The following is a 115,343-nucleotide window of genomic DNA, read 5'->3' as shown; positions in this document are numbered from 1 at the left end:
GGATGTTGTTGTACGAGGCCGAGCGCAGCTTCAGCCGGTACGGGGTCTTCTCGCCCTTGCTGACCAGGTAGTAACCGTTGATGCCGAGGGGGTTCTCGGTCCAGGCGTACGTGTGGCCCTCGGGCGCCTTGAGGACCTTGGGGAGGCGTTGGTTGACCGGTCCGGGCGGCAGCTCGGCCAGCCGGTCGAGACAGGCGTCCGCGAGGTCCAGCGCGTTGTGCGTCTGCTCCAGGAGGCACTCGAAGCGGGCCAGGCAGTCGCCCTCCTGCCGCGTGACGACCTTCAGGGTGTCCTGGAGCTCGCCGTACGCCAGATACGGCTCGTCGCGGCGCAGGTCGAAGTCGACCCCCGAGGCGCGCGCGACCGGCCCGCTCACGCCGTACGCGTGCACGGCCGCCGGTGCGAGGACGCCCACGTCCCGCGTGCGCCCCCGGAAGATCTCGTTGCCGAGCACCAGGTCGTCGTACACGCCCATCCGCGAGCGCAGCGCGGTGACGGCGCCGCGCGCGCGTGTGGTCCATCCGGCGGGGAGGTCCTCCTTGAGGCCCCCGACCCGGTTGAACATGTAGTGCATGCGCCCGCCGGAGATCTCCTCCATCACGTGCTGGAGCTCCTCGCGCTCCGTGAACGCGTAGAAGATCGGCGTGATCCCGCCCAGCTCCAGGGGGTAGGAACCCAGGAACATCAGGTGGTTCAGGACACGGTTGAGCTCCGCGAGCAGCGTGCGCAGCCACACCGCGCGCTCGGGGACCTCCATGCCGAGCATCCGCTCCACGGCGAGCACCACACCCAGCTCGTTCGAGAACGCCGAGAGCCAGTCGTGGCGGTTGGCGAGCATGACGATCTGGCGGTAGTCGCGCGCCTCGAACAGTTTCTCCGCACCGCGATGCATATAGCCGATCACCGGCTCCGCATGCTGGATCCGTTCGCCGTCGAGCACGAGCCGCAGCCGCAGCACGCCGTGCGTCGACGGGTGCTGGGGCCCGATGTTGAGCACCATGTCGGTGCTTTCCGCGGCGCCGCCGATACCGATCGTGGTCTCCGTCTTGGGAGTCATGGACACAGTCTGGCGTACGTACCCTTGCGGCATGGAAAAGCGGAGCACGGAAGCCGCGGTCGACACCGCCTCGGAGCCTGTCTGGACCGGGCTGCCGCCGGGTCTGCTGCGGATGCGCCGGCTGCTGCTGGTGGTGTGGCTGGGGCTGCTGACGATCGCCGTGGCCCTCCTGCCGGGGCTGCTCGCGGGGCCGGTCTGGGCCGCCTTCGCCCTGCTGCCGCTCGCTCTGCTGGGCTGGGGCTGGCGGATGCTGGGGCGCAACTGGCGCTCCTGGCGGTACGCCGAGCGCGCGGACGACCTGCTGATCAGCCGGGGGGTGCTGTTCCGTGAGGAGACCGTGGTGCCGTACGGCCGGATGCAGCTGGTCGAGGTGACCTCCGGCCCCGTCGAGCGGCACTTCGGGCTCGCGAGCGTGCAGCTGCACACGGCGGCCGCGGCGACGGACGCCCGCATCCCGGGTCTGGACCCGGCCGAGGCCGAGCGGCTGCGCGACCGGCTGACCGAGCTGGGCGAGGCCCGATCGGCGGGGCTGTGACGACGCCGGCGCCGGGCCCGCAGGACGCCGCGCGGGAGGAGAAGCCGCTGGTCGAGCGGCGGCTGCACCCCGTGACGCCGTTCCGGAGGGCCTGGGCGCCCGTCGCCGTGATAGCCGGCTGGGCCGTCCACGACCCCGATCAGGCGCAGGAGCAGCTGACCCGGCTGACGACGACGGCGCTGCTCATCGGGCTCGCCGTGATCGTCCCGGCGGCCGCCCTCTACGGCTTCCTCAGCTGGTGGTTCACGCACTTCGCGGTGACCGAGACGGAACTGCGCATCCGCACCGGCCTGTTCTTCCGGCGTACCGCGCACATCCGGCTCGACCGCCTCCAGGCCGTCGACGTCACCCAGCCGCTGCTGGCCCGCGTGGCGGGTGTCACCAAACTCAAACTCGATGTCGTGGGGACGCACAAGAAGGACGAACTCGCCTTCCTCGGCGAGGACGACGCCCGCGCCCTGCGCGCCGAACTCCTCGCCCGGGCGGCCGGTTTCGCCCCGGAGACGGCGCACGAGGTCGGCGAGGCCCCGGTACGGCGGCTGCTGCACGTCCCGGCGGGCGTCCTGGCCGTCTCCCTGGTCCTCACCGGCGCCACCTGGGGCTCCCTGGCCGCCGCGCTCGTCGTACCGCCCGTGCTCTGGTTCGCCACCCACAGCGTGTGGTCGGTCCTCGCGACCGGGGTGCCGCTGCTCGGCGCCGCGGGCGCGAGCAGCGTGGGCCGGTTCGTCGGCGAGTACGACTGGACGGTGGGCGACTCCCCCGACGGGCTCCGCATCGACCACGGCCTCCTCGACCGTACGCACGAGACGGTGCCGCCGGGGCGCGTGCAGACCGTACGGATCATCGAACCGCTGCTGTGGCGGCGGCGCGGGTGGGTACGGGTCGAGCTGGACGTGGCGGGGTCGTCCAACTCCGTCCTCGTGCCGGTCGCCCCGCGCGAGGTCGCCGAGGCGGTGGTCGCGGGCGTGCTGCCGGGAGTGACGGTGCCGTCCGCCCTGTCCCGGCCGCCGCGCCGGGCCGGGTGGTGCGTGCCGTTCTGGTGGCGGGGGTACGGGATCGCCGTCACCGACACCGTGTTCGCCACCCGCCACGGCCTGCTGCGCCGCAGCCTCTCCCTCGTACCCCATGCGAAGGTCCAGAGCGTCCGGCTGACGCAGGGGCCCTGGAAACGCTTCCACGGCCTCGCCGACGTCCATGTGGACACCGGGGCCGGCAAGACGGTGACGGCTCGGCTGCGCCGCGCCCCGGAGGCCGCGGAGCTTCTTCAGGCGCAGGCGGACCGGTCACGGACGGGGCGGCGGGAGGCCCGGCCGGACCGCTGGATGGCATGACCCGCACGGCTGGATCGCATGACCCGCACGGCTGGATGGCGTGACCCGCACGGCCTGGCGCGGAGGCCTGGGCGGCGAGGGCGCGGGGGGCCTCGGGGGGAGGCGTCGTGGGGCCTGACGGCGGGAGGGCAGCGGCTCGGTGCCACTGCCCTCCCGTTACGCGCGACCCTGATGCCTCAGGCGGTGGGGGACACGGTCAGGAAACCGCGCTCCGCAGCACGCCCACGTCGATGTGCTCGGTCTCGTCGTGCGCCGTCAGGTCGATGACCTGGCCGACCCCGCGGGACCCCTCGTCGACGGGCTTGAAACCGGCCTCGGCCTCGGCCTTGTGCAGGGCGAGCGCCTCCTGGCCGACCACGTCGGCGAGGTCCTCGTTCTGCACGGACGCCATCGCCTCGGGCGACGACCCCTGCTGCGTACCGAAGAAGTCGAATCCGCCCTCGACGGACGGGCGCCGCGCGGGCGCGGTCGGCACGACGGCCACCGCGGTCGGCACGGTGAAGTGCCCGGAGGGACGCACGGGCTTGGCGGGCTTCACCGGCTGCGCGGAGTGGGCCGCCTCCTCGGCCACCGCGGACGCCTTCGCGTGAGCGGCGGTGGGAGCGGGAACGGGGGTCTGCGGGGGCGCGGGAACGGTGTCCGTGCGCGCGTGCTCGTCGGCCGCCTCGGGCGTCGTCGCTTAAGCCGTGTCCCGTCCGTCCGCTCCCCGGCTCCGTGCGCGGACGCGGCGGCGTCGGCTCGCGCGGGCTGCTCGTCCAAGAGGCTCAGGGGGGCTCGCGGGGGTCGCCGGGGTCACGGGGGCGTCGTGCGCGGACCCGTCCGCCGGTGAGTCGCCGGGCTCGGCACCCGCGGAGGCACCGGCGTCGTCGTCCTCCGGCACGGACTCGGCCTCGGGGTCGGGGTCCGGCTCGGGATCGGAGTCCGCGGTCGGTTCGGTGGCGTCGCCCGCATCACCGTGGGCGTCATCGTCGGCGGCGTCAGCACCCTCGGCGGCGGAGGCGGTGTCCGCGGCCGAGCCGGCGTCGGTGTCGGCCTCCGCGTCCGCGTCCGCGTCCGGGACGTCGGCCTCCGCGGCACCGCCCGCGATCCGGCTGAGCGCCGCGTCGGCCCGCAGGAAGAGCGACGACCCGGTAAGCGAGAAGGCCTCGGGACCCTCGGACGCGTCCGCCGCCCCGGCTGCCGACTCCTCGTCTGCCGCCTTCTCGACGGCCGCCTCCTCCGTCTTCTCCGGCTCCTCCGCCGTCGCCCGCGCGTCCGTGCACTCGCCCGCGTCGGCCACGTCCGCGGGCGTCTCCGCCGAGTCGGCTCCTTCGGTCTCCGGCTCCGCGGAGTCCTCGGACCGCGCCGGCTCCCCCGCGGCGGTCAGCTCACGCGCGGGAGCCGTGGTCTCTATCTCGAGCAGCCGACGGCCCTCCAGGGCGCTCGCCCGCTCGGTCTCCGCCGTGGCGTACCGCCGCAGCAGCGCCGCGTGCTCGTTGCGCAGGCCCGCCAGCTCCACGCGCTTGGCCCGCAGGTTGTGTTCGAGCTTGGTGCGCAGCTCGCGCGACTCGTCGAGATCCGTCTCCAGTTCGGCGACGCGCTCCTCGTGGCGCCACTCGTCGCTCGCACGCGCGCGCGTGAGGTCCGCGACCCGCTTGCCCGCGGCCGTGTCCCAGCTGCGCATGACGACGGCGCCGGCGACAGCGGTCACCGCGGCGCCCGCTGCCAGCAGGCGGAGCACACCTGGCTCCGTGAACAGCCAGGGACCCACGGCACAGACGAGCGAGACGCCCGCGATGGCCGAGGGAGGCAGCAGCCTGTGCAGAGGCGGGGAATGGCGGTGACGTCCACGTGGCATGGCCAGAAACTTACCGCGCGTAGGCGAATCTTGGAGCCCCGCCCGGTAAAAACACAGCCACCCCGAAACCTTCGCAACGCCCCGGCAGTCCCCAGGGTGACCACTCGCCCCTAAAGGGCCGCCGCATGCCCCGCATGCCCGCGAGCGCCGCTCGTTGTTGATCAGCCTCTTCGTCCTGATCCTTCGGCCCGGCCCTTCGTCCGGACCCTTCGTCTTTCCGAAAGCGCTTTGAGGTCGCGTTTCTCGCCGAATAGGCGGCGGAACGACCGGAGAAGGCACCGCGAAACAGTCGGCGGGAATTCTCCGGATCTTCTCCGCCGAGCCGTTCGTACTCCCCGGAGGGGCGGTCGGCGGTCCCCGGAGGGGCCGTCAGCGGTCGCTCAGTATCCCGCTGATCCACTGCAGCGTCCCCGGGATCTCCCTTCGCCACGTGTTGAAATTGTGACCACCGCTGTCGAGGATGATCGACGCGATCCCGGTGCGCCCGGTGGCCTTCACCTGGTCGATGAACCGCAGCGTGTCCCGGTAGTTGTGCTCGCCCACCTTGCTGGTGGTGACCAGCAGCGACGTGTGGGGCGCCGCCTTGTGCCGCAGGTACCAGCGCAGGTCGGCCGAGTTGCGCAGCAGCCGGTCCCCGTGGAAGAGGTCGCCCGTCGTCGGGTCGATCGGCGCCTCGTAGTAGGGCGACAGGCCCGCCCCGGCGGCGTACGTCTCGGGGTGGTGCATGGCCAGTTTCAGCGCGCAGTACCCGCCCGTGGAGTCGCCCACGATGCCCCAGCTCCCGGGCCTCCTGCCCACCCTGTAGTGGGCCCCCACGACCTCGGGAAGGTCCTTGGCGAAGAAGGACTCGGTCTGCGGTCCGCCCGGGATGTCCACACACTCGGTGTCCCGCGGCGGCGCGACGGTGGGCCGCATCATGACCAGGATCATCGGCTGCATCCTGCCGTCCTTGGCCAACTCGTGGGCCGTCTGCGGATAGTGCAGCCCCTTGATGAGCGCCTCCGCGGTGCCCGGGTATCCGGTGAGGACCGTGGTCGCCGGGAAGGTGCGGGTGCGGTAGCGCGACTGGAAGTACTCAGGGGGCAGATAGACGTACGCCGGGGTGGCGATGTGCGTCGTACGGCCGACGATGTCGACCTTCTGGATCTGGCCGCCGATCTGCGGCCGGGAACCGCCCGACACATTCACCTGCCGGGTGTCGACGACCTGAAGAGGGCCGCCGGTCCCGCGGCCCGAATGGTCGACCACCACACCCTGGCCGCTCTCCCGGCCGAGGAGGTCGGCCCAGCTCGCGTAGAACCCGAACGCCTGGTTGGCGAAGAGACCGATCGAGGCGAAGACCGCCACCTGCGTGACCAGTAGCAGGCCGATCCGTCCGCCGACGGCCCGCCAGTTGCGCCGTGCCAGCCGCGGCCACCACCACACCGTGCCGACGAACAGCAGCACGGCGAACAAGATCACCAACACCAGCACCTTGTTGCTTGTGAGACCCATGGACTGTTCCCGCCTGCGCTTCCCGTCCCGGGCGCGCCCTGCACCTTCGCAGGAGCTTGCCCCGGACTTTCCTTGCCTTTTGGACCGGCTTTCCGATGGGGAGTGAACCTGACCCCCCAAGACACCGTCCTAGAGGGCGCAATGTCGCCGGATGCCGGAATGGCACCGGAATCAAGGTCTCTCGCAGAACTACGGGATGCGATGTCTGTCAGGATAGATGGGGAATTGTCGGGTGGGGTTCCAGACCGAACAGGTGGGACGCGACGCATAGTCCGTGGTCCCCGCCCTGAGGCCGTCCCCGCCCTCGTCGCCAGGGCCTGCACGCTCGTAGGGGTCCTGGACATCGCCGCCGGCGTCTTCCCGCGCTTCCGGCGCAGCCGTATGCACGCCATGGCCGAGGTGCTGCCGGGCTCGTTCGGCCCCTTCGCCGCGGCGCTGTCGCTCAGCGCGGGCGTGCTCCTGCTGCTCCTCGCCCATGGACTGCGCCGCCGCAAGCGCCGGGCGTGGCGCGCCGCCGTGGTGCTGCTGCCGGCCGGCGCCGTCGCCCAGTTCGCGTACCGCCATTCGCTCATCGGCGTCGTCATCTCCCTGGCGCTGCTCGCACCGCTGCTGCGCCACCGCAGCGAGTTCGCCGCCCTGCCCGATCCACGCAGCCGCTGGCGGGCCCTCGCGAACTTCGTCCTCATGGGAGCCGGCTCCCTCGTCCTCGGACTGGTCATCGTCAGCGTCCACGAGGACCGGATGGTCGGTGACCCGAGCCTGGCCGACCGCCTCGCCCACGTGCTGTACGGCCTGTTCGGCTTCGAGGGCCCCGTCGACTACGCCGGACCCACCTCCTGGACCGTCGCCTTCTCGCTCGGCGCGCTCGGCTGGCTGACCGCCGTCACGACGATCTATCTGGCCTTCCGCCCCGAACACCCCGCCGCCCGCCTCACCGAGGACGACGAGACCCGGCTGCGGACCCTCCTCGACAAACACGGCGGCCGCGACTCGCTCGGTCACTTCGCGCTCCGCCGCGACAAGGCCGTCGTGTTCTCGCCCAGCGGCAAGGCGGCCGTCACCTACCGCGTCGTCTCCGGCGTGATGCTGGCCAGCGGCGACCCCATCGGTGACGTCGAGGCCTGGCCCGGCGCCATCGAACGCTTCATGGACGAGGCCAAGGCCCACTCCTGGACCCCCGCCGTGATGGGCTGCTCCGAGACGGGCGGCGAGGTGTGGACCCGGGAGACCGGCCTCGACGCCCTCGAACTGGGCGACGAGGCGGTGGTGGACGTCGCGGATTTCTCGTTGGCCGGGCGCGCGATGCGCAACGTGCGCCAGATGGTGAAACGCATCGAGCGGGCTGGCTACGAGACCCGGGTACGGCGCATCCGTGACCTGAGCGAGGGCGAACTGGACCGGATACGCCGCGCCTCGGAGGCGTGGCGGGGCACCGACACCGAGCGCGGCTTCTCCATGGCGCTCGGCCGCATAGGCGACCCGTCCGACAGCGACTGTCTGATCGCCACCGCCCACAAGGCCGACGACGCACCCGGCCCGTACGGTGACCTGAAGGCCGTCCTCCACTTCGTCCCGTGGGGCACCGACGGGGTCTCCCTGGACCTCATGCGGCGCGACCGCGCCGCCGACCCCGGCATGAACGAACTCCTCATCGTGGCCGCCCTGGAGGCGTCCCCCCGCCTCGGCATCCAGCGGATCTCGCTCAACTTCGCGATGTTCCGCTCGGCGCTGGCACGCGGCGAGAAGATCGGCGCGGGGCCCGTGCTGCGCGCTTGGAGGGGCCTGCTGGTCTTCCTGTCCCGCTGGTTCCAGATCGAGTCCCTGTACAAGTTCAACGCCAAGTTCCGCCCGCGCTGGGAGCCGCGCTTCGTCGTCTACGGCTCCTCCCGCGACCTCCCCCGCATCGGCTTCGCCGCCATGCAGGCCGAGGGCTTCGTGACCCTGGCCCTTCCCGGCCTGCTCCGCCGCCGGGTCCGGGCCCCGCGCCCCTGCGCGCACGGGGTGGCCGAGCGCGAGGTCAGAGCGGCGTAGCCGCGTGGACCGGCCCGCGCGAGGGCTCCTGCCCCAGCTCCGGGGCCCTCGCCCGGACCACGCGGGCCCGCACTGGTGGAGGGCGCCCGCGGAAGGCCCCCGAACCGGCCGCGAGGTGGCCCGAAGACCCCGGTCAGGGACGACCCGCGAAGGAATCCGGCCCGCACCGGAGGCCTAGGCTGGACGTATGAGCACTGAGCGCCGGCGCGGCCACGTCGCGGGACTGCCGACCTGGGACCGCTGCGCGGTCATGGGAGTCGTCAACGTCACGCCCGATTCCTTCTCGGACGGCGGCCGCTGGTTCGACACGACGGCCGCCGTCAAACACGGCCTCCACCTGGTCACCGAGGGCGCCGACCTGGTGGACGTGGGCGGCGAGTCCACCCGCCCCGGCGCCTCCCGTGTCGACGAGGCGGAAGAGCTCAAGCGGGTGATCCCGGTCGTCCGGGGCCTGGCCTCCGAGGGCGTCACCGTATCCGTGGACACCATGCGCGCCAGCGTCGCCGAACGGGCGCTCGCCGCGGGAGCCGCCCTGGTCAACGACGTCAGCGGCGGCCTCGCCGACCCCGCGATGATCTCCGCCGTAGCCGCGGCGGGAGCCCCCTTCGTGGTCATGCACTGGCGCGGCTTCCTGGAGGGCGGCAACGTCAGGGGGACCTACGCGGACGTCGTCTCCGAAGTCGTCGACGAGCTGCACGCACGCGTGGAGGCCGTGCTGGCCGGCGGCGTCAGCCCCGACCGGATCGTCGTCGACCCGGGCCTCGGCTTCTCCAAGGACTCCACACACGATCTGACGCTCCTCGCCCACCTCGACCGGCTGGGCGGACTCGGCCGTCCGCTCCTGGTCGCCGCGTCACGCAAACGCTTCCTCGGCCACGTCCTGGCGGGCCCGGAGGGCGCCCCGCCACCGGCCCGCGAACGGGACGCCGCCACCGCCGCCGTCTCCGCGCTCGCCGCCCACCAGGGCGCGTGGGCGGTCCGTGTCCACGAGGTACGGGCCACCGCGGACGCGGTACGCGTCGCCCGGGCCGTCGAGGGAGCCCAGTGAGCGCACCCGGCACCGATGTCGAGCAGGTCGAACTCGCCAACACCGCATTCTACGAGGCACTGGAGAGGGGCGACTTCGAGGAGCTGTCGTCCCTCTGGCTGGCCCCCCTGGACATCGTCGCCGACAACGTCGGCGGCGAGGACGCGCAGGTCTCCTGCGTCCACCCCGGCTGGCCGGTCCTCAACGGCCGCGGCGAGGTCCTGCGCTCGTACGCGCTGATCATGGCCAACACCGAGTACATCCAGTTCTTCCTCACGGATGTGCACGTCTCCGTCGGCGGCGACACCGCGCTGGTCACCTGCACCGAGAACATCCTCAGCGGCGGCCCCGCGCCCGACGACAGCGACGAGCTCGGCCCCTTGGTCGGCCAGCTGGTGGTCGCCACGAACGTGTTCCGGCGCACGGACGACGGCTGGAAACTCTGGTCGCACCACGCCTCCCCCGTCCTCGCCGAATCCGGCGAGGAGGAGGACGAGGAGACACCCGGTTGAGTGGGCCGGACGCCCGGCGGAACCAAGGAGTGGTTGGAATCACGAACCACCGGGTATGGGCGGCTACCGACCCATGAGCCCGGCGTTCCCCAGGGGAAACACCCGATGAAGCCTCGTGACCATCATGTGGGCGCTCGCCCCCGCGGACGAACACTGTCAGTGCCCGCAGGTAGATTCGTTCGAAGGCCGGTGTGCCGACCGCACGCGGTGCACGACGGGCCCTACCGACGATTGCAGGAGTGATTCGCGTGGATCGTGTCGCGCTGCGCGGCCTCAAGGCTCGCGGACACCACGGTGTCTTCCAGAAGGAACGCGAAGAGGGACAGCCCTTCATCGTCGACCTGTCGCTGGGCCTGGACACCCGGTCGGCCGCGGCCGACGACGACCTGACGAAGACCGTGCACTACGGCATCGTGGCGGAGGAGGTCGTGGCCATCGTCGAGGGCGAGCCCGTCGACCTCATCGAGACGCTCGCCGAGCGCATCGCCCAGGCCTGCCTGAAGCACGACGGGGTAAGGGAAGTCGAAGTCTGCGTCCACAAGCCGGACGCGCCGATCACCGTCCCCTTCGACGACGTGACCGTCACCATCACCCGGAGCCGAGTATGACTGCGTCCTACACCGAAGGCCACAGCGACCCGACGGTCCAGCCGGTGCCCGCCTCCGTGGTGGAGCGCGTGGACGCCGCCGACACGACACTCCAGAACCCGAAGCGGGCGGTCCTCTCGCTCGGCTCGAACCTGGGCAACCGGCTGGAGACCCTCCAGGGCGCCGTCGACGCCCTGGAGGACACCCCCGGCGTCCGCATCAAAGCGGTCTCGCCGGTCTACGAGACGGAGCCGTGGGGCGTCGAGCCCGGCAGCCAGCCGACGTACCTCAACGCGGTCGTGGTCCTCAAGACCACCCTCCCCCCGTCCTCGCTCCTGGAGCGGGCGCACGCGGTCGAGGAGGCCTTCGACCGGGTACGCGACGAGCGCTGGGGCGCACGCACGATCGACGTGGACATCGTGGCGTACGCCGATGTCGTCTCGGACGATCCGGTCCTGACGCTCCCTCACCCGCACGCCCACGAGCGCGCCTTCGTCCTCGCCCCCTGGCACGACGTGGAGCCCGAGGCCCAACTGCCCGGCCGCGGCCCGGTGGCACAGCTCCTCGCCGGCGTCGGCCAGGAGGATGTCACGCCCCGCGCCGACCTGGAACTCCACCTGCCCGAGTAGTCGTTAAGGTCAAGACGACCAGAGGCCGGACGACCGTCCGGGGGCGGGTGACCGAAGGGGCAAAGTGAAAGAGCTGCGGATCAGGACGCTGGCCGCCGTGTTCGTCGTGGCGGGCCTGCTGTCCTGGGCGGGTGCCCGGCTGTGGAACGCGGTGGGGACGCTTCCCCGCGTCCCTCTGGCCGCCCCCATCGTGCTGGCCCTGATCGCCGTCGTGCTGCTGTCCACGGCGCTCTCGCTGCGCGCCCGTCTCAAGGCCCAGCGCGAGCGCCGACCCGGTGCCAAGGGCGTCGACCCGCTGATGGCGGCCCGCGCGGTCGTCTTCGGCCAGGCGAGCGCCCTGGTCGCCGCCCTGGTGGCGGGCATGTACGGCGGCGCGGGCGCGTTCCTGCTCGAGTCCCTGGAAGTCCCCGCCCGCCGCGACCAGGCCATCTACGCCGGCTTCTCGGTCCTGGCCGGCATCGCCGTCATAGCGGCCGCCTTCTTCCTGGAGCGCGTCTGCAAGCTCCCCGAGGACGACGACAACGAACACGGCGGCGCGGCCCCGGCCGCGTGACGCCCGTCCGGCGCCGCCACCGCACCACCACCGAGCCCCCGGCACCGGGGACGGGGCCCCGGCTCGCCTGGAGGAAGCGACCGCACCGGAAGCACGCCCGGTGTGTGGGGAGCCGGCTCAGCGCGCCATGATCAGGCTCATCGCCTCGTTGCGGGTGGCCGGATCCCGCATCTGGCCGCGCACCGCCGAGGTGATGGTCTTCGCGCCCGGCTTGCGGACACCGCGCATCGACATGCACATGTGTTCGCACTCCACGACGACGATCACGCCACGCGGCTCCAGGATCTCCATCAGGGAGTCGGCGATCTGCGTGGTCAGCCGTTCCTGGACCTGCGGCCGCCGGGCGTAGACGTCCACGAGCCGGGCCAGCTTCGAGAGCCCCGTGATCTTGCCGTCCGAGGACGGGATGTACCCCACATGGGCCACTCCGACGAACGGGACCAGGTGATGCTCACAGCTGCTGAGGACCTCGATGTCCTTCACGAGCACCATCTCGTCGTGCCCGAGGTCGAAGGTGGTCGTGAGCACGTCCTCGGGCCGCTGCCACAGCCCGGCGAATATCTCCCTGTACGCCCTCGCCACCCGCCCCGGCGTCTCCCGCAAGCCCTCACGCTCCGGGTCCTCGCCGACCGCGATGAGGAGCTCTCGTACGGCGTTCTCGGCGCGCTTCTCGTCGAACTCGCCGATCGAGCCCTCGCCGTCCAGCGTCACGGGGTCGGTCATGTGGTCCTCGTTCCTGTGCCTCTCGGCGCGTGCGGTTCGACGCGCCGACGTGCGGGCATACCGAAATGCCGCGCCCCCCAGGCTAAAACCTGGGGGGCGCGGCAGTCATTCCGGGCCTGCTGAGGCCGCCGGGGAGCTGAGCGGGTCAGCTCTCGGTGCGGTCCTCGGGAGCCGCTTCCTTCGCCGGGACGGATTCCGTCTTGACGATGGACGGCGTCGCGCCGTTCGCCCCGTTCGTCAGTGACAGCTCCTTGGGGGAGAGCACCGGCGGGCGGGTGGACGGCGTGCGGCGGGAGGAGCCGGTCCACGCGGGGCGGGCCGGGCGCTTCACGATGGGAGCGAAGACCTCGGCGATCTGCTCCTTGCTCAGCGTCTCCTTCTCCAGCAGCTGGAGCACCAGCGCGTCCAGAACGTCGCGGTTCTCGACCAGGATCTCCCAGGCCTCGTTGTGCGCGTTCTCGATGAGCTTCTTGACCTCTTCGTCGACGAGCGCGGCGACCTCTTCCGAGTAGTCGCGCGGGTGCGACATCTCCCGGCCGAGGAACGGCTCGGTGTTGTCGCCGCCGAACTTGATCGCGCCGAGACGCTCGGTCATGCCGTACTGCGTGACCATCGCGCGGGCCGTTGCGGTGGCCTTCTCGATGTCGTTCGCGGCACCGGTGGTCGGGTCGTGGAAGACGAGCTCCTCGGCCGCGCGGCCGCCCAGCATGTAGGCCAGCTGGTCCAGCATCTCGTTGCGCGTCGTGGAGTACTTGTCCTCGTCGGGCAGGACCATCGTGTAACCGAGGGCCCGTCCACGCGACAGGATCGTGATCTTGTGGACCGGGTCGGAGTTCGGAGACGCCGCCGCGACCAGGGCGTGGCCGCCCTCGTGGTACGCGGTGATCTTCTTCTCCTTGTCCGACATGATCCGGGTCCGCTTCTGCGGGCCCGCGACCACTCGGTCGATCGCCTCGTCCAGCATGTTGTTGTCGACCAGCTTCATGTTGCTGCGGGCCGTCAGGAGCGCGGCCTCGTTCAGCACGTTGGCGAGATCGGCACCGGTGAAGCCGGGGGTGCGGCGGGCGACGGCGGACAGGTCGACGTCCGGAGCGACCGGCTTGCCCTTCTGGTGAACCTTGAGGATCTCCAGACGGCCCTGCATGTCCGGGCGGTCGACCGCGATCTGGCGGTCGAAGCGGCCGGGGCGCAGGAGGGCCGGGTCGAGGATGTCGGGCCGGTTCGTGGCGGCGATGAGGATCACGCCGCCCTTCACGTCGAAGCCGTCCATCTCGACGAGCAGCTGGTTCAGCGTCTGCTCGCGCTCGTCGTGACCGCCGCCGAGGCCGGCGCCGCGGTGGCGGCCGACCGCGTCGATCTCGTCGACGAAGACGATCGCCGGGGCGTTCGCCTTGGCCTGCTCGAAGAGGTCACGGACCCGGGAGGCACCGACACCGACGAACATCTCGACGAAGTCGGAACCCGAGATCGAGTAGAAGGGAACGCCGGCCTCGCCCGCTACGGCGCGTGCGAGCAGCGTCTTGCCGGTACCGGGAGGCCCGTACAGGAGCACGCCCTTGGGGATCTTCGCCCCGACGGCCTGGAACTTCGCCGGCTCCTGCAGGAACTCCTTGATCTCCTGGAGCTCCTCCACCGCCTCGTCCGAACCCGCGACGTCCGAGAACGTCGTCTTCGGGGTGTCCTTGGTGATGAGCTTCGCCTTGGACTTCCCGAAGTTCATGACCCGGGAGCCGCCGCCCTGCATCTGGTTCATCAGGAACAGGAAGACGACGACGATGAGAACGAAGGGAAGCAGCGACAGCAGGATGCCCAGGAACGGGTTCTGCTTGGACGGCGAAACCGTGTAGCCGTCCGGAATCTGCTTGTTCTGGTACTTGTCCTGCAGGGTGTTGGCCAGGGCCACGCCCTGGTCGCCGATGTAGCTCGACTGGATCTTCGAGCTGCCATCGACCTTCTCGCCGTCCTTCAGCGAGACCTTGATGACCTGCTCGTCGCCAGTGGTGATCTTGGCCGACTCGACCTTGTTGTCATTGATCGCCTGGACGACCTGGCCGGTGTCCACTGTCTTGTAGCCGCCGGACGAGCCGACGACCTGCATCAACACGACCACGGCAAGGACGGCCAGCACGATCCACATGACCGGCCCACGGAAGTATCGCTTCACGTCCATCCATACGGAGCGGAGCCGCCCCGTCCCTCCTGCCATAGTGAGTTTGATAAAGACTTAGAAAGACTGTTCTTCGGACGGTACCCCAGCATTGTCACCCGAAGCCGCAGGGGACGACTGACAATCCCGCCCACGCATGCTCCAACGGCGCGAAACCCGCTGGGGTTCCCGATCGTCATACGAAGACCGGGACTCGGGGGTTCAGCCGCCGTAGACGTGAGGCGCGAGCGTACCGACGAACGGGAGGTTGCGGTACTTCTCGGCGTAGTCCAGGCCGTACCCGACCACGAACTCGTTCGGGATGTCGAAGCCGACCCACTCCACGTCGATCGCGACCTTGGCCGCGTCCGGCTTGCGCAGCAGCGTGCACACCTTGAGGGAGGCGGGCTCGCGGGAGCCGAGATTGGAGATCAGCCAGGACAGGGTCAGCCCGGAGTCGATGATGTCCTCGACGATCAGGACGTGCTTGCCCTTGATGTCGGTGTCGAGGTCCTTGAGGATCCGCACCACACCGGAGGACTGGGTGCCCGCGCCGTACGAGGACACCGCCATCCAGTCCATGGTGACGGGGGTGGACAGCGCACGCGCGAGGTCCGCCATGACCATGACGGCGCCCTTGAGCACCCCCACGATCAGCAGGTCCTTGCCCGCGTACTCCGCGTCGACCTTCGCGGCCAGCTCAGCCAGCTTGGCGTCGATCTCTTCCTTGGTGATGAGCACCGACTTGAGGTCGGTGCCCATGTCTTTCGCGTCCACCCGCATCACTTTCGGTCGTCCCACCGGCTGTCCCCGCCCTCCCCGGAGGGGGGCAAGGTTCAGCTTTGCCGAATCACCAGTCTGCCACCCTGCCGCTGCGCGACGACTTTGCCCGGGAGATTGATGACTCCCTGACCGCGCCAGCCGGTGATCAGCCGGTCGACTTCCTCGATGTGGCGGGCGAACAGCGAACCGGCCGGGGCGCCCGCCTCGATGGCGGCCCTGCGCAGGATGCGGCGGCGCACGGCGGGCGGCAGGGCGTAGAGCTTGGCGCACTCCAGCAGGCCCGCGGTGTCCCGCACGGAGGCCTCGGCCTGCCGGGCCCAGGCGTCGAGGGCGTCGGCGTCGTCACGGGAGAGCTGGGCCGTGCGGGCGAGGGCCCCGACCACTCCTTTGCCCAGCGCCTTCTCCAGGGCGGGCAGGCCCTCGTGTCGCAGTCGCGAACGGGTGTAGGCCGGGTCGGCGTTGTGCGGGTCGTCCCAGACGGACAGCGACTGGACCATGCAGGCCTTGCGCGCGGTCTGCCGGTCGAGGTGCAGGAACGGGCGCCGGTAACGGCCGCCGGCCCCCGAGACCTCGGCCATTCCGGACAGGGAGCGGATGCCGGAGCCGCGGGCGAGGCCCAGCAGGACCGTCTCGGCCTGGTCGTCGCGCGTGTGTCCGAGGAGGATCGCGGCGGCGCCGTGGCGCTCGGCGGCGGCGTCCAGGGCGGCGTACCGGGCGTCACGGGCGGCGGCCTCGGGGCCGCCGTCGCGGCCCACGGTCACGGCGAGGGACTCGACGGGCGCCATGCCCAGCTCGACGAGGCGTCCGACCACGTCGTCGGCGCGCAGATCGGAGCCGGACTGCAGACCGTGGTCCACGGTGATGCCACCGGCGCGGACGCCGAGTTTGGGGGCTTCGAAGGCGAGGGCGGAGGCGAGCGCCATGGAGTCGGCGCCGCCGGAGCAGGCGACCATGACGAGCGGGCCGAGCGGGGACTCGCCTGGGGGACGGGTGTGGTCGATGAGGATGTCGTGGAGTACGCGGCGGACCGCCAGGCGTATCGCCGCGACCGCAGGATGGGGACCCATGTCCGGTTCCCTTCATGAAGTTTTCGGGGGTGAGCCCGAGTTTCGGTCACTCAGAGTGTGTCGATGGTGACAGAAACAGGCCGTTCCCCGAGCATTGCACGCCTACGCATGGCCCACGGTCCCTCGGACGGGTGATTGGAGGGGCGTTCACCTGCCGTCGGCCGGATTCGTTTCACGACCTTGCCGTAGGGTTCACGACTCCGTCTTGCGGTGCACTCGCGCGACCCAGTCCGCCGGTTTGGCGATCTCCGTCTTCGTCGGGAGCGTGTTCGGGGATGTCCACACGCGGTTGAACCCGTCCATGCCCACCTGTCCGACGACCGCGCGCACGAACCGTTCGCCGTCCCTGTACTGCTTCAGTTTGGCGTCCAGACCCAGCAGCTTGCGCAGGGCGAGGTCCAGGCGCGAGGCACCCTTGGCGCGGCGCTGCTGGAACTTCTCGCGGATCTCACCGACGGACGCGACCACGTCCGGGCCCACGCCGTCCATGACGAAGTCCGCGTGCCCCTCCAGGAGCGACATCACGGCCGTCAGCCGGGCGAGGATCTCCCGCTGGGCGGGCGTCTGCACGATCTCGACCAGTGAGCGGCCCTCGTCCTCCTCGCCCTCGGGCCGCCCGCCCGCGAGCGACTGCGCCGCCTCCCTGATGCGCTCCAGGACCGTCATGGGGTCGACCTCGGTCTCCGCCAAGAAAGACTGGATTTCGCCCTCCAGGTGGTCCCGCAGCCAGGGCACGGCCGAGAACTGGGTGCGGTGGGTCTCCTCGTGCAGACACACCCAGAGGCGGAAGTCATGCGGCTCCACGTCGAGTTCGCGCTCCACGTGGACGATGTTCGGCGCGACGAGCAGGAGCCTGCCGCCGCCGTTCTCCCCGGCGGGCAGCTCGCGGGTCGCGGGGGCGAAGGTCTCGTACTGGCCGAGGACCCGCGACGACAGGAACGACAGCAGCATGCCCAGCTCCACGCCGGTCACCTTGCCGCCGACGGCGCCGAGAACGGCTCCGCCCGGGCCGCTCCCCCGGCGTTCCTGCATCTTGTCCAGCAGGGGCTTGAGGACCTCCCGGAACCCGGCGACGTTCGCCCGCACCCAACCGGGGCGGTCGACCACGAGTACGGGGGTGTCGTGGGTGTCCTCCGTGCCCATCCGCGTGAAGCCCCGGACGTGCGCCTCCGAGGCCTTCGCGTGCCGGCGCAGCTCCGCGACGACCTCCCGGGCCTCGTCGCGGCTCACGTCGGGGCCAGGCCGCACGAGCCGTGTCGCGGTCGCCACCGCGAGATTCCAGTCGACCATCCCAGTAGATGCAGCACCACCGATGCTCGTCATGCGTCAACCGTACGTGAGGGGATCGGGCTGCGGTTAGGGGTACGGCGCCGGATGAGTCCCCCGCCCGGGGCTGCCGGGGCTCGTGTGGCGGTGGGGGCGCGGGACCCGTCGGCGCGTCCGGCGGGGAGGGGAGGAGTGGTCGGACACGGCCTAACGGCAGCCGCAGCCCGCCAGTGCCGAGGCCGTGTCGTCCAGGGCCGACTGGGCCGCCATGGGGTCGGAGGTGCCGGAGGCCAGGAAGGCGAAGGCCAGCAGCCGGCCGTCCGCGTCGACGACCGTGCCCGCCAGGGTGTTCACCCCGGTCAGGGTGCCGGTCTTGGCGCGTACGACGCCGGGGCCGGAGGCGTCGTCGGTGTAGCGGTCGCTGAGGGTGCCCGTGAAGCCCGCTACCGGGAGGCCGGTCAGGACCGGGCGGAGCTCGGGGCGGGCGGGGTCGCCGGCCTTCACCAGGAGGGCGGTGAGCAGGTCCGCCGTCAGCCGGTCGTCGCGGTTGAGGCCGCTGCCGTCCGTGAAGTGGGCCCCGGACAGCGGGAGTCCGAGCTTCCGCAGCTGCGCGTCGATCGCCCCGGCGCCGCCGTCGAAGCTCGGCTGCCGTCCCGTGGCGACGGCGACCTGACGCGCCATGGCCTCCGCGATGTCGTTGTCGCTGTTCGTCAGCATCCGCTCCACGAGGGCGGACAGGGGTGGCGAGGAGACCGAGGCGAGGGCCTGTGAGCCGGTGGTGGCTCTCGACGGGCCGGGGGACGTGGTGTCGATGCCCTTGGCCCGCAACAGGTCCGCGAACGTGCCGGCGGCGTCCGCCGCCGGGTCCGCGGTGCGTGCGGCCGGGCCGCTGGTGGAGGCGTCGGTACGGCCCTCGTCGGCCGTCAGGGCGCTGACCGGCGCGAGGTTGGGGTTGGCGCCGATGGGGTGCACGGCGGGACCGGAGTAGAGCGAGGTGTCGTACGAGAGCGTCACCTCGTCCAGGTGACGGGCCTTCAGCGCCTTGGCCGTGTCGTCGGCGAGGGTGCGCAGGCTCGCCCACCCCCCGGCGTCCTTGCGGGCGGTCAGTGTCGGGTCGCCGCCGCCGACGAGGACGACCTCCTTGGTGCCGGGCTCCAGCACCGTGCGGGTCGCGAGGCGGTGGTCGGCGCCCGCGGCGGAGAGCACGGCGACCGCGGTGGCGATCTTGGTGGTGGAGGCCGGGGTCTGGGCCGTGCCGGCCTCCTTGCCGTACAGCCGTCTGCCGGTCGCCACGTCGACGACCACGGCCGTGCGCCGGGCGCCGAGCGCGGGCACGCCCAGGAGCCGGTCGAGGGTGGTCGCGAGGGCCTTCCCGTCCGGCGCGGGCGCCGCGGACGTGGCACTGCCGAGGCCGGTGAGCACGGACGCGGCGCTGGGCGCGGGTGCCGGCGACGTAGGGGACGTATCGGCGTTCCGCCCGTGATCTGCGCCACCCTGCTGGTCCCGCGATGCGGCCCAGTCGCGCTCCGCCGTACGCTGACCGGTGGAGTCCCAGGGACCGGCCACGGTCACCGCCCCGACCGCGAGCGCCAGGCCCGCGGTGGCGGCCACGGCCGTGAGCTGCGGGGTCGTGATCCTCCCGGAGCGCGGCCGCACGGCTTGAGCGACCCGCGCCAGCCGCGGCCGTACGGACTGCGCAGCCCGCCTCACCCGCGGTCGCGCGGCCCGAGCGACCCGCGTCACGCGCGGCTGAACGGCCCGCGCGACCCGCAGCACATGCGGTCTCGCGGCCCGCCAAGCCCTCAGCTCTGGCACGACCACCAGCCCCTTTCGCGATCACACACCTGCGTGAGGGACACTTAACCACCAGAACTATGTGTTGATCATGGAGGAGCCACCGGTGGAGTTCGACGTCACGATCGAGATTCCGAAGGGTTCGCGGAACAAGTACGAGGTGGACCACGAGACCGGTCGGATCCGTCTGGACCGTCGACTCTTCACCTCGACCAGCTACCCGGCCGACTACGGCTTCGTCGAGAACACCCTCGGCGAGGACGGCGATCCGCTGGACGCGCTGGTCATCCTGGACGAGCCGACCTTCCCGGGCTGCCTCATCCAGTGCCGCACGATCGGCATGTTCCGTATGACGGACGAGGCCGGCGGCGACGACAAGCTGCTGTGCGTCCCGGCGCACGACCCGCGGGTGGAGCACCTGCGCGACATCCACCACGTGTCGGAGTTCGACCGCCTGGAGATCCAGCACTTCTTCGAGGTCTACAAGGACCTGGAGCCCGGCAAGTCCGTCGAGGGCGCCAACTGGGTGGGCCGCACGGAGGCCGAGGCCGAGATCGAGCGTTCCTACAAGCGACTCAAGGAGCAGGGCGGTCACTGATCCCTCCTGAGTTCCGCGGGCCGCGCCACCCCTGCCGGGGTGGCGCGGCCCGTTCGTGTATCAGTGCGCATACTGGGGCGTACTGGACCTGAGCAGTCGGGAGCAGTGGGTGACGGAAGCGGAGGACCGCAAACCGCAGTCGGACGAGGCGAGGAGTGCCTTCGTCCAGCCGGACGGCGTGGCGCAGGCGGTCGAGGACGAGTCGGGGACCACGTCGGAGTTCGCGATTCCCAAGGGAATGGCGCCGCCGGAATCGGCGGGCGCGGATGCCGAGGGGTCGGCGTTCAGCACGCCGCGCACCTACAGCGCGCGGCACGCCCCGCCGGCCTTCACACCGGCGACGGGCGTCCCCGTCGTCAGTCTCACCAAGGACGTGCCCTGGCAGGACCGGATGCGCACGATGCTGCGCATGCCCGTGGCCGAGCGCCCGGCACCCGAGCTGGTGCACAAGGAGGACGATGCGGGACCCGCCGTCCCGCGCGTGCTCGACCTGACGCTGCGTATCGGCGAGCTGCTGCTCGCGGGCGGCGAGGGCGCCGAGGACGTGGAGGCGGCCATGTTCGCCGTCTGCCGCTCCTACGGCCTGGACCGCTGCGAGCCGAACGTCACCTTCACGCTGCTGTCGATCTCCCACCAGCCGTCCCTGGTGGACGATCCGGTGACGGCTTCACGGACGGTACGCCGCAGGGGCACCGACTACACCCGCCTGGCGGCCGTCTACCGGCTCGTCGACGAGCTCAGTGACACCGAGACCGGGATCTCCCTGGAGGACGCCTACCGGCGGCTCGCCGAGATGCGGCGCAACCGGCACCCGTATCCCGGCTGGGTGCTGACCGGTTCCAGCGGGCTGCTCGCGGGCGCGGCCTCGGTGCTCGTCGGCGGTGACGCCCTGGTGTTCGTCGCCGCGGCGCTGGGCGCGATGCTCGGTGACCGGCTCGCGTGGCTGTGCGCCGGGCGCGGACTGCCGGAGTTCTACCAGTTCACGGTGGCCGCGATGCCGCCGGCCGCGATCGGGGTCGCGCTCCAGCTCGCGCACGTCGACGTGAAGGCGTCCGCGGTGATCACCGGTGGGCTCTTCGCGCTGCTGCCCGGACGGGCGCTCGTCGCGGGCGTGCAGGACGGGCTGACCGGCTTCTACATCACCGCGTCCGCGCGCCTGCTGGAGGTCATGTACCTCTTCGTGGGCATCGTCGTGGGTGTCCTGGTGGTGCTGTATTTCGGCGTGAAGTTCGACGCCCAGCTCAACCCGGACCAGGCCCTGAGCATCTCCGAGCGCCCCTTGGTGCAGATCGCCGCGTCCATGCTGCTGTCGCTGACCTTCGCGGTCCTGCTCCAGCAGGAACGGTCCACCGTCCTCGCGGTGACCCTCAACGGCGGGGTGGCCTGGTCGGTCTACGGGGCGATGCACTACCCGGGCGGCATCTCACCGGTCGCCTCGACGGCCGTCGCGGCGGGCCTGGTGGGTCTCTTCGGGCAGCTTCTGTCCCGCTACCGCTTCGCCTCCGCGCTGCCGTACACGACCGCCGCGATCGGGCCCCTGCTGCCGGGTTCGGCCACCTACTTCGGACTGCTGTCCATCGCCCAGAACAACGTCGACAAGGGGCTGGTCTCCCTCACCAAGGCCGCCGCGCTCGCGATGGCCATCGCGATCGGCGTGAACCTGGGGTCGGAGATCTCCCGGCTGTTCCTGCGGGTGCCCGGCGGTTCCGCCGCGGGGCGCCGGGCCGCCAAGCGGACCAGGGGCTTCTGAGCTCCCCACGCCCCCTTCAGGGCGCGGCCTGCCGGGTTCAGCCCTGCGGGTAGCCCTGGTGATACGGGTTCTGCTGCGCGTCGTACGGCTGCTGCGGGTAGCCCTGCGGGTACTGCTGGGGCGGGTAGGCCTGGTCGTGGTTCTGGTCGTGGTTCTGCCCGTAGCTCTGGTCGCCGTGCCTGCCGTGGTTCTGGTCGTGGCCCTGGTAGTAGCCCTGCTCCTGGTCGCCGTACGGCTGCTGGGGCTGCTGGGGCTGCTGGGGCTGCTGGGGCTGCTGCCGCGGGTATCCCTGGCCCTGGGCGTACGGGTCCTGCTGCTGGGGGTACCCCTGGCCCTGGGCGTACTGGTCCTGCTGGTGCCGGCCCGACCCGCGGCGGCCCTGCTGGTACGGGTCCTGGCCCTGCGGCGGCTGCTGCATGCGCAGCGGGCGCGTGGCGTCGTCCATGACGGGGGCCATGGGCTGCTGCTGGTACGCGGCCGGGCCCTGGGGGGTCTGCGGCTCCGGCGGGTTCTTCCTGGCCTTGGAGCGCGCCCGCAGGAACTCGATGGCGATCGGGACCACCGAGACGAGGACGATCAGGATCAGGATCGCCTCGATGTTGTTCTTGACGACGGCGATGTTGCCGAGCCAGGAGCCGAGCAGGGTGACGCCCGCGCCCCACAGGACGCCGCCGATGATGTTGAACGTGATGAAGGAGCGGTACCGCATGCCGCTGACGCCCGCGATGATCGGCGTGAACGTCCGCACGATCGGCACGAAGCGGGCCAGGACCAGGGACTTGGGGCCGTACTTCTCGAAGAACTCGTGGGCCTTGACCACGTTCTCCTGCTTGAAGAGGCGGGAGTCCGGGCGGCTGAAGAGCGAGGGGCCGACCTTCTTGCCGAAGAGGTAGCCCGCCTGGTCGCCGAGGATCGCGGCGACGCAGATCAGGGCGACGGCACCCCACAGCGGGAAGTCCAGCTGGTGCGACGTGATCAGCAGACCGCAGGTGAACAGCAGCGAGTCGCCCGGCAGGAAGAAGCCGATGAGCAGGCCGGACTCGGCGAAGACGATGAGGAGGAGGCCCCAGATGCCGAAGTTGTCCAGAAGCGTGTTCGGATCCATCCAGCTTGGACCGAGGGCGAGCTGCGTCACGGTTCCGGGCTCCTGAGGGGTGAAGGAAGAAACGGCGTCCTGGTACGGCGGGCCAAAGCTATCAACGCATGGTGTCCACGCCAGGTTCCACGGATGTCCCCAGCATGCACTGTGGTCCCCCTGGCACAAAGCTGTGAGCCACGGGCCCCGGAGAACCCGGGAGAACCCTGGCGAACCCTGGAGAACCCTGGAGAACCCTGGCGAACACGGACGCGGCCGGGGACCCGCGGGACGGGCGCCGTCAGCCTCCGTGCCGGGTGGCGTTCGCCGCGATCGCCTCCTTCAGGTGCTCGGCGAGCCCCGGGCGCATGGAGTCGTAGAACTCCTTGAACCGCTCGTCGGCCACGTACATCTCGCCGAGACCCCGGTGCATCTCGTACGAGCAGGCGTAGAACCACCGGGTGATGTGGAGCCGGTGCTCCTCGGCCATGTCCATGGCGCACTCGCCGGCCGGGGGCTCACCGGCCTCCATGAGGGCGTCGTAGCGCTCGCCCCAGGAAGCCACCTCGGCCTGCATGCGCTTCCAGTCGTCCTTGGTGTAACGGGCGGCGCGGCGCTGCGACTCGGCGTACGCCTCGGTGCCTCCCCAGCGCTGCTCGGCCTCCTCGGCGTGTGCTTCGGGATCCTTGTCCCCGAAGACCTCGAACTTCTCCTCGGGCGTGAGGTTGATGCCCATCGTGCGTGCCTCCATGGCGTGTTCCACGGCCGCGGCCATCTTCTGCAGTTTCTCGATCCGGGCGGTCAGCAGGTCGTGCTGGCGGCGCAGATGCGCGCGCGGGTCCGCCTCCGGGTCGTCGAGCAGGGCGGCGACCTCGTCGAGCGGAAAGCCGAGCTCCCGGTAGAACAGGATCTGCTGCAGCCGGTCGAGGTCGGTGTCGCCGTAGCGCCGGTGCCCCGCGTGACTGCGCCCGCTCGGCACGAGCAGGCCGATCTCGTCGTAGTGGTGCAGGGTGCGCACCGTGACCCCGGCGAATCCGGCGACCTCGCCCACCGAATAGCTCACTTCCGCTCCTTCCTCCGTACGCCCTTCAGCCTGGCCCCTGACGTCACGTGAGGTGCAAGCGCGGATTCCGGGTGGCGCCACTCCGGATGTGATGTCCTGTTTGCCCGCTTAGGGTGACCGCGTGACCCACGACGCGGCCCGGCTGGCACATGCCTCCGCCCCGGCGACCCCCGCGCGGGCGCTGCTGCCGCTGATCGTCCCGGCACTCGTCGTCGGTGTCGCGGCCAGCCTTCTGTACCTGGGGGTGAGCGCGCTCGCGGAGAAACTTCAGGGGGTGCTCTGGAACGGCCTCCCCGATGCGCTGGGTGTCGGCCGGTACTCCGTGGTCTGGATGCTCGTCGTCCTCACCTCGACGGGCGTACTGGTCGGTCTGGTGGTGTGGAAGGTCCCGGGTCACGCGGGCCCCGACCCCGCGACCATCGGGCTCTCGGCGCCCCCGGTGCCGCCCGCCGTGCTGCCTGGCCTGCTGGTGGCGACCGCGCTGATGCTGGCCGGCGGTCCGAGTCTGGGGCCGGAGAACCCGATCATCGCCACCAATATCGCCCTCGCGTTCTGGCTGGGTCGCAGGTTCGCGCCAGGGCTGTCCGGCGGTCTGTGGGCGGTGCTGGCCGAGGCGGCGACGCTCGGTGCGCTGTTCGGGACGCCGGTGGCGGCGGCGCTGGTCATCTCCGAGGCGCTCGCCGGACAGCAGCTGGAGGGCAAGCTGTGGGACAACCTGTTCGGGCCGTTGACCGCCGCCGCCACGGGTGCCACGACGACCGCCCTGGTGGCCCATCCGGCCTTCGACCTCCATCTGCCCCCGCTCGGACCGCCCGGCGGGGGCAACGTCCTGGCCGCGCTCGTGATCGCCTCCGCGGCGGCGCTGCTCGGCATGGCGGCGGTCTACGCCTTCCCCTACGTCCACGGCGCCTTCTCCCGGCTCGGCCACCCCATGCTGGCGCTCCCGCTCGGCGGGCTCGTCCTCGGCCTGCTGGGCGCCCTGGGCGGGCATCTGACGCTCTTCAAGGGGCTGGACGAGGTCGGCGAGCTGGCCGGGAACCCCGAGGGCTGGTCGGCCGGGCAGTTCGCCACGATGACGGTGGTGAAGCTCGCCGCCCTGGTCGTCGCGGCGTCCTGCGGGTTCCGGGGCGGCCGGATCTTCCCGGCCGTCTTCATCGGCTCCGCCTTCGGCCTGTTCGCCCACGCGCTCGTGCCGGCGGTCCCGGCCGCCCTCGGCGTGGCCGCGGGGGTGCTGGGCATGCTCCTCGCGATCACCCGGCAGGGCTGGCTGAGTCTGTTCACGGCGGCCGTCCTGGTCGCCTCTCCCACGATCCTCGCCCTGCTGTGCATCGCGACCCTGCCGGCCTGGCTGCTGGTGACCGGCAGACCGCAGATGCAGCTCCGCCAGGACGGAACCGCCGTTCGTTGACCCCACAGGACCTCATAAGACCCCTTCGGACCCCACTGGACTGGACCCCTTCGGACCCCACAGACCCCGCCGACAGACCGTCCCTTCCCCCCGCCCCTCCGGCCCCCGACCCTCCGACGCGATGGGAGAGCTCATGCCGCTCCACAAAGGCCCCGAGAAGCCCGACGAGCGACCGATGTCCGTCAACCCCTTCTTCGGCGACGCGAATCCGCTCGGCGACATGACCGAGGCCCCGCCCAAGCACCGGCTCCCGGACCGGCCGCTGACACCCACGATCGCGTACCAACTGGTCCACGACGAACTGATGCTGGACGGCAACGCCCGGCTGAATCTCGCCACCTTCGTCACCACCTGGATGGAGCCGCAGGCCGGGGTGCTGATGGCGGAGTGCCTCGACAAGAACATGATCGACAAGGACGAGTACCCGCGCACCGCCGAGCTGGAGCGACGCTGCGTGGCCATGCTCGCGGACCTGTGGAACGCGCCCGATCCCGGGGCCGTCGTGGGCTGTTCCACGACCGGTTCGAGCGAGGCCTGCATGCTCGCGGGGATGGCGCTGAAGCGGCGCTGGACACAGCGGAACGCGGACCGCTACCCGGGAGCGCGCCCCAACCTCGTCATGGGCGTGAACGTCCAGGTCTGCTGGGAGAAGTTCTGCAACTTCTGGGAGGTCGAGGCCCGCCAAGTCCCCATGGAGGGCGACCGGTTCCACCTCGACCCGCAGGCGGCGGCCGAACTGTGCGACGAGAACACCATCGGGGTCGTCGGGATCCTCGGCTCCACCTTCGACGGGTCCTACGAGCCGATCGCGGACCTCTGCGCGGCCCTCGACCGGCTCCAGGAGCGTACGGGCCTGGACATCCCCGTCCATGTCGACGGCGCGTCCGGCGGGATGATCGCCCCCTTCCTGGACCCGGACCTGGTCTGGGACTTCCGGCTGCCGCGGGTGTCGTCGATCAACACCTCGGGGCACAAGTACGGGCTCGTCTACCCGGGCGTCGGATGGGCGCTGTGGCGGTCGTCGGCCGAGCTGCCGGAGGAGCTCGTCTTCCGGGTCAACTACCTGGGCGGCGACATGCCGACCTTCGCGCTCAACTTCTCCCGGCCGGGAGCACAGGTCGCGGCGCAGTACTACACCTTCCTGCGGCTGGGCCGGGAGGGCTACCGGGCCGTCCAGCAGACGACCCGGGACCTGGCCCGCGGGCTCGCCGAACGGATCGAGGCGCTGGAGGACTTCCGCCTGATCACCCGGGGCGACCAGCTGCCCGTCTTCGCCTTCACGACGGCGCCCCATGTGAGCGCGTACGACGTCTTCGACGTGTCCCGGCGGATGCGGGAGAACGGCTGGCTGGTGCCCGCGTACACCTTCCCGGCCAACCGGGAGGACCTGTCCGTGCTGCGTGTGGTGTGCCGTAACGGCTTCTCGGCGGACCTCGCCGACCTCTTCCTGGAGGACCTGGGCCGGCTGGTGCCCCAGCTGCGCCGCCAGCCGCATCCGTGGACCCGTGACAAGCAGGCGGCGACCGGTTTCCACCACTGAGGACGCGTGCGGGGGCGCGCCGTTCCCATCCCTGGGGGCTCCGCCCCCGGACCCTGTTCGGCCTCCGCCCCCGGACCCCGTTCGGCCTGAACGGCCTCGTCCTCAATCGCCGGACGCGCTGGATATGCCGGCCCGCGCTGGAGATGTGGGCTCCCGCTGATGGGTCGCCCTCGAAGGCCGGCGCCCAGGTCATGCATTTCAGCCCGTCCGGCGTTTGAGGACGAGCCCTTCGGGCGAGCGGGGGTCCAGGGGGCGCAGCCCCTTGGCGGGACGGACGGTGCCCGCACCCACCGTTCCGGCTGGGCGCCGCCGCAGCGCTAGGTACGGTCGCCGCGGTGCGAAGCCCCCGTCGCGTACGGGTTCTCCTCGCCGTCCCCCAGCACGCCGACGAAGGGTGGGCCCTCGCCGGCGAACGTGTACGCGCCGCCCTGGATCCGCTCGACGAGCCCCCGGGTCCATTCGGCTCCGGAGTCGGCGGAGTGCACCCAGAAGTTCATGATCTCGCCGATGTGGCCGAGCTGTCCGGGGCCGTCCTCGGGGGTGTAGTACTCGGTGACGGACGTGCGCCACTCCTCGATGGCGCGCACCCGCTCCCGAAGGAGCGCGAGGACCTCCGCCCGGCCGAGGTCGACCATGAAGCCGAGCGCGGCCGAGAGGATGTCGGGCTTCTGGTCGTACGCGGTCAACGACCGGCGCAGCAGCGTGAGGTACTCCGCGGTGCCCGTGTCCGTGATCTCGTACTCGGTGCGCGGGGGGCCGCCCGCCGTGGACGGCGCGATCTCGTGGGCGCGCAGCAGTCCCTGTTTCGCCATCTGCTTGAGCGCATGGTAGATCGAGCCGGGCTTGGCGTTGGACCACTCGTGCGCGCCCCAGTACTCGAGGTCGTTGCGCACCTGGTACCCGTGGGCCCGCCCGTGCTGGCGCACTGCCCCCAGCACCAGGAGACGGATCGCTGACATGCGGCCAAGGTTATGACCCGGCCGCCGGCTGACGGGCCCCCGGTCGGCCGCCTGCTCCCTGGCCACCAGGCCGAAGGCGCTCGCGCCGTCCGGGGACTCCGCCGGTCCAAGGCTCCGTGCGGCCGCTGCGCTCGGTAGGCGAGGTGCGCGCGTCCGGATCCAAGCGGCAGAGGATGCGCCGCTCAGAACGGGAAGAAACTCCGCCCGTGCTGCACCGAGATCCACTTCTGGGTGGTGAACGCCTCGACCGTCGCCTCGCCGTTGAGGCGGCCGATGCCCGAGTGCTTCTCGCCGCCGAAGGCGACCGGCGGCTCGTCGTGCACGGTGCCGTCGTTGACGTGGAACATGCCGGTGTCGATCTGCTTGGCGAAGGAGACTCCGCGCTCGACGTCGGCGGTGTGGACGGCGCCGCTGAGCCCGTACGGGGTGTCGTTGACGATGCGTACGGCCTCCTCCTCGCCGTCGAAGAGGACGAGGAGCGCGACCGGGCCGAAGATCTCCTGCCGGAGGATGGCGGAGTCGGACGGCAGGTCCGTCAGGACGGTCGGCTCGACCAGGTTGTCGGTGGTGGTGCCGTGGACGAGCGCGGTGGCGCCCTCGGCGATCGCCTGGTCGACGGCGCCCGTGATCGCGTCCGCCTGGGAGGAGTTGATGACCGGGCCGATGATCGTCCGCGGGTCGCTCGGGTCGCCCACCTTCAGCGTCCTGACCTTCGCGACGAACTTCTCGGTGAACTCGTCCGCGACCGAGCGGTCCACGAGTACGCGGTTGGCGGCCATGCAGACCTGGCCCTGGTGGACGTACCGGCTGAAGACCGCCGCGTCCACGGCGTAGTCGATGTCGGCGTCGTCCAGGACCACCAGCGCGCTGTTGCCGCCGAGTTCGAGGACCGCGTTCTTGAAGTGCGAGGCGCAGACGGTGGCGACGTGCCGACCGACCTTGTCGGAACCGGTGAAGGAGATGACCTTCGGGACGGGGTGCTCGATGAAGGCGTCGCCGATCTCCGCTATGTCGGTGATCACGACGTTGAGCAGGCCGCCGGGGAGCCCCGCGTCCTCGAAGATCTTGGCGACCAGCGAACCGCCGACGATCGGGGTGTTCTGGTGCGGCTTCAGGACGACGCCGTTGCCCAGCGCCAGGGCCGGCGCGACGGACTTCAGGGAGAGCAGGAAGGGGAAGTTGAAGGGGCTGATCACGCCGACGACACCGACGGGTACGCGGTAGACGCGGTTCTCCTTGCCGTCGATCGGCGAGGGAAGGATCCTGCCCTCGGGCCGCAGCGCCAGCTGGATCGACTCGCGCAGGAACTCCTTGGCGAGGTGGAGCTCGAAGCCGGCCTTGAGGTGGGTGCCGCCGAGCTCGGCGATGATCACCTCGGTGATCTCCGCCTCGCGCTCCTCGACGAGACGCAGGGCCTTCTCGAAGACGGCGCGGCGCGCGTACGGGTTGACCGCGGCCCATTCCTTCTGGGCGCGCTCGGCCGCGCGGTAGGCCTCGTCGACCTCGTCCACCGTGGCTATGGTGATGGACGCCAGCTTCTCACCGTCGTACGGGTTGAAGTCGATGATGTCCCAGGAGCCGGTGCCCGGGCGCCACTCCCCGCCGATGTACTGCCGGGCCAGGTCGGTGAAGTAGGACGACATGTGCTCCCTCGATCCCCTTGCTGCCGAGGCAGACATTTTGAGTCTGAGTCAGCAGACATCCGATCAACGTCTGATCAGACGTCATCGTACTTGTGCTCAAAGGGAGTTGGAGTGCCCTCGGGACAGGACGTGAAGACTCCCGGGGGAGGACGGGGAGGTGGCCGGGCGACGCCTGGGCGAGGGGTCAGGAGAGCTGGAGCAGTCCACGGAGCAGATCGCGGCTCTCGGACGGCCCGGGGCTGTCCTGCTGCAGCTGCTTCAGCGCACTCTCGTACTGGGTGACGTCCTCGCGTTTGTCCAGGTAGAGCGCGCTGGTGAGCTGCTCCAGATAGACGACGTCCGACAGGTCGGACTCGGGGAAGCTCAGGATCGTGAACGAGCCGCTCTCGCCGGAGTGGCCGCCGAAGCTGAACGGCATCACCTGGAGGCGCACGTTGGGACGCTCCGACACCTCGATCAGATGCTGGAGCTGGCCGCGCATCACCTCGCGGTCGCCGTAGGGACGGCGCAGCGCGGCCTCGTCGAGGACGATGTGGAACTCCGGGGACTTCTCGGAGACGAGGTACTTCTGCCGCTCCAGGCGCAGCGCCACCCGGCGATCGATGTCGGCCGCGCTCGCACCCTTCATGCCGCGCGCGACGACCGCGTGGGCGTAGGACTCGGTCTGCAACAGGCCGTGCACGAACTGGACTTCGTACGACCGGATCAGATGGGCAGCGCCCTCCAGGCCGACGTAGGTCGGGAACCAGCTGGGCAGGACGTCCGAGTAACTGTGCCACCAGCCCGCGACGTTGGCCTCCTTGGCGAGGGACACCAGGGAGGTGCGCTCGGCCTCGTCGTTGATGCCGTACAGCGTCAGCAGATCCTCGACGTCGCGCGTCTTGAAGCTCACCCGTCCCAACTCCATGCGGCTGATCTTCGATTCGGAGGCACGGATCGAGTAGCCGGCCGCTTCCCTGGTGATTCCGCGCGCCTCCCGCAGGCGCCGCAGATGTGACCCGAGCAGCATGCGCCGCACCACAGAGCCGCTCGACTCACCAGCGCTCACGTTCGTCCGCCTCCCCAACCGTCTTCAGACGCCGAAGTCTGCCACTAAAACACTTCAACCAGTACTCGTTCGATTACAGAAACGGAAAGCTTCCGAAGGCGTCGTGCAGCAAAGGACCACGCGAGGGCCAACAAGAGCGAAGAAGGTGACAGAAGAAGTAGGCAGAAAGAGGTGTAAGAGCCTTCAATTCGGGCGCGTGCACGTGCATCTGCCCTTGCATCTGCTGTACGCATTCGGAACCATGGTCCCCGCGCCACCGCTGCATCGCAACGACCGCGAACACCCGGGAGTGCCTCGCATGGGGACGAATGGATCGACCATGCTCGAGCCCTTACGGCAGGGACTTCCGCCGCTCGATCCCGCGGCCGTGTCCAGCGCCGCTTCCTGCGCCCTGCCCCCACGCTACGAAGCGGTGCGCGAGGCCCGGCAGTTCACGCGCAGAACACTGGACCAGTGGGACATAGGCGACCGCTTCGACGACGTGTGCCTGGTGGTCTCCGAACTCGTGACGAACGCGCTGCGGCACGCTCTGCCCTCGGACACACCCCGCGCGGACGACCAGGGCGCGCCCGTGCGGCTGCACTTGATGCGGTGGACCTCACGTCTGGTGTGCGCGGTGCGCGACCCGAGTCACGACAGTCCCGTGGCCGGCGACTCGGACGACTTCTCGGCGGAGTCGGGCCGGGGCCTGTTCCTGGTCGACTCGTTCGCCGACAGCTGGGGCTGGCACCCGCTCGCGGGCACCCTCAGCGGCAAGGTCGTGTGGGCGCTGTTCCGGCTCCCGCCGCACGCCCCCGCCACGGCGGCACCGGCCCCGGCCGAATGAAGAACCGCGGCGCCTTTCGGCGCCGCGGTTCTACGCGCGTTACGCAACGCGAGGTGACAACCGCGCCGCGTTCACGGAACGCGGCCCCGCCACTGCTCCGCCGGCACCCCGCCCTCAGCCCGCGATCAGGTGGTCGAACTCGCCGTCCTTGATGCCCAGGAGCATCGCCTCGATCTCGGCGCGGGTGTAGACGAGCGCCGGCCCCTCGGGGAACCGCGAGTTCCGCACGGCCACGTCACCGCCCGGCAGCCTCGCGAACTCCACGCAGGACCCTTGCGAGTTGCTGTGCCTGCTCTTCTGCCAGGCCGCCCCGGTCAGCTCTGTCGCAGCCATGCCGTTGTACACGTCATCCACGTCGCACACGTCGTGGTCCACAGGTCGCTCCCCGGTCGTGCAGTGGCCGATGTGGCCATTGATGCAGTGGCCAACTGCCCCGGATCATAGCTCTGTTCATGTGCAGATGCATGAGCAGATGCACGTGCACGGGGGGTGGTCCCACGGTTACAGCTTTTACCGGCCTTTGACTACTGCCTGCTGTCCGCTTGGCTACGGCCTGCTGCCCGCCAGGCCGCCGACGGCCCATCGTCTGCCCCGGAAGTCGCCCGACACACGACCTCCGGCCCCCGTGCATGCTCGTCCGCCCCGGCATCCGTACGGGTTCGCCCGGGTCGAATCCCTATGTACTAGGAACAGACGCACGGCGAGCCTTTCGAGTTTCAACGTTCGGCTTCAACGTCCGGTTTTCAACCTCCGGCCAGGTGGGTCCGGTAGGCGGCCGGAGCGGCGCTGCGGCGGCGGCACTCTCTTCCCCGCGTTCCCGCTCGCACACACCAGCAGCCTCTGCCACCCCTACAGTCGCACGGCCGTCCCCGCCGCCGCGGATCGCCCCGCCCCCGCGGAGGAGACTCCAGGGCAGGTCGGCGCCCGCGCGGCCGAGACGGACCGACAGGTTCGTCGTGCGCGATCTCGCCGTGGTCCAGCACGTCGGAGCGCGGCGGGGCGAGGCCCTCGCGTCCGGACTCGCGGGTCGAGGGCCGGTTCTCCGGGGCGCAATCACGGTCGCGCCGGAGCCACTTCCAGGCCATCGGGCCCGGCGGTCCGGCGGGTGTACTCGGCGTGGTGCCGGACGCCGCCGTCGCGAACACCGCGAACACCGCGAACACGGTGAACACCGCCGGACCCGGCCGTGCCTCCTCGTAGCGCCACGTGAAGCACTCCGCCCGGCCCGCGGTGACGTCCACCACCGGGTGGGCGCGGCCGTCCTCCCGTCCCGCTCGCCTTTCCGGCCGCCGCCGCGACGGGTGTCGAGCGGGTGACGGGTGTCGAGCCGGTGACGGGTGTCGGCCGGGTGCGGAAGAGGAGGGCGCGGAAACGGGCCCGCGGGATTCCCACCGGACCGGATGTCGGCCGGGCCTCCCGTCCGGACGGGACGAGATGGGCCGGGCGCGGATGGGCGGGCGTGGACGGGACGGGACCGCCCGCGCCGGGCTGGGCCGGGCCGGGCCGCTCGGAACATCCGTACGATCTCCGCACGACTCGCCCGAGGCGTTCACGCATGCTCCTGGTAGCTTGCTGCGGTCGTTCCGGCGACCCCAGCGACACCACCACCCTTGGGGGCTTCAGTGACATCGGCGACTTCGGCGATCCACCCGCGTCGGCGGGCTCGGACCGCGGCCACCGCCATGCTCGTGGCCGCGGGTCTGGCGGGCGCGCTCATGCTGACCGGCTGCAGCAGCGACGACTCCGGCCCCTCCGGCTCCGGCTCCGCGGAGACGACCGCGAGCCCCGGCGGCTCCGGAACCGGCGGCACGGGCGGGGATTCGGGAACGTCGCCCACCGCCAAGACCGGGCTCGAGGGCAGTTGGCTGGCCACTACGGGCGGCAAGGCGGTGGCGCTGGTGATCACCGGGAAGCAGGCCGGGCTCTTCGCGACGGGCGGCACCGTGTGCACCGGTACGGCCGGGGAGGAGGCGGGCATGCGGATGATCCACCTCACCTGTACGGACGGGAACAAGCAGCGCGCCACGGGCATGGTCGACTCCGTCAACGGCACGACGCTCAAGGTCACCTGGTCGGGCGGTCTCGGCAAGGAGTCGTACACCAAGGCCCAGGGCGGCAAGCTGCCGTCGGGGCTGCCGACGGCGAACCTGGGGTCCTGACCCCCCGTCCGCCGCTCCCGCCTGCGCACTTGCGGTCCACGCCCCCGAACGGGACGCGGATCTCCCCGCGTTCCGCTGCCCCGCACCGGACGCCCGCCGGCCCGCCCCGCTCGACGTTCAGGTGATTCTCCGGGTGGCGGTCGTCCGGACGACGCGCCGGAACGGGGGGTCGCGCGACACTCACCCCCCGGTCTGCGTGATGATCGGTGTGCTCCGTCACGAACCCAGGGGGAAACCCATGCGCGCCCTTCCGATCGCCGTCGTCACCGCCGCGGCGGCCCTCATGCTGACCGCCTGCGACAGCGGCGGCGCCGACAAGAAGGATTCCGGCGGCTCCACGGCGACCTCGGCCTCCTCCACCGTCTGCGCGATCGACCGGATCGACTTCGAGGTCGGCCCCGCCAACACCGCCCCGGCCGCCGGGGACACCGGCAACGTGCCCGTCACGCTCACCAACCACGGCGACAAGTGCACCCTTGAGGGCTTCCCCGGCATCGAGGTGCACGACAGCGCCCGGGGCACCGAGGTCTTCGCGGACAAGTCGGCGAAGCCCCAGAAGGTGACCCTGGCGAAGGACGGCACCGCCTCCTTCACGATCACCTACGTACGGGGCGCCGCGGGCGACGCGAAGAGCCTCGCCGCGACCTCGCTGAAGATCAGCCTGCCCGGTGCCAAGGACGCCCAGCGCTTCAAGTGGTCGTACGGGCCCCTCGCGGGCAAGACCGGACCGGACGACCTGAACGCCTCCGTGAGCACCTTCCAGGCGGCCGGCGACTGAGCGATCCGCCGCTCCCCGGGCACGCCGCCCGTCGCCTCATCGCAGCGGCGGCCGGGCCCTGACCTGGGCCCGGTCCGCCGCGGCGGCCCCTTCCTGCCATCCCGCCGCGTCGTCCACCCCGCGCAGCCGGGTGGTGACGGTGTCCGGGAACATCTGCTCCATGTGGTCGGTGACCGCCACGTCGCGGGCCGCCAGGACGGGCAGCAGCTCCCCCTCCGCCGACGCGACCTGCCCCTCGGCGGCCGTCGCGAGCCGGTCCCCGATGCGATGGGCGTACGCGGCGAGGAACGACTGCCGGAACGTCTTCGTACGTTTCCGGCCGCCCGCCCGCTGCGCCGCCTCCGCCTTCGTCATCGCGGCGGTGGCCTGCACGAGCAGCGAGGTGTAGAGGAGTTCGACCGCCTCCAGGTCCGGTTCGAATCCGACGACGGTCGAGAAGGCGAGGGGCTCGTTCCACACGGCACGGCAGCGGTTCGCGCCGGCCACCGCGTCGAGCAGTACCGCCTTGGCCGTCTCGTACGGCGGCTCGACACCGATGCGGCAGGCGCCGGGCGCGTCCTTGGCGTGGGTACGGGCGGCGAGCAGCGCCTCGTCGATGCTGTGCCGCGCCATCAGCTCCTGCGCCTTGGCGCTCAGCGCCTCCGCCTCCTCCGGGAAACCGGTCGCCTCGGCCTTGGCGAGCAGGGCGCGGATGCGGGTGAGCATCCGGGAGTCCTGCGGCGCGTGCTGCCGGGGCGGGTCCAACGGCTCGATGGCGGGCAGCCGCAGCAGCAGCCGGTACAGCTCCAGGACGGTGGTGGCCTGCGTGAAGCGGTCGGTGCGCGGCGGCTCGGTGTCCGCGTCCAGTTCGTCGAGCTGAGCCGCCCAGCGCGGACCCCGGGGGGTCCGGTCCTCCCGCAGGATCAGGGCCGACACCAGGCGTACGTGTACGTCGTCCAGTTCGCGCCGCACGATCCGTACGACGTCGGCGGGCTGCCAGCCGCGGCGCCAGGCGGCGGCGACGAACTCCGTGCCACGCAGGGCGAGTTCGGCGTCGGACGCGGGGTCGGCGGCGAGCAGCGAGGCGCCCGTGTCGAGGGCCGCGTCGGTCTCGGCGTAGAGGGCGGCCCCGAAGGCGCGCTCCACGGTGCTGGGCGTCGTACTGCTGCTCATCCCCCGATCGTGCCACGCGCTCCGGGGCCGTCTCCGGGGCAGGTGCCGCCGGGACTTCCTTCGAGCGGAAAAAGTATCCACACCCTGTGGACAGTTTTTCCCGTGGCGGTGTTCACGGAGGTTTTCGCCTCGGAGGTTCCCCATGGACCCGTGGAGATGTCAACTTCGGGTTGACACTCTGAGACTGTCAACTTACGGTTGACACATGACGACGAACCCACTCGGCACGCCATCCGTACGTCTCGACGACCTCATCGAGGCCATCAAGAAGGTCCACACCGACGCGCTCGACCAGCTCCAGGACGCGGTGATCGCCGCGGACCACCTCGGCGACGTCGCCGACCATCTGATCGGGCACTTCGTCGACCAGGCCCGGCGTTCGGGCGCGTCCTGGACGGACATCGGCAGGAGCATGGGGGTCACCCGGCAGGCGGCGCAGAAGCGGTTCGTCCCGAAGGCCGAGTCGGACCTCGACCCCAGCCAGGGCTTCGGCCGCTACACACCGCGCGCCCGGCACGTGGTCATGGCCGCGCACGCCGAGGCCAAGACCTCGGGCAACGCCGAAGGCCTCCCCGAGCACCTGGTCCTCGGTCTGCTCGCCGAGCCCGAGGGCCTCGCCGCGCTCGTGATCACCGCGCAGGACGTGACCCTGGACGCGATCCGCGAGGCGGCGACCGCGGCGCTGCCGCCGGCCGCCGCCGAGGTCCCCGAACTCGTCCCCTACGGCCCCGCCGCGAAGAAGGTCCTGGAGCTCACCTTCCGCGAGGCCCTCCGCCTCGGCCACAACTACATCGGCACCGAACACATCCTCCTGGCCCTCCTGGAGCACGAGAACGGCCAGGGCGTGCTCAGCGGCGTCGGCGTCACCAAGCAGGCGACCGAGGCCCACATCGCCCGCGCGCTGGAGGTCGTCACCAAGGCGCCGTGACCGGCCGGGCCGTCGCAAGGCCGTACCCGGCCGCACCGTCGCGCCGCCCCGACCAGCCGCGTCGTCGCGACGGCGTTGTCAGACCCCCCTGCGAGACTCGGCATCATGAGCGACCGGTGGGCTGTCGGACCGGCCGAGGACGGCGGCGTGGAGCTCGCCCCCCTCGGAACCGACGGGCTGCCCGCGGGACCGGTGCGCAGGGAGGCCGATCTCGTCGAGGCCGTGCGCGCCCGGCCCGACGTGGTCCGGTGGGTCTGGCGGTCCACGGCCGACGTCCACCCGCGCCTGCTCGCCGCCGGGGTGCGCGTGGAGCGGTGCTACGACATCGAGGCCGCCGAGAACATCCTGCTCGGCCACGAGGGCCGGCTCGGCGAACCCCGCTCGGCGGCCGCCGCGCTGGCCAGGCTGCGCGGCGGGCCCGTGCCGCCGGACCCCCCGCAGCGCTCCGCCGAGCCCGGCTCGCAGTCGTCCCTCTTCGAACCGCGCCCGGTCCACCTCCCCCTGGAGGACCTCATCGAGGTGTACGCGGACCAGCGGCGCCGCCACGCGGCCACCACCCACCCCGAGCGCATGCACCTGCTCACCACCGCCGAGTCGGCGGGCATGCTGGTGGCGGCGGAGATGAACGCGACGGGACTGCCGTGGCGCGCGGACGTCCACCGCGAGCTGCTGAACGAACTGCTCGGCGAGCGGTACGCGGGCGGCGGTGAGCCCCGCCGCCTCGCCGAGCTCACGGACGAGGTCTCGGCGGCCTTCGGCCGGCGGGTCAGACCCGACCTGCCCGCCGATGTCGTCAAAGCCTTCGCGCAGGCCGGGATCAAGGTCGGGTCCACCCGGCGATGGGAGCTCGAATCCGTCGACCATCCCGCCGTGGAACCCCTGCTCGCCTACAAAAAGCTGTACCGGATCTGGGTGGCCCACGGCTGGTCCTGGCTGCAGGACTGGGTGCGCGACGGACGCTTCCGGCCCGAGTACCTCCCCGGCGGCACGGTCACCGGACGCTGGGTGACCAACGGCGGGGGCGCGCTCCAGATCCCCAAGGTCATCCGCCGTGCCGTCGTCGCCGACCCCGGCTGGCGGCTCGTGGTGGCCGACGCCGACCAGATGGAGCCTCGGGTACTGGCCGCGATCTCCCGCGACCCCGGCCTGATGGAGGTCGCGGGCCGGGAAGGCGACCTGTACCAGGCGGTGTCGGACCGGGCCTTCGCGGGCGACCGCGCCCAGGCCAAGCTCGCCGTCCTCGGCGCGGTGTACGGGCAGACGTCGGGCGACGGCCTGAAGAACCTGGCCGCGCTGCGCCGCCGCTTCCCCAAGGCGGTGGCGTATGTGGACGACGCCGCCCGCGCGGGCGAGGAGGGCCGGCTCGTACGGACATGGCTGGGCCGGACCAGCCCCCCGGCCGCCGGTGCCTCCGACCGGGCGTCCGAGGAGGCGGGCCTCCCCCAGGACGAGCCCGCCGAGGCGCCCGGCGACCAGGGCTGGGTGCCCGGATACGCCTCCTCCAACTCCCGGGCCCGCGGCCGCTTCGCACGCAACTTCGTCGTCCAGGGCAGCGCCGCCGACTGGGCGCTGCTGCTGCTCGCCGCCCTCCGCCGCGCCTGCGCCGGCCTCGCCGCCGAGCTGGTCTTCTTCCAGCACGACGAGGTCATCGTGCACTGCCCGGCCGAGGAGGCGGACGTGGTCGTGGCGGCTGTCCGGGAGGCCGCGGAGCTGGCGGGCAGGCTGACGTTCGGCGAGACACCGGTCCACTTCCCGTTCACGACCGCGGTGGTGGAGTGCTACGCGGACGCGAAGTAGTGACGCCGCGTTGCTACGCGGACGCGAAGTAGCTACACCTCGTTGCTACGCGGACGCAACGTAGCTACGCCTCGTGGAGCAGCTCCCGCAGCTCGCCCACCACCGAGGTGTCCCTGCCGTCCAGCGCCTCCAGCGCCGCCCTCCACTGTGCGTACGCCCCCTCGGCGTCCCCCCGGGTGCGCAGCAGCAGTCCGCGCTGGTGCCGGGCCAGGCCGCCGGTGAACTGGTCGGCGCGCCGATCGGCACGGCACAGCAGCAGCTCGCACTCCAGCGCGGCCCGCTCGCAGTGCCCCACCCCGCGCAGCGCGCGCACCAGCCCGAGCCGGGTCTGCGACTCCCCGTGCCAGTCGTCGTGTCCGCCCAGGATGCGCAAGCTCTCCTCGAAGTGCGGTACGGCTGCGGCCGGTTCCCCGAGGGTGAGGTGCGCGTAGCCGATGTTGCAGTGCGCGGAGTGCCGGATGATCACGTCGTCCATCACGTCGCCGATCGCGAGGCTGCGCTTGTGGTGGTCGATGGCGGCGCGGGCGTCGGTGTGCTCGTACAGGTTGCCGAGGTGGCTGTAGGTGATGGCCTCCGTGTGCGGGTCGCCCAGCTCCCGGGAGAGTTCGAGGCTCAGCAGCAGCGCCTCGCTGGACTCCTCGTACCGTCCGAGCCCCTCCAGGAGCATGCCGCGGTTGTTCAGACCGCGCCGCACCCACGACAGCACCCCGAGCCGCCGCCAGATCGCCAGCGCCTCGTCGTTCAGCGTGAGCGCCTCGCCCGCCCGCCCCGTCATGAAGTGCAGCCCCGCGAGGTCGCCGAGCGCGTACGCCTGTGCGGCCTCGTCCCCGAGCCGCCGCGCCGCGCCCAGCGCCGTCCGCAGCAGCACCTCCGACTCCGCGACCCGGCCGCTGCGCTGGAGGTAGGGGTTGAGCAGCCGCACCAGCACCGGAACGTACGCGGAGACCTCCGCGTACCGCTCCACCAGTGTCATCACGTTCTCCAGCTCCAGATCGCCCCAGGCGAAGGCGTCCTTGGCGCAGCGGAACGGGGGTGTGGCGGCGGCGTCCTCCGCGTGCGCGGCCGGCTGCGTGGCCGTCGGCCGGCTGCGGTCCGCGCGGTCGAGCCCCGCCTCGACGATCACTTCGAGCGAGCGGGCGGCGACTCCGGCGTACCAGCGCAGGGCACGCTCGGAGACACAGGGGCCCGCGGTCACCCCATGCGTCCTGGCGGCTTCCGCGCCGGCCGCGCCGGGCGCTCCGGCCGCTCCGGCCGCTCCGTCGGGTGCCTCGGTCGGGTCGGGTACGGTCCCCGCCCCCGTCGCCCCGGCTGTATCCGTCGCCCCTGTTGCTTCCCTCGTTCCCGTTGCTCCAGTCGCTCCAGTCGTTGTTGTCGTTGTTGTCGTTGCTGCCGTTCCCGCGATCTCCCGGGCGAAGTCGCGGACGAGGTCGTGGGGTGCGTACCGGGCGTACGCCGTCTCCTCAAGGAGGGCGACGTCCACGAGGCGGTCGAGCGCGGCCTCGGCGCGGTGTTCGGCGATCCCGGAGAGCCGGGCGAGCAGGGGCGCACCGTAGACGGGCAGGTCGAGCGCCCCGATGCTGCACAGGGCGCGCGCCGCGTCCCGGTCGGCCTCGCGGTCCGAGGCGCGCAGCGCGTCATGGGCCACGGCGAGGGACCTCCGGACGCTCAGGTCGTCATACTCCAGATGACGCAACCGGCTTTCCGTGTCCGTCAGTTGCCCGGCCAGTGCGTCCGGGGTGAGCGCGCGGCGCGCGGCGAGGCGGGCGGCGACGACGCGCAGGGCGAGCGGGAGCCGACCCGTGAGTTCGACGAGCGGGTGCCCGCCGTCGAGGCCGTCGCGGCGTCCGGAGACCGCGCGCAGCAGCGCCGCGCTGTCCTCGTCCGACAACGGGGCGAGCGGGAAACGGTGTGCGCCGTCCAACGCGGTGAGCGGCGACCGGCTGGTCACGATCACCGCGCACCCGGCGCCGGCCGGCAGCAGCGGCCGCACCTGAGCGGCGTGCGCGGCGTCGTCCAGCACCATCAAGGTGCGCGTCGGGGCCAGCGTCGACCGGAGCAACGCGGCTGCCGCGTCCGGGAGTTCGGGGATACGGCGTGGCTCGACGCCGAGGTCGCGCAGGAGCGCCGCGAGCGCCTGGCCGGACGTGAGCGGGGTCATTCCGGGGGTGGCCCCGTGCAGGTTGATGTACAGCTGGCCGTCGGGGAAACGTTCCCGCAGCCCATGGGCCACGTGGAGCGCCAGCGCGCTCTTGCCGACCCCGGCCATACCGCTGATGACGGCCACGGCCGGAACGGGCAGGCGCAGCCGCCGGTCCGTGTCCAGGACCAGCCCCAGTTCGTCGCGCACGTCGCCGCGGCCGGTGAAGTGCGCGGGGGGCGCGGGGAGTTGGGCGGGGCGGGGCGGGGCGGCTGCGCCGGTACGGCCGGTACGGCTAAGCGCGCCTCCGTCGGCACGGAGATCCTGACCGACGCCACCGGTCCCGTCCGCTCCGGTAAGCCCGCCTGCCCTGCCCGATCCGCCTGCCCTGCCCGATCCGCCTGCCCGGCTCGGTCCGCTCGTTCTCCTTGGTAAGCCCCGACCCACCTGGCCCGCCTGGCCCGCCTGACACACCCGCCCCGCCTGTTACGGCTGATCCGCCGGGCCCCCGGTCCCGCAGGATCTCCAGATGCGCCTCGCGCACCGCGGGACCCGGCTCGACCCCCAGCTCCTCGACCAGGCGGGCCCGCAGGTCGCGGTGGACGGCCAGGGCCTCCGCCTGGCGACCGGTGCGGTGCAGCACGAGCATCAGCAGCCGGTGGAAGGCCTCCCGCAAGGGGTGCTCCGCGACGAGGGCGGCCAACTCGGGTGCGAGGACCGCGAGTCGGGCATGCCCCGAGGAACCCGCGTCCGAAGGGTTCGCGAGGCTCCCATAACCGTCCGCGCCCGCAGCGCTCCTCGCCTCCACGGAGTCGTCCGCGCCCGCAGCACTCCTGGCGTCCCCGGAACCGTCCGCGCCCGGGTAGCTCGTGGAGTGTCCGAAGTCACGCATCCCCCGGGCACCCCCCGTGTTCCCCGAAGTCCCGGCCGCTCCCCCGCCCCCGCCACGTCCGGCGATCGGCCCCGCGAGCCACAACTCGGCCTCGTAGCGCCACTCCAGAAGCAGCAGCCGGGCCTCCTCCAGGCGCTGGACGAGGGCATGGCCGCCGAGCTCGGGCCGGACTCCGCCGAGCGGGGTGCCGCGCCACAGCGCGAGCGCCGCCAGGGCCTCACGCAGCGTCCGTGCGCCGTCCCGCCCGGCATGCGCGGCACGCGCGGCCGTGACGTGGGACTCGAAGACGCGGACGTCCAACTCACCCTCGCCGACCCGCAGGAGATACCCCGGCGGCACGGCCCGCAGCCGCTCAGGATCGTCGAGGAGCCGGCGCAGCCGGGTGACGTGGTTCTGCAGGGAGGCCTGTGCGGACGCGGGCGGCGCCCCGCCCCACAGCGCGTCCTTGAGCGCGTCGACCGAGACGACCCGGCCCGGCTCCAGCAGCAGCGCCACCAGCAGCGCACGCATCTTGCCGCTGCCGATCGACCGGGCCTCACCGCCGGCGCCGTACAGGACTGGTGGACCCAGCAGCCCGAACCGCAGCCCGTACCGCATAGCCCGCCCACTGCCTTCCCACGCGACCGTCCGGCCGTGCCCCTGGCGACTTCGCACCGGCCGTCCTCCGGTTCCGGCGGAACCATTGGCCGGTTCCCGAGGGAACCGTTGGCCACATGTTAGCGATCCGTTGGCGCGGCCTGATGGGATCAGCACATCGGATCTGGCCCGACGGTGCGCGCGTACGACGCGTAACTCGGGGGAGTGTCGCCGCCGTGGCCGGATCCGGGGACAGAGAGGGCCCCGGTCGTCGGAGGTGAACGACCGGGGCCTTCGTCTTTCCCGGCGCCCACCGGACCGTCAGATGACGGGCGGGCGTCCGAGCCGCGTGAGCCGCCACACCGTCCGCCACCGCATGGGCTGCCGCCGGCCGCCGGACTCGCGCAGGCCTTCCGCGAAACCGCCGAACCAGGCCCGCAGTCCGCCGAGCGAACGTGTCCGCAGGAGCGTGAGCAGCACCCAGATCCCCAGGTGCACGGGGATGAGCGCGAGGGGCAGCCGGCGGCGGGTGAGCCAGACGCGGTTGCGGGCGGTGACCCGGTAGTAGATGGCGTGCCGGGCGGGCGAGGTCTTCGGGTGCTGGAGCAGCAGCTCGGGCTCGTACAGCACGGTCCACCCGGCGTCGATGGCACGCCAGGCCATGTCGGTCTCCTCGTGGGCGAAGAAGAACTCGGCGGGCCAGTCACCGATCTCGGCGACCATGGGCATCGACAGGGCGTGCCCCCCGCCGAGGAACCCGGTGACCGGACCGCCCCGCATCGGGTCCTTCGCCCCGACCCGCGGCACGTGCCGGCGCTGGGTCTCCCCGTTCTCGTCGGCGATCCGGAAGCCGACGATGCCGAGGCGCGGGTCGGCGGCGTACAGGTCGCGGACCTTGCGCAGCACGTCCGCGTCGACCAGCAGTCCGTCGTCGTCGAGTTCGACCACGACGTCAACGTCCCCGAACTCCGCGAGCCTGGCGAGGCCCACGTTCCGTCCGCCTGGGCAGCCGAGGTTCTCGTCCACCTCGATGGTGGTCACGTCGCCGGGCAGTCCGAGCCGCTCGGCGAAGTCGGGCAGCGGACACCCGTTCCCCACGATCACGATGCGGGCGGGCGGGACATCCTGCTTGGCCACCGAGGTGAGCAGCGCGTCGACCTCGACAGGCCGATTGCCCATCGTCACGACGGCGACGGCGATCCGCGGACCCTCCGGCACGACACCACTCCATCCCAGGCCGACAACACTGCCCGCGATGCTAACCGTTCACCGGGCGTATCCCCCATGTACGCCGTCTTTCCTTGTCACGTATGCGGTTCCTCACGCCGTACGCGGGTCCCCGCGCCGTACGCACCTCGGTCCCGACTGCCGGCCGCACCCGCCGCCCGGCCCAGGTCAGGGCTCTCCCCGGCCGGTCGGCCGCGCGGTCGTGGGCGAACCTACTCGGCGCGGGGACCACGGCATGGGAGCACGCCCGGCGTCCCGCCGACTCTCACCGGACGCACACCCTCGCGTCCTCAGGCGGCGTACGCGCCCCGCACCTCGAGGTGCTCGGCGACGGGCGGGGCGGCCAGCCAGTCCTTGAGGGCCGCCTGGAACTCACGGAACTCCTGGATCCCGGGAAGCGGATTCTCGATTCCGTCCGCGATCTCCAGTTCCGCGAGGTAGGTGACTCCGTCGGGCAGCCGGTACGAGGCGTACCGCACGCCCTTGGGCCGCGCGCCCTCGATCGCGGTGAACATCTTCCGCAGCGCCGCTTCGAGTGCGTCGACACACTCGGGCTTCACCGTGGCACGCACCATCAGAACGACCATGTCGCCATCTCCTTCTCGTCCCTGTCACACCTGTCGCACCACCACCGGGCCATCTGGGCGGCGCCTCCTTCTTGACGCGCCCCGGGGTGGATGTGTGACAGGCGCCGGCATCTTTGGGAACTCACCGCGTCGTCCGCCGGCGCGACGGCCGGATCGCGCGGGCCGCCGTGGATCGCGGCGGGTCACCGTGGGCCGTCATGGGTCGCCGTGGGCCGTCATGGGTCGCCGTTTCCGGCGTGGAAGATGTGCACGGTACACGTCGAGTGTATGATGCACATAGGGGTGGTATATCTAGCCGCAGGCAGTTCCCCTGACAGGGGAAGCGAGCCGGGAACCGAAGGATGCCTCGCGTGGACAAGCCACTTGATCTGCTGGAATTCGAGACCATGCTGCTCGGGCGGCACATGCACATGCTCAACCCGCGGGCGCGTGGGGCCGGCGAGGAGCGGCTGGACCGTAGTGCGTACGTCCTGCTCAGCCGCATCCAGGCGCAGGGCCCGATGTCCATCGGCGAGTTCAGCGAGGCCTTCAGTCTGGACGCCTCGACCCTCAACCGGCAGACGGCCGCGATGGTGCGGGCCGGCGTCGTCGAGCGCATGCCCGACCCCGAGGGCGGGATGGCCCGCAAGTTCGCCATCACCGCCGAGGGCGAACGCCGTCTGGACATCCACCGGACCGAGAACCTGGAGGGTCTGGAGAAGGTCATGGTCGACTGGACGGCAGAGGACGTGGCCGAGTTCGCCGCCTACCTCAGCCGCTTCAACCGCGACATCGAGCGACTCGACGGACGCCCCTGGCCGCGCGGCTGACCATACCGACGGCCACGTCATCCGATCAGCACCCTCGGCAAACCATCGCCCTGCCCCTTCAGAAGGTCGGCCCCGGCCCTACGGTCGCCACACCAAGCGACACGGCCGCACCCGAGAGACTCCGTGACGCCGCCTCGCTCATCTCCTCACCCGGCGAGCGCCTGCACATGACACAGCAGGCTTCGTGTCGCTGGCCGCCGGAGTTACGGCAGTCACCTGGCCCCGGGCCCGGCTGCCCTCTCGTACTGCGCGTGGCCCCTGGTTGTGCAGATCGCGGCTCAGGTGGTGCTCGCCACCGCCGGCCCTCGGCTTCGTGTGAGCGAGGACGTGCAGTTCGCCCATCAGTTGCCGGCCGGAGCCACGGTTCCCTCGCACTCCGTGCATCGTCGCGTGGTTTGCCGCCTCGTGTTGCCCTCTGTCGCAACCGCCGGACAGCTGCTGCCCAGGCGGTCCCAGAGCCCGGGCGCCGGACTGGGGATCCAGCCCCAGCGTGGCGCCCTCACCAACTCCTCGGTGAGGTGAGCGCACGCTCCCGGCAGGTGCGCGTACTGCGTGGGCGAGATCAGAATCGTGTCCGCGGGAAGTCGCCGCCATTCCTGCCGCAACTGAACCGCAGTACGCACCTCTCGCACGGACCCGTCCGGTGGGCAACCGCACCCCAGCCCGATGATGCAGTCACATCGCTCGCAGCGTTCTTCCTTCACAGCTTCGCCCATTTCGCTTCCCCGGCAGGGATCCGTGCCCCGCCTCCCAAACACACGCCGCGCCGGTGTGGACGCGTAGACAATCTTCCCGTCGAACTCAGCGAACCCATGCGACGTGTAGAACGCACGAGCGCCGGGGTTGTCACGGTCCCTCAACCGCTCGACGCGGCCGCTCCCGGGTGCGCAGCGACGCCAGCACAGAGTTCGTCCATGGCCCGAGCACCAACACCAGCAGACGGCGCGTTACGTAGCGCGGCCCCGAGTGGACGTCGGCTCCATGACAGGTGGGTCGGGTGTACGGACCCGCGGTCACGGACGCCGGCCTCAGCCCTGAAGGTGGACGGACCGGACTCACGCTGGCCCATATTGGCGGCGCGTAATCACGCGGCCGTAAAAGCGAAGGGCGCCCCGGAGTCCCCGGGGCGCCCTTCGTGGTGCTCGTGGCCCAGCGCTGCTCAGCGCACGTCCACGTAGTCGTGGTAGCTCTCGGCGTCCACGTAGGAGCCGGACGCGAGATAGACCCCGACCCAGGTGCCGTCCTGCTTCGCGGTGAAGCGGGCGGTGAAGTGGCCGTGCGAGTCGGCCTTGACGGAGCCCAGCCCCGTCCAGGACTTCTTGCCCTTGGCCTGGAAGACGATGTAGATGCGCTGCTTGCCGAACGCCACCCACTTCGTGCCGCTCAGCCGCTGCAACGTGCCGGTGGCGGTCACGGTGTGGCCCTTGCGCACCGGCTCGGGACCGGCGTTGAAACCGGTGATCCGGGTGGCGGTGCGGTTGAAGTGCACGGAGTTGGAGTAGCCGGACTGGTAGTCCGACGACCCCGTCGAGTACAGCCGCCAGTAGCCCTTCGGCACCGCCACGTGCCCGTCGAGGTCGAAGGTGCCGTTGGACTTCGCGGTGAACCAGCCGAGCGACTTCCAGCCGGTCTTGCCGTCGGCCGATTGCTGCAGGTACAGCTTCCGGTTCGGCGGCACCTTGCCGTTGCTGGCGTTCATGCTGCCCTGGATGTGCAGGTTGGAGTACTCGTCGATCCAGCTCGAACAGAAGCAGATGTTCGTCCGGTTGATGACGTCGACCTTGAACTGCGCCTGCGAGGCGGTCAGATACGGGTTGGTCAGGTAGCTGTACCGGGTTGTCTCGACGGTGTACGTGCCGTCGTCGTACGGGATGTACGGGTCGGTGAGGGTGAAGCGCCCGCCGGCACCGCTGGTCGCCGTGGCGTAGTTGCCCATGTCGAGCGCGACGCCCTTGGCCGGGCGCCAGGTGCCGTTGTACAGGTACTCCACGACACCGGACGAGGACACCTTGGCGCCGAACTTGATCTGCACGCTGGAGTGGTCCAGCCGAATCCGGCTCGGGCTGACCACGACCGGCAGGGTCTTCGTGTCGACGAGCACGTAGGTGTTCGTGCCGTCGGGGTTGGCGATCCAGAAGGAGAGGGAGACCGGCACGGACGTGTCGTTCTCGCCGTTCAACTTCGGTGCCACGTCGATCGCGTAGCTGCCGTCGGCGGCGGTGACGGCGCTGTAGGCGTACTCGGCCACGACGCTCAGCGACTTGCCGGCCAGCGGCGCGGTCTCGCCGGTGATCGGGTCGAAGAGCGAGATGCGACCGCCGAGCGCGACGTGCGTGTGCTCCACGTCCAGTACGGCGGGGCTGATGCTGCGGTCGGCGAAGACCGGCTTCGGCTCTACGTCCACGGTGGTGGCATGTGCTGACGAGGCGATGTCGCCATCGCTGTCCTGGGCGCTGACCGTCACGTCATAGCTGCCGTACGACGGCAGTTGCGACATGCGGGGCGAGCGCCAGACGCCGTCCTGCGCCGTGCCGGAGACGAGCGTGAAGCCGGTGACCGCGACGGTCGCCGGGTTCGCGCCGCGCACCTCGGTCAGATCGGCCGACACCTCGGTGATCGCCGAATCGGAGGAGACGGCGACCGTCACGAACCCGGCGTCGGAAGGATCGGAACCGACGTCGCCGAACACCGGGGCGCCGGCGCCGTCGGCGGGTGCGCCGCCGCTCGGATCGGACGTCGGGTCGCCGGAGGGCTGTTCGGACGGGGTCGGATCGGTGGGGGTCGGGGTGTCCGACGGTTCACCGATGGGCGGGTTGGACGGGTTCGGGGTGTCCGAAGGAGTCCCCGTCGGGGCGCTGGTGGGCGTATCCGCCGAAGCCGGATCGGCCGTCGGGTTCGTGGTCGCGGTGGCCGCCGGGTCCTGCCCGGACGTGCCGTCGTCGGCCGCGTACGCCAGCGCGGGCGCGGCGAGGAGCGCGGCGCCCAGTGCGGCGGACACGGCCGCCGACACCAAAGAGCGTGTTCTCACTGCTGGATTCCCCCCACGGGAATGGCGCGGCCGCGCTGCCCCGGGTGTCTCCGGAGGCCGGCCGCGCTGTTTTGTGCGGTTGCTGTGAACATCACGCAACGCACCGGACTCTAGCGGTTGCCCCCGGCAGGAGAGCGAGCGGGTTTATGCAACCGGTACGAGACCTCAACCGCCCCTGCCGCTCGCGCTGTTCGGATGTCGTCCGGAGCGATCCAGCGGTGTCGGGAGGCCGCGATGACGTCCGCTCGCGTCCAGTCGGGCGGTGCGTCCGATGCGTGGTCGAGATCGTCCTCGATCCGGAACCGTTGCCTGCCCTGGCACGGGAAGGTGCCCACCATGATCTGGCATGACAGCCGTGCGGCCGGGCCAAGGCTCTGGCCGTCGGTCAGGACCACGACAAGGTCTGGCCCGGGGGGGGCAGGTGCCCAGGTCTTGGGCGAAGACCCGCGCGGATCTGTACCCCTGGCTCCCGTCAGACCTCAGGCCTGAGACCCTGAAGCTCTGAAGCTCTGAAGCTCTGAAGACGAGGAAAAGCAAAAGCCCCAGGTCACGGCGAGTGAGAATCCTGGGGCTTCTACAGAGCCGCCTTCGGGATTCGAACCCGAGACCTACGCATTACGAGTGCGTTGCTCTGGCCATCTGAGCTAAGGCGGCGCGCTGTCCGCACTATGGTGCGATCAGCAACGTCGGTAAGTCTACACAGTTTCCGAGTGTGCTCCGTACACGCCCCGGAGGGCCCGGATCCGGGGCGTGTGGGAGGGCTATGAGCAGCGCTTTCCCTTGGGCGGAGGGGTGCCGTCGAGGAGGTAGCGGTTGATCGCGGTGTCGATGCAGACGCTGCCGCGACCGTAGGCGGTGTGGCCGTCGCCGACGTAGGTCAGGAGCGTGGCGGAGGAGAGCTGCCCGGCGAGGGACTCGGCCCAGGCGTAGGGGGTGGCCGGGTCCCGGGTGGTGCCGACCACCAGGATCGGGCCCGCGCCCTTCGCCTCGATGCGGTGGGGCTCCCCCGTCGGTTTCACGGGCCAGTACGCGCAGTTCAGGGAGGCCCAGGCCAGGCCGTCACCGAAGACGGGGGACGCCTTCTCGAAGGCGGGGAGGCTCTTCTCCAGCTGGTCGGGGGTGGAGAAGGCGGCGGGGAGGTCGAGGCAGTTCACGGCCGCGTTGGCGTACATCAGGTTCGTGTAGTGACCCTTGGGGTCACGCTCGTAATAGCTGTCGGAGAGGGCGAGCAGGCCCGCCCCGTCCTTGTCCTTCATCGCCGCGCTGAGCGCCTCGCGCAGCTGGGGCCAGGCCGCCTCGTCGTACATCGCCGCGATCACGCCCGTCGTCGCGAGCGACTCGGTGAGCTGGCTGCGGTCCGCGTCGCCCGTCGGGATCGGGTCCGAGTCGAGCTTCTTGAAGAAGGCGCTGAGGTTCTTGCCCACCTGGTCCGGGCTGGTCCCCCGGCCGCCCAGTGGGCAGCCGCTGTGGCGCACGCAGTCCTTCGCGAAGGACTGGAAGGCCGTCTCGAAGCCCGCCGTCTGGTCCTCGTTGAGCTTGCGGGCGGTGATCGAGGGGTCCAGCGCGCCGTCCAGGACCATACGGCCCACCCGCTGCGGGTACAGGCCCGCGTACGTCGCTCCCAGGAACGTCCCGTACGACGCTCCCACGTAGTTCAGCTTCTGGTCGCCCAGAACCGCACGCAGGATGTCCATGTCACGGGCCGCCTCGACCGTGGAGACATGACGCAGCACCTTGGGCGAGTGCCGGGCGCACCCCTCGGCGAACTTCTTGTAGGCGTCGACCAGTTCGGCCGTCTCCCTCGTGTTGTCGGGCGTCATGTCCGTCTTCGTGAACGCGTCCATCTCCGGGCCGCTGAGACATTCGACCGGCTCACTGCGGGCCACTCCGCGCGGGTCGACCGCGACCATGTCGTAACGGGCGCGGACCTGCGCCGGGTAGCCGAGCCCCGCGTACGCCTGCAGGTATCCGACCGCCGAGCCGCCCGGACCACCCGGGTTGACCAGCAGCGAGCCGATCCGCTTCCCCGGACCCGTGGCCTTCTTGCGGGCCACGGCCAGTTTGATGGCGCCCGAGGCCGCGTCGTCGTAGTCGAGCGGCACCTTCATCGTGGTGCATTCGAAGCCGGGCGCACCGCAGGAGCGCCAGGCCGGCTTCTGCTCGTAGTACGGCGTCAGCGTCGCGGGCGTGGTGCGGGGCAGTGGGGTCAGCACCGCCTCCGCCGTCGTCGGCGCCGACGCCGTCGTGGTGAAACTCTCCGTGGAGCAGGCGGAGACGAGCAGCGTCGTGGCGGCCAGCAGCATGCCGCCCCTGCGGAGGGGCCTGAGGATGCGCCTGAAGTACATTCCGCGAGCGTAACCTTGCGCGATCGATTGATCACCTTCAGTGGCATACGCGCCTCGTACGAGTGACATCGTCAACCTCGCGCACTCCGCGCCCTGAGGACCCCGTCGGCCTGCCCGCCGCGTCGCGGCGACCCCGTCAGCGCACCCGCCGCGTCCCGGCGACCTCGTCAGCCCACCCGCCGCGTCCCGGCGACCCCTTCGGCCCGCCCGCCGTATCCCGACGGTCGCGTCAGCCCGCGCGCAGCGCCATCGTCATCGCCTCCACCGCCAGCAGCGGTGCCACATTGCGGTCCAGGGCGTCGCGGCACGCGGCGATGGCGTCGATCCGGCGCAGGGTCGCCTCCGGCGAGCTGCCGCGGGCCAGTCTCTCCAGCACATCCCCGGAATCCGCGTTGGCGATGGCCAGGCGGGAGCCGAGCTGGAGGGCGAGGACGTCGCGGTAGAAGCCCGTGAGGTCGATGAGCGCGAGGTCCAGACTGTCGCGCTGGGTGCGCGTTCTGCGGCGCTTCTGCCGGTCCTCCAGCTCCTTCATGACGCCCGCGGTGCCACGCGGCATGCGGCCGCCCTGCGCCGCGCCGAGGGCGGTCTTCAGCTCCTCGGTCTCCTTCACGTCGACCTCCTCGGCGAGCTGCTTCGCGTCCTCCGATGCGGTGTCGACCAGCTCCTGGGCCGCCCTGAGGCAACTACCGACGTCGTCGACCCGGAGCGGGAGCTTGAGGACGGCGGCCCGGCGCTCACGGGCACGCGGATCCGTGGCGAGACGCCGGGCCCGCCCGATGTGCCCCTGTGTCGCGCTCGCGGCGGCCGCGGCGACATCGGGGGCGATGCCGTCACGCCGTACGAGGATGTCGGCGACCGCTTCCACCGGTGGCGTACGCAGGGTCAGCAGGCGGCAGCGGGATCGGATGGTGGGCAGGACGTCCTCGATGGAGGGCGCGCACAGCAGCCAGACCGTACGCGGCGCCGGCTCCTCGACGGCCTTCAGCAGCACATTGCCCGCACCCTCCGTCAGCCGGTCCGCGTCCTCCAGGACGATGACCTGCCAGCGGCCGACGGCGGGTGACAGCTGGGCGCGGCGGACCAGGTCACGGGTCTCCTTCACACCGATGGAGAGGAGGTCGGTACGGACGATCTGCACGTCGGCGTGCGTCCCGATCAGGCTGGTGTGGCAGCCGTCGCAGAACCCGCAGCCGGGGACTCCGCCCAGCGCGCGGTCGGGGCTCACGCACTGGAGCGCCGCGGCGAAGGCGCGCGCCGCGGTGGAACGGCCCGAGCCGGGCGGGCCGGTGAACAGCCACGCGTGGGTCATCCTGGACGCCTCGGGGGGCGGGGTGGCCCCGGCGACCGCCGTGACCAGGGCGTCGGCGTCCCGCGCGGCGGCGGCGAGCTGCTCGCTCACCTTGTCCTGGCCCACCAGGTCGTCCCATACGGGCACGGGGCACCGCCCTTTCGTCGCACTTTGCCTTGCCGCGTCCATTGTGCGGGTCGCCACTGACAACGGGCCCCGGACCCGGGATCGCCCGGCACAGGCCGTGGTGCCCGGCGATCCCGCCCGGTCCACGCCCGCCGATCACGAACGATCACGGCCGCTCACGGCCACCAGTCTCACCGATCACGACCACCGCACCCCCGGCGGATCATCCCGCCGGGCCCCGGGGTCACGAGCACCGCACCCGGCGGTCACCCCACCCCGTTCCCGCGGCAGTGACCGCCCGGACAGCGGCCACCGCCCTGGATTCAGCGACGGTTCCCGCCGCGCCCCTCGCGCCCGCCGCGCCCCTCGTCCGCTTCGTCGTCGTCCCGCGGGCCCAGCAGCTCGTCCGCGAGGGTCGGGAGGTCGTCGAGCGGTGTCTCCTCGGCCCAGTCGGGACGCGGGCGGCGGCGGGGCGTGCCCGAGGCGTCCACCTGGGGCAGCTCGCGGGTACGGTCCACCCCGTCGTCGGACGGCCGCGCCGCCTGCCGCTCGTCCCGGAAGTAGCCCGGGGGCACCCGGTCCGCAGGGTCCCCGGACGAATCCCTACCGCTGCCCCTGTTCGAGTCCCTGTCCGCGTCCGAATCCCTGTCCCGTACGGGAGGCAGTACCGCCGTCTCGTCGGCCGGGCGGGGTGTCACCGGCGGCAGGACGGCCGTCTCGTCCACGGCTCCCCCGACCGGCGGCAGCACCGTCGTCCGCTCCGCGGTGTCCTCCGGCACGGGCGGCTTCGGCAGCTTGGCCGTCTCCTCGGAGTCGGACCGGGAACCGCGGTTGCCCCTGTCCCGCACCGGCGACAGCACCGCGGTGTCGTCCACCGCACCACCCGACGCGTTCGGGGGCGCGACGACCGGCGTGGGCACGGTCGTCTCGTTGTCGGACCCGGTGCCGGTGCCAGAGCCGGTGCCGGCCGGAGCGGAAGCCTGCGACGGGGCCGGGGTCGGGGTCCGCTCGGGAGCGGAGGCCGATGCGGCGGCGGATGTCGAAGCTCCGGTGGAAGGAGCGGTCCCGGTGGAAGGAGCGGTCCCGGTGGAAGGCGAGGACGCCGCGGCGCTCGCCGCGGCTGCGGCCGTGGCCGAAGCGGCCGCCGTCTCCGCCGCGGCACGCCGTGCCCGCTCCGCGCGCAGCAGCGCCTCCTCCGCCTTGCGCTGCTTCTCCAGACGCCGGGTCTCCGCCTCGGCGCGCAGCCGGGCCTCCTCCTCGGCCTGCTTGCGCAGCCGTTCCTGCTCGGCCGCCCTGACCTTCTCCTCGGCCAGCAGACGGGCCCGCTCCTCCTCGGCCCGGCGGCGGGCGTCCTCGGCACGCTGCCGGGCCTCCTCCGCCTGCCGCTCCGCCTCGCGACGCTGAGCCTCCTCCAGCTCGCGCTGCTTGCGTTCCTCTTCCTCCGCGCGCAGCCGGGCGAGCTGTTCCTGGCGCTCGCGCTCCTGGCGCTCCTCCTCGGCCTTGCGGGCGGCCTCTTCCTCGGCCTTGCGCCGGACCTCCTCCTCGGCCGCCTTGCGCGCCTCCTCCTGGGCCTTCACCTCGGCCTCGGAGAGGGGCAGCATCACGTCGAGGCGGTGCCGGACGACGGTGGTGACCGCCTCGGGCTCCTGTGCGGCGTCGACGACCAGGTAGCGGCCGGGGTCGGCCGCGGCCAGCGTCAGGAAACCGGACCGCACGCGCGTGTGGAACTCGACGGGCTCCGACTCCAGCCGGTCCGGCGCCTCCGTGAACCGCTCGCGCGCCGCCTCCGGGGAGACGTCGAGCAGCACCGTGAGGTGCGGCACCAGGCCGTTGGTCGCCCACCGGTTGATGCGGGCGATCTCGGTGGGCGACAGGTCGCGGCCGGCGCCCTGGTAGGCCACCGAGGAGTCGATGTAGCGGTCGGAGATGACGACGGCACCGCGCTCCAGTGCGGGCCGCACCACGGTGTCCACGTGCTCCGCGCGGTCGGCGGCGTACAGCAGCGCCTCCGCGCGGTGCGACAGACCCGCCGACGACACGTCCAGCAGGATCGACCGCAGCCGCTTGCCGACCGGTGTGGCACCGGGCTCGCGGGTCACCACGACCTCGTGGCCCTTGGCCCGGATCCACTCGGCGAGCGCCTCGGCCTGGGTCGACTTCCCGGCCCCGTCACCGCCCTCCAGAGCGATGAAGAACCCGTTCCCGGCGGGCGTCGGCAGCGGGTCGTCGCCGCCGCGCAGGGCGTCCAGCAGGTCGTGGCGCAGCGGCACGCCCGCGCGGTCGTCGACCTTGGCGAGCACCAGGGCGGCGACGGGCAGCAGCAGGGCGCCCACCAGCATCAGGGTGAAGGCGGCACCGCCGTGCGCGAACACGAACTTGCCGTTCTCCAGGCGGTGCGGTCCGATCGCGGCGGCCACCAGGGGTGCCAGCAGGACGCCGAGCGCCACGGAGATCCGTACGACCGCGTGCAGGTGTTCGGTGGTGCGCGGCCGCCGGTACTCCTCGGTCTCCTGGTCGAGCAGCGCGTGCCCGGTGTTTGCTGCGACACCCGCACCGACGCCGGCGAGGGCGACGATCAGCAGCACGGTGGTGACGTCCGGGACCAGTCCGGCGGCCAGCAGGGCGATACCGGTGAAGGCGATCGCGAGGGAGAGCAGCCGGCGGCGGGACAGCGAAGGCAGCACCTTGGCGGCGGTGCGGATACCGACGACGACACCGCCGGTCAGCGCCAGCACCAGCAGCCCGTACGTGACCGGTCCGCCGCCCAGGTCCTTGGCCTGCAGCACGGAGACCGCGACGGAGGCCGCGATCGCCGCGGCGACGGCCGCGCAGGCGAGCACCAGGAGCGGGATCACGCCGGTACGGCCCTTGTCGACACCGGTGCCCGTCTTGGGGCGGCGCAGGCCCTCCAGGGGCGAGCGGGCGCGGGGGGTGCGGGTGTCGGGCAGTTCGAGGAACGTGAGCACGGAGAGCGAGGCGGCGAACAGCCCGGCGGCGACGTACGAGGCGAGCGCCCCCTGGTGCTGGTCGAACCAGGCGATCCCGGCACCGAGCAGGTTGTTGACGAGGGACACCACGACGAGCGCCGCGGCCGCGATCGGCACCGCCACGAAGGCGGTGCGCAGGGACAGGCGCCGCAGCGCGTCCATGTGGTCCGGCAGCGGGCGCACCGTTGCGCCCTCCAGGGGCGGCGCCGGCAACAGCGCGGGGGCCGCGCCCTCCCGGCTCACCGTCCAGAAGCGCTCGGCCACACCGGTCACGAAAGCGACGACCAGGAGGACGGCGAGGGCGTCGTCCGGTGTCCAGTCGATCCACAGGGGCGCGACGATCAGCAGCAGGGCACGCAGGCCGTCGGCGCCGACCATGGTCCAGCGCCTGTCGAGCGGGCCGTCCTTCGACGTCAGCGAGGTGAGCGGGCCCAGCAGGACCGCTCCGAAGAGCAGCGTCGCGAGCACGCGCGCCGCGAAGACCGCGGACACCGCGAGGGCCACGCCGCGGTAGCCGCCGCCGAAGGAGCCCTCGGCGACCGCCGCCTGGAGGACGAGAACGACCAGCACAAGCAGGGCCAGGGCGTCGGCGACACTCCCCACGAGGTGGGCGCCCCACAGGCGTTTCAGCTGCGGCTGTCGCAGCAGCGCGCGCACGGCGCGCTCGCGCGAATCCGCGACCAGGGCGTCGTCGGGGGCCGGAGTGTGGGCCGTAGGCTGCTCGGCTCGCGTCATTCTGCAAGCCTATCGGGACCCACTGACTGTCCGGAGGGGTGCCCGAACATGTGGACGCCCCCACACCGGAAGGTACGGGGGCGTCCACATCTGCCGGGCGGTATCGGCCCGGCCTCAGCTCTCGGAAGCGGCCGTCTTCTTGGCAGCGGTCTTCTTGGCGGGCGCCTTCTTGGCGGCCGTCTTCGACGTCGTCGTCTTCTTCGCGGCGGCCTTCTTGGCAGGGGCCTTCTTGGTGGCCGTCTTCTTGGCGGCGGCCTTCTTCGCGGTCTTCTTGGCCGGGGCCTTGGCACGCTTCTCGGCGAGCAGCTCGAAGCCGCGCTCCGGAGTGATGTCCTCGACGCTGTCCCCGGACCGCAGGGTCGCGTTGGTCTCGCCGTCGGTCACGTACGGCCCGAAACGGCCGTCCTTGACGACGACGGGCTTCGCGCTGACCGGGTCCTCGCCCAGTTCCTTCAGCGGCGGCTTGGCGGCCGCGCGGCCACGCTGCTTGGGCTGGGCGTAGATCTCCAGCGACTCTTCGAGCGTGATGGTGAAGAGCTGGTCCTCGGTCTGGAGGGAGCGCGAGTCCGTGCCCTTCTTCAGGTACGGCCCGTAGCGCCCGTTCTGCGCGGTGATCTCCACACCCTCCGCGTCCTTGCCGACGACGCGCGGCAGGGACATCAGTTTGAGGGCGTCCTGAAGGGTCACCGTGTCCAGCGACATGGACTTGAAGAGGGACGCGGTACGCGGCTTGACGGCGTTCTTGCCCGTCTTCGGGGTGCCCTCGGGGAGCACCTCGGTGACGTACGGGCCGTAGCGGCCGTCCCGCGCGATGATCTGGTGGCCCGACTCCGGGTCGTTGCCGAGTTCGAAGTCGCCGCTCGGCTTGGCGAGCAGCTCCTCCGCCAGCTCGACGGAGAGTTCGTCCGGGGCCATGTCCTCGGGCACGTCCGCGCGCTGGTGGTTCTCGGAGTCCTTCTCACCGCGCTCGACGTACGGGCCGTAGCGGCCCACGCGGAGCACGATGCCGTCGCCGACGGGGAAGGACGACACCTCGCGGGCGTCGATGGCGCCCAGGTCGGTGACGAGCTCCTTGAGGCCGCCCAGGTGGTCGCCGTCGCCGTTCCCGGCCTCGGCGGCACCGGTGGCCTCGCCCTCGCCGAAGTAGAAGCGCCTGAGCCACGGCACGGCGCGCGCCTCGCCCCGCGCGATGCGGTCGAGGTCGTCCTCCATCTTGGCCGTGAAGTCGTAGTCGACGAGCCGCCCGAAGTGCTTCTCCAGGAGGTTGACCACGGCGAAGCTCAGGAAGGACGGCACCAGGGCCGTGCCCTTCTTGAAGACGTAGCCGCGGTCGAGGATCGTGCCGATGATCGACGCGTACGTCGACGGGCGGCCGATCTCGCGCTCTTCGAGCTCCTTGACCAGCGAGGCCTCGGTGTAGCGGGCCGGGGGCTTGGTGGCGTGCCCGTCGACCGTGAGTTCCTCGGCGGACAGCGGGTCGCCCTCGCCCACCTGGGGGAGGCGGCGCTCGCGGTCGTCGAGTTCGGCGTTCGGGTCGTCCGCGCCCTCGACGTAGGCCTTCAGGAAGCCGTGGAAGGTGATCGTCTTGCCGGACGCGCTGAACTCGGCGTCGCGGCCGTCGGCGGCGGTGCCGGCGATCTTCACCGTGACGGAGTTGCCGACCGCGTCCTTCATCTGGGAGGCGACGGTCCGCTTCCAGATCAGCTCGTACAGCTTGAACTGGTCGCCGGTCAGACCCGTCTCGGCCGGAGTGCGGAAACGATCACCCGAGGGGCGGATCGCCTCGTGCGCCTCCTGCGCGTTCTTGACCTTTCCGGCGTACGTGCGCGGCTGGGCCGGCAGGTAGTCGGCACCGTACAGCTGCGTGACCTGGGTGCGGGCGGCGGTGATCGCCGTCTCCGAGAGGGTCGTGGAGTCCGTACGCATGTACGTGATGAAGCCGTTCTCGTACAGCTTCTGGGCCACCTGCATGGTGGCCTTCGCGCCGAAGCCGAGCTTGCGCGAGGCCTCCTGCTGGAGCGTCGTCGTGCGGAACGGCGCGTACGGCGAACGGCGGTAGGGCTTGGACTCGACCGAGCGGACCGAGAAGTCGGTGTTCTCCAGGGCGGCGGCGAGCGCGCGGGCGTCCGCCTCGTCCAGATGGAGCGTGTTCGCGCCCTTGATCTGGCCGAGCGAGTCGAAGTCGCGGCCCTGGGCGACGCGCTTGCCGTCGACCGCGGTGAGACGGGCGACCAGGGAGGACGGGTCGGAGGCGTCCCCACGGCGGCCGGTACCGAAGGTGCCGGTCAGGTCCCAGTACTCGGCGGACCGGAAGGCGATGCGCTCGCGCTCCCGCTCGACGACGAGGCGGGTCGCCACGGACTGGACACGGCCCGCCGACAGGCGCGGCATGACCTTCTTCCACAGGACCGGTGAGACCTCGTAGCCGTAGAGGCGGTCCAGGATGCGGCGGGTCTCCTGGGCGTCGACCATGCGCTGGTTGAGCTCGCGCGGATTGGCGACGGCACTGCGGATCGCGTCCTTGGTGATCTCGTGGAAGACCATCCGGTGGACGGGGACCTTGGGCTTCAGGACCTCCAGGAGGTGCCACGCGATGGCCTCGCCCTCGCGGTCCTCATCGGTGGCGAGGAAGAGTTCGTCGGAGTCCTTCAGCAGGTCCTTGAGCTTCTTGACCTGGGCCTTCTTGTCAGCGTTGACCACGTAGATCGGCTGGAAGTCGTGCTCGACGTCCACGCCGAGGCGGCGCACCTCGCCGGTGTACTCCTCCGGCACCTCCGCCGCGCCGTTGGGGAGGTCGCGGATGTGCCCGACGCTCGCTTCGACGACATAGCCGGGGCCGAGATAGCCCTTGATCGTCTTCGCCTTGGCAGGCGACTCGACGATGACGAGTCGGCGGCCGCCGTGTGCGGTGTCGCTGGTCGGGGACAACTTCGCTCTTCTCTCCGGTCGACGCAGGGGGTCTCCCCAGGCCTGGGTCCCGGGGGTCGGGTCGTGCTGACGCTGCGGAGTGTGACGGTACATCCCGCCCCCGTGTCAAACGGGAAAAGCCCGCAACGGCCACTCGAACGGTAACCCGACTACCGCCATTCCTGCCGCCCGGAGTACGCAGCTGCCCTTTCGGCCCTAACCGGAGCGTGACCCCCCGGTTACCGGGGTCCCGGCTCTCACACGCGCGTGAAACACCACATCCCGAGTGCCAGCGCACCCGCTCCGGCGACGCTCGCGACCGTCGCCGATGCGACGCGGTTCACACCGACGGCGATGGGCTCACCCTGCCGCAGCCGCACCACCGTCCACGCCAGCAGCGCGCCTCCGAACAGGGCGAACACCGTGCCCACGAAGATCGCCGGTCCACTTTCCATCGATATGCCCTTCCGCCCCGAGTCCTAGGGTCGGGACGTTGGCACGCCCCGGAAGCGACTGTGCGAACCTGCGGTGAACGCAGGGCGGACGGCACTCCATCGGCGGGCCCGGACGGCTCGGACCGCGCCCGGTGCGGGTGGCCCTCCGGGGCGTCCTCGGCTTGGCCGGAGCGATACGCCGGGCGTGGGACTGTGGTGAATTCGTCGTTCGCCGTTCCCGGCGCCCACCCTCACCGACCGGCTCACCCCCGCCGCCCGGCCTGTCTCGGGTCCTGAGACGCCGGGCCCGCTCCCCCAGCCGGCGAGCGGCACACCTGCGCGTGGATCGCCCGGAACGTCCGGCGCCGGACGTATGTTGGCCGAATTCGCATCCCGGCCAAGGCCAGGCCCCCGGCGAGGGGCCCTTACGGGGGACCCCGGAGCAAGGTCCTGACGGGAAACGCCCGGCGGAGCATCGGGTGCCCTACGAAGCTTCCGGTGCCCGGCGGAGCGCGTGTCGCCGGCCGCCGGGAGGCGCGGCCCTCGTCACTCCGCGGGCTCGAGGAACCCCTGTTCCACCAGCAGCCGGATCTGGCCGGGTGTCCGGTCGCGCAGCAACACCGGGTCCTCCCCGACCAGTTGGGCGATGGCGTCGAGAATCCGCCCGGCGCTCAGCGTGCCGTCGCACACGCCCGCGAAGCCCGCGCCGACCGTGTCCACCTTGGTGGCCCGCCGCATCCCGCGGTTCTGGCGCAGCACCACATGTTCCGGGTCCTCGGCGCCGGGCAGCCCGACCTGCTCCTGGACCACCTCGGCGGTGAGCCTGAAGTGCCCGGCGAGCAGCGCCGCGTCGTCGCTGGCCCGCAGGAAGTCGACCCGGGCGAAATGCGCGCGCACGGTGTCGCCGAGCGGCTGTTCGACGGGGTGCGGCCACTCCTCGACGGTGATCGAGGGCTCGGCGGCCGCCGTTCTGCGCAGGGTGATCCAGCCGAAGCCGACCGCCTTGACCTTGCGCGCCTCGAACTCGTCCAGCCATGCGTCGTACCGTGCCTGGTACTCCACCGGGTCGGAGCGGTGGTCGCCCGCGTCGCGCAGCCACAACTCCGCGTACTGCGTGATGTCCTGGACCTCGCGCTGCACGATCCACGCGTCACAGCCGCGCGGCACCCAGGAGCGCAGCCGGTCCTGCCAGTCCTCGCCCTCCACGTGCTGCCAGTTGGCCAGGAACTGGGCGTATCCCCCTTCGTTCAGCCGGTCCCCCGCCTGCTGAACGAGCGTGCGGCACAGATCGTCCCCGCCCATCCCGCCGTCGCGGTAGGTGAGCCGGGCGTCGGGCGAGATCACGAAGGGCGGGTTGGAGACGATCAGGTCGTACGTCTCGTCGTCCGCGACCGGCTCGAAGAGCGAGCCCTCGCGCAGATCGGCCGCCGGGGCGCCGGACAGCGCCAGGGTGAGCGCGGTGATGTGCAGCGCGCGCGGGTTGAGGTCGGTCGCGGTCACGCGGGTGGCGTGCTGGGCCGCGTGCAGGGCCTGGATACCGGAGCCGGTGCCGAGATCGAGCGCGGCGGCGACGGGTTCGCGGACCGTGATGCCGGCCAGGGTCGTGGACGCGCCGCCCACACCGAGGACGACGCCCTCCTCACGGCTTCCGATGCCGCCCGCGCCACCTACGGCGCACCCGAGGTCGGAGACGATGAACCAGTCCTCGCCGGCCGGTCCCCCGTACGGGCGGACGTCCACCGTCGCGGTGACCTCGTCCCCGCCCACCCGGCTCAGCCAGCCGCTCTGCAGGCAGTCCTCGACCGGCAGCACGTCCGCCACGCGCGCGTGGGGCACGGGCTGCTGCAGCAGGAACAGCCGGACGAGTGTCTCCAGGGGTGTGTCCCCGCGGGTCGCCCGGAGCGCGGGCACTGTCTCGCTGCGCGCCAGCGCCGCGTATGCGGGTGCGCCGAGCAGGTCGAGCATTCCGTCGGCGGTGAACGAGGCGCCGAGCAGGGCGTCCCGCAGCCGAGCGGCGACGTCGACGCGGTCGGACGAGGGCAACGGTGGCAGGCTGGTGTGACTCACATCCCCCATTGTGTCCGCTCCCGCCGACCGGCACGCACTCCTGTGGACAGCGGCACGTACTCCTGTGGACAGCCTCCTGTGGACAGCGGCGCGCACCCGTGTGGATGCCCATGTCGGGGACCCGGCACGCGGGCGTACCGGGTCCTGGTCCGGACACGTATCGGATCCTCGTCGGGCGGGCGACCGCGCGCCCGCCCGGCGCTCAGCCCCGGGCCGCGGAGGGCGACGACGCCGACTTGCAGCTCTCCTGCTTCGCCATCGCCTTGCCCACGTCGCCCTCCTCCAGCTTCTTCAGCGCGTCGTTGCCGCTCTGGCTCAGCTTGGTGAGCTGCGTCGCGATGCCCTTGAGGCCGTCCGCGAACTTCGCCTGGTCCTTCGTGTCGAGCCCGTCGACCTGCTTCTTGAGGGCGGCGTAGGACGCGGAGATGCCGTTGAGTTCCTTCACGGCGTCCGTCTGTTTCTTCTTGCCGTCGGTGACGTCGGGCGCGCCTGCGCCGTCGACGGCGGCGCCGATCGCCTTGTAGGCGTCGGACATGTCCTGGAAGGCCTGCGCGTCCGTCTTGCGGACGGCGTCCGGCGCGCTGTTGTCCGAGGTCTCCTTCTGGATCGCGGCGTTGGCGGCCTCGATCTTCTTGGCCTGCGGCTGCACCGCGTCACAGACCTGCTTGGCCCAGGAGTTCAGCTTGTCGTTGTTGCCGTTGTCGCTGCTGCATCCCGTCAGCGCCAGTACCAGTACCGCACCGCCGGACAGTGCGGCCGTGAGCTTCTTGTTCACCGGATTGGTCCCTTCCATGGCTCTCGGCCCCGGAACATACACGCCATCCGGGCGACATCCGCGGGTCGTGCGACCGGTTCACCCCTTATTAGAGCCATTTGCACCAAGCGAGAGAAGGCTCACGGTGAGGGTGTGAACACACACAAGGCGGGCGGGCGGCGTGTCAAAACGCGCCGCCCGCCCGCCCGTTGGCCAGTACCTGACCAGATGGAGAACCCTGGAGCTACGAAACCACCGCCGCATCCGGCGACTTGGAGACCCGCTCCGCGTCCTCCTCGTCGCCCACGGCGATCCCGCGTCGCTTCGAGATGTACACCGCGACCACGATCACGAGCAACGAGAGCACCGCGATCAGGAACCGCAGAGCGAGGTTCTTGTCGTCGCCGTACGAGAACCTGACGACCGCCGGCGCGATCAGCAGCGCCACCAGGTTCATCACCTTCAGAAGCGGGTTGATCGCCGGTCCCGCGGTGTCCTTGAAGGGGTCACCGACGGTGTCGCCGATCACCGTGGCGGCGTGCGCCTCGCTGCCCTTGCCACCGTGGTGACCGTCCTCCACGAGTTTCTTCGCGTTGTCCCACGCGCCGCCGGAGTTGGCGAGGAAGACGGCCATCAGGGTGCCGGTGCCGATCGCGCCCGCGAGATACGAGCCGAGCGCGCCGACACCGAGTGTGAAGCCGATGGCGATGGGCGCCAGGACGGCGAGCAGACCCGGGGTGGCCAGCTCCCGCAGGGCGTCCTTGGTGCAGATGTCGACGACCCGCCCGTATTCGGGCTTCTCCGTGTAGTCCATGATCCCGGGGTGCTCGCGGAACTGCCGCCGCACCTCGTAGACCACGGCCCCCGCGGAGCGCGACACGGCGTTGATCGCGAGGCCCGAGAAGAGGAACACGACGGCCGCGCCGGCGATCAGGCCCACCAGGTTGTTGGGCTGGGAGATGTCCATCATCAGGTTCAACGGCGCGCCCGGCCCGGAGACCTTCTCGCCCACGTCGTTCGCGGCCGACAGGATCGCGTCCCGGTACGAGCCGAAGAGCGCCGAGGCGGCGAGGACGGCCGTGGCGATGGCGATGCCCTTGGTGATGGCCTTGGTGGTGTTGCCCACCGCGTCCAGGTCGGTGAGCACCTGGGCGCCCGCGCCCGTGACGTCGCCGGACATCTCCGCGATGCCCTGGGCGTTGTCGGAGACCGGGCCGAAGGTGTCCATGGCGACGATGACACCGACCGTGGTGAGCAGGCCGGTCCCGGCGAGCGCCACGGCGAAGAGCGCCAGCGTGATGGACGCGCCGCCGAGCAGGAAGGCCCCGTACACGCCGAGAGCGATCAGCAGGGCGGTGTAGACGGCCGATTCGAGACCGATGGAGATACCGGCGAGGACGACGGTGGCCGCACCGGTGAGTGAGCTCTTGCCGATGTCCCGTACGGGACGGCGGGTTGTCTCGGTGAAGTAGCCGGTCAGCTGCTGGATCAGCGCGGCCAGCACGATGCCGATCGCGACGGCCACCAGCGCGAGGATCCGAGGATCGCCGCTCTTCGCCTTGATCGCCGCGTCCGTGACGCCGTCCAGGCCGGAGTACTTCCCCGGCAGGTAGACGTAGACGGCCACCGCGACCAGCACCAGCGAGATCACCGCGGAGACGAAGAAGCCACGGTTGATCGCCGACATGCCGCTGCGGTCGGAACGGCGTGGTGCCACCGCGAAGATGCCGACCATGGCCGTGAGGACGCCGATCGCGGGCACGATCAGCGGGAAGGCGAGCCCGGAGTCGCCGAACGCCGCCTTGCCGAGGATCAGCGCGGCGACGAGCGTGACGGCGTACGACTCGAAGAGGTCCGCGGCCATACCGGCGCAGTCCCCGACGTTGTCGCCCACGTTGTCGGCGATGGTCGCGGCATTGCGCGGGTCGTCCTCCGGAATGCCCTGCTCGACCTTGCCGACCAGGTCGGCGCCGACGTCGGCGGCCTTGGTGAAGATGCCGCCGCCGACACGCATGAACATGGCGATCAGCGCGGCGCCGAGTCCGAATCCCTCCAGGACCTTCGGCGCGTCGGCCGCGTACACCAGCACCACACAGGAGGCGCCCAGCAGACCGAGCCCCACCGTGAACATGCCGACGACGCCGCCCGTACGGAATGCGATCTTCATGGCTTTGTGCGAGACGGCGGTGAGATCCTTTTCGGGTTCACCCGCTGCCGGGGTCGCTTCCCGTGCCGCGGCGGCCACGCGGACATTGCTCCGGACGGCGAGCCACATACCGATATATCCGGTGGTCGCCGAGAACACCGCGCCGATCAGGAAGAAGATCGACCTTCCGGCACGCTGATTCCAGTCGTCCGCGGGCAGCAGCATGAGCAGGAAGAACACCACGGCGGCGAATACCGCCAGGGTGCGCAACTGCCGCCCCAGGTAGGCGTTCGCGCCCTCCTGGACCGCTGCCGCGATCTGCTTCATGCTGTCGGTGCCCTCGCCGGCCGCGAGTACTTGTCGTACCAGAACCCCGGCGACCGCCAGGGCCGCCAGCGCGACGACGCCGATGACCATCACGATCAGGCGATTGTCGTCGGTCAGAACTGCGGCTGCGAAGGTTGTGGGATGGTCAAACTGCTGAGGGGTAGAAAGCCCCGCCATTCGTCCTCCTTGACGCTTGGGCTGAGCTCAAGATGTGGACGGATTGTAGGTACCGGAACCTGATCAAAACAGTACGCGGTAAACGGAATTTGCCTTCACATCCCCGTCAGCAAATGATCGACGGGCGTTCACAGAACCCAAAAGAGGTAATGCCCCAAAAGCGTTGACCCTTGATCAAATAATCGCCTGAATGATCGTGAACCAATTCACGAAAGGCGCGCGCAGTCATCTCACCTGCCCGGGAGCAAGAAAAAGGGCCCTGCGAGGCAGGGCCCTTCGTGTGATGAGTGTGTCTTGTACGTGTCCTGCTACGAGGGGGACATCAGGGAACGAGCGTGACCGGCGGCGTGGTCGGCCAGCTCATCCTGATCAGTCCACCGTGCTCGTCGGCGCTGACCTCCACGTCGTCGACGAGGCCGCTGATGACCGCGAGGCCCATCTCGTCCTCCTCGGCGTCCGTGTCGGCCTCACCGGGAGAGGCTCCGGGCACCGTCGCACCGGGCACCGAACGCGGCGCCTCGTCGCCGACCTCGATGGAGAACTGCTTCTCCTCCTCGATCAGCGTCACCCGCACCGGCGCCGAGATGCCGCCACTCTGGTGCAGTCCGACGGCACGGCTGCAGGCCTCGCCCACGGCGAGTCTGACCTCGTCGAGGACGGCCTCGTCCACTCCGGCCCTGCGCGCCACCGCTGCCGCCACCAGTCGGGCGGTCCTGACGTGCTCGGGCAGCGCGCTGAAGCGGAGCTCAACGGTGGCCATGCATCCCCCTCAACTACGGGCGTGCTGTCAGGGGGCCGGGCCGCCGAGGCCCGGTCCCCCTCCATTGCTTCTACCGTCTCGGACGCCACGCTCCCGTGGCGCCCCGTGACGGGGTCAGTCGGTGGCCGCTACCGCTTCCTCGACCGAGGTGTGGATGGGGAACACCTTGGTGAGACCGGTGATACGGAAGATCTTCAGAATGCGCTCCTGGTTGCAGACCAGTCGCAGCGAGCCCTCATGGGCACGCACACGCTTCAGGCCGCCCACCAAAACGCCGAGCCCGGTGGAGTCGAGGAAGTCCACGCCCTCCATGTCGACGACAAGATGGAAACTGCCGTCGTTCACCAGCTCGACCAGCTGCTCACGCAGCTTGGGCGCGGTATATACATCGATTTCGCCACCGACCTCGACGACCGTACGATCGCCGACGGTACGGGTCGACAGGGACAGGTCCACGGATCCTCCAGCACCTTGCTATCGAGCGGTCGCCCCAAGGGACACCTCGGCAGAGCCCCCGGGACGGTTCGCCAGCCGCGATGGCATTCAATCACTTACCGGCAGGCGTGCACGACGCCTTGAGCCCATTGTCCGTCACGCCAGTGACACACTCGATGCCGATGGCCAAGAATCACCGATCCGATCGAACCTCGGCGGACACCGCTTCCCGCCCCTCTCCGGGCACGGTCCTGGACCGGCTCGCCTCGGGGCCGAGCCGGGCTTCGCGCATCACTCATACGGAGCACTTGCCCCCACGGGCGGGTCGCCATGCCGTATGGCCCGATCGGATCCGATCGGAGGTCGTCGCCGCCGTGCAGGCCGCGGGCATCGAGCACCCCTGGGCCCACCAGGCGCTCGCCGCCGAGCACGCCCTGGACGGCGAGTCCGTGATCGTCGCCACCGGCACGGCCTCCGGCAAGTCCCTGGCATACCTCGTGCCGGTCCTCACAGCCCTTCTGGACGGCTCCGAGGCGCCGAACGGCCGGGGGGCCACCGCGCTCTACCTGGCGCCCACAAAGGCCCTCGCAGCCGATCAGCGCCGTTCTGTGAAGGAACTTTCACAACCGCTGGGCAACGCCGTTCGACCAGCCGTGTACGACGGCGACACCCCGGTCGAGGAACGCGAGTGGGTCCGGCAGTACGCCAACTACGTTCTGACCAACCCCGACATGCTGCACCGCGGGATACTTCCCTCCCACCCCCGCTGGGCCTCCTTCCTCCGTGCCCTGAAGTACGTCGTCATCGACGAGTGCCACACCTACCGCGGAGTCTTCGGCTCCCACGTCGCCCAGGTGCTGCGCCGACTGCGCCGCCTGTGCGCCCGCTACGGCTCCTCACCCGTCTTCCTGCTGGCCTCCGCGACCGCTGCCGAACCTTCCGTCGCCGCCCGCCGCCTGACCGGCCTCCCGGTGGTCGAGGTCGCCGACGACGCCTCCCCGCGCGGCGAGCTGGTCTTCGCCCTCTGGGAACCCCCGCTCACCGAACTGCACGGCGAGAAGGGCGCGCCCGTCCGGCGTACCGCCACCGCCGAGACCGCCGACCTCCTGACCGACCTGACCGTCCAGGGCGTGCGCTCGGTCGCCTTCGTACGGTCCCGGCGCGCCGCCGAACTGATCGCGGTGATCGCCCAGGAGCGGCTGGCCGAGGTCGACCGCTCGCTCGCCCGGCGCGTCGCGGCGTACCGCGGCGGCTACCTCCCCGAGGAACGCCGCGCCCTCGAACGAGCCCTGCACTCCGGAGAACTCCTCGGTCTCGCCGCCACCACCGCCCTAGAACTCGGCGTCGACGTCTCGGGACTGGACGCAGTCGTCATCGCGGGCTACCCGGGCACCCGGGCGTCCCTGTGGCAGCAGGCGGGCCGCGCCGGCCGCGCGGGGCAGGGCGCGCTGGCGATCCTGGTCGCCCGCGACGACCCGCTGGACACGTTCCTCGTGCACCACCCCGAAGCACTGTTCGACCAGCCGGTGGAGTCCACGGTCCTCGACCCCGACAACCCGTACGTCCTCGCCCCCCACTTGTGCGCCGCCGCCTCCGAAATCCCTCTCACGGACGAGGATCTGGAGCTGTTCGGCCCGGCCGCCGCGGATCTGCTGCCGCAACTGGAGGCCGCGAAACTGCTGCGCCGCCGGACCAAGGCCTGGCACTGGACACGCCGGGAGCGGGCCGCCGACCTGACCGACATCCGCGGCGAGGGCGGCAGCCCGGTGCAGATCGTCGAGGCCGGAACGGGGCGGCTGCTCGGCACGGTGGACGCCGGCGCCGCGCACACGACGGTGCACGAGGGCGCGGTCCATCTGCACCAGGGCCGTACGTACCTGGTGAAGCACCTGGACCTGGAGGACTCCGTCGCGCTGGTCGAGGAGGCCAACCCGCCGTACTCGACGGTCGCCCGCGACACGACCGCCATCTCCGTCCTGGAGACGGACACCGAAATCCCCTGGGGTGAGGGCCGGTTGTGCTACGGCTCCGTCGAAGTCACCAACCAGGTCGTCTCCTTCCTGCGCCGTCGGGTCATCACCGGGGAAGTACTGGGCGAGTCGAAGCTCGACCTCCCTCCGCGCACACTCCGCACGCGTGCGGTGTGGTGGACGGTCACCGAGGACCAGCTGGACGCCGCCCGCATCGGTCCGGAGATCCTCGGCGGCGCCCTGCACGCCGCCGAACACGCGTCGATCGGCATGCTTCCGCTGTTCGCCACCTGCGACCGCTGGGACATCGGCGGCGTGTCCGTCCCGCTGCACCCCGACACCCTGCTGCCCACGGTGTTCGTCTACGACGGTCACCCCGGCGGCGCGGGCTTCGCTGAACGCGCCTTCCACACCGCCCGTGCCTGGCTCACCGCCACCCGTGAGGCCATCTCCTCCTGCGAGTGCGAGGCGGGCTGCCCGTCCTGCATCCAGTCCCCCAAGTGCGGCAACGGCAACGAGCCGCTCCACAAACGGGGTGCCGTCCGGCTGCTCACCGAACTGCTGCGGGGAGCGCCGCGGGAGTAGCCGCCGGGTCCACCGGTGCGGCGGGGCCCGCTCTGGACCTGATCTCCACGGCGAAGGGGCCCGCACCCGACACGGCCGTGACGTCCGAGATCTCCCCCTCCACCGTGCACCGCGCCAGCCGGGCACGCTGGGCCCGGGCCACCCGGTCCGCCTCGGCGCAGGCCGCCGGGCTCCCGTCCGTCCAGTGGTCCGCGGCGGCGAGCGCCGCCAGGTCGGCCGCCCCCGCCGCGCGGTGGCGCACCACGACCGCCTGCCCCATGGCCAGGACCGCCCCGAAGACGGCACACAGCAGGGCGATCACCCCGACCGCCCACACGGTCGCCGACCCCTTGTCCGAGAACCCCGGGGACCGCGTCCGCCGCCTCACCCACGCGGCAGCCCGCGTGGCCCGGAGCAGGGCGTGGGGAGAGCGGAGGAGGGCGTCCGGCGTCCGGCGGAGGCCGCGGGGTCGGAGAAGGGCGTGCCGGGGCCCGAGTGGGCCGCGGAGCTGGAGAAGGGCGTGCGGGGGCCCGAGGAGAGCGCGAGGCCGGAGAAGGGTGCGCAGGGGTCCCGAGAGGGTGCGCTGGGGCCCTGCGGGGGAGCACACGAGCCCACACCCGTCGCGCGGGAGCCGCAGGGTGTCGGGCATCGTGGTGTCGGACGTCGTGGTGTCGGGCATCGGCCCGAGGCGGACGCGCCGCGCTCTACGGCCTCGTGTCATCGTCGGTCACCCCCACGGTCTCCTCCGCCAGGGCCACGGCCTCGTCGCTCAGCTCCACGGACAGCGCGCCGGGCCCCGGCGCGCTCGCCGTGACCGTCACCCGGACCAGATCACCCGTCCGGCTCACCGTGACCCTGGCACCGCGCGGGCGCCCGCCCTCGCCGCGTCCACGCACTGGATCTGCGCGGACGCGGCGAGCAGGGCCCACACCAGCGCCATTCCGACGAGCACCAGCGAGGGCAGCACCACCGCGGCCTCGGCCGTCACGAATCCGCGGTCGCCGCACCGGGCCGGACCGCTCGACACCGGCTCATGTCGGGACATTGAGCGCCCGCCCCACGATGTCCTGCAACTCCGCGCTGACCTGACCGCTCGTCACCACCTTGTAGAGCACGGCCGCGAAGGCCACCGCCGCGATGACACCCACCGCGTACTCGGAGGTGACCATTCCCGCGTCCCCGCGCGCCGCCAGGCCGCGCATCCATGCCCGCACCCGTACTCGTACCGTCCTGCACATCTCAACCCCCGTGGGTTCGATCCTGCTGATCACTTGACTCGTGTCGTCACTCGACGCCTGTCGCCGGCCGCCCGGCCGGTCATCCGCCACCACCTCCCAGCACCCCGTCCGCCAGCCCGATCACCACGGGCAGGACACCGATCGCGAGGAACGCGGGCAGGAAACACAGCCCCACGGGCACGGTGACCATGACGGCCGCCCTGCGTGCCCGCGCCGTCGCGCTCCGCCCCCGTTCGGCGCGGGCCTCGGTGGCGAGTCGCCCGACCGGCACGGCCGCCGGCACCCCCGACTCACCCGCCCGCTCCAGCAGCCGCGCCAGACCACCGGCTCCCGGTATCGACGCCAACCTCCGCCACGCGTCCGCCGGTTCGCCTCCGAGCCGCACCTCCGCGGCACCCCGGGCAAGCCGCTCCCCGACGGGCCCGCCGAGGGCCTCGCCCACGGCCCGGGCCGCCGCCACGGGATCCGCCCCCGCCGCGATACAGGCCGCCACCAGGTCGGCGGCGAGCGGAAGTTGCCGGGCGGCCCGCGTCGTGTCGTACTCCTCCACCGGCCCCGGACCGCGCCGCCGGCGCCGGCGCCACCGAAGGATCCCGAGCCCGGCGACCAGCCCCGTCACGACCCCGGCCGGCCCTCCGACCAGCACCCAGCCGGCACACACGGCACCCACCGGCGGCAGCCACCTCAGCCCCGCGTCCCGGACGTCGAATCGGCGCCGGTGCGGCGGCCGCCGCGGGTCCAGCAACCCGGTCAGCCTCCTGCGCACCCGCCGCTCGTACCGCGCCCTGCCGAGCGCCCTCACCAGCCACCCGAGCGCCACCGCCCCGCACCCGAGCATCCCCAGCCTGTGGACAATCTCCGCGCTCATGCCGCCTCCGCTCCCTTCACGATGCGCAGCGCCCACCACAGCCCCACACCTTCCAGCACCCCACCCACCAGCAGGCAGCCCAGGCCCGGCCCGCTGTGCAGAAGCACGTGCAGCGGATCCGCGCCCAGCGCCGTGCCGAGCAACAGCCCCAGGACCGGCAGCCCCGCGAGCATCACCGCCGTCGACCGCGATCCCGCCAACTGGGCTCTCAGATCGGCCCGCTGGTCGCGCTCCGCGCGCAGCGCCCCTTCCAGACGGTCGAGCCCCGCCGCGAGACCCGCACCCCGGTCCACGGCGACCCGCCAGCACGCGGCGAGCCCCACCAACCCCTCGGCCCCCGGCTGCCGTGCCGCGTCGGTCAGCGCGTCCGGTACGTCCCCACCGAACCGCGCCGCCGCCAGTACCGCCGCCCGCGCCTCGCCGAGGCCGCCCGAGTCGTGCGCGGCGTTCAACAGCGCCTCGCCCGGCTGGCGTCCGGCCCGCACCTCACCGGCGAGGGCCCCGCACAGGGCGATCACCGCATCGCCCCGGCGCTCACGCTCCCGGTCCGCCTCGCCGGCCCGTCGTACCCGCCGGAGCAACGGCACCCCGGCCGCGCCGAGGAGCAGCGGCACGACCGAGGCGCCCAGCAGCGCGACCGCCAACCCGGCCACCAGCGACCACCCTTCGGGCCGCAGCCGCCCGCGCAGCCGCCGCCATCCGGCCCGCGCCCTCTCCCCCGCCGGTGGTCCGGCCACCACCGCGCCGCCCGCGCACAGCAGCCGCGCTCTGCGCGCCCCCGAGTCCCGCCCGCCCATCAACCAGGCGGCCGTCCCGGCACACGCCATGGCCGCCCCCACCGACATCCCGCCCGTCCCCGTCACCACGGTCCGCTCCCCTCGCTCCCCTCGCTCCCCTCGCGGAGCACGCCCCCGCAGCCGCTCCCAACCCGGCTCGTACGCGAACGCCCGAGCGCCCCACCGCAGCGCCGGCACCGTCACCACCAGCCCCGACGGATCGCGCTCCAGGACGTGCACTTCGGCGATGCGCCGCTGCCCGGCCCGATCGCGTACGAGGTGCAGGACCACCGACAGCGCAGCCGCCAACTGGCTGTGGAGGGCGGCCCTGTCGAGCCCGGCGGCGGTGCCCAGGGCCTCCAGGCGGGCGGGTACCTGCGCCGCCGCGTTCGCGTGCACCGTTCCGCAGCCCCCCTCGTGGCCCGTGTTGAGCGCCGCCAGCAGCGACACGACCTCCGGTCCGCGCACCTCACCGACGACCAGCCGGTCCGGTCTCATGCGCAGGGCCTGGCGGACCAGGTCCTGCAGCGCCACGAGCCCGGCGCCCTCCTGGTTGGCCGGCCTCCCCTCCAGCCGGACCACATGGGGATGGTCGGGCCGCAGCTCCGCCGAGTCCTCGGCCAGCACGATCCGCTCCCCCGGGCCGACCAGCCCCAGCAGCGCGCTCAGCAGCGTCGTCTTGCCCGAGCCGGTGCCTCCGCTGATCAGGAACGACAGCCGGGCCTCCAGCAGGGCCCGCAGCACCCGGTCGCCGCCGGGTGGCACCGTCCCGGCGGCCACCAGTTCGTCGAGCGTGAACGCGCGCGGTCGTACGACTCGCAGCGACAGGCAGGTGGAACCGACGGCGACCGGTGGCAGTACCGCGTGCAGCCGGGTGCCGTCCGGAAGCCGGGCGTCGACCCAGGGACGCGCGTCGTCGAGCCTTCGTCCGGCCACGGCCGCGAGGCGCTGGGCGAGGCGTCGTACGGCCGCCGCGTCCGGGAAGGAGACGGCCGTCAGTTCCAGACCGCCGCCCCGGTCGACCCAGACCCGATCGGGCGCCGACACCAGGACGTCGGTGACCGACGGATCGGCGAGCAGCGGTTCCAGAGGTCCGCTGCCGACCAGCTCGGAGCGCAACTGCCGGGCCGCGCCGAGCACTTCTGTATCACCGAGGACGCGACCCTGCGCGCGCAGGGCCTGTGCCACGCGTGCCGGTGTGGGCTCCGACCCGCTCTCGGCGAGCCACTGCCGTACACCGTCCAACAGCTCCGTACGCCCTGTGTGCCCCATGTGCCCCACGGCTCCTGACGGTCCGGCCCGCCCGCCCTGCCCCAGGGCCCCCGTATGCCCACCACGCGGGCCTGGTGGACGTGCCGGGCCTGACGGGCCTGACAGCCCTGGCGGTCCAGGCGGCCCGGTAGGCCCTGTCTGCCCAACCGGCACCGTCCGTCGTCCCGGCCCTGTCGGATCCTCGGCTCGGCCCGGTGTCGTGGCTCCATCCCGGGCCGCGACTCGGCGCGTCCTCGCAACGGTGTCCCGGTTCACGCGCCCCCGCCCTCCCTCGCCACTCGCTCCCAGAAGGCGGTGCAGAACCGGGCCAGCGGACCCCGTACCGCCCCGCCGGGTGGCACACCGGCGTCCAGCAGCGGGGGTTCGGCGGGCACTTCACCGACGAGTGGCAGCCCGAGCAGCCGGGCCACCTCACGGTCGTCGAGACCCGGAGCGTAGGGGCCCCGGACCGCCACCCGCAGATCGCGCAGGACCATGCCGACCGCGGACGCCACCCGGCCCGCAGCCGCGATCGCGCGCAGGTCGGCGGGGACCACCAACAGTCCGAGGTCGAGCTGGGCGAGGGCCTCCGAGACGCCGTCGTCGACACGGCGGGGCAGGTCCACGACCACCGCGCCGCCACGCCGTCTGGCCGCGGCCAGAACAGCGCGGACCGCTTGCGAGGGGATGACGACGGAATCACCGCGATCCCAGCTGAGGACACGCAGCGCGTGCAGTTCGGGCAGGGACTCCTCCAGCGCTCCGCCGCCGACCCGGCCGCGGGAGGCGGCGAACGACGGCCAGCGCAGGCCCTCCACCGCCTCTCCGCCGAGCAGTACATCGAGTCCGCCCCCCAGGGGATCGGCGTCCACGAGCAGGGTGCGGCGTCCCTCGCGCGCCGAGGTGACGGCGAGCGCGCAAGCGAGCGTGGACGCTCCCGCGCCGCCCCGGCCGCCGATCACGCCCACCGTGAGCGCGGGCCGGCCCACGCCCTCGGCCACGTCGGCGATGCGGTCGACCAGCCACTGCTCACCGTCGGGCAGCATCAGGACATGGTCGGCGCCGATCTCGACGGCCCGCCGCCAGACGCCCGAGTCGTCCTGGTCCCGCCCGACCAGCACCACCCCGCGCCTGCGCACGGCCCCGCGCACACGCCGCGCGGCGTCGTCGCCGACCAGCACCAGCGGTGCCGCCTCCCAGCTGCCTCCGCGATCCGGCACACCGTGGTGCACCTCCGGCCTCGCACCCGCCGCCGCGCACAGGCGCAGCAGGTCATCGAGGAGTTCGACGTCCTCCGTGACGATCAATGGTCCGCCCTGCCGCCCGTCGGCGGTGGGTGGCACGTCGTGTGTGATGGCTCCCGCCACGATCTCCAGCCCCCTTCGCTGCTCCTTGCGCGGAGCCCGCAGGGTTCCCTGCGGACCCGCGATTCCCGCCCGTGCGGAGAACCGGCAAGCGGTCTCCATATGAACGGGCGATACGAACCGGCCAAACGCGTCCCACAAACGGAACCGGCCGTGAACTTGCCGCGAGGAACTCGCCGCGAGCGGGACGCGCTGGAATCACGGTGCAGCGATCCAGGAAATCGTGTGGATCTTGGTCGATAACTGTGGACAACTCAGTGGTTGTGAATATCGCCTTCACTCATACCGGAGGCCCGTGCGCGACTTCCAGAGAGCAGCGTCACGGCTACACACGGTGACGAATCATGGGCACGCCGAAGAGCCCGCCGCAGCGGTGGCAACAGGGTTCCGGGGTCGCGCAAGAGAGGGGAAAAACCCATCCGGACATGCGACGACCCCCGCCGGGGGGGGAGAGCGGGGGTCGTCCCCACGGCCGACTCGGGGGGGGAGGAGTCGGACCGGGTTAGCACGGTCGCGAACGATCCGTGACTTCCATGGTGTACCCGAGAGGCCTCTCAGGCAAACCCACGCGCCCCACAGTAGCCCGAATGGCGGGCGCCTATGCTCGGGCTCGTGGAAAACCACTCCTTGCCTCGCACGGCAGCCTTCTTTGACCTGGACAAGACGGTCATTGCGAAGTCGAGCACGCTCACGTTCAGCAAGTCGTTCTACCAAGGCGGACTGATCAACCGCCGGGCCGTCCTGCGTACCGCATACGCCCAGTTCGTGTTCATGGCGGGCGGCGCGGACCACGACCAGATGGAGCGGATGCGCGCCTACCTGTCCGCGCTCTGCCGCGGCTGGAACGTCCAGCAGGTCAAGGAGATCGTCGCCGAGACGCTGCACGACCTGATCGACCCCATCATCTACGACGAGGCCGCCTCGCTCATCGAGGAGCACCACACCGCCGGACGCGACGTCGTGATCGTGTCCACGTCGGGGGCGGAGGTGGTCGAGCCCATCGGGGAGCTGCTCGGCGCCGACCGGGTGGTGGCCACCCGGATGGTCGTGGGCGAGGACGGCTGCTTCACCGGTGAGGTGGAGTACTACGCCTACGGGCCGACGAAGGCCGAGGCGGTGAAGGAGCTGGCCGAGTCCGAGGGATACGACCTGGCGCGGTGCTACGCGTACAGCGACTCGGCGACCGACGTCCCGATGCTGGAGTCCGTCGGACACCCCCACGCGGTGAATCCGGACCGCACACTGCGGCGCGAGGCGGCCGCGCGCGGGTGGCCCGTTCTGGACTTCCACCGTCCGGTGCGGCTCAAGCAGCGGCTGCCCGCACTATCGGTGCCGCAGCGTCCGGCGCTCGTCGCGGCCGCGGCGATAGGAGCGGCGGCGGCCACGGCGGGACTCGTCTGGTACGCGAGCAGGCGGCGCGCCACGGCGCTGTGAGGGCGTCGCACGCAGATCGTCACGCGTGCGCGTGCGGCGCAATTCCCGCCCGATTCGCAGGCCTTTGAACCTAAAAGTAAAGAAGTGCTGCCAGGGGTTCCGCTTCCTCCGGACCTGGAGTAGAAAGGGTTTAACGGCCCGCGAGACCAAGGACATCCGAAAGGATCACCTTAAAACTCAACCAAGGCCCCACGGACCGAGCATGTACACCAGGCACCCACGCGACGTCGACCCGTCGATTACGGGCCAGCCGCACCAGGTGACGGGCAGCAGTTCCCGACCTGATGGGCAACAATCGAGGACGCTTGGTAACCCGGTGATCATGCCAGCGGCGGTACGAGACCTCGTACCGCCGCAACCCTGTTCCAGGACCTAGGCCGCCCCGCGCTGAAGCGCCTCGCAGACGGCCGTCGACTCCCTTGCCCCCAGTCCGGCCGCCTTGCCGCAGTGGGCGATCCAGGCCGCCATACCCTGCGGGGTACCGGAGACGTAGCCTTCCAGAGCCGCCAGATAGGCCGCGCGGCCCAGTTCGGCATGGCCGACCTCCGCCGGGCAGACGGACTTCGGGTCCAGCCCGCTGCCGATCAGCACGATGCGCTCCGCCGCGCGCGCGACCAGGCCGTTATGGGTCCCGAAGGGGCGCAGCGCGAGCAGTTCGCCGTGCACGACGGCCGCCGTGACCAGCGCCGGCGCCGCACCACCGGCGATGATCAGCTGAGAGAGCCCCTCCAGCCGGCCCGCCACCTCGGCGGCGCCCGGCACCGGCAGTTCGACGAGCGGCTCGTCGACCGGTTCGCCGTCCTGACGCGGCCGGCCGACCGCGTCCTCCCCGTCCGCGGCCGCGACGAGATGCAGTCGCGCCAGCACCCGGAGGGGCGACTGCCGCCAGATGGAGAGAAGTTGGCCCGACTCGGCGGTCAGCCGGAGGGCCGCGCCGACCTTGCGGGCCTCGTCGTCCCCGCTGAAGTCGGTGCGGCGGCGCACCTCTTCGAGGGCCCAGTCGGCGCCGGACAGCGCCGCGGAGCCACGTGCGCCACGCAGCGCGGCCTCGGCGGTGATCTCGTTGCTGCGACGTCGCATGATCCGGTGCCCGTAGACCCGGTCCACCGCCTTGCGGACGGACTCCACGGATTCGGCCACCCCGGGCAGCGAGGCCAGGGTCGCGAGCGGATCGGCGGTCGCGCCTGTCGTACTCATGAGTACGACACTACGCACCCCTGCCGCCCACCCCACGAAGGAGTGGTCTTCTTCACCCCGGCCGAGCACCCTGAGCTATCGAGCCACTACTCTTGGTGAACATGAAAATTGCTTTCGTGGGGAAGGGCGGCAGCGGCAAGACCACGCTGTCCGCCCTGTTCATCCGTCATCTCGCCGCCTCGGGCGCGCCGGTCGTCGCGGTGGACGCGGACATCAACCAGCACCTCGGGGCGGCGCTCGGCCTCGACGAGGAGGTGGCTGTCGCACTGCCCGCCATGGGCGCGCGGCTGCCCCTGATCAAGGACTACCTGCGCGGTTCCAACCAACGGATCGCCTCCGCCGCGACGATGATCAAGACGACCCCGCCCGGCGAGGGTTCACGGCTGCTGCGGGTGCGCGAGAACAATCCGGTGTACGACGCCTGCGCGCGGCCGGTGGAACTCGACAGCGGCGACGCCCGTTTGATGGTCACCGGCCCGTTCACCGAGGCCGATCTCGGAGTGTCCTGCTATCACTCCAAGACCGGCGCGGTGGAGCTCTGCCTGAACCACCTCGTCGACGGCAGGGGTGAGTACGTGGTCGTCGACATGACGGCGGGCTCCGACTCCTTCGCGTCCGGCATGTTCACCCGCTTCGACATGACGTTCCTCGTCGCCGAGCCGACCCGGAAGGGAGTCTCCGTCTATCGCCAGTACAGGGACTACGCCCGCGATTTCAAAGTCGCCCTGAAGGTCGTCGGCAACAAGGTGCAGGGCCAGGACGACATCGACTTCCTCCGCGCCGAGGTCGGTGACGACCTCCTGGTCACGGTCGGGCACTCGGACTGGGTGCGCGCCATGGAGAAGGGCCGCCCGCCCCGGTTCGAGTACTTGGAGGACGCCAACCGCCGGTCCCTGCGCACCCTGCAGGCCGCTGCGGACGCCACGTACGAGCTGCGGGACTGGGAGCGCTACACGCGCCAGATGGTGCACTTCCACCTGAAGAACGCGAGCAGTTGGGGCAACGAGAGGACCGGGGCGGACCTGGCGGCGCAGGTCGACCCCGGTTTCGTACTCGGTGAGGGGCTGGTGGCTACGGCTTGACCGCCGGCGCCCCGGGGGCGCCCTTCGGGGCGGGGGCGGGGCGGCCGGAGAGGAAGGACGCCCAGCCCCGCTTGGGGGCCTCGCCGACGTTGAGGCCGCGCAGCTTGTCGAGCGTGGCCGGGTCCTGGGCGTCGAGCCAGTCGGCGAGGCGGCGGAACGAGACGCAGCGGACGCCGGGCTTGTTGCAGACGTTCTCGATGACCTGGTCGAGGGCGCGCATGTACGTGCCGCCGTTCCAGGACTCGAAGTGGTTGCCGATGATCAGCGGGGCACGGTTGCCGTTGTAGGCGCGCCGAAAGCCCTTGAGCAGGCTGTCACGTACCTGGTTGCCCCAAATCTTCCGCTTGGCGGGGTCCCCCTGGGTCTGGGTCCCCGACTGGTTGACCCTGAAGTTGTAGTCCGTGGTGAGCTGCTCGCCGGAGTGCCCGGCGAAGGGCACGAGCTGCATGGACAGGTCCCACAGGTTGCCCTGCTTCTTGGGCCAGACCTGGTTGTCGACACCACTGGTGTCGTAGCGGAAGCCCAGCTGCCGGGCCGCCTTCACGAAGTTCTTCTGGCCCTCCAGGCAGGGCGTGCGGCCGCCGATGAGCTCCTTGTCGTAGTCGAAGGGCAGCGACGGGGCGCTCTTCATGCCCGTGTTGGTCCTCCAGGACTTCACGAACGACTTCGCCTGGGCGATCTCGCTCTTCCACTCCTCGACCGACCACTCACCGACGCCGCCCCCCGGCCCACAGAAGTGGCCGTTGAAGTGCGTACCGATCTCGTTGCCCTCCAGCCACGCGCCGCGCAGCTGCCGCAGCGTGTTCTTGATGCCCTCGTCGTCGTTGAAGCCGATCTCCGAGGTGCCCGGCAAGTGCTCCGGCGGCCTGTACAGGTCGCGCTTGGCCTCCGGCAGCAGGTACACGCCGCTCAGGAAGTACGTCATCGTCGCCCGGTTGGCCTTCGCGACCTTCCGGAAGTGCGAGAAGAGCTTCTGGCTGTCCTCGCCGGCGCCGTCCCACGAGAACACCACGAACTGCGGGGGCTTCTGCCCGCGCTTCAGCTTCTCGGGTCCGGGCAGGTGCGGCTGCGCCCCGGTGTACGCGGTGGATCCGTCACCGATCAGATGGACGGCGCCCTGGGGTCCGGGAGCCCCCGCGGCGGCTTTCTTCGCGCCGTGCGCACCCTCCTTGGAACCGGTGGTACCGAGGGCGCAACCGGCGAGCGCCGCCGCGCAGGCCGCGGCGAGTGCTACCCCGGCGGCGATCCTCTGGGTGGCGGCCATCTCCGCCCACCTTCTTCCTTCGATCGGGGCAACGCCGCCGAGGGCGTCCTGGGGGATCTGCAGCGATTCCGACAGCGCCGCCAAGGTCGCACGAGGCCGAGGCCAAATAAATACGACAAGCCGCCAGAAAGGCCCGTTCACCCGCGAGGGTGACTTCTTGCCCCATTTGCGACTAAAGTCCGCACAAAGCCTTTACTCTGCATTACGATCTATTTACCGAGCGTTGAAGATCCCGCCGCTGCACGCCGTGACCCACGGCCGCGATCCGCCCCCGCCTCCCTGGCTTGGGGGACCACCTGTTCCGCGACCGCGCCGCCCCGGAGGAGACGGGAATGTCTGCCTGCGTCCCCACCCGCGCCGCCGATTCGACTCGGCCGAAGCGCAACCACCACCCCACAACCGCCCGCCGGTTCCGCCCCGCCGATTCCGTATCGCGGGCGCCGATCTGTCGGCATCGATCGCGGTCTTCCTGATCGCGCTGCCCCTGTCCCTGGGTATCGCCCTCGCCACCGGCGCCCCGCTCCAGTCGGGCCTCGTCGCCGCGGCCGTCGGCGGACTCGTCGCCGGCCGGCTCGGGGGTTCACCGCTCCAGGTGAGCGGGCCCGCCGCCGGGCTCACGGTCGTGACCGCCGAGCTCATCCACCGCTACGGATGGCGCACGACCTGCGCCATCACCGTCCTCGCCGGAATCGCCCAACTGGGCCTCGGCTGTCTTCGCGTGGCCCGCACGGCGCTCGCCGTCAGCCCCGCCATCGTGCACGGCATGCTCGCCGGGATCGGCGTGACCATCGCCGTCGCCCAGGTGCACGTCGTACTGGGCGGCACCCCGCAGAGTTCCGTGCTCGAGAACTTCCGCGCCCTGCCCGCCCAGTTGGCGCGTGTACATCCCGGGGCGTTGTCGATGAGCCTGCTGACACTGGCGCTCCTGTTCGCCTGGCCGCGGATTCCCGGCCGGGTCGGACACGTCCTGCGCACCGTTCCGGCCGCGCTCGTCGCCGTCGCCGGGGCCACCGCGACCGCCTCGTTCGCCGAGCTGGTCCTGCCCAAGGTCGACCTGCCGTCCTGGAGCAGCCACGCCCTGGCCGGGCTGCCCGACGGGCCGGTGCTCGGAATCGCCGCCGCCGTCCTCACCACCACGCTGGTGTGCAGTGTGCAGTCGCTGCTCGGCGCCGTGGCCGTGGACAAACTGGTGTCCGGACGGCCCGATCTGCAGGCCCGGGTGGGTCGCTCCCGCCTGGACCGCGAGCTGCTCGGGCAGGGCGCAGCGAACGCCGTCTCCGGCGCGCTCGGCGGGCTGCCCGTCGCCGGAGTCGCCGTCCGTAGTTCGGCCAACGTGCAAGCCGGTGCCGTGAGCCGGAACTCCACGATGCTGCACGGCGTTTTCGTAGTGATCGCCGCGCTGCTGATGGTCCCGGTCCTGGAGCTGATCCCCCTCGCGTCGCTCGCCGCCCTGGTGATGGCCGTCGGCATCCAGATGGTCTCCCTGCACCACATCCGCACGGTCACCCGCCACCGCGAGGTACTGGTGTACGCGGTCACCACGCTCGGCGTCGTGGCCCTCGGAGTCCTGGAGGGCGTGGCACTGGGGGTCGCCGTGGCCGTCGTCGTCGCCATGCACCGCCTCGCGCGCACCCGCATCACACACGAAGAGAGAGGGGGAGTCCATCACATCCACGTATGCGGCCAGTTGACCTTCCTCGCGGTGCCCAGGCTCAGCCGCACCCTGCATCTGGTGCCCCGAGGCGCCTCCGTCGTAGTCGAGTTGGACGGTTCGTTCATGGACCACGCGGCGTACGAGTCGCTGCATGACTGGCAGCAGGCTCACTTCGCGCAGGGCGGCACGGTCGAGCTGACCGGACGGACCGGCGGCCGGATCGCCGAGCCCTCGGACTCGTCGCACTGCCGCTGCCGGCCCTGGACACCGTGGCGCAACCACCACTGCGAGCCCTCGACCAACCCGCAGTCCGTGTCCCCCGGCGGCCGGTCGGGCGAGTCGGGCGAAACGGACGGCCCGAATGGGTCCCATGGGCCGGGCGATTCCGGTGGCTCCGGCGCGCCGGGCGAAACGGTGGGTTCCTCCGCGCGGAGCCGGCCGGGCGATCACCGTGGACGCGGTGACCACCAACTCGCCCGTGGCATCAGCGCGTTCCAGCGCAACACCGCGCCGCTGGTGCGGGACGAGCTGGCACGGCTGGCACGCGAGGGGCAGCGACCGTCGCAGCTGTTCCTGACCTGCGCCGACTCACGGCTCGTCACCTCGATGATCACCTCGAGCGGCCCCGGCGACCTCTTCGTCGTACGCAACGTGGGCAACCTCGTACCGAAGCCCGGGAAGGAGAGCGGCGACGATTCGGTGGCCGCGGCGATCGAGTACGCGGTGGACGTGCTGCATGTGCGGTCCATCACGGTGTGCGGGCACTCAGGGTGCGGGGCGATGCAGGCCCTGCTGAACTCGGAGCCCGGCGGGGCGCAGACGCCCCTCAAGCGGTGGCTGCGGCACGGGCTGCCGAGCCTGGAGCGGATGGCCGCCAAGGAGCAGCCGTGGGCCAAGCTCGCCGGACGGGCACCGGCCGACGCGGTGGAACAGCTGTGTCTGACCAACGTGGTGCAGCAGTTGGAGCATCTCCGGGCCCACGACTCCGTGACACGGGCCCTGCGGGAGGGCACGCTCGAACTGCACGGGATGTACTTCCACGTCGGCGAGGCAGAGGCGTATCTGCTGGTCGACCGTGACGGTGACGAGCTGTTCGATCACGTCGGAGCGGCGGAGGATCTACGCCGTCCCGCGTGAGCCCGCCGTGGTGCGCGGCCCCGGTCGGCGGGGCCGCGCACCATGTGCCCGGCCCTGTGGAGCGCGGGCCGAACGGGCGTATTCGGCTGAGGTGCGGCGCGCCGTCGGCGCGCGTACGCACCGGTGGGCCGCGCCGCCGGCCGCCGGCCTTCACGCCACGGGTCTTCACGCCACCGGTCGCAACGCCACCGGCCTCCACCCGACCGGCCTCCGCGCCGCCCGCCCGTCCGGGTCGATCTCGCGCCTGTCCGAACGTGTTCCGGTCCGCGCCGCCTTCGTTGCCGGCGTGCGTCGTCGAGTGAACCCGGACAAGGGGCCGTCCGTGCCTCGGGGTACGAAGTCGCTGCCGCGTGGGAGCGGACCCGTAACGGAGTGGAAGCGGCGCCGGTGCCGAGCCGGTCTCACTGTCGGCTGCCCGGCTCCCGGTCCGAGGCGCACCCCTGAAGGACGCGGAAGAACCACTGAAGGAACACTGAAGGACCACTGAACAAGCCCAGACCTCTAACAGGTCTAAACCAATTTGAGACCGGCCCTTGTCATCGAGGCCCCTGGTCTGATGAGCTGTGGCCTGGGACACAACGGACACCCTGGGAAAGGGAGATGTCGTGAGCAACGAAAGCCTGGCCAACCTGCTGAAGGAAGAGCGCAGGTTCGCGCCGCCCGCCGACCTGGCAGCGAACGCCAACGTCACCGCGGAGGCGTATGAGCAGGCCAAGGCTGACAGGCTCGGCTTCTGGGCCGAGCAGGCCCGCCGCCTGACCTGGGCCACCGAGCCGACCGAGACGCTGGACTGGTCGAACCCGCCGTTCGCCAAGTGGTTCGCCGACGGGAAGCTGAACGTCGCGTACAACTGCGTGGACCGGCACGTGGAGGCCGGGAACGGTGACCGCGTCGCCCTCCACTTCGAGGGCGAGCCGGGCGACAGCCGCGCGATCACCTACGCCGAGCTGAAGGACGAGGTGTCCAAGGCCGCCAATGCCCTGACCGAGCTGGGCGTGGGCAAGGGCGACCGGGTCGCCGTCTATCTGCCGATGATCCCCGAGGCCGTCGTCGCGATGCTGGCCTGCGCCCGGATCGGAGCCGCGCATTCGGTCGTCTTCGGCGGGTTCTCCGCGGACGCGATCGCCACCCGCATCCAGGACGCCGACGCCAAGCTGGTCATCACCTCCGACGGCGGTTACCGCCGCGGCAAGCCGTCCGCGCTCAAGCCGGCCGTGGACGACGCGGTGTGCCGGGTCGACGGGGTCGACAAGGTGCTGGTGGTACGCCGTACCGGTCAGGAGGTCGACTGGACCGAGGGCCGCGACGTCTGGTGGCACGAGATCGTCGACCGCCAGTCCACCGAGCACACGCCGGAGGCGTTCGACGCCGAGCAGCCGCTGTTCATCCTGTACACGTCCGGGACGACGGGAAAGCCGAAGGGCATCCTGCACACCTCGGGTGGCTACCTCACGCAGGCCTCGTACACCCACCACGCCGTCTTCGACCTCAAGCCGGAGACCGACGTGTACTGGTGCACGGCCGACATCGGCTGGGTCACCGGGCACTCGTACATCACGTACGGACCGCTCTCGAACGGTGCGACGCAGGTGATGTACGAGGGGACGCCGGACACCCCGCACCAGGGGCGGTTCTGGGAGATCGTGCAGAAGTACGGGGTGACGATTCTCTACACCGCGCCCACCGCGATCCGTACGTTCATGAAGTGGGGCGACGACATCCCCGCGAAGTTCGACCTGTCCTCGCTGCGGGTCCTCGGGTCCGTCGGTGAGCCGATCAACCCCGAGGCCTGGATCTGGTACCGCAAGCACATCGGGGCGGACCGGACGCCGATCGTGGACACGTGGTGGCAGACCGAGACCGGCGCCATGATGATCTCGCCGCTGCCGGGGGTCACCGAGACCAAGCCGGGGTCGGCACAGCGGCCGCTGCCGGGCATCTCGGCGACGGTCGTCGACGACGAGGCCCGGGAGGTTCCCAACGGAGGCGGCGGGTACCTCGTGCTGACCGAGCCGTGGCCGTCGATGCTGCGGACGATCTGGCGCGACGACCAGCGGTTCCTCGACACCTATTGGTCGCGTTTCGAGGGCAAGTACTTCGCCGGTGACGGTGCCAAGAAGGACGAGGACGGCGACATCTGGCTGCTGGGCCGCGTCGACGACGTGATGCTCGTGTCCGGCCACAACATCTCGACGACCGAGGTCGAATCCGCCCTCGTGTCGCACCCGTCGGTCGCCGAGGCGGCCGTCGTGGGCGCGGCGGACGAGACGACCGGACAGGCCATCGTCGCGTTCGTCATCCTGCGCGGCACGGCGTCCGCCGACGACGAAGGGCTCGTCGCCGACCTGCGCAACCACGTCGGCGCGACCCTCGGCCCGATCGCCAAGCCCAAGCGGGTCCTCCCGGTCGCCGAACTGCCCAAGACGCGGTCCGGCAAGATCATGCGCCGCCTGCTGCGCGACGTCGCCGAGAACCGCGAACTGGGTGACGTCACGACCCTCACGGACTCCACGGTGATGGAGCTGATCCAGGAGAAGCTGCCGGCGGCACCAGCGAGGACTGAGGACCCCCTCCCTCCCGCCCCGCTTTTCGGTGTGGGGGCACCGCGCGTGCCCCCACACCCCTGCGCCCACATCCGTGCCCCCGCACCCTCCCCCCGGGAACACCTCCACCCCATATGTCCGTATGGCGCATTATCGGTCTGTAATGACAAGGTAAACTGAGGCCTCAGGGTGTGCCGGGAAGTCTGGTCGGCAACGTCGTCGGCGACCCGCCTGACGGTCGTCAGCGAGTCGTACCGACCCGGAGGTCCCCGCCGTGGCCGCGCCCCGTCCCAGCAGCACCACCAGCAACCGCAGGTTCTTCGGACGGCTGTCCCTGCCCGAGCGGAACTTCGTGGCGGAGGCGCTGCGCACCGAGACCGTCGGCGGCGTGCTCCTGCTCGTCGCCGCGATCGCCGCGCTGGTCTGGGCCAACACCTCCCTGCGGGACAGCTACGCCGCCGTGGGCGACTTCCACTTCGGACCCGCGACCCTCGGACTGAACCTGTCCGTGCGGCACTGGGCGGCCGACGGACTGCTCGCCGTGTTCTTCTTCGTCGCCGGTATCGAACTCAAGCGCGAACTGGTGGCGGGGGACCTGCGCGACCCGAAGGCCGCGCTGCTGCCGGTCGCCGCCGCGGTCTGCGGAATGGCCGTACCCGCGCTCGTCTACGTCCTCACCAACGCCGCGGGCGAAGGATCCCTGGCCGGCTGGGCCGTGCCGACCGCCACCGACATCGCCTTCGCGCTCGCCGTGCTCGCGGTCATCGGCACGTCCCTGCCGTCCGCCCTGCGCGCCTTCCTGCTCACCCTCGCCGTCGTGGACGACCTGCTCGCGATCCTGATCATCGCGGTCTTCTTCACCGACACCCTCGACTTCGCGGCGCTCGGCGGCGCCGTCGCCGGGCTCGGTGTGTTCTGGGTGCTGCTGCGCAAGGGCGTACGAGGCTGGTACGTGTACGTGCCACTCGCCCTCGCCATCTGGGGGCTGATGTACAACAGCGGCATCCACGCCACGATCGCCGGTGTCGCCATGGGCCTGATGCTGCGCTGCCACCGGCACGAGGGCGAGGAGCACTCGCCCGGCGAGCACGTGGAGCATCTCGTGCGGCCCCTTTCCGCCGGACTCGCCGTGCCGCTGTTCGCGCTGTTCAGCGCGGGTGTCGTGGTCTCGGGCGGAGCGCTGGGGGACGTGTTCACCCGACCCGAGACGCTGGGTGTCGTCCTCGGACTCGTCGTCGGCAAGTCCGTCGGCGTCTTCGGCGGCACCTGGCTCACGGCCCGGTTCACCAGGGCCTCACTCAGCGACGAGCTCGCCTGGCCCGACGTCTTCGCCGTCGCGAGCCTCGCCGGAATCGGCTTCACCGTCTCCCTGCTCATCGGCGAACTGGCCTTCGCCAAGGACCCGGTGCTCACCGACGAGGTCAAGGCCGCCGTCCTGGTGGGCTCGCTCGTCGCCGCCGTACTCGCCACGGCGCTGCTGAAGATACGCAACGCCAAGTACCGTGCGCTGTGCGAGGCGGAGGAGCGCGACGAGGACAGCGACGGCATCCCCGACATCTACGAACAGGACAACCCGGCGTACCACCTGCGGATGGCCGAGATCCACGAACGGAAGGCCGCCGAGCACCGAAGGCTTGCCGAAGTAACGGGCGGGGCAAGCGAGGAGAACGACCGTCCGGCATGATCTGACCAGACGACACAAACACCCGCAGAAGCCAGACGGTACACATATGCAGAAGAGGGAGTCCGCGATGAGCGCACCCGACGGCAGCCCGGTCGGCGCCGAACGCAGCGTCGGTCAGCTGTTCGCCTCGGCGACGACCGAGATGTCCGCACTGGTGCACGACGAGATCGCACTGGCGAAGGCGCAGCTCAAGCGGGACGTCAAGCGCGGTGGGGTCAGCGGTGGCGCGTTCGCGGCGGCCGGGGCGGTGCTGATCTTCTCCCTCCCCATGCTGAGCTTCGCGCTGGCGTACGGCATCCGGACCTGGACCGACTGGAACCTCGCGATCTGCTTCGTCCTGTCGTTCGCGGCGAACGTGCTGGTCGCCGCCGTCCTCGCGCTGATCGGTGTGGTCTTCGCGAAGAAGGCCAAGAAGGGCAAGGGACCGCAGAAGGTCGCCGCTTCGGTGAAGGAGACGGCGGGCGTCCTGCACAACGCCAAGCCGCACCCCCGGCCGGCGCCGGTCGAGGACGGCCTGGAAGCTGTGGCACGCTCATCCTCATGACGGACCCCGCCACACCTTCGGCGCAACCCACCTCGGTCGTACGCCTCGACATCCCCGGCGCCCAAGAGGTGACCCACCGGGACGTCGCCGCCAACGGCGCACGCTTCCACATCGCCGAGATGGGCGACGGGCCCCTGGTCCTGCTGCTGCACGGGTTCCCCCAGTTCTGGTGGACCTGGCGCCGGCAGCTGGTGGCGCTCGCCGACGCCGGGTTCCGTGCCGTGGCCATGGATCTGCGGGGCGTCGGCGGGAGCGATCGCACACCGCGCGGTTACGACCCCGCCAACCTCGCACTCGACATCACCGGGGTCGTACGGTCCCTCGGTGAGCCCGACGCCGCGCTGGTCGGGCACGATCTGGGCGGGTATCTGGCGTGGACGGCGGCCGTGATGCGCCCCAAGCTGGTGCGCCGGCTCGTCGTCTCCTCGATGCCGCACCCCCGGCGCTGGCGTTCGGCGATGCTCTCCGACGTCCGGCAGACCTCCGCGAGTTCGTACATCTGGGGGTTCCAGCGGCCCTGGATTCCCGAGCGCCAACTCGTCGCGGACGACGGTGCCCTGGTGGGCCGTCTGCTGCGGGAGTGGTCCGGGCCGCGGCTGCCGGACGACGAGGCCGTGGACACGTACCGCCGTGCCATGTGCATCCCCTCGACGGCGCACTGCTCCGTCGAGCCGTACCGGTGGATGGTGCGGTCCATGGCACGCCCGGACGGGATCCAGTTCAACCGGCGCATGAAACGACCCGTTCGGGTGCCGACGCTGCATCTGCACGGCTCGCTCGACCCGGTCATGCGGACGCGGAGTGCCGCGGGCTCCGGGGAGTATGTCGAAGCGCCCTACCGCTGGCGGCTGTTCGACGGTCTCGGGCACTTCCCCCACGAAGAGGACCCGGTGGCGTTCTCGACCGAACTCGTCAACTGGCTGAAGGATCCCGAGCCCGACCGGTAGGTCATTTCCAGCCAGTCGGCAACCCCCTTCGGTAACCGTCCGATCGCGCCCGGTACGCGAAGGGGAACGTCTGTCCTACGAACAGCCAAATGCCTCGCGCATAGGCCAATTGGGGCCCCGAGGCGCGGTTATCGACCTTGGGGCAGGGGCACACGTCGGGGTATGGGCTGGACGCACGACTACAGTGACGCACCACGCAACCGCCGCTCGGCCACGGGCCTGAGCTCCCATCAGAGGGGCACCCCGCAGCTGCCGGGCACGGGCCTCCAGGTGGGAATCCCGCGCATTCTGCGCCGTCGGGCCCGCTGGGTCTCGGTGCGATTGCGCCATCCACGCGGCTGAACCGCCGCCGCACCCGGCGACCCGCTCACTCCGATCACTCCGCGCACCCGAACGATCCGGTCACCCGAACGCGTCGGGTCGGTCGGTCGGTCGGTCCGAGGAACGTGCCGAACGCCGTAGCGGTGTGACGGACGCGGCGGACGGCGGAGGGATCGGCGGTCGCCGTCAGAGCGCGCAGCTGTCGCTGTCGACCTGCTGATTGGCCGCACGCCCCTGGGTGACGTCCGGCTGGACCTCATCGGCGGTGAGGGCGTATCCGGTGTTGGCGTCGTCGAGGGACTTCGCGAAGACCACTCCGTACACCTTGCCGTCCGGCGTCAGCAGCGGGCCGCCCGAGTTTCCCTGACGGACGGTCGCGAAGAGCGAGTAGACGTCGCGGCGCACGGTCTTGCGATGGTAGATGTCCGGACCGTTGGCCGTGATCCGGCCGCGCACACGCGCGGGTTGGACGTTGTACGCGCCGTTCTGCGGGAAGCCGGCGACGATCGCGTTGTCGCCGCTGCCCGCGTCCTGGGTGGTGAACCGCAGGGCCGGCGCGTTCAGGTTCGGTACGTCGAGGACGGCGATGTCGCGCTGCCAGTCGTACAGGACGACCTTGGCGTCGTACTTCCTGCCCTCGCCGCCGATCTGGACGGTGGGCTCGTCGACGCCGCCGACCACGTGCGCGTTGGTCATCACGCGGCGGTTGCCGAAGACGAAGCCGGTGCCCTCCAGGACCTTGCCGCAACTCTGCGCGGTCCCCATCACCTTGACGATGGAATCTCGGGCGCGGACGGCGACGGGGCTGTTCGCGAGCGCCGGGTCGGGGGGCTGGACATCGGTGATCGGTTCGTTCGCGAACGGGCTGAAGACCTGAGGGAAACCGTTCTGCGCGAGGACCGAGGAGAAGTCCGCGAACCAGGTGTCGGCCCGGGAGGGCAGCGCGCGCGAGACGCCGAGCAGCACCTTGGAGCCGCGGACCTCCTTGCCGAGTGTCGGCAGCGTCGTGCCCGCGAGGGCCGAACCGATCAGCCAGGCCACCAGGAGCATCGCGACGACGTTGACGAGGGCGCCGCCCGTCGCGTCCAGGGCGCGGGCCGGGGACCAGGTGATGTACCGGCGCAGCTTGTTGCCCAGGTGTGTGGTGAGGGCCTGGCCGACGGAGGCGCAGACGATCACGACGACCACCGCGACGACGGCGGCGGTCGTACTGACCGTGGCGTCGTCGGTGAGGGCGTCCCAGATGACGGGGAGCAGGTAGACGGCGACGAGACCGCCGCCCAGGAAGCCGATCACCGACAGGATGCCGACGACGAAGCCCTGGCGGTAGCCCACGATCGCGAACCACACGGCGGCGACCAGCAGCAGGATGTCCAGCACGTTCACGAACGACACCCTGTCACGCGCGCCAGTCGAGCGGGACCTGCTTCTCGCGGTCCCAGGGCAGCTCCCAGCCCGCGAAGTGCAGCAGACGGTCGATGATGCCCGCGGTGAACCCCCACACCAGGGCCGATTCGACCAGGAATGCCGGACCTCGGTGGCCGCTGGGGTGCACGGTCGTGGCGCGGTGCGCGGGGTCCGTGAGATCCGCCACGGGGACCGTGAAGACCCGGGCCGTCTCGGCCGGATCGACCACGCCGACCGGGGTCGGCTCGCGCCACCAGCCCAGGACGGGCGTGACCACGAAGCCGCTCACCGGGATGTACAGCTTGGGCAGGACGCCGAAGAGCTGGACACCGCCGGGGTCGAGCCCGGTCTCCTCCTCGGCCTCGCGCAGCGCGGCCCGCAGCGGCCCGTCGGCCTTCGGGTCTCCGTCCTCGGGGTCCAGGGCGCCGCCGGGGAAGGAGGGTTGTCCGGCGTGCGAGCGCAGCGAGCTGGCGCGCTCCATCAGGAGCAGTTCGGGGCCGCGGGCACCCTCGCCGAAGAGGACGAGGACGGCGGACTGCCGTCCCGCGCCGTCGGCCGGCGGCAGGAAGCGGCTCAGTTGGAGCGGCTCCACGGTCTCGACGGCGTGCACCACCGGGTCGAGCCAGGTGGGCAGGCCGTCCTTGGTCACCAGCGCGGGGGCGCCGGGCGTCGCGTGTGCGCCGGGCTCGCCGTGCGTTCCGTCGGTGCCGGGCTCGTCGTACCTGTCGATGTCGTGCGTCTCCATGTGCCTGCTGTGCGTATCGCTCGCGTGCGTCATAGCCACCCCCGTTCCGTTCTCCCCACACCGGCCGGTGTCGTGCGCGCCGTCATCCGGCGCCCAGCGGGGGTGCCGGGATGCCGCCCGCGTCGAGGTAGGCCTGCGGCGGGTTGAGGCGCTGACCGGGATAGCCGCCCTTCTCGTACTTCAGGAGCTTGCGCGCCTTCTCCGGGTCCGTCTCGCCCTCCCCGTACGCCGGGCAGAGCGGGGCGATGGGGCACGCTCCGCACGCCGGCTTGCGGGCGTGACAGATACGCCGGCCGTGGAAGATCACGTGGTGGGAGAGCATCGTCCACTCGCTCTTCGGGAAGAGCGCGCCGACCGCGGCCTCGATCTTGTCGGGCTCCGTCTCGGCGGTCCACTGCCAGCGGCGTACGAGCCGCTGGAAATGGGTGTCCACGGTGATGCCGGGGCGTCCGAAGGCGTTCCCGAGCACCACGAAGGCCGTTTTGCGACCCACACCGGGGAGTTTGACGAGGTCTTCGAGACGGCCGGGGACCTGGCCACCGAACTCCTCCGCCAACGCCCTGGAGAGCCCTATCACCGATTTGGTCTTGGCACGGAAGAAGCCCGTCGGCCGCAGGATCTCCTCGACCTCCTCGGGGTTCGCGGCGGCGAGGTCCTCGGGGGTGGGGTACTTGGCGAAGAGCGCCGGGGTCGTCTGGTTCACCCGCAGGTCGGTCGTCTGCGCCGACAGGACCGTGGCGACGACCAGTTGGAAGGGGTTCTCGAAATCCAGTTCCGGGTGGGCGTACGGGTACACCTCGGCGAGTTCGCGGTTGATACGGCGGGCTCGGCGGACGAGGGCGGTGGACGGCTCGGCGACGAGAGGCTTCTTGGCGACGGCTCTGGCGGCAGCCGTCTTCTTGGCCACGGACTTGGCGGGAGCCGCCTTCTTGGCGACGGACTTCACGGCAGCCGTCTTCTTGGCCACGGACTTCGCGGCAGCCGCCTTCTTCACGACAGCCGTCTCCTTCGCCGCGGTCTTCTTCGCCGCGGCCTTCGAGGACGTGGCCTTCTTGGTCGTCGCCGTCACCTTCTTGGCCGTTGCCGTCGCCTTCTTCGTCGTGGCTGTCGCCTTTTTGGCCGCCTTCTTCGCCGTCGGTTTCACCGGCACCGATTCTGTCGCCTTTGTCGTTTTCGTGCTTCCATCGGGGCCCTGTTCGCCCACAGCGGAATCGCGACGTACAACCACCCGCCCAGCCCCCTTGGCCTGTGCTCTCACCGGCGATTTGGACACCCGGCCAGGGTAGAGCCCAGCACCGACATCCGCCCCGGACCCAGAAGATCAGCCTCCAATTGGCCCCCTGCCGCACTGCCCGCGACGCCCGTACGGCAGACTTGTGACTGATCACACTGTTTGGACCGTCCAGCAAGATGGGGAACACGCTCCCCTGGTACCACGGGGGAGCAAGATCCCCTGAGCAGGTCGACAAGGAGAGAACTCGTGGACGACGTTCTGCGGCGCGCCCCGCTCTTCGCGGCGCTCGATGATGAGCAGGCCGCGGAGCTCCGCGCCTCCATGAGTGAGGTGACGCTCGCACGCGGCGACGCTCTCTTCCACGAGGGCGACCCCGGAGACCGCCTCTACGTGGTCACCGAGGGCAAGGTGAAGCTCCATCGCACCTCCCCCGACGGCCGGGAGAACATGCTGGCCGTCCTCGGCCCCGGTGAGCTGATCGGCGAGCTCTCGCTGTTCGACCCGGGCCCGCGCACGGCGACCGCCAGCGCGCTGACGGAGGTCAAGCTGCTGGGCCTCGGCCACGGCGACCTCCAGCCCTGGCTGAACGCGCGGCCCGAGGTGGCCGCCGCCCTGCTGCGCGCCGTCGCCCGGCGCCTGCGCAAGACCAACGACCAGATGTCCGACCTGGTCTTCTCGGACGTGCCCGGCCGGGTGGCCCGCGCGCTCCTGGACCTCTCCCGCCGCTTCGGCGTGCAGTCGGAGGAAGGCATCCACGTCGTGCACGACCTGACGCAGGAGGAGCTGGCCCAACTGGTCGGCGCGTCCCGCGAGACGGTCAACAAGGCGCTCGCCGACTTCGCGGGCCGCGGCTGGCTGCGCCTGGAGGCCCGCGCGGTGATCCTGCTGGACGTGGAGCGCCTCGCGAAGCGTTCCCGCTGACCGCCTCAGCGGTTCGCGCATGACTGAGCACAGGGGGCCATGCCGAACGGCAGGGCCCCCTGCGTGTCGCCCCACGGACGACAGCCGCCGCACGGTGGGCCCGTGAACGGCAGAGGACTGGACGACCGCGGCCGCATCGCGCGCGAGGGCTCCCTGGGACTCGTCCAGGAGGCGTTCCGGCCCGTGGTGGCCGCGGTCCGGGGCCGACTGCCGGACGTCTACGGGACGCGGATGACGAGTGCGTACCTCTACGGGTCGATTCCGCGCGGCACCGCGCGCGTGGGCCGCTCCGACCTCGACCTGTTCCTCGTCCTGCGCGAGGAGCCCACCGAGGCGGACCGGACGGACGCCAGGGCGCTCACGGAAGCGCTCGACAAGGAGTTCCCGCAGATCGACGGCGTCGGGACGCTGCTGGTGAGCCGTACGCGCCTGCTGAGCGATCTGGAGAGGTACGACCTGGGCTGGTTCGTCGCCTGCCTCTGTACGCCCCTCCTGGGCGAGGACCAAGCCGCTCACCTGCCGCGCTACCGCCCCGACTCCCTCCTGGCCCGCGAGACCAACGGCGACCTCGCCCTGCTCCTGCCACGCTGGCGCGAGCGGATCGCGGGTGCCGGCACCGAGGCGGCCAGACGGCGGCTCGTGCGCTTCATGTCGCGCCATCTCGTACGCACCGGCTTCACCCTCGTCATGCCGCGCTGGAACGGCTGGACCAGCGACCTGGGGGAGATGGCCGAGGCGTTCGGCGTGTACTACCCGCGGCGGGCCGCCGTACTGCGGGAGGCGGCCGTCCTCGGCCACGAGCCGACGGGCGACATCGCCGTACTGCGCTCGTACGTCGACGATCTCGGACCCTGGCTGGCCGAGGAGTACGCGCGCGTGCACGGCGTCAAAGCCCCCCGGCCGGACTGAGGAGAACCGGGCCGTGGGCGGCCGGCCCCGAAGGATGGTGGCCGGCCGACGGGCCCTGGATCAGGACGGCCCTAGATCAGGCCGTGCTCCCGCAGGTAGTCCAGCTGCGCCCGGACGGAGAGTTCGGCGGCGGGCCACAGCGAACGGTCCACGTCCGCGTAGACATGCGCGACGATCTGGTGCGGCGACCCGTAACCGTTCTCGACCGCCGTCTCGACCTGGGCGAGGCGATGGGCTCGATGGGCGAGGTAGAACTCGACGGCGCCCTGGGCGTCCTCGAGCACGGGCCCGTGACCGGGCAGGACCGTATGCACGCCGTCGTCGACCGCGAGCGAGCGCAGCCGCCGCAGCGAGTCGAGATAGTCGCCGAGGCGGCCGTCAGGGTGGGCCACGACGGTCGTACCGCGGCCCAGGATGGTGTCACCCGTCAGGACGGCCCGATCGGCCGGGAGATGGAAGCACAGCGAGTCGGCGGTGTGTCCGGGGGTCGGGACCACGCGCAGTTCGAGACCGCCCACGGTGACGACGTCGCCGTGCGCCAGTCCCTCGTCCCCGAGCCGCAGCGCCGGGTCCAGCGCCCGCACCTTCGTCCCCGTCAGCTCGGCGAACGACGCGGCTCCCTCGGCGTGATCGGGGTGCCCGTGCGTCAGCAGGGTCAGCGCGATCCGCTTCCCGGACTTCTCGGCCGTGTCGACGACGGCGCGCAGGTGTACGTCGTCCAGCGGTCCGGGGTCGATCACCACCGCGAGCTCGGAGTCCGGCTCCGAGACGATCCAGGTGTTGGTGCCGTCCAGGGTCATCGCGGACGCGTTGGGGGCCAGCACGTTCACGGCGCGCGGGGTGGCGGGGCCGGAGAGGGTCCCGCCTCGCGGCTGGCCGGGGAGGGCGGCGGCGTCGGTCATGCCGTGGCTCCCCCGGTGGGGACGTGCTTGGTGAACTCGTCGTGCCCGGGCCAGGCGAGGACCACTTCGCCGTTCTCCAGGCGGGCCCTGGCCAGGACGGGCGTCAGATCGCGGGCGGGCGCGGCGGCGAGCACGTCGGCCGCGCTGTCGTACGGGATGAGCTGGCGCAGGGTCGCGACGGTGGGCGGCATCATCAGGAGTTCGCCCTTGTCGTATCCGTCCGCGGCGTCCGCGGGGCGGATCCACACGGTGCGGTCGGCCTCCGTGGAGGCGTTGCGGGTGCGCTGCCCGTCCGGGAGGGCGGCCACGAAGAACCAGGTGTCGTAGCGGCGGGTCTCGAACTCCGGGGTGATCCAGCGCGTCCAGACGCCCAGGAGGTCGGATCTGAGGACCAGGCCCCTGCGGTCGAGGAACTCGGCGAAGGAGAGGTCGCGGGCGACCAGGGCCGTGCGGTCCGCCTCCCACTCGTCGCCGGTGGTGTCGCCGACCACCGAGTCAGGGGTGGGGCCCGCCAGGAGGACGCCGGCCTCCTCGTACGTCTCGCGGACCGCGGCGCAGACGACGGCCTGGGCGGACGTCTCGTCGACTCCGAGCCTGTCGGCCCACCACGCGCGCGTGGGGCCCGCCCAGCGGATCTGGTGATCGTCGTCGCGGGGGTCCACGCCGCCGCCCGGATACGCGTACGCGCCTCCGGCGAAGGCCATGGTGGTGCGTCTGCGCAGCATGTGCACCACGGGGGTGGCGTCGGTGTCCTTGAGCAGCATGACGGTGGCGGCCCGCCTGGGGGGCACCGGTGTCAGCGTGCCCTCCGCGAGCGCGCGGATCCGTTCGGGCCATTCCGGTGGATACCACTGCCCATTCGCCATGGCCGGAGGCTATCCCGAGCCGGGCGAATGTTCGAGGGGCCCGAGTCGATCAAGGGCCAGCACCGGGCCGACGGGGAGTTTCCTCGCCCCCGCCGCCCCTACCCGACCCGTCCGTTCTGGGGGCTCCGCCCCCAGACCCCCGGTCGGCCTTAAGGGCCTTGTCGTCAAACGCCGGACGGGCTGAAAATCCGCAGCCCAGGCCGGCACCATCAGCCCGTCCGGCGTTTGAGGACGAGCCCTTCGGGCAAAGCGGGGGTCCAGGGGGCGCAGCCCCTTGGCGGGGTCCGGGGCGGAGCCCCAGGGACGGGACAGGACAGGACGGGGGCGAGGAACCCTGGGCCCGGGGCACAACCCGCCCCGTCCGCCCGGAGGGCCTACGCCTCTGTCAGCTCCACCTGGATCTCGACCTCCACCGGCGCGTCCAGCGGCAGCACCGCCACCCCGACGGCACTGCGAGCGTGCACACCCTTGTCGCCGAGAACCGCGCCGAGCAGTTCACTGGCACCGTTCACGACACCGGGCTGCCCGATGAAGTCGGAGGCCGAGGCCACGAAGCCGACGACCTTCACGACCCGCGCGACACGGTCCAGGTCGCCCGCGACCGACTTCACCGCGGCCAGCGCGTTCAGCGCGCAGATGCGGGCCAGGTCCTTGGCCTCCTCGGCCGTGACCTCCGCGCCCACCTTGCCGGTCACCGGAAGCTTCCCGTCCACCATCGGAAGCTGGCCGGACGTGTAGACGTACACACCAGACCGCACGGCCGGCTGGTACGCGGCCAGCGGCGGGACGACGTCCGGCAGGGTCAGCCCGAGCTCCGCGAGCTTCGACTCGACGGCGCCGCTCATGCCGACCTCTCACGCTTCAGGTAGGCCACCAGTTGCTCGGGGTTGTTCGGTCCGGGCACGACCTGGACAAGCTCCCAGCCGTCCTCGCCCCAGGTGTCCAGAATCTGCTTCGTGGCATGGACGAGCAGCGGCACGGTTGCGTATTCCCACTTGGTCATGTGGGCGACTGTAGCCGTTGCCGCGGAGGGCCTCGCGCGCACGTTGTCCACAGCCTCCTGCGTACTCCGGCGGCGGACTGGTTAGGCTCGAAGACGTGAGCAGGCTCCAGGTCGTCAGCGGCAAGGGCGGTACCGGCAAGACCACGGTAGCCGCGGCCCTCGCGCTCGCCCTCGCTACAGAGGGCAAGCGCACTCTCCTCGTCGAGGTCGAGGGCAGACAGGGCATCGCGCAGCTCTTCGAGACAGAAGCGCTGCCCTACGAGGAGCGGAAGATCGCCGTCGCTCCGGGGGGCGGGGAGGTGTACGCCCTCGCCATAGACCCCGAACTGGCCCTTCTGGACTACCTCCAGATGTTCTACAAACTGGGGAGCGCCGGACGGGCCCTGAAGAAGCTCGGCGCCATCGACTTCGCGACCACCATCGCGCCCGGCGTCCGAGACGTCCTCCTCACCGGGAAGGCGTGCGAAGCCGTGCGCAGGAAGGACAAGAGCGGGCGGTTCGCCTACGACTACGTCATCATGGACGCGCCGCCCACCGGGCGGATCACGCGGTTCCTGAACGTCAACAACGAGGTCGCGGGGCTCGCCAAGATCGGCCCGATACACAATCAGGCACAGGCCGTGATGCGCGTCCTCAAGTCACCTGAGACGGAGGTGCACTTGGTGACGCTGCTCGAGGAGATGCCCGTCCAGGAGACCGCGGACGGTATCGCCGAGCTGCGGACGGCGAAGCTGCCGGTCGGGCGGATCATCATGAACATGGTGCGGCCCGCGCTCCTCGACGACGCCGACCTGGAGCTCACGGGCGCCGTGGCGCGCAGTGCCGTCGCCAAGTCGCTCTCCGCCGCCGGACTCGGCGGCGCCCGCCGCGGCGGGAACGCCGAGCGGCTCGTCGGCCCCCTCCTGGAGCAGGCCGAGGAGTATGCCGAGCGGCACACCCTGGAGCGCGAGCAGCGGGCCGTCCTCACGGAACAGGGCCTGCCGCTGCACGAGCTCCCGTTGCTCGCCGAGGGAATGGACCTGGCGGGCCTGTACCAACTGGCCAAGGAACTGCGTCAGCAAGGGATCTCATGAGTCCGGACCCGGCCCGCGCCCACGACTCCGCCCACACCGGCGACTCCTCCGGTACCGGCGACTCCGCCCGCACACCCGACCCGGCCCGGACGCACGATCAGGGCCGGACCCACGATCAGGGCCGGAAACAAGATCCGGTCCGTGGAATCGGGTCCGCCCGCGTCCTGGACGTCGATCCGCTGCTCGACGACGCCGGGACCCGGATCGTGGTGTGCTGCGGGTCGGGCGGCGTCGGCAAGACGACCACGGCGGCCGCTCTGGGGCTGCGCGCGGCCGAGCGGGGCCGCAAGGTGGTCGTGCTCACGATCGACCCGGCACGCCGGCTCGCCCAGTCGATGGGCATCGACTCGCTCGACAACATCCCCCGCCGGGTGAAGGGCATCGACGACTCCGCGGGCGGCGAGCTGCACGCCATGATGCTCGACATGAAGCGCACCTTCGACGAGATCGTCGAGGCGCACGCGGACGGCGAGCGGGCCGCCGCGATCCTGAGCAACCCCTTCTACCAGTCGCTCTCCGCGGGCTTCGCGGGCACGCAGGAGTACATGGCGATGGAGAAGCTCGGGCAGCTGCGGGCCCGGGACGAGTGGGACCTGATCGTCGTCGACACACCCCCGTCCCGCTCCGCGCTGGACTTCCTGGACGCCCCGAAGCGGCTCGGTTCCTTCCTGGACGGCAGGCTCATCCGGCTCCTCACCGCCCCGGCGAAGCTGGGCGGCCGCGCGGGGATGAAGTTCCTGAACGTCGGGATGTCGATGATGACCGGCACCCTGGGCAAGCTGCTGGGGGGACAACTCCTCAAGGACATGCAGACGTTCGTGGCGGCGATGGACACCACGTTCGGCGGCTTCCGTACGCGCGCGGACGCCACGTACAAGCTGCTCCAGGCGCCCGGCACGGCGTTCCTGGTGGTGGCGGCCCCGGAGCGGGACGCGCTGCGGGAAGCCGCGTACTTCGTCGAGCGGCTGGCCGCCGAGGACATGCCGTTCGCCGGCCTGGTGCTCAACCGGGTGCACGGCAGCGGCGCCGCCCAGCTGTCCGCCGAACGGGCACTCGCGGCCGCGGAGAACCTCGACGCCGCGGCGGCCGAGGACCTTGATCCCGACACCACGGAAGATCTTGACTCCGAGGCTGAAGAAAATCTTGACGAGGCCCGCATTGTGGATCAGGAGGGCGGGAAAGCTGGACTTCGTAACTCTCCCGAGACGTACGGCAGTTCAGAATCCTCCGCTTCCGCGTCATCAGATCCCGAGGCTCCCGAGGCTCCCGATGGTTCCGTCGAAGGCTCCCCCGCCGCCACGGACACCGACCGCACCGTCACCGGTCGGACCGCCACCGACCGGACCGTCGAACAGTTCACCGCAGATCTGCTGAGGCTGCATGCCGAGCGCATGCAGCTGCTCTCCCGCGAGCAGCGCACCCGTGACCGCTTCGCCGCGCGTCACCCCGAGGTGGCCGTGGCCGAAGTGGCCGCACTGCCCGGCGACGTGCACGACCTCGCGGGGTTGCGGAACATCGGGGAACGGCTCGCGGCCAATCGGCCGGAGCTGCCCGGGTCCGGCGCCTGAGCCCGCGCCGCGACCACCCGTACGGGTCCGCACCCGTTACGGGTCCGCTGTGGTGGGTCCATGGGGCCGCCTCCCGGCGGCCCGTGTGACCTTTTGATGTCGCCTGATGTCGCCTGATGTCGTGTGCCATCCATGCCGGCCCATGAGGTGCCGTGCGGCTCACGGGTCAGCTGCACCCCATGGACGCCGTACGGGCCTTGGGCGCCACGCAGGGGCGCCCCGAGTGACCGGGAGCCGTGGTCCGAGGGAAACCCCTCAGCCCACCGCCGCGTAACGCTCGTACACCTCTTCCTCGTCGAGGGGCAGCAGGCCCGCACCGCGCTCGTACTCCGTACGCGCGGTCTCCAGCAGGCGACGCCACGAGGTGACGGTGGGTCGCCTGCGCAGCAGTGCGCGACGCTCCCGCTCCGTCATGCCACCCCACACGCCGAATTCGACGCGGTTGTCGAGCGCATCGGCGAGGCACTCCGTGCGTACCGGACATCCGGTGCACACTGCCTTCGCCCTGTTCTGCGCTGCTCCTTGAACGAACAGTTCATCTGGATCGGTAGTGCGGCAGGCCGCCTGCGCACTCCAGTCGGTTACCCAGCCCATACCGGCGCCGTCCTCTCCCGAATCGAGGCTCCCCCACGGCGGCAGCGGCATATTCACCGCCGCCAGTTGAGGACGTTACGGAAGGTGGGCACAGCGCAACACCCCCTTCGGGCCCAATCTTGAATGGCCCGAACGGACTATGCGTAAGCGGCAGATCACCCGGGGGAGTGACCTGGGGACATACGTGAGTATCCCGACGAAGCGGGACAGTTCAGTTGAGTCACAACGGACGCCTGGTGACGCATGAGGCTGATTCGGACACGACCTCCCCAAAAAATTGGGGAACCTCCGGAACGATTCGGGGTCGCCGGACGTATTGATACGTGGCCGCACTGCTGTGACAGTTGAGAGCAGCTTAGGCCAAGGCATATACGCGTGTCCGGCGAATGAGAACGTAGGCTGCCCTCATGCCAAAGAAGCTCTCGGGCGGTGGTCTGTCGCCCACGCAGCAGGCCGCCAAGTTCCTCGGTGTCAGCGTGCTCGCCGGAGCAGTCATGGCCGGAATCGCGTTGCCCGCCGCGGGCGCGCTGGGCCTCGCGGCCAAGGGTTCCGTCCAGGGGTTCGACGAGATTCCCGACAACTTGAAGAGCCCCGCGCTGAGTCAGCGCACCACGATCCTGGACAACCAGGGCGGTCAGATCGCGACGGTCTACTCGCGCGACCGCACGGTGGTCGACCTCAAGAGCATCTCGCCGTACATGCAGAAGGCGATCGTCGCGATCGAGGACTCCCGCTTCTACCAGCACGGAGCGGTCGACCTGAAGGGCATCCTGCGCGCCGTGAACCAGAACGCGCAGAACGGCGGAGTGGCCCAGGGCGCGTCCACGCTCACCCAGCAGCTGGTGAAGAACTACTTCGTGGAAGAGGCCGGCGACGACCCGACGAAGGTCGCCCAGGCCACCCAGCAGACCCTCGGCCGCAAGATCCGCGAGCTCAAGTACGCGATCCAGCTCGAGGAGAAGCTCGGCAAGAAGAAGATCCTCGAGAACTACCTGAACATCACGTTCTTCGGCGAGCAGGCCTACGGCGTCGAGGCCGCCGCCCAGCGCTACTTCTCCAAGCCCGCCAAGGACCTGAACCTCCAGCAGTCGGCTCTGCTCGCGGGCATCGTCCAGTCGCCCAGCCGGTACGACCCGGTCAACGACGAGGCCGAGGCCATCAAGCGCCGCAACACCGTCCTGCAGCGCATGGCCGAGGTGCACGACATCTCCCCGCAGGAGGCCGACGCGGCCCAGAACGCCAAGCTGGACCTGAAGGTCAGCGAGCCGAAGAACGGCTGCATCACGGCGGTCAAGGGCGCGAGCTTCTTCTGCCGGTACGTGGAGAACGTGTTCCTCACCGACCCGGTCTTCGGCAAGACCAAGGAGGAGCGGGCCAAGCTCTGGAACCAGGGCGGCCTGACCATCCGTACGACGCTCGACCCGCAGTCCCAGAAGTCCGTGCAGGACTCGATCAAGTCCCACGTCAACAAGTCGGACTCGGTCGCCACGGCAGCCACGCTGGTCGAGCCGGGGACCGGCAAGATCGTCGGTATGGGCCAGTCGAGGCCGTACGGCTACGGGAAGAACGAGACGGAGTACAACTACTCGGTCGACCGTGACATGGGCGGTTCGAACTTCGGCTTCCCGACCGGTTCGACCTTCAAGCCGTTCGTGGCCGCGGCCGCGCTGGAGCAGGGCCTGCCGCCGACGCAGGAGTACCCCGCGCCGTACAAGATGTCCTACCCCAGCCCCGTGCAGACCTGCGGCAAGCCCTGGACCAACCAGCAGAACGAGACCCTCTCGAACGAGAGCGAATCGGAGGACGGCCCCTACCCGCTGAAGACGGCGATGGCCAAGTCGGTCAACACCTACTTCGTGCAGATGATCTCGGACATCGGCATCTGCCCGGTGGTGAAGCTGACCGACAAGCTGCACGTCGTGCAGGGCAACGGCGACAAGCTGCCCGAGGTCCCCGCCATCACCCTCGGCTCCAAGGGCATCGCCCCGCTGACCATGGCGAGCGCGTACGCCACCTTCGCCTCCCGGGGCATGTACTGCACGCCGATCGCCATCGAGTCGATCACCCAGCAGGTGGACGGCAAGCAGAAGTCGCTGGAGGTCCCGAAGTCGACCTGCACGCGGGCCATGTCCGAGAAGACCGCGGACACCGTCAACACGCTGCTGAGCGGTGTGATCGACTCCGGTACGGGTCAGCAGGCCGGTCTGTCCGACCGGGCCAACGCCGGTAAGACGGGTACGACGGACGAGCGCCGCAACGCCTGGTTCGTCGGGTACACCCCGAACCTCGCGGGCGCGGTCTGGGTCGGCAGCCCCAAGCAGAACGTCAAGATGACGAACATCAACATCGGCGGCGTCTACCACTCCCTCGTCTACGGCGGCGAGGTGCCGGGCCCGATCTGGAAGGACGCCATGACGGGTGCCCTCGTGGGCAAGGACTCCCCCTCCTTCAACATGATCGACATCCCCGATCCGGAGCCGGAGGACAGGGACCACGGCGACGACGGGGATGACCATGGCGACGGGGGCGACGACGACCACCAGGGCAACACCATCGACGGGAACAACGGCAGCAACGGGAACGGCGGCAAGTTGCCGACGCCTTCCTTCTCGATCCCCCAGGGCTTCATCCAGGGGCAGAACGGCACCGGAGGACGCCACCACGGGTAATCCCCCGCCGGTCCCCTCGGGGGCCGGGCGAAGGGATCCCCGGAAGAGGACGCACTGAAAGAGGGACGCCACCACGGTGGCGTCCCTCTCGGCATCCCTCTGGGTCTCTGGGCGTCGCTCTCGGCTTCCCTCTCGACGTCCCTCTCGACGTCCTCGGCGCGGAGGCCTCAGCCGGCGAGCAGCTTCTTGACCACGGCGGCGACCCGGCCGCCCTCGGCCAGGCCCGCGACCTTGGGGTTGACGATCTTCATGACCTGACCCATGGCACGCGGCCCCTCGGCGCCCGCCGCCCTGGCCTCCTCGACGGCCTGCCCGACGATCTGCTGGAGCTCCTCGTCGGAGAGCTGCTTGGGCAGGTACGTGGCGAGGATCTCGCCCTCCGCCTTCTCCCGCTCGGCCGACTCGGGCCGGCCACCCTGCGCGAAGGCGTCCGCGGCCTCACGGCGCTTCTTCGCCTCGCGGGTGATCACTTTCTGTACCTCGTCGTCGGAGAGCTCGCGCTTCGTCTTGCCGGCGACCTCTTCCTTGGTGATCGCGGAGAGGGTCAGCCGGAGCGTGGCGGAGCGGAGCTCGTCGCGCTCCTTGATGGCGGCGTTGAGGTCTTCCTGCAGCTTCGACTTGAGCGTGGTCATGCCGACGATTGTCGCAGGTGTGGTGGCGCGGTCGCCCGCTGATTTCGGCGCCGGTCTCGGACGGCGTTCCGGAGCGGCCCTCCGATGCCGGGCGGACTGTCGGCCTCCGGTTGCCGGTGCCGAGGTTGTCCACAGGCGGGGACGCGAAGCCGCCGGGGTCTGACACGATGGACGTATGCGCGCACGATACGGAGTACCCCTGGGAATCACGGCGGTGGGCGCCGCCGGACTGTTGTACGCGGCAGGATTCGAGGCCCGCTCGTTCCGCCTCCGGCGGGTCACGGTCCCGGTCCTGCCACCCGGCATGCGACCACTGCGCCTCCTCCAGGTCTCCGACATCCACATGGTGAGCGGGCAGCGCAAGAAGCAGCGCTGGCTGCGCTCCCTGGCCGGTCTGCGCCCCGACTTCGTCATCAACACCGGGGACAACCTCTCCGACCCGGAGGGCGTCCCCGAAGTCCTGGACGCCCTCGGCCCCTTGATGGAATTCCCCGGCGCGTACGTCTTCGGCTCGAACGACTACTACGGCCCCAAACTCCGCAACCCGGCCCGGTACTTGTTCGAGAAGACCCAGGGCCGCCACGGCCTGAACGGCAACAAGCCGGCCGTTCACGCCATCCACAACCCGTGGGAGGACCTGCGCGACGGCTTCGACACGGCGGGCTGGCTCAACCTGACGAACACCCGGGGGACCCTGAAGATAGAGGGCTCCGAGATCGAGCTGACCGGTCTCGACGACCCGCACATCAAGCGGGACCGCTACGCACGCGTGGCCGGCGGCCCGTCGGAGTCGGCCGACTTCTCCCTCGGCGTGGTCCACGCTCCGTACCTGCGCACGCTCGACGCGTTCACGGCGGACGGCTACCCCCTGGTCCTGGCCGGCCACACCCACGGCGGCCAGCTCTGCCTCCCCTTCTACGGCGCCTTCGTCACCAACTGCGACCTGGACACGGACCGCGTGAAGGGCCTGTCCACGCACACGGCGGAGGGACGGACGTCGTACATGCACGTCTCGGCGGGCTGCGGCACGAACCGCTACACGCCGGTACGTTTCGCGTGCCCGCCCGAGGCGTCGCTCCTGACACTGGTGAGCCGCTAGCGGGCCTGATCGGGGCGGACCTCTGATCATGGCTCACGAGCCGTGGATCACGAGCCGTGGGTCATGCCCCATGAGCCCCTGACCACGCACTACTGACGACGCACCGCCCATCTCTGGGGGCACTCGAGGCCGGCGCGGCAACACCGGGCCCGTAACTCGACCGGATGCCCCAAATGGCCCGATTCATCCACCCCACTTAACGTGGGCGCATGATCGCCCCGATCCCCAAGGACATACCCGACCTCCCCCCGATCCCGGGTATCGCAGCACTGGCCCCGTACAACGTCCCGTCGGCGGCGGTGGTGTCCCCCGTGCACCGCCCGCTCGCGGCGGTCTTCCGCCTCCTGGTCGCCATGGCGGCAGCGGCGGGCATCGCCATCGACCTGTACCTGGGCAGCCCGGCACACGTGCTGAGCTACTTCGCCACCCAGAGCAACCTGCTGGTGGCGGTGGTCCTCGCCGCCTCGGCCCGGCGGGCATGGATGGCCCGCCGCCCACTGCCCGCGGCCCTCACGGGCGGCACGCTTCTGTACATCCTGATCACGGGCCTGGTCTACCACCTTCACCTGGCGAACCGTCCCGGCGGCTTCTCGATGACGGGCGAGACCGCCTCGCTCAACGGCTGGCAGGCCCTCGCGAACCTGATCCTGTACACGGTGACACCGGTCGCCGTGGTGATCGACTGGCTTCTGCTGACCCGCCCGGCCCCCCTGGCGATGCGATACGCGGCCACCTGGCTCGTCTACCCCCTCGTCTACCTGGCCTTCTCCCTCACCCGCGGCGCGATGCTGCCGCCGGGCACCACGGAGCGCTACCTCTACCCCTTCGTGGACGTCGACCGGCACGGATACGTCGGCATCCTCGGAAACACCGCGATCCTCGGCGTCGCCTTCTACGCCCTCGCCCTCCTCGTCGTCGCCCTGGACCACCTCCGCCCCGACCCACTGCGCCACGGCGGCCGACGCCCCGAAAACCGGATTTCGTCTCCGGCCACCGGTGGGCTAAAGTAAACGACGTCGCCGCGAGAAGCAGTGACAATCGGGGTGTAGCGCAGCTTGGCAGCGCGCTTCGTTCGGGACGAAGAGGTCGTGGGTTCAAATCCCGCCACCCCGACAGCTAAAACACCAGGTCAGGGCCGGTTTACCTTCACGGGAAACCGGCCCTGACTCGTTTCTCGGAGCCCCTGGGGAGTGAACGGGGAGTGGATCAAGGAATTCCACTCCCCAGACTTCACTCCTGGCGCGCTCTCAGCAAGGCATCGAGTGCGCGCACCGGCGACCGCGGGTGCATGGCGGACCGTGCCGCCAACGACTCCTCCCACTGCTCGGTCAGTTCATCCATGAGCCGATTCCTCATCCGCGCGGTGATGTGCGAGTAGCGCGCCTGTACCGAACCGTCCTCGTGCCCGAGGCGCTCATCCATTAGCTTGGGCGAGATTCCGAGTTCCTCCATGACCGTCTTGTGAGAGTGCCTGAGCCCATGCGGAGTGAGGCCCCGCGCGATCGGAAGCCAGCACGCGTCCGCCCTGCCAGAGGCGTTCCGGCCCCGGGCCGGCACTCCCGGCCAGGGGTCCGCCATCACCGGCACAGGACGCGCCTCCTGGGGGGCCTTCTTCGGGTACCAGCCTGTCGTAGCCGGCTGGAACAACCAGGTCGCAAATCCGGTCCGTCGCCAGTGTGCCGCCGTCTCTGCTGACCGGCCCGCACGGACGTAGCCAAGCTCCGCAATGGCTGTCTCCACCCTCGTTCGTGTCCGCTCCGCGACAGTGCCCGGCCGGTTCAGCACGTTCGACACCGTTGCTGGGGAGACATCGGCGCGGCGGGCGACGTCGACCAGCTTTGCGCCCACGTGCCGGGCAGCACCGTTCGCGGGACCGTGGCCACGGAACACGTAGGCGTGCTCGTGGCATGGGCAGGATGCTGAGTCGGTCCTGGCGATATGGCTTGCAACCAAGCCCGATAGCCACTTGGGCGTGTCGATGGTTCGGTAGGAGTCGTCCTTCGGCGGGCAGCGCTCGAACTCCCCCGAGTCGAGTTCATAGAGCTGCCACTCCACCCGAACCGAGGCAGGGCGGACGAACTTGCGCTCTAGCCGGACGATTTCGCCCCATCGCATGCCGGTGTAGCCCTTCAGCATCACAGCTACGAACTCGTCGTCACGTCCAGACAGCAGCGCAGCGCGCTCGGCTGTCAGCAGGATTCCGAGAGCGTCGGTCACCACCTTCTCGGGGCCGCGGTTCCGGGAGCGGCCGGCGCGCTTGCCTCGGCCGCGCCGCTTCGTGGCCGGGTTGGAGTCGCGAAGTCCTTCATCCACGGCGTCGGCGAGGATGAGGTGCAGCGTGCCGTGCCAGGGGATAGGCCAAGGGGGAGCAGCTGCTGCCGCGATGTGGCCGGGCCCGTCATGGGCGCTCCGCTAGGCACACCGCCGTCGTGGCCCAGTAGCGTGCCGGGCGCTGCTGGGCCACCCCTCAGGTGCGGGAGCGAATTTTAGTGTCGTCAGACGCGTCCGGCAGGCGGGTAACGGCAATGAGGGCGGCATTGTCGTCCAGGCGTCCTTCGGTGTACCGGGTCAGATCGGCGATGAGAGCGTCCAGGATCACACCGGGGTCCGTTGGGAGGGGACGGGACAGGAATGGCACGGGATCGTAGAAGGTGCCGTGGCGGTCGCGTGCCTCGACCAGACCGTCAGTGAACAGCACCAGGGTCGCGTCGTGCGGCAGGGTGTGCCGATCGATCGGCACCTGGGTGCGGCCCAGATTGCCCAGGCCCAGGGGCAGGGATGGGGCAGACGGCTCGAGCGGACTCGCGCGGCCTTGGTGGATGAGGAGCGGCGCGGGGTGTCCCAGATTGATCATGTATATGGCGGAGCCGTCGTTGGGGAGGTCGATGAAGACGGCGGTGGCAAAGGACTCAGTGCCCTCCTCCTCTTCGGCATCGACCCTCTGCATGACCTCCTCCAGCCGGTCGACCACATCGGTCAAGCCCGGGAGGTGAGCCACGGCCTCGTAGAAGGCGCCGAGCAGCCTGTTGACGGTTCGGACCGCGCCCAGTCCCTTCCCCCGCACGTCGGCAATCATCATCCGAACGCTGTCGGGTGTGGGGTGGATGGCGTAGAGGTCGCCACCGATGGCAGCCTCCTTCGCGGCGGCCCGGTACCGGGAGGCCACGTCCAGCGGCCCGACCCGCTCGGGGGGGATGGGGAGCACCGCCCGCTGGACAGCCTCGGCTACCTCGCGGGTGTCCTTCAACTGTTTCCGGTCTTTGGCCATGACCCGGTTGAGGATCGCGGCAAGAACGGTCAGGATTACGACGCTCGTGAACCGAACGGAGGCTTCGGTAAGGGCGACGCCCTTCGTGTACGCCACGGCCATCCCGATCAGTGCCGTCACTACGCCGGTGGCGATTACGCCCGGCAACGAGTACACGGGGGCGGCCAGTACGGGAGCGGCCGCCAGCAGCGGAAACACGCTGAATCCTGACGGGGTCAGTACGTCGACGACGACCGCGACGAGGAGCACCGCGGCAGGCAGGAGAGAAGGCCATCGACTCCAGCTGACCAGAGGTGTGCGGTCGCGTGTCATTACCCTGCTGTCCCTGTGCTCCTGGGCGGATCGTCATCGAGTCCTAGTCTCCGACGCACCCCGACCCGCAGCGACTGGACCTACCTCGTGCGCGTCCACGTCAGCGACATCGGTATCTGACACCAAATATAGAGGAGTACCCGACAGCCGGCCTCGCCCCGCGGTGCTGGCGTTGGCGGCTCATCTGACGGCCGTGCCCGCTGCTTGCCCAATCGGGCGGATAACTGCGGTCATTCAGAGTCTGCTACGCGCCTCGGCATGGCTACGGGAGTCCCCTGTTTCCCGAGATCAGAGCCGTTTCCGCGCCGCCAAGCGGCCCGCAGCGGAGCCGGGAAGCGCGTCCATGAACACTGGTGAACACCCGTGTACACACCCCATCACCCCACCAACACAGTTGGAAAGCGTGTGGGGGCCATGCCTGTATCACTCACCACCTGCTGCGCGCCGTACCGGCGCCGCCGTTCGTGCGCCCGTACCGGAAGGCCGATCGAGGGGCCCGACTGCCAGCCTCGCCGCGCCGGGGAGTGGACGGGGAGTGGATCAAGAAAGCCGCGGGGGTCGCCACCCACAGGGACCAACTCGTACCAACGTCCTGACCTGCGCAGGAGTCAAGTGCACCTGGTCAGAAATCTTTCCGCACATTATTCGGGACGAAGAGGTCGTGGGTTCAAATCCCGCCACCCCGACGCTGGTCAGAGACCACCTAGGAACGTTTCTAGGTGGTCTCTTTCATGTTCGGGGGGCCAAACAGGGGGCCAAAGGGTTCGGGTCAGGCCCCGAGCGCGTCCACCTCTTCATCGTCCTCGGCGAAGATCTCGTCCATCGCTTCGGCACCCTCCGTGATCACAGGCCGGAGCTGCTTCCGGTACACCGCTTCCGTCGTCGCCTGACTGCTGTGACCGACCAGGAGTGCGATCCGTTCCAGCGGGATCCCATGATCCGAGAGCAGGGACACGAAACTGTGCCGCAGCTCCCGCGGTGTCCATTCCGGCTCCAGTCCTGCCTTCTTCACGATGGCCTTGAAGTCGCGCCGGACGTTCGCGACATCGAGCGGTTCGCCGCTCCGAGTCGTGAAGACCCGGCCGGCCGGGCTCCACTCCATCCCCTTCGAGGCCCGCTCCTGCTTCTGCCACCTCAGGTGCTCTTCGAGGACGTCGACCACCTGCTTCGGCAGGGCGATGGTCCGGCGGCTCTTCCTGTGTCTTGGTTTCCCCGCGCTTGCGCACTGAACGCCACACCGCCACGTGGGGCGGCACGCCATCCTGCGGCGACAGGAAAACGTGGTCCCACGTGAGGGGACGCGCCTCTTCCGTGCGAACGCCGCTGAGGAGCGAGACCACGAGATAGGCGCACAGCCGTGATCCACGCGCGGCGGCCAGTACAGCCTTCGCCTGCTCCAGATTCAGGGCTTTGCTGGGACGGCCCGGTCGCCCCTCGGGCACGGTCACCAGAAGCGCCACGTTCCGCACTGCCTTGTCCCGGCGCTGAGCATGCTCGATGGAGCGGCGCAGTACGGCGAGCAGGTCGCGGAGACTCCGTGTCGCAAGCCATTCGGCCCTGTCGTCCAGCCAGTCGTCCACCTCGTCCGCGCTAAGGTCCCTCAGCTTGGGCAGCCACCGCTCCATCAACCTCGCGTCCAGCAGCACCCGCAGATGCCTCCCCACCGGTCGCTGCCGCTCATAGTGACTGGCCAGCTGCATCATGCTCGCGGGAGTCCCGAGCGGCGCCGGCAGCACGACCCATACAGTCCGCTTTAGTTGCCCCGAGCCCGTCGCCCGACCAACCAAAGTGGTCCACCGGCCTGTCCGGCGAACTGTCATGAAAGATCGAGGATAAATTCAAGGATCAACCCTTTAGAATCCCTGATTGAGCAAAGGGGTTGTTAAAAGGGCAACGTTCTCGCGCTCGCGGGGTCGATTCGCACTGACGGAGCATAAGATTCCGCTTTCTTGCCTACAGGGCCAAGCTATAGTCAATGGCCCTTTTTCAATCGTCATGCTCAAGTCTCGCTCAGATCAGTCGAGTTTCCTTGACGATCACCCAGGCAGTCCGCGATTGTTCTGTTCATGCCGCTCCCGGGGGGAGCGACAACGGAGGGAACAATGAAGGCCATAACTCGCGCATGCACAGCCGCTGCCCTGACCGCTTTTCTCGCTATGGGATCCGGGGGCGTGGGCACTGCATTTGCGGAAGACGCCCCGACGCCGGTCAATGCCGACCAGGACGGGAACCCGATCCCTCAGGCACCGGACGACGCCGACGCCGTCACCAACGGTCCGGTGCACCCGGACGGCTGCCCGCCCGACCCGAGCGTCTCCATCACCAAGGCCAAGAGCGTATTCGTCGGTGACAAGTCCAAGACCGTCTACGGACAGTCCGGCGTCACGCTCTCGGTCTCGGTGGCCAAGGGCCACACCTGGACCGGCACCGTCACCTATGCGGCAAAAATCAGCGAGTCGATCATCGTAGCTTCCGCCGAGGAGACCTTCGGCGGCTCGGTTTCCTACGCGAAGACCACCACCGTCACCCTGGGCGGCTCGTGGAAGGTTCCGGCGAGCCAGCGGGACGGATGGCTCGCCCTTGGCTCGAAGGGATATTCCTTCAACTGGGAGAAGGGTTCCTACAACGGTGGCTGTAAGTGGATCGTCTCGAACCACGGGACCGCCAAGCTTCCGGCACTCTCGCCCTACATCGCCCACTCGTGAGTTGAGGACGATCTGATGAAGCTGCCCCTGCTGGCCGCCGGCCTGTCGGCCCTGGTGCTTGTGTCGGCCTGTTCCGGGGGGGCTCACTCCCGGGCGACCGCCACCCACGGGGCGACGCGGCCTCCGGCAAAAGCGACGACGGGGACCGGCGCGACCCCCTCTCCGATACAGACCCCAACGAGCCCGGACCGCCTTCCCAATCCGGTCCAGTCGTCACTCCCTGTCGGATCGAAGACGCTGTACACGAAAACGGGTCACGGTAAGGGCGGCGTCACGCTTCCCGCGTCAGCGGGGAAGGCCTCATCCATCACGGTGAGGTGGACATGCGCCGGTCCCTCCAATTTCGACGTAATCGCCACCGGAAAGCGCCTCGCCGGGTCTCAATGCGGCGACGGGAGCGGCGTGTTCACAGCCGAGATACCGCACGCCAAAATGCACGAACTGGCGTGGAAATTCTCAGCGCCCGATTCCGTGATCTGGCGGATCGTCGTCATCCAACCGCCCGGGAACTAGTTCCGCGACAGGCAACGTTTGCCCTTCGAGGAGCGGCGTCCGGTGCGTGCTTTCGGCCGGTGCGGCGAGAGTGCGTGCCGGGCGTCGCGACGGGGCGAACGTTGCCTGCCGCGGCACTAGGAACGAGCGCACCGACGCCTGGCGGAATCCGGTGAATTCCAGCCGAGTTGGGCGACGCGTTCTCCCGCCGGGCAACGCCGGAGGTCCCGTCGGACGTGGCGGACGCCCGGGGCGCGGGCCCGCTTCGGCGGCAGGCCCGCGCCCGTCACGTCGGTCTTCGGTGAGAAGTACCGGACGTCACCTGGTGAAGATGAAGTACTTCCAGGTCCCGTACGTCGTCGAGTTCACGTTGTCGCCCGACGTCGTGTCGATGTAGGACGACCGGATCCGGAAACGGACGCCCGTCGGCGGGGTGCCCGTGAGCTCGAGCGTGTCCTTGCCGCCCGAGCCGAGTACGAGGTAACCGGAGTGCGTGGTGCGCCAGGCACCCTGGTAGTAACCCTGCATCTCCACCTTGTACTTGCGGCCCGGGTAGGGCGTCATCGTCGTGTTGTAGACGGGGTCCTTGGACTTGTGGAAGTAGCGGTACGTCTGGCTCCACGCCGTCTTGCTCGTGTAGTAGCCGCTGAGCGCGGTCGACACCTTCGCCTGCGCGCCGACCGTGCTGGTGGCCGTCGCGGGCGCGTACCGGGTGTCGCCGGTGAACTTGGCGGTGAGCTTGGTGTCGCGGGTCAGGGAGAGAGTGACGGACAGGTTGCCGGAGGAGTCGACCGTGCCGGACTTGAGCAGCTTCTCGGGCTTGTCCGCGCCGTAGGGGTCGGCGTAGATCGCGACGGTGCGGTTCTTGTACGTCGTCCCCAGGTGCGCAGTGAACTTCACCGCGCTGTTGTACGCGTACACCTTGCGGTTGTTGTTGAGCGTCACCGTGGCCGCCGTGCGGGTGACGTTCACCGTGCTCGTGGCGGTGGCGCCCGCGTGGTAGTCGTCGCCCGCGTAGGTGACCGTGTACGTGACCTTGCCGCCGGCCGGCGGGGTGTCGGCGAAGGAGTAGGAGCCGGCCGCGCCGACCGTCGCCGTGCCGAGCAGCTTGCCGGACGGCGACTCGGCGTCGGTGCGGCGGACGGAGACCGTGGCACCGGACGGGAACGCGGTGTCCGACGTCAACTTGCCCGTGACGTCAAGGGACTTGGCGCGGGTGGCGGTGGCCGGGGCCGTCGCCGTGAGGTCGGTCTCCGCCTTGGTCGGGTTGTCGAAGACGCGCAGCGAGTACACGTCCTCGTCGTTGTACGACACCGCGAACAGCTTGCCGGCGTCCGGCGCCCAGGCGAGACCCGAGGCCGCGAGGGTGTCGGAACCGCTGCTGCCCCCGGTGTTCGGGAAGTCGTACTGCCGTACCGGCGTGGAGACGCCCGGCTCGAAGATGTGGACGTCCGGGTCGTACCAGGAGAAGGTGCCCGCGGCGACGGTGCCGTTCGGGGCGATGTCGACCGCGTTCGGGTAGGGGTTGGTGGTGTAGCTGCCGTCCTCCGACAGGTCCGAGAGCTTGAACACCTCCTGCTTGTAGGGGGCGCCGCTGGCGGTGATGACGTCCTTGCCGTCGGGAGTGACGGCGAGGTCGCTGAGGTTGCTGCTGTTGCCCGGATCGAAGGCGTACGCGGTGCGGTTCGCCAAACCCGACGACACGTCGAACACGGCGAGTTCGACCGGGCTCTGCTCGGGGGCGCCCGCGACGATGGTGCCGGGTGCGCCGACCGAGGAGCCGAGGATCGGGGCGTAGCTCCAGGTACGGGTGGTGTCCTGTTTGAGGGCCACGACCGGGTCACCGTCGCTCAGGTCGAGCGAGCCGATGTTGCCTCTGCCGGAGCCTGCGTAACCGAACCAGACCTTGCCGCCGGCGAGGGCCGGGTACTCGGGCTGGGTGCCGTCGCCCGTCGCGTAGCGATGGGCCTCGGTGGCGGTCGCCGTGTCGATGGCGACGATCGCGTCGGCGTCCTCGACGGCCGCGTACAGGGTGCCGGAGTCGGCGGACAGTTCCAGGCCGCGGACGCCGGGCAACGAGTCGACGGTGCCGACGACCGTGCCGCTGTAGTCGGTTGCGACGACCTTTCCACCGGTCGGGTCGCTGATGAAGACCCGCTGGTGGACGCCGTCCACGACGACGTCCCCGGTCGACTTGACCGGCAGGATGGTGCTGGAGTCGGCCAGGGCGGGCGCGGCCGAGGTGACCGCGAGCGCGGCCGAGCTGAAGAAGACCGCGAGTGCTGTCGCGGCCGGAAGAGTGCGTATGCGCACGATGGTTTCGAACCCCCCGGAACGAAAGAGCCCCTGTTGTTGAACTGGGGAAGTAAGCGGAGCCTAGGTCACGCCAGTGACAGCGGAGGCCGACCGGGGTCAACGATGATCAAAGAAGTAGGCGGGATTTCGCCATACGGGTCCCGCGGCACCATTCGGGCGTGCTGTTGGAGGGGCGGGGGCGGAGAGTCGCTGACGGGCCGCTCTCGTAGGTCGGTGACCTGGGCGGCTGTCCTCGCTGTACCGTCTCCGCAGTCGATCACGGGGAGGGCCAGGATGATCAGGCGGTGGCCGGCGACGGTGGGCGTGAACCTTCTGCTGGGGATCCCGGGGGTGGTGCCGATCTGGTTGCTCTGGTTCCTGGCGGCGAACTGGATCGATCCGGAGCCGACGGAGAACGACGGTACGGCTCTCTGGCTGGTGATCGTCGTGCCGGTCGTCGGCCTGTACGCGCTGCTCTGGCTGGTCACCAACCGGGCCCTCGCACGCAGGACCTCACTCGCCGCTCGGAGCTACTGGCTGCTCAGCGTGGTGGGCACGTTGTTGCCCACCGCCGCACTCGTCCTGATCCGCCCCTGAGTCCGCTCCCCATGACGCAGGTGCCGTGGGGCTGTCCCGCGGATACGGCGCCCCGGTGTCGCGTCGAGTTGTCGTCCGCATGCTGGGAATGGGCTGTTGCGGCCCTCCTGCGCACCGGGTGAGGACTACGCTGCTGGGCAGACGTCCCAGACCCCGGCGGCATGTCGTTGGCGAGCACAAATCGCCGCGGGGATCGGGTGCTTCGCCCGTCGCCCGGCGCATCCCTGGAGGGACCCGGGTGGGTCCGCAGTCCGGCCGCGCGGGCCGGCGAGTCGGCCGTTGCCCGGACCTCCGCCGAATGCACTCCGCTGCCGGAAGCGAGCCGGTGGTGCCGGGATCCCGACACCACTCGGTCGCCTGCCGACGGTCCTCCGAACCGAGGCGTCATGCACCTTCCGCCGCTCACCGTCCGCCGTCACGACGACAAGAACCGGGCACTGATCACGCTGGCCGGAGAGATCGACCTGGAGACGGTGCCCCTGGTGCGCGCGTCACTGGAACAGTGTCTGCGCGACGGTATCCACACCGTCGACGTCGACCTCACCTCCCTCACCTTCTGCGACTGCAGCGCCCTCAACGCCTTCCTCCACGCCTCACAGCGCCTCACCACGGCCGGGGGGACGCTGCGACTGCACCATCCGCCATCGGCGCTGGTCCTCATGGTCGACATCGCCGGCTGCGCGTTCCTGCTTCTGGGGCTTCCGTTCGGGCAGTTGCCGATCCCGCCCGGGAACGCCCCGACCGCGCGCTCTCTCGTCCCGCCCCGTGGGCCTGTTCCGCCTCCACGTGTCCTCCTGAGCGGTGCGGTGTGATGCCCCGGCCGCATCAGGGACCGTCACGGCGGCCCCGCCGGGGCGAGGAACCCGGCGGGGGAGCCGACTCGGAATTCGGCACGGAGGCCGTGCGGTGGTGCCGGGAACGGACCGCGGCAAGGCTGAAGCGGCTCGCGCACGAGGCCGGGGCCCGGTGGCCCGGGTGAGGTCCGACAGCCGGTCGGCCCGGATCCGGATCCTGGTCGCCGAACAGGCCGCCCGGCGGGGTGCCAGGGTCGGCGTGGTGGATGTGTGCGCGGCTGCCGTGGCCGCGCTGCCGGTCGGCGGGGCCGGACTCTCCGCGATGTCCGGACCCGCGGCAAGCCACCCCCTGTGCAGCACCGACGATGTCAGCGAGCAGCTGGAGGAGCTCCAGCTCACCCTGGGCGAGGGACCCTGCGTGGATGCCTTCGCACAGGGCTCGGCCGTGCTGACACCCGATCTGTTCGCCGCTGAAGTGCAGGACCGCTGGGCCGTGTTCGCCGACGCTGCCCTGGAAACCGGGGCACGCGCCGTCTTCGCCTTCCCTCTGCGGACGGGCGCTGTCAGCGCCGGAGTTCTGGATCTGTACTCCCAAGTCCCGCGGCGGCTGGGCACGGACGAACTGGCCGACGCGCTGGTCTTCGCCGACACCGCCACTCTGGTCCTGCTCGACTCCCGGCTCGATGGGGAAGCGGACCTGGCCCGCGGGGGTCCGGTGGACGGTCGCTTCGAGGACCTGGGCGCGTACCGGGCGGAGATCGACCAGGCCACGGGCATGCTCACGGGCCAGCTCGGAGTCACCGCCGAAGAAGCCTTCGTCCGGCTGCGCGCCTACGCGTACGCGAGACGACGCCGCCTCGCCGCGGTGGCCGCCGACGTGGTCGCCCACCGGCTCACGTTCCCTCCGGGCGCGGACCCGGGTCGGTCCGATGATGACACCTGACACCGCGCCAAGGGATCAGGCCGAGAAGTGAGTTGTGCCTCCCGTCCCTTCATCGGGGCCGGGATCAGTCCCGACGAAGGGTGTGCACGATGAATCAGCGGCTCCTGGCCAAGACCTTCGTCGAGCTGGCGGACAATCTGGTCGCCGACTTCGACCTGATCGACTTCCTGCGCCTGCTGACCGATCGCTGTGTGGGCATGCTCGACGCGAGTGCGGCGGGCGTGCTGCTCGCGGACCACGACGGCGAACTCCGTGTCATGGCCGCCTCCGACGAACAGGTGCGCCTGCTGGAGCTCTTCCAGTTGCAGAACGACGAAGGCCCCTGTCTCGACTGCTTCCGCACCGGCGCACCGGTGGTCGTCACCGACCTCGTCGAGGAGGCCGACCGCTGGCCACGCTTCGTCGCGGCGGCCCACCGCAGCGGGTTCAGGTCGGTCCAGGCCCTGCCGATGCGTCTACGGGACGACGTGGTCGGGGCCCTCAACCTCTTCCGCACCCGGCGTGGCCCCTTCGAACCGGACGCCACGCCGCTCGCCCAGGCCCTGGCCGACGTCGCCACCATCAGTCTGCTGCAACAGCGCACCGCGCACCGCAGCACCGTCCTCAACGAACAACTGCAGAGCGCCTTGAACAGCCGCGTGCTCATCGAACAGGCCAAGGGGAAACTCGCCGAGCGCCGGGGCATCGACATGGAACAGGCGTTCACCACACTGCGTGGTTACGCCCGTGCTCACAACCGGCGCCTGTCCGACCTGGCCCGCGCGTTCATCGACGACTCCGAACCTCTCCCCGGCCTGAGGTCCTGACCAGGGACGGGGCCAGGGGCAAGGGAGAGGGGCAAGGGAGAGGACAGGGGCAAGGGGCAGGGGCAGGGGCAGGACCCAGGGGCAAGGGGCAAGGGGCGTCGACATCTTTCCGGACGCTGGTTTCTCGGGCGGGCTTACCACCGTCGCGCGGCCGCGGCTTACCTCGGTCCGGACCCCTCACCGGTCACCCGCGTTGCTCGCGGTCGTGCCGGTCGCGCCGGTCACGCCGGTCCTCGCGGCTCCAGCGCGCCTGGTGCCGGCGGCTGTAGCGGCGGTCCCAGCGGTCCTCACGCTCCCGCCGGTCCCGGTAATCCTGGTACTCACCCGCGTCGGACCCGCCACCGCGGCCGTAGCGGGTGGCTCCGAAGACCAACACGGCCGCGGCGACCCACCACAAGGGGTTGAGGAAGCCGAGACCGAACAGGACCACGATCACAACGAGAAGCAGAACGAACACAGGGGGCCTCCCCAGGAGCGGAACAGAGCATCGGAACCGGGGACTGGGGCCTGCTCCACAGCGTAGCCCCCTTCGACCTGGCAGCCCCCTACCCAGCCGCACGGAGCGCAGTATCGTTGGGGGCGGGGCGGCTCGTTCCAACGTCCTGCCGCCCGGAAGTACGGCCTCGTCGGATCGCGCCGGGGCCGTTGGCCCGTGGCTCGCGGCCCGTGCTCGTACCTCGTGAGGGTGGCGCGCCCGGGAGGGAGAGCGCATGATCCAGGCAGCCGACATCCGTGAGTGGCGCGACCATGACGTGGTGGACGCGAAGGGGCACAAGATCGGTGTGCTCGAAGCGATCTACGTGGACACCACCACCGACGAACCGGCCGTGG

Annotated in this window: 87 protein-coding genes, 2 tRNA genes and 7 pseudogenes (2 of these 96 cut by a window edge); 41 read left to right on the top strand and 55 right to left on the bottom strand. The window is 70.8% G+C overall.

The genetic code is table 11. The annotated features are described in order from the left end of the window. Positions 1-1,057 carry the 5' portion of an NADH-quinone oxidoreductase subunit D gene (locus HEP85_RS22515; protein ID WP_168529325.1) on the bottom strand. It extends 95 nt beyond the left edge of the window, so 1,057 of the gene's 1,152 nt are visible here — the first part of the coding sequence; it begins with the start codon at positions 1,055-1,057; its stop codon lies off the left edge, out of view. A gap of 31 nt (positions 1,058-1,088) precedes the next feature. Here HEP85_RS22515 and HEP85_RS22510 point away from each other — a divergent pair, with 31 nt between their 5' ends. Beyond that, positions 1,089-1,592 carry a PH domain-containing protein gene (locus HEP85_RS22510; RefSeq protein WP_168529324.1) on the top strand — a complete coding sequence of 168 codons (504 nt, stop codon included), beginning with the start codon at positions 1,089-1,091 and terminating at the stop codon, positions 1,590-1,592. Then, positions 1,589-2,923 carry a PH domain-containing protein gene (locus tag HEP85_RS22505; protein WP_329527063.1) on the top strand — a complete coding sequence of 445 codons (1,335 nt, stop codon included), beginning with the start codon at positions 1,589-1,591 and terminating at the stop codon, positions 2,921-2,923. Before HEP85_RS22510 ends, HEP85_RS22505 begins: the two co-directional genes overlap by 4 nt. 196 nt (positions 2,924-3,119) lie before the next feature. On the opposite strand, the pseudogene HEP85_RS22500 reads toward HEP85_RS22505, so the two are convergent. Next, positions 3,120-4,760, bottom strand: a pseudogene (locus HEP85_RS22500) (hypothetical protein). A 369-nt stretch (positions 4,761-5,129) separates the two neighbouring features. Then, positions 5,130-6,254, bottom strand: coding sequence for an esterase family protein (locus HEP85_RS22495; RefSeq protein WP_168529323.1), 1,125 nt, complete (start codon positions 6,252-6,254; stop codon positions 5,130-5,132). 225 nt (positions 6,255-6,479) lie between these two features. Here HEP85_RS22495 and HEP85_RS22490 point away from each other — a divergent pair, with 225 nt between their 5' ends. From HEP85_RS22490 to HEP85_RS22465, 6 genes are all read left to right on the top strand, one after another. Continuing rightward, positions 6,480-8,285, top strand: a complete 1,806-nt coding sequence (locus HEP85_RS22490; protein WP_168529322.1) for a phosphatidylglycerol lysyltransferase domain-containing protein — start codon at positions 6,480-6,482, stop codon at positions 8,283-8,285. Between the two features lie 187 nt (positions 8,286-8,472). After that, positions 8,473-9,333, top strand: coding sequence for a dihydropteroate synthase (gene folP / locus HEP85_RS22485; RefSeq protein WP_168529321.1), 861 nt, complete (start codon positions 8,473-8,475; stop codon positions 9,331-9,333). Then, positions 9,330-9,824 carry a nuclear transport factor 2 family protein gene (locus HEP85_RS22480; RefSeq protein WP_168529320.1) on the top strand — a complete coding sequence of 165 codons (495 nt, stop codon included), beginning with the start codon at positions 9,330-9,332 and terminating at the stop codon, positions 9,822-9,824. Before folP ends, HEP85_RS22480 begins: the two co-directional genes overlap by 4 nt. A 248-nt stretch (positions 9,825-10,072) precedes the next feature. Continuing rightward, positions 10,073-10,432 (top strand): dihydroneopterin aldolase, encoded by a 360-nt coding sequence (gene folB / locus HEP85_RS22475; protein WP_168529319.1) that lies wholly within the window; start codon positions 10,073-10,075, stop codon positions 10,430-10,432. After that, the gene (gene folK, locus HEP85_RS22470) at positions 10,429-11,040 is read left to right on the top strand and encodes a 2-amino-4-hydroxy-6-hydroxymethyldihydropteridine diphosphokinase (RefSeq protein WP_168529317.1); all 612 of its coding nucleotides are present in this window, start codon (positions 10,429-10,431) and stop codon (positions 11,038-11,040) included. The genes folB and folK overlap by 4 nt, the downstream gene beginning before the upstream one ends. A gap of 64 nt (positions 11,041-11,104) precedes the next feature. Next, positions 11,105-11,593 carry a DUF3180 domain-containing protein gene (locus tag HEP85_RS22465; protein ID WP_329289481.1) on the top strand — a complete coding sequence of 163 codons (489 nt, stop codon included), beginning with the start codon at positions 11,105-11,107 and terminating at the stop codon, positions 11,591-11,593. Between the two features lie 117 nt (positions 11,594-11,710). Here the strand turns inward: HEP85_RS22465 and folE are convergent, their stop codons facing one another. The 6 genes from folE to dacB form a co-directional block, all read right to left on the bottom strand. Next, positions 11,711-12,316 carry a GTP cyclohydrolase I FolE gene (gene folE, locus HEP85_RS22460; protein WP_168529315.1) on the bottom strand — a complete coding sequence of 202 codons (606 nt, stop codon included), beginning with the start codon at positions 12,314-12,316 and terminating at the stop codon, positions 11,711-11,713. Positions 12,317-12,461: 145 nt separating this feature from the next. After that, positions 12,462-14,486 (bottom strand): ATP-dependent zinc metalloprotease FtsH, encoded by a 2,025-nt coding sequence (gene ftsH / locus HEP85_RS22455; RefSeq protein ID WP_168529314.1) that lies wholly within the window; start codon positions 14,484-14,486, stop codon positions 12,462-12,464. 198 nt (positions 14,487-14,684) lie between these two features. Next, the gene (gene hpt, locus HEP85_RS22450) at positions 14,685-15,245 is read right to left on the bottom strand and encodes a hypoxanthine phosphoribosyltransferase (RefSeq protein ID WP_168533898.1); all 561 of its coding nucleotides are present in this window, start codon (positions 15,243-15,245) and stop codon (positions 14,685-14,687) included. Between the two features lie 53 nt (positions 15,246-15,298). After that, positions 15,299-16,312 carry a tRNA lysidine(34) synthetase TilS gene (gene tilS, locus HEP85_RS22445; protein WP_168529313.1) on the bottom strand — a complete coding sequence of 338 codons (1,014 nt, stop codon included), beginning with the start codon at positions 16,310-16,312 and terminating at the stop codon, positions 15,299-15,301. A gap of 192 nt (positions 16,313-16,504) precedes the next feature. Further along, positions 16,505-17,635, bottom strand: a complete 1,131-nt coding sequence (locus tag HEP85_RS22440; RefSeq protein ID WP_168529312.1) for a zinc-dependent metalloprotease — start codon at positions 17,633-17,635, stop codon at positions 16,505-16,507. A 150-nt stretch (positions 17,636-17,785) separates the two neighbouring features. Then, the gene (gene dacB, locus HEP85_RS22435; protein ID WP_369657805.1) at positions 17,786-19,399 is read right to left on the bottom strand and encodes a D-alanyl-D-alanine carboxypeptidase/D-alanyl-D-alanine-endopeptidase; all 1,614 of its coding nucleotides are present in this window, start codon (positions 19,397-19,399) and stop codon (positions 17,786-17,788) included. A 79-nt stretch (positions 19,400-19,478) separates the two neighbouring features. On the opposite strand from dacB, the gene HEP85_RS22430 reads away from it, so the two are divergent. Beyond that, on the top strand, positions 19,479-19,970 hold the full coding sequence (locus tag HEP85_RS22430) for an inorganic diphosphatase (protein ID WP_168529311.1): 492 nt from the start codon (positions 19,479-19,481) through the stop codon (positions 19,968-19,970). Positions 19,971-20,079: 109 nt separating this feature from the next. Continuing rightward, on the top strand, positions 20,080-21,720 hold the full coding sequence (locus HEP85_RS22425; RefSeq protein WP_168529310.1) for a threonine/serine exporter ThrE family protein: 1,641 nt from the start codon (positions 20,080-20,082) through the stop codon (positions 21,718-21,720). Between the two features lie 37 nt (positions 21,721-21,757). Here HEP85_RS22425 and HEP85_RS22420 read toward each other — a convergent pair whose 3' ends face one another. Further along, on the bottom strand, positions 21,758-22,855 hold the full coding sequence (locus HEP85_RS22420; protein ID WP_168529309.1) for a DedA family protein: 1,098 nt from the start codon (positions 22,853-22,855) through the stop codon (positions 21,758-21,760). A gap of 241 nt (positions 22,856-23,096) precedes the next feature. Then, positions 23,097-23,858, bottom strand: a complete 762-nt coding sequence (locus HEP85_RS22415; protein WP_168529308.1) for a MerR family transcriptional regulator — start codon at positions 23,856-23,858, stop codon at positions 23,097-23,099. A 121-nt stretch (positions 23,859-23,979) separates the two neighbouring features. Here HEP85_RS22415 and HEP85_RS22410 point away from each other — a divergent pair, with 121 nt between their 5' ends. Both HEP85_RS22410 and HEP85_RS22405 read left to right on the top strand, forming a co-directional pair. Next, positions 23,980-25,266, top strand: coding sequence for an ion channel protein (locus HEP85_RS22410; protein WP_168529307.1), 1,287 nt, complete (start codon positions 23,980-23,982; stop codon positions 25,264-25,266). 133 nt (positions 25,267-25,399) lie between these two features. Continuing rightward, positions 25,400-26,806, top strand: a complete 1,407-nt coding sequence (locus HEP85_RS22405) for a glutamate decarboxylase (protein WP_168529306.1) — start codon at positions 25,400-25,402, stop codon at positions 26,804-26,806. Positions 26,807-27,123: 317 nt separating this feature from the next. On the opposite strand, the gene HEP85_RS22400 is transcribed toward HEP85_RS22405, so the two are convergent. The 3 genes from HEP85_RS22400 to HEP85_RS22390 form a co-directional block, all read right to left on the bottom strand. Continuing rightward, positions 27,124-27,765, bottom strand: coding sequence for a PadR family transcriptional regulator (locus HEP85_RS22400; protein ID WP_168529305.1), 642 nt, complete (start codon positions 27,763-27,765; stop codon positions 27,124-27,126). A gap of 182 nt (positions 27,766-27,947) precedes the next feature. Continuing rightward, a complete protein-coding gene (locus HEP85_RS22395) occupies positions 27,948-29,408 on the bottom strand; it encodes an aldehyde dehydrogenase family protein (protein ID WP_168529304.1) in 1,461 nt (486 codons plus the stop codon). A gap of 184 nt (positions 29,409-29,592) precedes the next feature. Next, positions 29,593-30,417 (bottom strand): helix-turn-helix transcriptional regulator, encoded by an 825-nt coding sequence (locus HEP85_RS22390; protein WP_168529303.1) that lies wholly within the window; start codon positions 30,415-30,417, stop codon positions 29,593-29,595. Between the two features lie 337 nt (positions 30,418-30,754). Between HEP85_RS22390 and HEP85_RS22385 the strand changes: the two genes are divergently transcribed. Then, positions 30,755-31,282 (top strand): ATP-binding protein, encoded by a 528-nt coding sequence (locus HEP85_RS22385; protein WP_168529302.1) that lies wholly within the window; start codon positions 30,755-30,757, stop codon positions 31,280-31,282. Positions 31,283-31,396: 114 nt separating this feature from the next. Here the strand turns inward: HEP85_RS22385 and HEP85_RS22380 are convergent, their stop codons facing one another. Then, positions 31,397-31,657, bottom strand: a complete 261-nt coding sequence (locus HEP85_RS22380; protein WP_168529301.1) for a DUF397 domain-containing protein — start codon at positions 31,655-31,657, stop codon at positions 31,397-31,399. Between the two features lie 1,307 nt (positions 31,658-32,964). On the opposite strand from HEP85_RS22380, the gene HEP85_RS22375 reads away from it, so the two are divergent. Both HEP85_RS22375 and HEP85_RS22370 read left to right on the top strand, forming a co-directional pair. Beyond that, positions 32,965-33,441 carry a hypothetical protein gene (locus HEP85_RS22375; RefSeq protein ID WP_168533896.1) on the top strand — a complete coding sequence of 159 codons (477 nt, stop codon included), beginning with the start codon at positions 32,965-32,967 and terminating at the stop codon, positions 33,439-33,441. A gap of 238 nt (positions 33,442-33,679) precedes the next feature. After that, entirely contained in the window at positions 33,680-34,219 is a 540-nt protein-coding gene (locus HEP85_RS22370; protein ID WP_168529300.1) for a DUF4232 domain-containing protein, read from the top strand. 36 nt (positions 34,220-34,255) lie between these two features. On the opposite strand, the gene HEP85_RS22365 is transcribed toward HEP85_RS22370, so the two are convergent. Next, entirely contained in the window at positions 34,256-35,371 is a 1,116-nt protein-coding gene (locus HEP85_RS22365; RefSeq protein ID WP_168529299.1) for a DUF2786 domain-containing protein, read from the bottom strand. 205 nt (positions 35,372-35,576) lie between these two features. Between HEP85_RS22365 and HEP85_RS22360 the strand changes: the two genes are divergently transcribed. Together HEP85_RS22360 and HEP85_RS22355 are read left to right on the top strand one after the other, a co-directional pair. Beyond that, on the top strand, positions 35,577-36,299 hold the full coding sequence (locus HEP85_RS22360; RefSeq protein WP_329289459.1) for a Clp protease N-terminal domain-containing protein: 723 nt from the start codon (positions 35,577-35,579) through the stop codon (positions 36,297-36,299). Positions 36,300-36,404: 105 nt separating this feature from the next. Beyond that, entirely contained in the window at positions 36,405-38,096 is a 1,692-nt protein-coding gene (locus HEP85_RS22355) for a bifunctional 3'-5' exonuclease/DNA polymerase (protein WP_356011917.1), read from the top strand. Between the two features lie 64 nt (positions 38,097-38,160). On the opposite strand, the pseudogene HEP85_RS22350 reads toward HEP85_RS22355, so the two are convergent. The 4 genes and pseudogenes from HEP85_RS22350 to HEP85_RS22335 form a co-directional block, all read right to left on the bottom strand. Then, a pseudogene (locus HEP85_RS22350) lies at positions 38,161-40,939 on the bottom strand (BTAD domain-containing putative transcriptional regulator); the annotation flags it as partial. Positions 40,940-41,197: 258 nt separating this feature from the next. Beyond that, positions 41,198-41,722: pseudogene (locus HEP85_RS22345) on the bottom strand (BTAD domain-containing putative transcriptional regulator); the annotation flags it as partial. Between the two features lie 300 nt (positions 41,723-42,022). Then, the gene (locus HEP85_RS22340; RefSeq protein ID WP_282189852.1) at positions 42,023-42,919 is read right to left on the bottom strand and encodes a glycosyltransferase family 2 protein; all 897 of its coding nucleotides are present in this window, start codon (positions 42,917-42,919) and stop codon (positions 42,023-42,025) included. Between the two features lie 299 nt (positions 42,920-43,218). Then, positions 43,219-43,515: an antibiotic biosynthesis monooxygenase gene (locus HEP85_RS22335; protein ID WP_168529297.1), complete on the bottom strand. Its 297-nt coding sequence runs from the start codon at positions 43,513-43,515 to the stop codon at positions 43,219-43,221. Between the two features lie 350 nt (positions 43,516-43,865). Between HEP85_RS22335 and HEP85_RS22330 the strand changes: the two genes are divergently transcribed. Then, on the top strand, positions 43,866-44,324 hold the full coding sequence (locus tag HEP85_RS22330) for a MarR family winged helix-turn-helix transcriptional regulator (protein WP_211118042.1): 459 nt from the start codon (positions 43,866-43,868) through the stop codon (positions 44,322-44,324). Between the two features lie 1,159 nt (positions 44,325-45,483). On the opposite strand, the gene HEP85_RS22325 is transcribed toward HEP85_RS22330, so the two are convergent. From HEP85_RS22325 to bldG, 12 genes are all read right to left on the bottom strand, one after another. Continuing rightward, entirely contained in the window at positions 45,484-47,322 is a 1,839-nt protein-coding gene (locus HEP85_RS22325) for a hypothetical protein (RefSeq protein WP_211118041.1), read from the bottom strand. A 610-nt stretch (positions 47,323-47,932) separates the two neighbouring features. Then, positions 47,933-48,006, bottom strand: a tRNA-Thr gene (locus HEP85_RS22320). A 107-nt stretch (positions 48,007-48,113) separates the two neighbouring features. Then, entirely contained in the window at positions 48,114-49,697 is a 1,584-nt protein-coding gene (locus HEP85_RS22315) for an alpha/beta hydrolase (RefSeq protein ID WP_168529294.1), read from the bottom strand. 229 nt (positions 49,698-49,926) lie between these two features. Then, positions 49,927-51,132 carry a DNA polymerase III subunit delta' gene (locus HEP85_RS22310; RefSeq protein WP_168529293.1) on the bottom strand — a complete coding sequence of 402 codons (1,206 nt, stop codon included), beginning with the start codon at positions 51,130-51,132 and terminating at the stop codon, positions 49,927-49,929. A gap of 302 nt (positions 51,133-51,434) precedes the next feature. After that, positions 51,435-54,833 carry a dTMP kinase gene (gene tmk, locus HEP85_RS22305; protein WP_369657804.1) on the bottom strand — a complete coding sequence of 1,133 codons (3,399 nt, stop codon included), beginning with the start codon at positions 54,831-54,833 and terminating at the stop codon, positions 51,435-51,437. Positions 54,834-54,947: 114 nt separating this feature from the next. After that, entirely contained in the window at positions 54,948-57,761 is a 2,814-nt protein-coding gene (gene topA, locus HEP85_RS22300) for a type I DNA topoisomerase (protein WP_168529292.1), read from the bottom strand. A 236-nt stretch (positions 57,762-57,997) separates the two neighbouring features. After that, a complete protein-coding gene (locus tag HEP85_RS22295) occupies positions 57,998-58,195 on the bottom strand; it encodes a hypothetical protein (protein ID WP_168529291.1) in 198 nt (65 codons plus the stop codon). Between the two features lie 525 nt (positions 58,196-58,720). Next, positions 58,721-60,250 (bottom strand): class I SAM-dependent methyltransferase, encoded by a 1,530-nt coding sequence (locus HEP85_RS22290; protein ID WP_248002037.1) that lies wholly within the window; start codon positions 60,248-60,250, stop codon positions 58,721-58,723. Positions 60,251-60,443: 193 nt separating this feature from the next. Beyond that, positions 60,444-61,034, bottom strand: coding sequence for an oligoendopeptidase F family protein (locus HEP85_RS22285; protein ID WP_168529289.1), 591 nt, complete (start codon positions 61,032-61,034; stop codon positions 60,444-60,446). 205 nt (positions 61,035-61,239) lie between these two features. Further along, entirely contained in the window at positions 61,240-63,645 is a 2,406-nt protein-coding gene (locus HEP85_RS22280) for a sodium-translocating pyrophosphatase (protein WP_168529288.1), read from the bottom strand. A 322-nt stretch (positions 63,646-63,967) separates the two neighbouring features. After that, positions 63,968-64,405 carry an ATP-binding protein gene (locus tag HEP85_RS22275; protein WP_168529287.1) on the bottom strand — a complete coding sequence of 146 codons (438 nt, stop codon included), beginning with the start codon at positions 64,403-64,405 and terminating at the stop codon, positions 63,968-63,970. A 114-nt stretch (positions 64,406-64,519) separates the two neighbouring features. After that, positions 64,520-64,861, bottom strand: a complete 342-nt coding sequence (gene bldG, locus HEP85_RS22270) for an anti-sigma factor antagonist BldG (RefSeq protein ID WP_003975386.1) — start codon at positions 64,859-64,861, stop codon at positions 64,520-64,522. An 80-nt stretch (positions 64,862-64,941) separates the two neighbouring features. Here bldG and HEP85_RS22265 point away from each other — a divergent pair, with 80 nt between their 5' ends. Further along, entirely contained in the window at positions 64,942-67,395 is a 2,454-nt protein-coding gene (locus HEP85_RS22265) for a DEAD/DEAH box helicase (protein ID WP_168529286.1), read from the top strand. Here HEP85_RS22265 and HEP85_RS22260 read toward each other — a convergent pair. From HEP85_RS22260 to ssd, 7 genes and pseudogenes are all read right to left on the bottom strand, one after another. After that, positions 67,361-67,762, bottom strand: a complete 402-nt coding sequence (locus HEP85_RS22260; RefSeq protein ID WP_211118040.1) for an Rv3654c family TadE-like protein — start codon at positions 67,760-67,762, stop codon at positions 67,361-67,363. The genes HEP85_RS22265 and HEP85_RS22260 overlap by 35 nt on opposite strands. Positions 67,763-68,078: 316 nt before the next feature. Then, a pseudogene (locus tag HEP85_RS22255) lies at positions 68,079-68,419 on the bottom strand (TadE family type IV pilus minor pilin). Then, positions 68,406-68,612 (bottom strand): DUF4244 domain-containing protein, encoded by a 207-nt coding sequence (locus HEP85_RS22250; RefSeq protein ID WP_168529284.1) that lies wholly within the window; start codon positions 68,610-68,612, stop codon positions 68,406-68,408. The pseudogene HEP85_RS22255 and the gene HEP85_RS22250 overlap by 14 nt, the downstream one beginning before the upstream one ends. A 79-nt stretch (positions 68,613-68,691) precedes the next feature. Then, positions 68,692-69,480: a type II secretion system F family protein gene (locus HEP85_RS22245; protein ID WP_365768607.1), complete on the bottom strand. Its 789-nt coding sequence runs from the start codon at positions 69,478-69,480 to the stop codon at positions 68,692-68,694. Beyond that, the gene (locus HEP85_RS22240) at positions 69,477-70,277 is read right to left on the bottom strand and encodes a type II secretion system F family protein (RefSeq protein WP_369658130.1); all 801 of its coding nucleotides are present in this window, start codon (positions 70,275-70,277) and stop codon (positions 69,477-69,479) included. Before HEP85_RS22240 ends, HEP85_RS22245 begins: the two co-directional genes overlap by 4 nt. 111 nt (positions 70,278-70,388) lie before the next feature. Then, positions 70,389-71,528 (bottom strand): annotated as a pseudogene (locus HEP85_RS22235) (TadA family conjugal transfer-associated ATPase); the annotation flags it as partial. Positions 71,529-71,779: 251 nt separating this feature from the next. Further along, complete coding sequence (gene ssd, locus HEP85_RS22230; RefSeq protein WP_365768648.1) at positions 71,780-72,874, bottom strand: septum site-determining protein Ssd; 1,095 nt, start codon at positions 72,872-72,874, stop codon at positions 71,780-71,782. A gap of 597 nt (positions 72,875-73,471) precedes the next feature. Between ssd and HEP85_RS22225 the strand changes: the two genes are divergently transcribed. Continuing rightward, positions 73,472-74,305, top strand: a complete 834-nt coding sequence (locus tag HEP85_RS22225; protein WP_168529281.1) for an HAD family phosphatase — start codon at positions 73,472-73,474, stop codon at positions 74,303-74,305. Positions 74,306-74,677: 372 nt separating this feature from the next. On the opposite strand, the gene HEP85_RS22220 is transcribed toward HEP85_RS22225, so the two are convergent. Continuing rightward, a complete protein-coding gene (locus HEP85_RS22220; protein WP_365768611.1) occupies positions 74,678-75,502 on the bottom strand; it encodes an oxidoreductase in 825 nt (274 codons plus the stop codon). A gap of 101 nt (positions 75,503-75,603) precedes the next feature. Between HEP85_RS22220 and HEP85_RS22215 the strand changes: the two genes are divergently transcribed. Then, the gene (locus HEP85_RS22215) at positions 75,604-76,584 is read left to right on the top strand and encodes an ATP-binding protein (protein ID WP_168529280.1); all 981 of its coding nucleotides are present in this window, start codon (positions 75,604-75,606) and stop codon (positions 76,582-76,584) included. Here the strand turns inward: HEP85_RS22215 and HEP85_RS22210 are convergent. Beyond that, positions 76,574-77,848, bottom strand: a complete 1,275-nt coding sequence (locus tag HEP85_RS22210) for a hypothetical protein (protein WP_168529279.1) — start codon at positions 77,846-77,848, stop codon at positions 76,574-76,576. The two genes, HEP85_RS22215 and HEP85_RS22210, sit on opposite strands and share 11 nt — an antisense overlap. 430 nt (positions 77,849-78,278) lie before the next feature. Here HEP85_RS22210 and HEP85_RS22205 point away from each other — a divergent pair, with 430 nt between their 5' ends. From HEP85_RS22205 to HEP85_RS22180, 6 genes and pseudogenes are all read left to right on the top strand, one after another. Beyond that, positions 78,279-80,639 (top strand): bifunctional SulP family inorganic anion transporter/carbonic anhydrase, encoded by a 2,361-nt coding sequence (locus tag HEP85_RS22205; RefSeq protein WP_369658129.1) that lies wholly within the window; start codon positions 78,279-78,281, stop codon positions 80,637-80,639. Between the two features lie 563 nt (positions 80,640-81,202). After that, positions 81,203-83,206: pseudogene (gene acs, locus HEP85_RS22200) on the top strand (acetate--CoA ligase); the annotation flags it as partial. Between the two features lie 250 nt (positions 83,207-83,456). Continuing rightward, positions 83,457-84,866 carry a Na+/H+ antiporter NhaA gene (gene nhaA, locus HEP85_RS22195; protein WP_168529276.1) on the top strand — a complete coding sequence of 470 codons (1,410 nt, stop codon included), beginning with the start codon at positions 83,457-83,459 and terminating at the stop codon, positions 84,864-84,866. Between the two features lie 67 nt (positions 84,867-84,933). Continuing rightward, positions 84,934-85,410 (top strand): phage holin family protein, encoded by a 477-nt coding sequence (locus HEP85_RS22190; protein WP_168529275.1) that lies wholly within the window; start codon positions 84,934-84,936, stop codon positions 85,408-85,410. Continuing rightward, positions 85,407-86,357: an alpha/beta fold hydrolase gene (locus tag HEP85_RS22185; protein WP_168529274.1), complete on the top strand. Its 951-nt coding sequence runs from the start codon at positions 85,407-85,409 to the stop codon at positions 86,355-86,357. Before HEP85_RS22190 ends, HEP85_RS22185 begins: the two co-directional genes overlap by 4 nt. Before the next feature lie 162 nt (positions 86,358-86,519). Then, positions 86,520-86,699 carry a hypothetical protein gene (locus tag HEP85_RS22180; protein WP_153289398.1) on the top strand — a complete coding sequence of 60 codons (180 nt, stop codon included), beginning with the start codon at positions 86,520-86,522 and terminating at the stop codon, positions 86,697-86,699. 165 nt (positions 86,700-86,864) lie between these two features. On the opposite strand, the gene HEP85_RS22175 is transcribed toward HEP85_RS22180, so the two are convergent. The 3 genes from HEP85_RS22175 to nth all read right to left on the bottom strand — a co-directional run bounded on the left by HEP85_RS22175 (position 86,865) and on the right by nth (position 89,974). Further along, entirely contained in the window at positions 86,865-88,064 is a 1,200-nt protein-coding gene (locus HEP85_RS22175) for a MarP family serine protease (protein ID WP_168529273.1), read from the bottom strand. 13 nt (positions 88,065-88,077) lie between these two features. After that, positions 88,078-88,830, bottom strand: a complete 753-nt coding sequence (locus HEP85_RS22170; RefSeq protein WP_248002036.1) for a CoA pyrophosphatase — start codon at positions 88,828-88,830, stop codon at positions 88,078-88,080. An 82-nt stretch (positions 88,831-88,912) separates the two neighbouring features. Next, complete coding sequence (nth, locus tag HEP85_RS22165; RefSeq protein WP_168529272.1) at positions 88,913-89,974, bottom strand: endonuclease III; 1,062 nt, start codon at positions 89,972-89,974, stop codon at positions 88,913-88,915. A 336-nt stretch (positions 89,975-90,310) separates the two neighbouring features. Between nth and HEP85_RS22160 the strand changes: the two genes are divergently transcribed. Both HEP85_RS22160 and HEP85_RS22155 read left to right on the top strand, forming a co-directional pair. Next, the gene (locus HEP85_RS22160; RefSeq protein WP_016642758.1) at positions 90,311-90,985 is read left to right on the top strand and encodes a Crp/Fnr family transcriptional regulator; all 675 of its coding nucleotides are present in this window, start codon (positions 90,311-90,313) and stop codon (positions 90,983-90,985) included. Positions 90,986-91,087: 102 nt separating this feature from the next. Next, positions 91,088-91,894, top strand: coding sequence for a nucleotidyltransferase domain-containing protein (locus HEP85_RS22155; protein ID WP_248002035.1), 807 nt, complete (start codon positions 91,088-91,090; stop codon positions 91,892-91,894). Between the two features lie 71 nt (positions 91,895-91,965). Here the strand turns inward: HEP85_RS22155 and HEP85_RS22150 are convergent, their stop codons facing one another. The 4 genes from HEP85_RS22150 to HEP85_RS22135 all read right to left on the bottom strand — a co-directional run bounded on the left by HEP85_RS22150 (position 91,966) and on the right by HEP85_RS22135 (position 94,665). Next, positions 91,966-92,796: an MBL fold metallo-hydrolase gene (locus HEP85_RS22150; RefSeq protein ID WP_168529270.1), complete on the bottom strand. Its 831-nt coding sequence runs from the start codon at positions 92,794-92,796 to the stop codon at positions 91,966-91,968. Continuing rightward, on the bottom strand, positions 92,793-93,662 hold the full coding sequence (locus HEP85_RS22145) for an NUDIX domain-containing protein (RefSeq protein ID WP_168529269.1): 870 nt from the start codon (positions 93,660-93,662) through the stop codon (positions 92,793-92,795). The genes HEP85_RS22150 and HEP85_RS22145 overlap by 4 nt, the downstream gene beginning before the upstream one ends. 374 nt (positions 93,663-94,036) lie before the next feature. After that, entirely contained in the window at positions 94,037-94,507 is a 471-nt protein-coding gene (locus HEP85_RS22140) for a RidA family protein (protein ID WP_168529268.1), read from the bottom strand. Then, positions 94,504-94,665 (bottom strand): DUF4177 domain-containing protein, encoded by a 162-nt coding sequence (locus HEP85_RS22135; protein WP_143608830.1) that lies wholly within the window; start codon positions 94,663-94,665, stop codon positions 94,504-94,506. The genes HEP85_RS22140 and HEP85_RS22135 overlap by 4 nt, the downstream gene beginning before the upstream one ends. Positions 94,666-94,760: 95 nt before the next feature. Between HEP85_RS22135 and HEP85_RS22130 the strand changes: the two genes are divergently transcribed. Together HEP85_RS22130 and HEP85_RS22125 are read left to right on the top strand one after the other, a co-directional pair. Beyond that, positions 94,761-95,738, top strand: coding sequence for an ArsA-related P-loop ATPase (locus tag HEP85_RS22130; RefSeq protein ID WP_168529267.1), 978 nt, complete (start codon positions 94,761-94,763; stop codon positions 95,736-95,738). Continuing rightward, positions 95,735-97,306 carry an ArsA family ATPase gene (locus HEP85_RS22125; RefSeq protein WP_168529266.1) on the top strand — a complete coding sequence of 524 codons (1,572 nt, stop codon included), beginning with the start codon at positions 95,735-95,737 and terminating at the stop codon, positions 97,304-97,306. Before HEP85_RS22130 ends, HEP85_RS22125 begins: the two co-directional genes overlap by 4 nt. A gap of 255 nt (positions 97,307-97,561) precedes the next feature. Here the strand turns inward: HEP85_RS22125 and wblA are convergent, their stop codons facing one another. Then, positions 97,562-97,900, bottom strand: coding sequence for a transcriptional regulator WblA (wblA, locus tag HEP85_RS22120; protein WP_028799159.1), 339 nt, complete (start codon positions 97,898-97,900; stop codon positions 97,562-97,564). A gap of 407 nt (positions 97,901-98,307) precedes the next feature. On the opposite strand from wblA, the gene HEP85_RS22115 reads away from it, so the two are divergent. Continuing rightward, a complete protein-coding gene (locus HEP85_RS22115; RefSeq protein WP_168529265.1) occupies positions 98,308-100,569 on the top strand; it encodes a transglycosylase domain-containing protein in 2,262 nt (753 codons plus the stop codon). Positions 100,570-100,736: 167 nt separating this feature from the next. On the opposite strand, the gene HEP85_RS22110 is transcribed toward HEP85_RS22115, so the two are convergent. Then, positions 100,737-101,201: a GatB/YqeY domain-containing protein gene (locus HEP85_RS22110; protein WP_168529264.1), complete on the bottom strand. Its 465-nt coding sequence runs from the start codon at positions 101,199-101,201 to the stop codon at positions 100,737-100,739. Positions 101,202-101,376: 175 nt separating this feature from the next. Between HEP85_RS22110 and HEP85_RS22105 the strand changes: the two genes are divergently transcribed. The 3 genes from HEP85_RS22105 to HEP85_RS22095 all read left to right on the top strand — a co-directional run bounded on the left by HEP85_RS22105 (position 101,377) and on the right by HEP85_RS22095 (position 103,413). Beyond that, positions 101,377-102,300: a metallophosphoesterase gene (locus tag HEP85_RS22105; protein WP_168529263.1), complete on the top strand. Its 924-nt coding sequence runs from the start codon at positions 101,377-101,379 to the stop codon at positions 102,298-102,300. 209 nt (positions 102,301-102,509) lie between these two features. After that, positions 102,510-103,310: a Pr6Pr family membrane protein gene (locus HEP85_RS22100; protein WP_168529262.1), complete on the top strand. Its 801-nt coding sequence runs from the start codon at positions 102,510-102,512 to the stop codon at positions 103,308-103,310. A gap of 29 nt (positions 103,311-103,339) precedes the next feature. Beyond that, a tRNA-Pro gene (locus HEP85_RS22095) sits at positions 103,340-103,413 on the top strand. 117 nt (positions 103,414-103,530) lie between these two features. Here HEP85_RS22095 and HEP85_RS22090 read toward each other — a convergent pair. The 3 genes and pseudogenes from HEP85_RS22090 to HEP85_RS22080 all read right to left on the bottom strand — a co-directional run. Then, positions 103,531-104,640: pseudogene (locus HEP85_RS22090) on the bottom strand (LacI family DNA-binding transcriptional regulator); the annotation flags it as partial. 127 nt (positions 104,641-104,767) lie between these two features. Next, positions 104,768-105,817 carry a PP2C family protein-serine/threonine phosphatase gene (locus HEP85_RS22085; protein WP_248002034.1) on the bottom strand — a complete coding sequence of 350 codons (1,050 nt, stop codon included), beginning with the start codon at positions 105,815-105,817 and terminating at the stop codon, positions 104,768-104,770. An 832-nt stretch (positions 105,818-106,649) separates the two neighbouring features. After that, positions 106,650-107,042 carry a tyrosine-type recombinase/integrase gene (locus HEP85_RS22080; protein WP_248002033.1) on the bottom strand — a complete coding sequence of 131 codons (393 nt, stop codon included), beginning with the start codon at positions 107,040-107,042 and terminating at the stop codon, positions 106,650-106,652. Positions 107,043-108,051: 1,009 nt separating this feature from the next. Here HEP85_RS22080 and HEP85_RS22075 point away from each other — a divergent pair. After that, positions 108,052-108,585 carry a hypothetical protein gene (locus tag HEP85_RS22075; RefSeq protein ID WP_168529260.1) on the top strand — a complete coding sequence of 178 codons (534 nt, stop codon included), beginning with the start codon at positions 108,052-108,054 and terminating at the stop codon, positions 108,583-108,585. Positions 108,586-109,395: 810 nt separating this feature from the next. Here HEP85_RS22075 and HEP85_RS22070 read toward each other — a convergent pair. Next, positions 109,396-111,390, bottom strand: a complete 1,995-nt coding sequence (locus HEP85_RS22070) for a YncE family protein (protein ID WP_168529259.1) — start codon at positions 111,388-111,390, stop codon at positions 109,396-109,398. Between the two features lie 276 nt (positions 111,391-111,666). On the opposite strand from HEP85_RS22070, the gene HEP85_RS22065 reads away from it, so the two are divergent. The 4 genes from HEP85_RS22065 (at position 111,667) to HEP85_RS22050 (ending at position 114,512) form a co-directional block, all read left to right on the top strand. Beyond that, positions 111,667-111,969, top strand: a complete 303-nt coding sequence (locus HEP85_RS22065; protein WP_168529258.1) for a hypothetical protein — start codon at positions 111,667-111,669, stop codon at positions 111,967-111,969. Between the two features lie 386 nt (positions 111,970-112,355). Continuing rightward, positions 112,356-112,781: an STAS domain-containing protein gene (locus HEP85_RS22060; RefSeq protein ID WP_168529257.1), complete on the top strand. Its 426-nt coding sequence runs from the start codon at positions 112,356-112,358 to the stop codon at positions 112,779-112,781. A 163-nt stretch (positions 112,782-112,944) separates the two neighbouring features. Next, the gene (locus tag HEP85_RS22055) at positions 112,945-113,706 is read left to right on the top strand and encodes a GAF and ANTAR domain-containing protein (RefSeq protein ID WP_248002032.1); all 762 of its coding nucleotides are present in this window, start codon (positions 112,945-112,947) and stop codon (positions 113,704-113,706) included. An 89-nt stretch (positions 113,707-113,795) separates the two neighbouring features. After that, entirely contained in the window at positions 113,796-114,512 is a 717-nt protein-coding gene (locus HEP85_RS22050; protein WP_168529256.1) for a GAF and ANTAR domain-containing protein, read from the top strand. 184 nt (positions 114,513-114,696) lie between these two features. Here HEP85_RS22050 and HEP85_RS22045 read toward each other — a convergent pair whose 3' ends face one another. After that, positions 114,697-114,969: a hypothetical protein gene (locus HEP85_RS22045; RefSeq protein WP_168529255.1), complete on the bottom strand. Its 273-nt coding sequence runs from the start codon at positions 114,967-114,969 to the stop codon at positions 114,697-114,699. Between the two features lie 253 nt (positions 114,970-115,222). Between HEP85_RS22045 and HEP85_RS22040 the strand changes: the two genes are divergently transcribed. Then, positions 115,223-115,343: the beginning of a PRC-barrel domain-containing protein gene (locus HEP85_RS22040; RefSeq protein WP_168529254.1), read on the top strand. It continues 236 nt past the right edge of the window; only the first 121 of its 357 coding nucleotides appear in the window; its start codon is at positions 115,223-115,225; its stop codon lies off the right edge, out of view.

The sequence above is a fragment of the Streptomyces sp. RPA4-2 genome (assembly GCF_012273515.2).
Taxonomy (GTDB): domain Bacteria; phylum Actinomycetota; class Actinomycetes; order Streptomycetales; family Streptomycetaceae; genus Streptomyces; species Streptomyces kaempferi.
The sequence above is the reverse complement of the archived record's forward strand: the minus strand, read 5'-3'. Positions and strand labels throughout refer to the sequence as shown.

Coding starts and splice junctions, on each gene's coding strand:
- HEP85_RS22510 (WP_168529324.1), top strand. CDS start 1,089: ATGGAAAAGCGGAGCACGGAAGCCGCGGTCGACACCGCCTCGGAGCCT.
- HEP85_RS22495 (WP_168529323.1), bottom strand. CDS start 6,254: ATGGGTCTCACAAGCAACAAGGTGCTGGTGTTGGTGATCTTGTTCGCC.
- folP (WP_168529321.1), top strand. CDS start 8,473: ATGAGCACTGAGCGCCGGCGCGGCCACGTCGCGGGACTGCCGACCTGG.
- folK (WP_168529317.1), top strand. CDS start 10,429: ATGACTGCGTCCTACACCGAAGGCCACAGCGACCCGACGGTCCAGCCG.
- folE (WP_168529315.1), bottom strand. CDS start 12,316: ATGACCGACCCCGTGACGCTGGACGGCGAGGGCTCGATCGGCGAGTTC.
- ftsH (WP_168529314.1), bottom strand. CDS start 14,486: ATGGACGTGAAGCGATACTTCCGTGGGCCGGTCATGTGGATCGTGCTG.
- hpt (WP_168533898.1), bottom strand. CDS start 15,245: ATGCGGGTGGACGCGAAAGACATGGGCACCGACCTCAAGTCGGTGCTC.
- tilS (WP_168529313.1), bottom strand. CDS start 16,312: ATGGGTCCCCATCCTGCGGTCGCGGCGATACGCCTGGCGGTCCGCCGC.
- HEP85_RS22440 (WP_168529312.1), bottom strand. CDS start 17,635: ATGACGAGCATCGGTGGTGCTGCATCTACTGGGATGGTCGACTGGAAT.
- HEP85_RS22405 (WP_168529306.1), top strand. CDS start 25,400: ATGCCGCTCCACAAAGGCCCCGAGAAGCCCGACGAGCGACCGATGTCC.
- HEP85_RS22400 (WP_168529305.1), bottom strand. CDS start 27,765: ATGTCAGCGATCCGTCTCCTGGTGCTGGGGGCAGTGCGCCAGCACGGG.
- HEP85_RS22395 (WP_168529304.1), bottom strand. CDS start 29,408: ATGTCGTCCTACTTCACCGACCTGGCCCGGCAGTACATCGGCGGGGAG.
- HEP85_RS22390 (WP_168529303.1), bottom strand. CDS start 30,417: ATGCTGCTCGGGTCACATCTGCGGCGCCTGCGGGAGGCGCGCGGAATC.
- HEP85_RS22385 (WP_168529302.1), top strand. CDS start 30,755: ATGGGGACGAATGGATCGACCATGCTCGAGCCCTTACGGCAGGGACTT.
- HEP85_RS22375 (WP_168533896.1), top strand. CDS start 32,965: ATGCTCGTGGCCGCGGGTCTGGCGGGCGCGCTCATGCTGACCGGCTGC.
- HEP85_RS22370 (WP_168529300.1), top strand. CDS start 33,680: ATGCGCGCCCTTCCGATCGCCGTCGTCACCGCCGCGGCGGCCCTCATG.
- HEP85_RS22365 (WP_168529299.1), bottom strand. CDS start 35,371: ATGAGCAGCAGTACGACGCCCAGCACCGTGGAGCGCGCCTTCGGGGCC.
- HEP85_RS22360 (WP_329289459.1), top strand. CDS start 35,577: ATGACGACGAACCCACTCGGCACGCCATCCGTACGTCTCGACGACCTC.
- HEP85_RS22355 (WP_356011917.1), top strand. CDS start 36,405: ATGAGCGACCGGTGGGCTGTCGGACCGGCCGAGGACGGCGGCGTGGAG.
- HEP85_RS22335 (WP_168529297.1), bottom strand. CDS start 43,515: ATGGTCGTTCTGATGGTGCGTGCCACGGTGAAGCCCGAGTGTGTCGAC.
- HEP85_RS22315 (WP_168529294.1), bottom strand. CDS start 49,697: ATGTACTTCAGGCGCATCCTCAGGCCCCTCCGCAGGGGCGGCATGCTG.
- tmk (WP_369657804.1), bottom strand. CDS start 54,833: ATGACGCGAGCCGAGCAGCCTACGGCCCACACTCCGGCCCCCGACGAC.
- HEP85_RS22295 (WP_168529291.1), bottom strand. CDS start 58,195: ATGGAAAGTGGACCGGCGATCTTCGTGGGCACGGTGTTCGCCCTGTTC.
- HEP85_RS22290 (WP_248002037.1), bottom strand. CDS start 60,250: ATGGGGGATGTGAGTCACACCAGCCTGCCACCGTTGCCCTCGTCCGAC.
- HEP85_RS22285 (WP_168529289.1), bottom strand. CDS start 61,034: ATGGAAGGGACCAATCCGGTGAACAAGAAGCTCACGGCCGCACTGTCC.
- HEP85_RS22280 (WP_168529288.1), bottom strand. CDS start 63,645: ATGGCGGGGCTTTCTACCCCTCAGCAGTTTGACCATCCCACAACCTTC.
- HEP85_RS22275 (WP_168529287.1), bottom strand. CDS start 64,405: ATGGCCACCGTTGAGCTCCGCTTCAGCGCGCTGCCCGAGCACGTCAGG.
- HEP85_RS22265 (WP_168529286.1), top strand. CDS start 64,942: ATGGCATTCAATCACTTACCGGCAGGCGTGCACGACGCCTTGAGCCCA.
- HEP85_RS22250 (WP_168529284.1), bottom strand. CDS start 68,612: ATGTGCAGGACGGTACGAGTACGGGTGCGGGCATGGATGCGCGGCCTG.
- HEP85_RS22245 (WP_365768607.1), bottom strand. CDS start 69,480: ATGAGCGCGGAGATTGTCCACAGGCTGGGGATGCTCGGGTGCGGGGCG.
- HEP85_RS22240 (WP_369658130.1), bottom strand. CDS start 70,277: ATGGGCGGGCGGGACTCGGGGGCGCGCAGAGCGCGGCTGCTGTGCGCG.
- HEP85_RS22225 (WP_168529281.1), top strand. CDS start 73,472: ATGCTCGGGCTCGTGGAAAACCACTCCTTGCCTCGCACGGCAGCCTTC.
- HEP85_RS22220 (WP_365768611.1), bottom strand. CDS start 75,502: ATGAGTACGACAGGCGCGACCGCCGATCCGCTCGCGACCCTGGCCTCG.
- HEP85_RS22215 (WP_168529280.1), top strand. CDS start 75,604: ATGAAAATTGCTTTCGTGGGGAAGGGCGGCAGCGGCAAGACCACGCTG.
- HEP85_RS22210 (WP_168529279.1), bottom strand. CDS start 77,848: ATGGCCGCCACCCAGAGGATCGCCGCCGGGGTAGCACTCGCCGCGGCC.
- HEP85_RS22190 (WP_168529275.1), top strand. CDS start 84,934: ATGAGCGCACCCGACGGCAGCCCGGTCGGCGCCGAACGCAGCGTCGGT.
- HEP85_RS22185 (WP_168529274.1), top strand. CDS start 85,407: ATGACGGACCCCGCCACACCTTCGGCGCAACCCACCTCGGTCGTACGC.
- HEP85_RS22180 (WP_153289398.1), top strand. CDS start 86,520: ATGGGCTGGACGCACGACTACAGTGACGCACCACGCAACCGCCGCTCG.
- HEP85_RS22170 (WP_248002036.1), bottom strand. CDS start 88,830: ATGGAGACGCACGACATCGACAGGTACGACGAGCCCGGCACCGACGGA.
- HEP85_RS22150 (WP_168529270.1), bottom strand. CDS start 92,796: ATGACCGACGCCGCCGCCCTCCCCGGCCAGCCGCGAGGCGGGACCCTC.
- HEP85_RS22145 (WP_168529269.1), bottom strand. CDS start 93,662: ATGGCGAATGGGCAGTGGTATCCACCGGAATGGCCCGAACGGATCCGC.
- HEP85_RS22140 (WP_168529268.1), bottom strand. CDS start 94,507: ATGAGCGGCGCCGTCGAGTCGAAGCTCGCGGAGCTCGGGCTGACCCTG.
- HEP85_RS22135 (WP_143608830.1), bottom strand. CDS start 94,665: ATGACCAAGTGGGAATACGCAACCGTGCCGCTGCTCGTCCATGCCACG.
- HEP85_RS22125 (WP_168529266.1), top strand. CDS start 95,735: ATGAGTCCGGACCCGGCCCGCGCCCACGACTCCGCCCACACCGGCGAC.
- wblA (WP_028799159.1), bottom strand. CDS start 97,900: ATGGGCTGGGTAACCGACTGGAGTGCGCAGGCGGCCTGCCGCACTACC.
- HEP85_RS22115 (WP_168529265.1), top strand. CDS start 98,308: ATGCCAAAGAAGCTCTCGGGCGGTGGTCTGTCGCCCACGCAGCAGGCC.
- HEP85_RS22110 (WP_168529264.1), bottom strand. CDS start 101,201: ATGACCACGCTCAAGTCGAAGCTGCAGGAAGACCTCAACGCCGCCATC.
- HEP85_RS22105 (WP_168529263.1), top strand. CDS start 101,377: ATGCGCGCACGATACGGAGTACCCCTGGGAATCACGGCGGTGGGCGCC.
- HEP85_RS22100 (WP_168529262.1), top strand. CDS start 102,510: ATGATCGCCCCGATCCCCAAGGACATACCCGACCTCCCCCCGATCCCG.
- HEP85_RS22065 (WP_168529258.1), top strand. CDS start 111,667: ATGATCAGGCGGTGGCCGGCGACGGTGGGCGTGAACCTTCTGCTGGGG.
- HEP85_RS22060 (WP_168529257.1), top strand. CDS start 112,356: ATGCACCTTCCGCCGCTCACCGTCCGCCGTCACGACGACAAGAACCGG.
- HEP85_RS22050 (WP_168529256.1), top strand. CDS start 113,796: ATGAATCAGCGGCTCCTGGCCAAGACCTTCGTCGAGCTGGCGGACAAT.